97 protein-coding genes, 1 tRNA gene and 1 pseudogene (2 of these 99 only partly in view) are annotated in these 115343 nt (G+C 71.3%); 50 read left to right on the top strand and 49 right to left on the bottom strand.

Features of this window, described 5'->3' with window-relative positions:
- Together WMF39_RS43295 and WMF39_RS43290 are read right to left on the bottom strand one after the other, a co-directional pair.
- Positions 1 to 310, bottom strand: the beginning of a protein-coding gene (locus WMF39_RS43295; RefSeq protein ID WP_437742277.1) for a penicillin-binding transpeptidase domain-containing protein. 974 nt of this gene lie to the left of the window's left edge; 310 of the gene's 1284 nt are visible here — the first part of the coding sequence; it begins with the start codon at positions 308 to 310; the stop codon falls past the left edge of the window.
- Positions 311 to 467: 157 nt separating this feature from the next.
- Entirely contained in the window at positions 468 to 1919 is a 1452-nt protein-coding gene (locus WMF39_RS43290; protein WP_437742276.1) for a porin, read from the bottom strand.
- 521 nt (positions 1920 to 2440) lie between these two features.
- Between WMF39_RS43290 and WMF39_RS43285 the strand changes: the two genes are divergently transcribed.
- A complete protein-coding gene (locus tag WMF39_RS43285) occupies positions 2441 to 3553 on the top strand; it encodes a PhoH family protein (RefSeq protein WP_437742275.1) in 1113 nt (370 codons plus the stop codon).
- Between the two features lie 55 nt (positions 3554 to 3608).
- Here the strand turns inward: WMF39_RS43285 and WMF39_RS43280 are convergent, their stop codons facing one another.
- Together WMF39_RS43280 and WMF39_RS43275 are read right to left on the bottom strand one after the other, a co-directional pair.
- Positions 3609 to 4232: a hypothetical protein gene (locus tag WMF39_RS43280; RefSeq protein WP_437742274.1), complete on the bottom strand. Its 624-nt coding sequence runs from the start codon at positions 4230 to 4232 to the stop codon at positions 3609 to 3611.
- 89 nt (positions 4233 to 4321) lie between these two features.
- Positions 4322 to 4987 carry a class I SAM-dependent methyltransferase gene (locus tag WMF39_RS43275; RefSeq protein WP_437742273.1) on the bottom strand — a complete coding sequence of 222 codons (666 nt, stop codon included), beginning with the start codon at positions 4985 to 4987 and terminating at the stop codon, positions 4322 to 4324.
- A 1255-nt stretch (positions 4988 to 6242) separates the two neighbouring features.
- Between WMF39_RS43275 and WMF39_RS43270 the strand changes: the two genes are divergently transcribed.
- The gene (locus tag WMF39_RS43270; RefSeq protein WP_437742272.1) at positions 6243 to 6818 is read left to right on the top strand and encodes a hypothetical protein; all 576 of its coding nucleotides are present in this window, start codon (positions 6243 to 6245) and stop codon (positions 6816 to 6818) included.
- 92 nt (positions 6819 to 6910) lie between these two features.
- Here the strand turns inward: WMF39_RS43270 and WMF39_RS43265 are convergent, their stop codons facing one another.
- The 3 genes from WMF39_RS43265 to WMF39_RS43255 all read right to left on the bottom strand — a co-directional run bounded on the left by WMF39_RS43265 (position 6911) and on the right by WMF39_RS43255 (position 10641).
- Positions 6911 to 7609 (bottom strand): hypothetical protein, encoded by a 699-nt coding sequence (locus WMF39_RS43265; protein ID WP_437742271.1) that lies wholly within the window; start codon positions 7607 to 7609, stop codon positions 6911 to 6913.
- Between the two features lie 1084 nt (positions 7610 to 8693).
- Entirely contained in the window at positions 8694 to 9590 is an 897-nt protein-coding gene (locus WMF39_RS43260) for an SUMF1/EgtB/PvdO family nonheme iron enzyme (RefSeq protein ID WP_437742270.1), read from the bottom strand.
- 322 nt (positions 9591 to 9912) lie between these two features.
- On the bottom strand, positions 9913 to 10641 hold the full coding sequence (locus tag WMF39_RS43255) for a hypothetical protein (protein WP_437748111.1): 729 nt from the start codon (positions 10639 to 10641) through the stop codon (positions 9913 to 9915).
- A 630-nt stretch (positions 10642 to 11271) separates the two neighbouring features.
- On the opposite strand from WMF39_RS43255, the gene rplV reads away from it, so the two are divergent.
- The 24 genes and pseudogenes from rplV (at position 11272) to rplQ (ending at position 23498) form a co-directional block, all read left to right on the top strand.
- Complete coding sequence (rplV, locus tag WMF39_RS43250) at positions 11272 to 11610, top strand: 50S ribosomal protein L22 (protein WP_012240567.1); 339 nt, start codon at positions 11272 to 11274, stop codon at positions 11608 to 11610.
- Between the two features lie 17 nt (positions 11611 to 11627).
- On the top strand, positions 11628 to 12320 hold the full coding sequence (gene rpsC, locus WMF39_RS43245) for a 30S ribosomal protein S3 (RefSeq protein ID WP_061609597.1): 693 nt from the start codon (positions 11628 to 11630) through the stop codon (positions 12318 to 12320).
- A gap of 12 nt (positions 12321 to 12332) precedes the next feature.
- Complete coding sequence (rplP, locus tag WMF39_RS43240; protein WP_012240565.1) at positions 12333 to 12746, top strand: 50S ribosomal protein L16; 414 nt, start codon at positions 12333 to 12335, stop codon at positions 12744 to 12746.
- A gap of 8 nt (positions 12747 to 12754) precedes the next feature.
- The gene (rpmC, locus tag WMF39_RS43235) at positions 12755 to 12958 is read left to right on the top strand and encodes a 50S ribosomal protein L29 (RefSeq protein ID WP_272102120.1); all 204 of its coding nucleotides are present in this window, start codon (positions 12755 to 12757) and stop codon (positions 12956 to 12958) included.
- 53 nt (positions 12959 to 13011) lie between these two features.
- A complete protein-coding gene (rpsQ, locus tag WMF39_RS43230; protein WP_272102908.1) occupies positions 13012 to 13311 on the top strand; it encodes a 30S ribosomal protein S17 in 300 nt (99 codons plus the stop codon).
- 4 nt (positions 13312 to 13315) lie between these two features.
- On the top strand, positions 13316 to 13684 hold the full coding sequence (gene rplN / locus WMF39_RS43225; RefSeq protein ID WP_012240562.1) for a 50S ribosomal protein L14: 369 nt from the start codon (positions 13316 to 13318) through the stop codon (positions 13682 to 13684).
- Positions 13684 to 14001: a 50S ribosomal protein L24 gene (gene rplX / locus WMF39_RS43220; protein ID WP_437742269.1), complete on the top strand. Its 318-nt coding sequence runs from the start codon at positions 13684 to 13686 to the stop codon at positions 13999 to 14001. The genes rplN and rplX overlap by 1 nt, the downstream gene beginning before the upstream one ends.
- Positions 14002 to 14003: 2 nt before the next feature.
- Positions 14004 to 14729 (top strand): 50S ribosomal protein L5, encoded by a 726-nt coding sequence (rplE, locus tag WMF39_RS43215; protein ID WP_437712559.1) that lies wholly within the window; start codon positions 14004 to 14006, stop codon positions 14727 to 14729.
- Positions 14730 to 14739: 10 nt separating this feature from the next.
- Positions 14740 to 14925, top strand: coding sequence for a type Z 30S ribosomal protein S14 (locus WMF39_RS43210; RefSeq protein WP_437742268.1), 186 nt, complete (start codon positions 14740 to 14742; stop codon positions 14923 to 14925).
- Positions 14926 to 14929: 4 nt separating this feature from the next.
- Complete coding sequence (rpsH, locus tag WMF39_RS43205) at positions 14930 to 15325, top strand: 30S ribosomal protein S8 (protein WP_012240558.1); 396 nt, start codon at positions 14930 to 14932, stop codon at positions 15323 to 15325.
- Positions 15325 to 15942 carry a 50S ribosomal protein L6 gene (gene rplF / locus WMF39_RS43200; protein WP_437277607.1) on the top strand — a complete coding sequence of 206 codons (618 nt, stop codon included), beginning with the start codon at positions 15325 to 15327 and terminating at the stop codon, positions 15940 to 15942. Before rpsH ends, rplF begins: the two co-directional genes overlap by 1 nt.
- 47 nt (positions 15943 to 15989) lie before the next feature.
- Entirely contained in the window at positions 15990 to 16349 is a 360-nt protein-coding gene (gene rplR / locus WMF39_RS43195; protein ID WP_437712555.1) for a 50S ribosomal protein L18, read from the top strand.
- Between the two features lie 79 nt (positions 16350 to 16428).
- Positions 16429 to 16908, top strand: a pseudogene (rpsE, locus tag WMF39_RS43190) (30S ribosomal protein S5); the annotation flags it as partial.
- A 134-nt stretch (positions 16909 to 17042) separates the two neighbouring features.
- Positions 17043 to 17246 (top strand): 50S ribosomal protein L30, encoded by a 204-nt coding sequence (gene rpmD / locus WMF39_RS43185; RefSeq protein WP_437742267.1) that lies wholly within the window; start codon positions 17043 to 17045, stop codon positions 17244 to 17246.
- A gap of 50 nt (positions 17247 to 17296) precedes the next feature.
- Positions 17297 to 17788: a 50S ribosomal protein L15 gene (gene rplO, locus WMF39_RS43180; RefSeq protein WP_437742266.1), complete on the top strand. Its 492-nt coding sequence runs from the start codon at positions 17297 to 17299 to the stop codon at positions 17786 to 17788.
- Positions 17789 to 17832: 44 nt separating this feature from the next.
- The gene (gene secY / locus WMF39_RS43175; RefSeq protein WP_437742265.1) at positions 17833 to 19161 is read left to right on the top strand and encodes a preprotein translocase subunit SecY; all 1329 of its coding nucleotides are present in this window, start codon (positions 17833 to 17835) and stop codon (positions 19159 to 19161) included.
- A 10-nt stretch (positions 19162 to 19171) separates the two neighbouring features.
- Positions 19172 to 19819 (top strand): adenylate kinase, encoded by a 648-nt coding sequence (locus tag WMF39_RS43170; protein ID WP_437742264.1) that lies wholly within the window; start codon positions 19172 to 19174, stop codon positions 19817 to 19819.
- The gene (gene infA / locus WMF39_RS43165; protein ID WP_012240550.1) at positions 19816 to 20067 is read left to right on the top strand and encodes a translation initiation factor IF-1; all 252 of its coding nucleotides are present in this window, start codon (positions 19816 to 19818) and stop codon (positions 20065 to 20067) included. The genes WMF39_RS43170 and infA overlap by 4 nt, the downstream gene beginning before the upstream one ends.
- A 30-nt stretch (positions 20068 to 20097) precedes the next feature.
- The gene (rpmJ, locus tag WMF39_RS43160; RefSeq protein ID WP_012240549.1) at positions 20098 to 20214 is read left to right on the top strand and encodes a 50S ribosomal protein L36; all 117 of its coding nucleotides are present in this window, start codon (positions 20098 to 20100) and stop codon (positions 20212 to 20214) included.
- Between the two features lie 43 nt (positions 20215 to 20257).
- Complete coding sequence (gene rpsM / locus WMF39_RS43155) at positions 20258 to 20638, top strand: 30S ribosomal protein S13 (protein ID WP_012240548.1); 381 nt, start codon at positions 20258 to 20260, stop codon at positions 20636 to 20638.
- 20 nt (positions 20639 to 20658) lie between these two features.
- A complete protein-coding gene (gene rpsK / locus WMF39_RS43150) occupies positions 20659 to 21069 on the top strand; it encodes a 30S ribosomal protein S11 (protein ID WP_012240547.1) in 411 nt (136 codons plus the stop codon).
- A gap of 11 nt (positions 21070 to 21080) precedes the next feature.
- Positions 21081 to 21710, top strand: a complete 630-nt coding sequence (rpsD, locus tag WMF39_RS43145) for a 30S ribosomal protein S4 (RefSeq protein ID WP_272102129.1) — start codon at positions 21081 to 21083, stop codon at positions 21708 to 21710.
- A gap of 208 nt (positions 21711 to 21918) precedes the next feature.
- Positions 21919 to 22959, top strand: a complete 1041-nt coding sequence (locus WMF39_RS43140; RefSeq protein ID WP_437742263.1) for a DNA-directed RNA polymerase subunit alpha — start codon at positions 21919 to 21921, stop codon at positions 22957 to 22959.
- 20 nt (positions 22960 to 22979) lie between these two features.
- Entirely contained in the window at positions 22980 to 23498 is a 519-nt protein-coding gene (rplQ, locus tag WMF39_RS43135) for a 50S ribosomal protein L17 (RefSeq protein ID WP_012240544.1), read from the top strand.
- Positions 23499 to 23645: 147 nt separating this feature from the next.
- Here rplQ and WMF39_RS43130 read toward each other — a convergent pair whose 3' ends face one another.
- A complete protein-coding gene (locus WMF39_RS43130; RefSeq protein ID WP_437742262.1) occupies positions 23646 to 25742 on the bottom strand; it encodes a hypothetical protein in 2097 nt (698 codons plus the stop codon).
- A 5-nt stretch (positions 25743 to 25747) separates the two neighbouring features.
- A complete protein-coding gene (gene yccX, locus WMF39_RS43125) occupies positions 25748 to 26026 on the bottom strand; it encodes an acylphosphatase (RefSeq protein WP_012240542.1) in 279 nt (92 codons plus the stop codon).
- Between the two features lie 419 nt (positions 26027 to 26445).
- Between yccX and rho the strand changes: the two genes are divergently transcribed.
- The 4 genes from rho to WMF39_RS43105 all read left to right on the top strand — a co-directional run bounded on the left by rho (position 26446) and on the right by WMF39_RS43105 (position 32714).
- Positions 26446 to 27693, top strand: a complete 1248-nt coding sequence (rho, locus tag WMF39_RS43120) for a transcription termination factor Rho (RefSeq protein WP_012240541.1) — start codon at positions 26446 to 26448, stop codon at positions 27691 to 27693.
- A 116-nt stretch (positions 27694 to 27809) separates the two neighbouring features.
- Entirely contained in the window at positions 27810 to 29897 is a 2088-nt protein-coding gene (locus WMF39_RS43115; RefSeq protein ID WP_437742261.1) for a GAF domain-containing protein, read from the top strand.
- A gap of 49 nt (positions 29898 to 29946) precedes the next feature.
- A complete protein-coding gene (locus tag WMF39_RS43110) occupies positions 29947 to 31041 on the top strand; it encodes a (Fe-S)-binding protein (RefSeq protein ID WP_437742260.1) in 1095 nt (364 codons plus the stop codon).
- Positions 31038 to 32714 (top strand): ATP-binding protein, encoded by a 1677-nt coding sequence (locus WMF39_RS43105; protein ID WP_437742259.1) that lies wholly within the window; start codon positions 31038 to 31040, stop codon positions 32712 to 32714. The genes WMF39_RS43110 and WMF39_RS43105 overlap by 4 nt, the downstream gene beginning before the upstream one ends.
- Positions 32715 to 32783: 69 nt before the next feature.
- Here WMF39_RS43105 and WMF39_RS43100 read toward each other — a convergent pair whose 3' ends face one another.
- The 5 genes from WMF39_RS43100 to grxC all read right to left on the bottom strand — a co-directional run bounded on the left by WMF39_RS43100 (position 32784) and on the right by grxC (position 40223).
- On the bottom strand, positions 32784 to 34346 hold the full coding sequence (locus WMF39_RS43100; RefSeq protein ID WP_437742258.1) for a serine/threonine protein kinase: 1563 nt from the start codon (positions 34344 to 34346) through the stop codon (positions 32784 to 32786).
- A gap of 267 nt (positions 34347 to 34613) precedes the next feature.
- On the bottom strand, positions 34614 to 36581 hold the full coding sequence (gene acs, locus WMF39_RS43095; protein ID WP_437742257.1) for an acetate--CoA ligase: 1968 nt from the start codon (positions 36579 to 36581) through the stop codon (positions 34614 to 34616).
- A 274-nt stretch (positions 36582 to 36855) separates the two neighbouring features.
- A complete protein-coding gene (locus WMF39_RS43090; RefSeq protein WP_437742256.1) occupies positions 36856 to 38088 on the bottom strand; it encodes a hypothetical protein in 1233 nt (410 codons plus the stop codon).
- A 7-nt stretch (positions 38089 to 38095) separates the two neighbouring features.
- Entirely contained in the window at positions 38096 to 39739 is a 1644-nt protein-coding gene (locus WMF39_RS43085; RefSeq protein WP_437742255.1) for a serine/threonine-protein kinase, read from the bottom strand.
- A 190-nt stretch (positions 39740 to 39929) separates the two neighbouring features.
- Positions 39930 to 40223 carry a glutaredoxin 3 gene (gene grxC, locus WMF39_RS43080; RefSeq protein WP_044966993.1) on the bottom strand — a complete coding sequence of 98 codons (294 nt, stop codon included), beginning with the start codon at positions 40221 to 40223 and terminating at the stop codon, positions 39930 to 39932.
- 80 nt (positions 40224 to 40303) lie between these two features.
- On the opposite strand from grxC, the gene WMF39_RS43075 reads away from it, so the two are divergent.
- From WMF39_RS43075 to WMF39_RS43060, 4 genes are all read left to right on the top strand, one after another.
- A complete protein-coding gene (locus WMF39_RS43075; RefSeq protein ID WP_437742254.1) occupies positions 40304 to 42919 on the top strand; it encodes an ATP-dependent Clp protease ATP-binding subunit in 2616 nt (871 codons plus the stop codon).
- Between the two features lie 287 nt (positions 42920 to 43206).
- Positions 43207 to 43515, top strand: coding sequence for a 50S ribosomal protein L21 (rplU, locus tag WMF39_RS43070; protein WP_437712533.1), 309 nt, complete (start codon positions 43207 to 43209; stop codon positions 43513 to 43515).
- 14 nt (positions 43516 to 43529) lie between these two features.
- Positions 43530 to 43787, top strand: a complete 258-nt coding sequence (gene rpmA, locus WMF39_RS43065; RefSeq protein WP_272102141.1) for a 50S ribosomal protein L27 — start codon at positions 43530 to 43532, stop codon at positions 43785 to 43787.
- 85 nt (positions 43788 to 43872) lie between these two features.
- On the top strand, positions 43873 to 44715 hold the full coding sequence (locus tag WMF39_RS43060) for an HAD family hydrolase (protein ID WP_437742253.1): 843 nt from the start codon (positions 43873 to 43875) through the stop codon (positions 44713 to 44715).
- A gap of 78 nt (positions 44716 to 44793) precedes the next feature.
- Here the strand turns inward: WMF39_RS43060 and WMF39_RS43055 are convergent, their stop codons facing one another.
- Together WMF39_RS43055 and recD2 are read right to left on the bottom strand one after the other, a co-directional pair.
- A complete protein-coding gene (locus tag WMF39_RS43055) occupies positions 44794 to 45927 on the bottom strand; it encodes a tetratricopeptide repeat protein (RefSeq protein WP_437742252.1) in 1134 nt (377 codons plus the stop codon).
- A 425-nt stretch (positions 45928 to 46352) separates the two neighbouring features.
- Positions 46353 to 48782 carry an SF1B family DNA helicase RecD2 gene (recD2, locus tag WMF39_RS43050; protein ID WP_437742251.1) on the bottom strand — a complete coding sequence of 810 codons (2430 nt, stop codon included), beginning with the start codon at positions 48780 to 48782 and terminating at the stop codon, positions 46353 to 46355.
- A 200-nt stretch (positions 48783 to 48982) separates the two neighbouring features.
- Between recD2 and WMF39_RS43045 the strand changes: the two genes are divergently transcribed.
- Complete coding sequence (locus WMF39_RS43045; protein WP_437742250.1) at positions 48983 to 50221, top strand: LysM peptidoglycan-binding domain-containing protein; 1239 nt, start codon at positions 48983 to 48985, stop codon at positions 50219 to 50221.
- Positions 50222 to 50293: 72 nt separating this feature from the next.
- Here WMF39_RS43045 and WMF39_RS43040 read toward each other — a convergent pair whose 3' ends face one another.
- The 5 genes from WMF39_RS43040 to WMF39_RS43020 all read right to left on the bottom strand — a co-directional run bounded on the left by WMF39_RS43040 (position 50294) and on the right by WMF39_RS43020 (position 55052).
- Positions 50294 to 50929, bottom strand: a complete 636-nt coding sequence (locus WMF39_RS43040; RefSeq protein WP_437742249.1) for an AMIN-like domain-containing (lipo)protein — start codon at positions 50927 to 50929, stop codon at positions 50294 to 50296.
- 104 nt (positions 50930 to 51033) lie between these two features.
- Complete coding sequence (locus WMF39_RS43035; RefSeq protein ID WP_437742248.1) at positions 51034 to 51564, bottom strand: thioredoxin; 531 nt, start codon at positions 51562 to 51564, stop codon at positions 51034 to 51036.
- Positions 51565 to 51596: 32 nt separating this feature from the next.
- Positions 51597 to 52910: a serine/threonine-protein kinase gene (locus WMF39_RS43030; protein ID WP_437742247.1), complete on the bottom strand. Its 1314-nt coding sequence runs from the start codon at positions 52908 to 52910 to the stop codon at positions 51597 to 51599.
- 269 nt (positions 52911 to 53179) lie between these two features.
- Entirely contained in the window at positions 53180 to 54076 is an 897-nt protein-coding gene (locus WMF39_RS43025; RefSeq protein WP_437742246.1) for a hypothetical protein, read from the bottom strand.
- 52 nt (positions 54077 to 54128) lie between these two features.
- Positions 54129 to 55052 (bottom strand): hypothetical protein, encoded by a 924-nt coding sequence (locus WMF39_RS43020; RefSeq protein WP_437742245.1) that lies wholly within the window; start codon positions 55050 to 55052, stop codon positions 54129 to 54131.
- A 690-nt stretch (positions 55053 to 55742) separates the two neighbouring features.
- On the opposite strand from WMF39_RS43020, the gene WMF39_RS43015 reads away from it, so the two are divergent.
- A complete protein-coding gene (locus WMF39_RS43015) occupies positions 55743 to 57362 on the top strand; it encodes an AgmX/PglI C-terminal domain-containing protein (protein ID WP_437742244.1) in 1620 nt (539 codons plus the stop codon).
- Positions 57363 to 57444: 82 nt separating this feature from the next.
- Here the strand turns inward: WMF39_RS43015 and WMF39_RS43010 are convergent, their stop codons facing one another.
- Entirely contained in the window at positions 57445 to 58947 is a 1503-nt protein-coding gene (locus tag WMF39_RS43010) for an amino acid permease (RefSeq protein WP_437748110.1), read from the bottom strand.
- 290 nt (positions 58948 to 59237) lie between these two features.
- Between WMF39_RS43010 and WMF39_RS43005 the strand changes: the two genes are divergently transcribed.
- From WMF39_RS43005 to WMF39_RS42985, 5 genes are all read left to right on the top strand, one after another.
- Positions 59238 to 60161 (top strand): alpha/beta hydrolase, encoded by a 924-nt coding sequence (locus WMF39_RS43005; RefSeq protein ID WP_437742243.1) that lies wholly within the window; start codon positions 59238 to 59240, stop codon positions 60159 to 60161.
- A gap of 69 nt (positions 60162 to 60230) precedes the next feature.
- Positions 60231 to 63254, top strand: coding sequence for a PEP/pyruvate-binding domain-containing protein (locus WMF39_RS43000; protein ID WP_437742242.1), 3024 nt, complete (start codon positions 60231 to 60233; stop codon positions 63252 to 63254).
- A complete protein-coding gene (locus WMF39_RS42995) occupies positions 63251 to 64231 on the top strand; it encodes a pseudouridine synthase (RefSeq protein ID WP_437742241.1) in 981 nt (326 codons plus the stop codon). Before WMF39_RS43000 ends, WMF39_RS42995 begins: the two co-directional genes overlap by 4 nt.
- Entirely contained in the window at positions 64228 to 64971 is a 744-nt protein-coding gene (locus tag WMF39_RS42990) for a hypothetical protein (RefSeq protein WP_437742240.1), read from the top strand. Before WMF39_RS42995 ends, WMF39_RS42990 begins: the two co-directional genes overlap by 4 nt.
- A 34-nt stretch (positions 64972 to 65005) precedes the next feature.
- A complete protein-coding gene (locus tag WMF39_RS42985) occupies positions 65006 to 65683 on the top strand; it encodes a hypothetical protein (protein WP_437742239.1) in 678 nt (225 codons plus the stop codon).
- A gap of 36 nt (positions 65684 to 65719) precedes the next feature.
- Here the strand turns inward: WMF39_RS42985 and WMF39_RS42980 are convergent, their stop codons facing one another.
- The 5 genes from WMF39_RS42980 to WMF39_RS42960 all read right to left on the bottom strand — a co-directional run bounded on the left by WMF39_RS42980 (position 65720) and on the right by WMF39_RS42960 (position 75256).
- A complete protein-coding gene (locus WMF39_RS42980; RefSeq protein WP_437742238.1) occupies positions 65720 to 66640 on the bottom strand; it encodes a 3-hydroxyacyl-CoA dehydrogenase family protein in 921 nt (306 codons plus the stop codon).
- Positions 66637 to 67164 carry a hypothetical protein gene (locus WMF39_RS42975; RefSeq protein ID WP_437742237.1) on the bottom strand — a complete coding sequence of 176 codons (528 nt, stop codon included), beginning with the start codon at positions 67162 to 67164 and terminating at the stop codon, positions 66637 to 66639. Before WMF39_RS42975 ends, WMF39_RS42980 begins: the two co-directional genes overlap by 4 nt.
- Positions 67165 to 67272: 108 nt before the next feature.
- A complete protein-coding gene (locus tag WMF39_RS42970; RefSeq protein WP_437742236.1) occupies positions 67273 to 69744 on the bottom strand; it encodes an AAA family ATPase in 2472 nt (823 codons plus the stop codon).
- 239 nt (positions 69745 to 69983) lie between these two features.
- Complete coding sequence (locus tag WMF39_RS42965; protein WP_437742235.1) at positions 69984 to 74672, bottom strand: VIT domain-containing protein; 4689 nt, start codon at positions 74670 to 74672, stop codon at positions 69984 to 69986.
- 5 nt (positions 74673 to 74677) lie between these two features.
- Positions 74678 to 75256 carry an RNA polymerase sigma factor gene (locus WMF39_RS42960; RefSeq protein WP_437527665.1) on the bottom strand — a complete coding sequence of 193 codons (579 nt, stop codon included), beginning with the start codon at positions 75254 to 75256 and terminating at the stop codon, positions 74678 to 74680.
- A 265-nt stretch (positions 75257 to 75521) separates the two neighbouring features.
- On the opposite strand from WMF39_RS42960, the gene WMF39_RS42955 reads away from it, so the two are divergent.
- Complete coding sequence (locus tag WMF39_RS42955; RefSeq protein WP_437742234.1) at positions 75522 to 76721, top strand: S1C family serine protease; 1200 nt, start codon at positions 75522 to 75524, stop codon at positions 76719 to 76721.
- A gap of 173 nt (positions 76722 to 76894) precedes the next feature.
- Positions 76895 to 77668: a Stp1/IreP family PP2C-type Ser/Thr phosphatase gene (locus WMF39_RS42950; RefSeq protein WP_012240508.1), complete on the top strand. Its 774-nt coding sequence runs from the start codon at positions 76895 to 76897 to the stop codon at positions 77666 to 77668.
- A 20-nt stretch (positions 77669 to 77688) separates the two neighbouring features.
- Here the strand turns inward: WMF39_RS42950 and WMF39_RS42945 are convergent, their stop codons facing one another.
- The 8 genes from WMF39_RS42945 to WMF39_RS42910 all read right to left on the bottom strand — a co-directional run bounded on the left by WMF39_RS42945 (position 77689) and on the right by WMF39_RS42910 (position 85604).
- Complete coding sequence (locus WMF39_RS42945; protein ID WP_437742233.1) at positions 77689 to 78132, bottom strand: hypothetical protein; 444 nt, start codon at positions 78130 to 78132, stop codon at positions 77689 to 77691.
- Positions 78129 to 78851, bottom strand: a complete 723-nt coding sequence (locus tag WMF39_RS42940) for a sigma-70 family RNA polymerase sigma factor (RefSeq protein ID WP_437742232.1) — start codon at positions 78849 to 78851, stop codon at positions 78129 to 78131. The genes WMF39_RS42945 and WMF39_RS42940 overlap by 4 nt, the downstream gene beginning before the upstream one ends.
- Before the next feature lie 225 nt (positions 78852 to 79076).
- A tRNA-Gln gene (locus WMF39_RS42935) sits at positions 79077 to 79150 on the bottom strand.
- A gap of 39 nt (positions 79151 to 79189) precedes the next feature.
- Positions 79190 to 80485, bottom strand: coding sequence for a hypothetical protein (locus WMF39_RS42930; protein ID WP_437742231.1), 1296 nt, complete (start codon positions 80483 to 80485; stop codon positions 79190 to 79192).
- A 232-nt stretch (positions 80486 to 80717) separates the two neighbouring features.
- Positions 80718 to 82028, bottom strand: a complete 1311-nt coding sequence (locus WMF39_RS42925) for a hypothetical protein (protein ID WP_437742230.1) — start codon at positions 82026 to 82028, stop codon at positions 80718 to 80720.
- Positions 82025 to 82330 (bottom strand): hypothetical protein, encoded by a 306-nt coding sequence (locus WMF39_RS42920; protein ID WP_437742229.1) that lies wholly within the window; start codon positions 82328 to 82330, stop codon positions 82025 to 82027. The genes WMF39_RS42925 and WMF39_RS42920 overlap by 4 nt, the downstream gene beginning before the upstream one ends.
- 243 nt (positions 82331 to 82573) lie before the next feature.
- The gene (locus WMF39_RS42915; RefSeq protein WP_437742228.1) at positions 82574 to 85420 is read right to left on the bottom strand and encodes a hypothetical protein; all 2847 of its coding nucleotides are present in this window, start codon (positions 85418 to 85420) and stop codon (positions 82574 to 82576) included.
- Complete coding sequence (locus WMF39_RS42910) at positions 85407 to 85604, bottom strand: hypothetical protein (RefSeq protein WP_437742227.1); 198 nt, start codon at positions 85602 to 85604, stop codon at positions 85407 to 85409. Before WMF39_RS42910 ends, WMF39_RS42915 begins: the two co-directional genes overlap by 14 nt.
- A 107-nt stretch (positions 85605 to 85711) precedes the next feature.
- Here WMF39_RS42910 and WMF39_RS42905 point away from each other — a divergent pair, with 107 nt between their 5' ends.
- On the top strand, positions 85712 to 86671 hold the full coding sequence (locus tag WMF39_RS42905) for a PEGA domain-containing protein (RefSeq protein ID WP_437742226.1): 960 nt from the start codon (positions 85712 to 85714) through the stop codon (positions 86669 to 86671).
- Between the two features lie 28 nt (positions 86672 to 86699).
- Here the strand turns inward: WMF39_RS42905 and WMF39_RS42900 are convergent, their stop codons facing one another.
- The 3 genes from WMF39_RS42900 to rseP all read right to left on the bottom strand — a co-directional run bounded on the left by WMF39_RS42900 (position 86700) and on the right by rseP (position 91685).
- Positions 86700 to 88256, bottom strand: coding sequence for a serine/threonine-protein kinase (locus WMF39_RS42900; protein ID WP_437742225.1), 1557 nt, complete (start codon positions 88254 to 88256; stop codon positions 86700 to 86702).
- 284 nt (positions 88257 to 88540) lie between these two features.
- Positions 88541 to 90022, bottom strand: coding sequence for an RsmB/NOP family class I SAM-dependent RNA methyltransferase (locus WMF39_RS42895; protein WP_437742224.1), 1482 nt, complete (start codon positions 90020 to 90022; stop codon positions 88541 to 88543).
- Positions 90015 to 91685: an RIP metalloprotease RseP gene (gene rseP / locus WMF39_RS42890; protein ID WP_437742223.1), complete on the bottom strand. Its 1671-nt coding sequence runs from the start codon at positions 91683 to 91685 to the stop codon at positions 90015 to 90017. Before rseP ends, WMF39_RS42895 begins: the two co-directional genes overlap by 8 nt.
- A gap of 407 nt (positions 91686 to 92092) precedes the next feature.
- Here rseP and WMF39_RS42885 point away from each other — a divergent pair, with 407 nt between their 5' ends.
- Positions 92093 to 92425 carry a polyhydroxyalkanoic acid system family protein gene (locus WMF39_RS42885; RefSeq protein WP_437742222.1) on the top strand — a complete coding sequence of 111 codons (333 nt, stop codon included), beginning with the start codon at positions 92093 to 92095 and terminating at the stop codon, positions 92423 to 92425.
- 165 nt (positions 92426 to 92590) lie between these two features.
- On the opposite strand, the gene WMF39_RS42880 is transcribed toward WMF39_RS42885, so the two are convergent.
- The 3 genes from WMF39_RS42880 to WMF39_RS42870 form a co-directional block, all read right to left on the bottom strand.
- On the bottom strand, positions 92591 to 93571 hold the full coding sequence (locus WMF39_RS42880; protein WP_437742221.1) for a sigma-70 family RNA polymerase sigma factor: 981 nt from the start codon (positions 93569 to 93571) through the stop codon (positions 92591 to 92593).
- A gap of 19 nt (positions 93572 to 93590) precedes the next feature.
- Positions 93591 to 94880, bottom strand: a complete 1290-nt coding sequence (locus WMF39_RS42875; protein WP_437742220.1) for a phytoene desaturase family protein — start codon at positions 94878 to 94880, stop codon at positions 93591 to 93593.
- Between the two features lie 121 nt (positions 94881 to 95001).
- Entirely contained in the window at positions 95002 to 95625 is a 624-nt protein-coding gene (locus tag WMF39_RS42870; RefSeq protein WP_437742219.1) for a Dps family protein, read from the bottom strand.
- 176 nt (positions 95626 to 95801) lie between these two features.
- On the opposite strand from WMF39_RS42870, the gene metG reads away from it, so the two are divergent.
- Positions 95802 to 97874, top strand: coding sequence for a methionine--tRNA ligase (gene metG, locus WMF39_RS42865; RefSeq protein ID WP_437742218.1), 2073 nt, complete (start codon positions 95802 to 95804; stop codon positions 97872 to 97874).
- A gap of 74 nt (positions 97875 to 97948) precedes the next feature.
- On the opposite strand, the gene WMF39_RS42860 is transcribed toward metG, so the two are convergent.
- Complete coding sequence (locus tag WMF39_RS42860) at positions 97949 to 100492, bottom strand: EF-hand domain-containing protein (protein ID WP_437742217.1); 2544 nt, start codon at positions 100490 to 100492, stop codon at positions 97949 to 97951.
- Positions 100493 to 101129: 637 nt separating this feature from the next.
- Between WMF39_RS42860 and WMF39_RS42855 the strand changes: the two genes are divergently transcribed.
- Positions 101130 to 103361: a caspase family protein gene (locus WMF39_RS42855; RefSeq protein WP_437742216.1), complete on the top strand. Its 2232-nt coding sequence runs from the start codon at positions 101130 to 101132 to the stop codon at positions 103359 to 103361.
- Between the two features lie 126 nt (positions 103362 to 103487).
- Here the strand turns inward: WMF39_RS42855 and WMF39_RS42850 are convergent, their stop codons facing one another.
- The 3 genes from WMF39_RS42850 to WMF39_RS42840 all read right to left on the bottom strand — a co-directional run bounded on the left by WMF39_RS42850 (position 103488) and on the right by WMF39_RS42840 (position 108072).
- Positions 103488 to 103964, bottom strand: a complete 477-nt coding sequence (locus WMF39_RS42850; protein WP_437742215.1) for a hypothetical protein — start codon at positions 103962 to 103964, stop codon at positions 103488 to 103490.
- Positions 103965 to 104270: 306 nt separating this feature from the next.
- Positions 104271 to 106475, bottom strand: a complete 2205-nt coding sequence (locus WMF39_RS42845) for a bifunctional serine/threonine-protein kinase/formylglycine-generating enzyme family protein (RefSeq protein WP_437742214.1) — start codon at positions 106473 to 106475, stop codon at positions 104271 to 104273.
- Between the two features lie 181 nt (positions 106476 to 106656).
- Complete coding sequence (locus tag WMF39_RS42840; RefSeq protein ID WP_437742213.1) at positions 106657 to 108072, bottom strand: sigma 54-interacting transcriptional regulator; 1416 nt, start codon at positions 108070 to 108072, stop codon at positions 106657 to 106659.
- Between the two features lie 488 nt (positions 108073 to 108560).
- On the opposite strand from WMF39_RS42840, the gene WMF39_RS42835 reads away from it, so the two are divergent.
- The gene (locus WMF39_RS42835) at positions 108561 to 110447 is read left to right on the top strand and encodes a hypothetical protein (RefSeq protein WP_437742212.1); all 1887 of its coding nucleotides are present in this window, start codon (positions 108561 to 108563) and stop codon (positions 110445 to 110447) included.
- A 189-nt stretch (positions 110448 to 110636) separates the two neighbouring features.
- Here the strand turns inward: WMF39_RS42835 and WMF39_RS42830 are convergent, their stop codons facing one another.
- Positions 110637 to 111281: a TetR/AcrR family transcriptional regulator gene (locus tag WMF39_RS42830; protein ID WP_437742211.1), complete on the bottom strand. Its 645-nt coding sequence runs from the start codon at positions 111279 to 111281 to the stop codon at positions 110637 to 110639.
- An 86-nt stretch (positions 111282 to 111367) separates the two neighbouring features.
- On the opposite strand from WMF39_RS42830, the gene WMF39_RS42825 reads away from it, so the two are divergent.
- Positions 111368 to 112876: an FAD-dependent oxidoreductase gene (locus tag WMF39_RS42825; RefSeq protein ID WP_437748109.1), complete on the top strand. Its 1509-nt coding sequence runs from the start codon at positions 111368 to 111370 to the stop codon at positions 112874 to 112876.
- Positions 112877 to 113014: 138 nt separating this feature from the next.
- On the opposite strand, the gene WMF39_RS42820 is transcribed toward WMF39_RS42825, so the two are convergent.
- The 3 genes from WMF39_RS42820 to WMF39_RS42810 all read right to left on the bottom strand — a co-directional run bounded on the left by WMF39_RS42820 (position 113015) and on the right by WMF39_RS42810 (position 115006).
- Positions 113015 to 113662 carry a cupin domain-containing protein gene (locus WMF39_RS42820; protein WP_437742210.1) on the bottom strand — a complete coding sequence of 216 codons (648 nt, stop codon included), beginning with the start codon at positions 113660 to 113662 and terminating at the stop codon, positions 113015 to 113017.
- A gap of 359 nt (positions 113663 to 114021) precedes the next feature.
- Positions 114022 to 114438 (bottom strand): thiol-disulfide oxidoreductase DCC family protein, encoded by a 417-nt coding sequence (locus WMF39_RS42815; RefSeq protein WP_437712446.1) that lies wholly within the window; start codon positions 114436 to 114438, stop codon positions 114022 to 114024.
- Between the two features lie 91 nt (positions 114439 to 114529).
- Positions 114530 to 115006, bottom strand: coding sequence for a hypothetical protein (locus tag WMF39_RS42810; protein WP_437742209.1), 477 nt, complete (start codon positions 115004 to 115006; stop codon positions 114530 to 114532).
- Between the two features lie 192 nt (positions 115007 to 115198).
- Between WMF39_RS42810 and WMF39_RS42805 the strand changes: the two genes are divergently transcribed.
- Positions 115199 to 115343, top strand: the start of a protein-coding gene (locus tag WMF39_RS42805; protein WP_437742208.1) for an ATP-binding protein. Its footprint extends 1451 nt past the window's final position; only the first 145 of its 1596 coding nucleotides appear in the window; its start codon is at positions 115199 to 115201; its stop codon lies off the right edge, out of view.

The raw sequence follows: 115343 nt of genomic DNA, 5'->3' as shown, positions 1-115343 counted from the left end.
CCTCCGGGACCTGGCCTGCCCGCAGGAAGCCGAGCGCCGCCCGCTGGTACATCGGGTCGATGGTCAGCTCCGCGACACGGTCGCCGTGCGCCGGCGCCGTGGGCGGGGTCCTCCGGTCGTCGATGCGCGTCAGATCGAGGTCCGTGAGCGGCGGCGGCGTCACGGTCCGCGTGATCGTCGGGCCCCCGGCGGTCGTCTTCTTGGCGAGCAGCCCCCCGAGCTGGACGTCGTGCTCGCGCAGCATGGGGAGGGTCACGGCCACGAGCCCCACGGCTGCACCGACGGCGATCCACTGACGCATGTCGCGCATGGCCCGACGGGTACCCCGCCGCGCTGTCCTGGGCCAAAATTGAGGCGCGCGACCTCGCCGGCGGGGCTCCCGCGCTGCCGGCGCGCCGCGGATCGTTGGAGGACAAAAGGATGAGGGGGCGCGGCCGGGACGCCGGCCGCGGCGGGGCGAGGGCGCGTCAGAACGACATGCCGAGCCTGGCGCCGAGCTCGTGCAGCGCATGCGCGTCCGGATCGGCGGGCGTCACCGTATTGCCGGGCACCCGGAGGAGGTTCTCGCTGGAGCCGCTGCCGGGCGTCAGGTAGGCGCTGTAATTCACGCCGAGCCGTATGTTTTTCGTGTACCAGTAGTTCGCGGCGAGGCCGATCTGCATGACGTTGAGATCGGTGCCCGGCCCCCCCTCGGCGCCCGGCGTCTTCTCGTCGTACGCACCCCCGCGGGACGCGCCGTCGTACGTCGCGTTGATCCCCGCGAGGAGCGCCGCCACCTCGAGCCCCGACTTCGGCTTCTCGAGCTCCTTCGACAGATCGACCTTCGTGGGGCGCGGGCTGAACCCTGGATCGCCGCTGACGAAGGCGTCGCCGACCGGCCACGCCGAGAGCTGCACGTACCAGCCGAGCCCCTTCACCTGCCCGAGCCGTTCGGTGTTGGTGAGCTGAAAGCCCTCCACCGCCTCGCGCGTCTCGTTCGCGACGTAGTACGCCTCGGCCCGGAGCTCGACCATCTTGATGGGCAGCCGGAGCTCGCCGCCGATCGCGGCCTGCGAGGCCGACGGGATGACGTGGATCGGGCGCTTCAGCGAGTCCGTGTAGCCGGCGCCCCAGAGCGTGTAGCCCTGCGCCGTCCTGATGGGCGCATAGTCGTAGCCCACGTACTCCTGGTCGCGGTCGCCGTAGCGCGCGCTGACGCCGATCTGCGCCTTCGCGAGCAACCCCTTCTTGTCGCTGGCGAACGGGCGCGCGACCACGCGGCCGATGAAATCGAACTGGCTGTCGACGCCCGGCCGGTTCTGCCCGTCGCCGCCGACCATGCTGACGCCGTAGACGACCATCCTGTCGGCGACGTCGCCCCAGATCGTCAGGCCGATGTCCTTGCCCTCGGGGTAGGCGAAGCTCCGGGTCGCGATGTTGCGCTCCATGAACGTCGTGCTGTTGTCGCTCGTCTGGTTATCCATCGAGAAGAACGCCTGGTGTTGCCCGAACAGGAAGTTGAGCGCGGGCATGACCGAGTAGTTGATCCAGGCGTCGGCGAGCACGGCGTTCGCGGTGGTGCTCTCGACGGGCGCGAAGCGCGCGCTCTCGGCCGTCGGCGTTTGCCCGGCCGCAGCGGCGGCGTTCTCGGTCCGGCCGTTGGCGTTCGCGAGCCCCTGGCCGCCGAAGTCGACGTCGACATCGAAGGAAAACCTCTTCAGGAACTCGCCGGCCACCTCGAGCCGCGCGCGGCGGATGAAGAGGCGCGGCTTGAGCGCGCTCCCACCGCCCGCCGCCGACACGTCCGACACGCCGGCGCCGAAGCTGCTGGCGAAGTCGAAGTTCAGCCTCCCCTTCGGGTAGAGCCGGAAGGTGTCGTTCGCGTCCCGGAGGAAGAAGCCGCCGTGCCAGCCGGCGAGCGGCTGCCGCTCTTCTTTCACGACGGCGGCACCGGCGGTCGGCGCGAACACCTGCGCAGGCGGAGGAGGCGGCGGCGCGGCGGTCGGTGCCGCTCCAGGGGGCGGGGGCGGCGGCAGCTGCTCTGCGGGCGGCGCCGCGTCGGGCGGCGGTGCGGGCGTCGGAGCGGCAGCGGCAGCGGGCGGAACCGCGCCGGCAGGAGCCGCCGGGGCAGCGGCCGGAGGCGGCGGCGGGGCAGGTTGCGCTGGGCCCTGGGGTCCAGGCTGTGCTAGCGCCGAAAGGCCCGACAGCGTAACAGTCATGCCCAGCAGCGCCGATGTAGCTAACCTCATGCAGTTCTCCCTGTGTGCGGCTCGCCCGCTCGCCGGATCTCGCATGCACTGCGACGCGAAATTATGACCAGGACGTTACGATTCTGTGTAGGCCCTACGGCGAGCGAGCGCGACATTCGAGCGAGAGGTGAGCCGCGTCAAGGTCCTGCGCATGGAGTGGCGGCACGTGCCGGCGACGGAGCGCCGGGGCAGAGGCGGGGAAGGATCACGGGATGACGACCAGCGTGCGGATCACGGCGGATGTCGAGGTGCTCGACAACAGCACCTTGGTGGCCCTCGCCGGGCCGGGGAACGAGCATCTCAAGCTCATCGCGCGCACTCTTGGCATCGAGTCGGGCGTTCGAGGCAACACGATCCGGCTCGCCGGGGACGCCGACAAGGTCGCGCTCGCCGAGCGGTGCCTGGCAGAGGCCGCGCAGATGTTGAGGAGCGGCGTGGTCCTCGATCCCCAGGACTACGTGCGCGGAGTGCAGGCGCTCCGGGACGACCCGGGGATGAGCTTGCGGGAGCTGTTCGAGGACGTCGTCCTCATCTCGGCGCGCCGCCGGCCTATCTCGGCGAAGGGGCTGGCGCAGAAGCGCTACATCCAGGCGATCCGATCGCACGACATGACGTTCGGCATCGGGCCGGCGGGGACGGGCAAGACCTACCTCGCGATGGCCATGGCGGTGCACGCGCTGCTCGAGCGCCGCGTGAAGCGGATCATCCTGACCCGTCCTGCCGTCGAGGCGGGAGAGCGGCTCGGCTTCCTCCCCGGCGATCTCGCCGAGAAGGTGAATCCTTACCTGCGCCCGCTCTACGACGCGCTCCATGACATGATGGATGCGGACAAGGCGCAAGGCCTCGTGACGCGCGGTCAGATCGAGGTCGCGCCGCTGGCCTTCATGCGCGGCCGCACGCTCAACGATTGCTTCGTCATCCTCGACGAGGCGCAGAACGCGACGAGCGACCAGATGCGCATGTTCCTCACCCGCCTCGGCTACGCCTCCCGCGCCGTGGTGACGGGCGACGTCACGCAGGTCGATCTCCCGCACGGCGCGCGCAGCGGCCTCGCGGAGGCGCGCGAACTGCTCGCGGGGATCGACGGGATTGCGATCTGCTCGTTCACCGAGGTCGACGTCGTGCGCCACCCGCTCGTGCAGCGGATCATCGTGGCGTACGAGCAACGGGACGCCGAGGTGGCGCGCCAGCGCGAGGAGCGGCGGGCGGAGGCGGGTCGCGGCGGCGCGCGCGGCAGTGCAGCGGGAGAGGCCGGGGCTGCGCCGCAGGAGCCGCAGGGCCGCGCGCCAGCAGGCGAGCCGGGAGGAGCCGGCGCAGCGAGCTGACGCGCGACGCAGCCGGGCGAGACGCCGGCGTCGACGTCTCGCTCGGCTGCGCTGATCATTTCTTCTTCAGCTCGATGGGGGACTCGCGCACCAGGAGGGCATCGGGCCCGGTCACCCGGATCCTGCCGTGGACGACGTTCTCCTTCAGCTCGCCGACCAGGACGCCGGTCATCGCGTTCGGCGCGCGCGGATCGTCGGGGAAGACCGATGCGCGGACCATGCCGTCCTCGACCTTTCCCACGAGCGTCGCGTCGCCGAGCGCTCCCTTCGCGGTGCCCTTCAGCTCACCGCTCGGCTCGATGGTCAGCGTCACCGTCCCAGGGCCGGTGACCTGCTTCCCGTCGTCCTTCTGGCGCGCGGCGTCCTTGACCTTCGGGGGCATCACGACGCTGCCTTTCTTGGCGTCGTAGCGCCCCTCCCATGTCCCTTGCCATGCGGGCGTGCCCTTCGGCTCGCCCGCGTCTCCCGGCGCGCTTGCGCTCGGGGGCTCTGCGGCGGCCGAGCTGGCCGCGGGCGGCGCGAGCCCCGCGCTCGGCTGAGGCGGCGGGGGCGCGGGCCGCTCCGGCTCGCTCGGGCGAGGCGGGCCCTCCTCGCATGCCGCGAGGACGATGGCGAAGGACAGGAAGAGCGCGGGGGCAACGCCGCGCGCCCGGCGAGCTCGTGTTCCGATGGCGTTCACGTGGACGCTTTTATTACGAGCCGGGCTGGCCGTCGCGTCGATTTGACGTGCCCGCGCCGCGGCCCGGACCAGCGCGCGGCGCCCGCGGATCAGGAGGCCCTGCGGAACGCGAGGGTCCAGTGCCGGTCGCTCGTCATCTGCGCGCATTCGGGGGGAATCCGGAGCGAGCGCAGCACCTCACGCACCTCGTCGAGCGAGAGCGCCGCGCGCAGCGACGCGTCGAAGAGGGCTCGCTGGTACGCCGTGTCGTTCGCCGCGTACATGTCGACGAGGGCGGCGAGCGACGCCTCGTCTTCCGGACGGACCAGGTCCCGCACGAACAGGAGCCCGCCGGGCTGGAGGACGCGGAGCATCTCGCGCAGCACCTGCGCTGGCTCCGGGACGTGGTGGACGATGCTGTTCGAGAGCACGGCTGAAAATGTCTCATCCGGTTCGGGCAGCGCCTTGGCATCCACGAGCGCGAGCGCGATGGCCTCGGTGAGCCCGGCGTGCTCGACATGGCGGCGCCCGAGTTCGAGCATCGCCGCGGAGAGATCGATCGCCTTGATCCGCGCGGCGGGGGCGCGTCTGCAAAGCTCGATGGGCAACAGGCACGTCCCTGTGCCGACGTCGAGGGCGTATGCGAGACCGGGGTTGTGGGAGAGGAGCGCGTCGCAGAACGCCGTGTTCACGGCGGCGTGGTCCATGCTGTCGTAGGCCCGCGCGTCCTCGTCGGTATCCATGACCTCTGGCTCGAGCACGCGCACCAGTGACATGCGCGCATCCTTCTCCGCGGCCGAAGCGCGTGTCAACCGATTGTCGGCGGCTGGTCAATCTCGGCCGCCGGTCGGACGGAGGTCGAGCGGGGGCGGGGTGGATCCTGGGCGTCGTAGATATGGACAGGAAGGCGTTTGAAGAAGTCGAGACGGAGCCGGCCGGCTCCCCGCCTCGTCCTCCTCCCATTGGAGCAGGCGCCAATGTCGTAGAGGACGTGCCCTCGGGGCGGACGCGCGGACTCGCGCTCGCGAGCGCGGGGGCCGAAGGCTGAGCTCTCTCGGAAAGGCTCGATCGGAGAGGCCGAAGACGACGATGAGCGCGCCTCCGCGCTCCGCTATGTAACGAGGTGTCTTGCGGGATGAGCCTGAGCCGCGCGTACACACCGGTCCGCCGGACACGACGGCCCTCAGGCGCCTACCCAGCGGGAGCCGCGGGCGGCGGCCGCGCGCGTGATGTTGAGAGCGGCACTGCGGGGCCCGAGCGCGCCTCCGGCGGCGAGACCGGCGCAGAGTCGTCATTTCGAAGAGCTCGGCGGGTTGGCGCGCGATCGGGCGGTCAGCGTGGGTCCGCGAAATCCCCGGCGTGATGAGCGGATGTCGTGTCGAGAGCTCGACCCGGACTCCCCGCCCCGCCGGCGCTCATAGTGAAGCGTCCGTGCTGCGCCCCACCCGCCGAGCGGGGCATCCTATCACGCCTCCGCATAGGTCAGTCGTGCGCCCGGGGCGTGCAATGTAGCCACGCGCCGGCCGCCTGTGTGGGGTCGCCAGGCGGTCGCACCCTGCGTGAGGCGCTTCAATGATTGGGGGCGGGGAGGCTCGCGCCGGGTCGCTGCACCTCGCGGATGTGCGCGCGCCCGCATTGCCGCCCGTGACGGGCGCGGCCCCGAGGCGCGGGGTTGCTCGGTTCTCGGACGGTGCTTACCTGACCAGACCCGAGCACCCGAGACACGCAATGCCGCGGTGCATCGTCAAGGGGGCCGAGAGAGGATTGGCGCGGCCTCGAGGCCGTCCCGCGCGGGGGAGGGGTCTCGGCCATCAATCGACGCTGGCGGGGGTTTCATCGCTCGGCGCCTGTCGAGCAAAGCAGCCCAGCCGTTCGGGGCCGTCCCGTCCAATGAGCTCTCCGATTGAGCCCGCCCGCAGCGCCTATTGAAAGAAAAGACGGCCCTCTATCCTCAATTCGCTTGACCAGGCAAGTGGCAACGGCATAGTCGTATCCAACCGCCGAGCTGGATTCGGCGACGAGGGAGAGCACATGGCAACGGACGCCTTTTCACAGCAGATTGTAAACCTCGTGCGGAAAATGCCGGACGAGGCGATCCTCGCGCTCGTCAAGAATCAGCTGGGCGCCGTGACAGGGGAAGCGCCGTTGGTTCCTCCTGCGGCGCCGCGCCGCAGCCGCGCGCGCGCCCGCGCTGCTGGAGCGGTCCAGTCCAAAACGTCTTCCGTCGCGGCCAAGCGCGGCGCCGCGCCGAAGCGTCGGCCTGGTCGCCCGCGCAAGTCGCCGGCCGCCTCGGCGGAGCGTCAGGAGACGCTGGATGCCGTCGAGCGTGTGGTCAAAGCGAGCTCTGGCGTCAGCGCGAGCGAGGTGGCGAAGCAGGCGGGTATCCCGCAGACCCGCGCCGCCGCCGCGCTGAAGGAGCTGAAGCTGGAGAAGCGGATTTTCCAAGGCGGCGACCGTCGCTTCGCCCGCTATGCAGGCGACGCGAAGACCGCCGAGCAGGCGAGCGCGAACGCGCGCAAGACCGCGGCTGGGCCTGCGCCCGTCGTGAAGAAGCCGAGCGTCAAGGGGCGCAAGCGCGTCTCTCCGGCTGCCGCTCCTCCGAAGTAGGTCTGGGGACCACCGCGCACGTCAGCATCAGATGGGATGCAAGCTGTGCTGACGCGCTGCGTTTGGAATGACTATCCCGTTCGAGACGGAGCTCAGGGCGGGCTCCAGGTGAGCCCGCCATCATCGGAGGCCGCGACGTACCAGCCGCGGCGCGATGTCCCGGTGACGTCCGCTTGGAGGAGCATCAAGAGTCGATTTCCGAACGAGAGGAGGGTTCCGAGCTCGATACGGCCGCGCTCGCCTGTGCCTTCGCCGATCATCCTGGGGACGTCGTAGATCTTGCCCACTTCCGGCGATAGCGCGATATAGAGCCCCCATCGCGCTGCCGCGCGGGAAGTCAGCACTGCGGTGACGCCTTCGCGTGTGGGCGCCAGGGCGATAGACCGTTCATGCGGCTCCAGCCAGGGGCGAAAGGGCGGTTTCTCGGCGATGACGCAGGTGCCTTGGAGGGTGCACGTCGCGAGCGTGGGCTCTCCGGTTGTAGGCGTCATGACTTCGACCATGATCCGATCGGCTGCGCAGCCGACCGACGCTCCAGGCGGAGCTTTCGCCGGGAGCTTCAGCACGGCTGTCTGGGCAGCGGAGACGGCGACCACGGCGGTCTTGTCGGGCGGCTGAGGAACGAGCTGGATCGACCAGCCGGCGAAGTCGCATGCTGGTGTCGTGGAGAGCGCGGCGATAGCCGCTGGGTTCATCGCGAGTCCCTCGACGCTCTTCGGTGCGTCGAGCGGCTTCCCCGGCGCGGGGACGGGCCGCACGAGGAGGTTGCGCCCGCGCACCGACAGGAGCATCGGTGGGCGGCCATAAGGCACGGGCAGCGCTTGTTCCTGCGTGGGGAGCGGGACGGGAGGCACCGGCTGGGCGCCCGCCGGCCCCGCATAGACGAGGGTCGCGTGCCGAGGCTTGGGCTCCACGAGCAGCGCGGCGCTCTCGGCGGAGAGCACCGCGGGCACAGCGTTCACCAGCGGCCGCGCTCCGCGGCTCAGCGCGGGTAGCGTGACCGGTGAAGGCGCCGAGAGGTCGGTCGCCTCGAACGGAGCGAAGAAGAGACTCGGCGGGTCCAGCGCGGACGGCGTCCCTCGATTGCCGCGTGTCTCCGTAGGGAGAGCCGGGCCACGCGGACCGGTGGTGAGCACCGTGGCGCCGTCTCCGCCGACCGACCAGGTCGACCACCCCTCGCGGACGCGCCGCAGAGATCGCCAGGTCCGCCCTGCGTTTTCGGTCACGAGCGCGATCGCCTCGTTCTCGACCTCTCCTGTCACCACGGCTCGCCTCTCATCGAGCACGAACGCTCGTCGCCATCGGGTCGACGACGGCGCGAGCGCCGAATCGACGCCACGCGCCTGGCCAATGGCGGTGGTGAGCTCATCCGAGGACGCCGCGCCCGGGGGCGGCGGGACGGTGATGGGCGCTGCCTTTTCCTTCTTCCCGCAACCGAGCGCCAGGAGGGCCGTCAGGGCGGCAAGGGCGGTCGCGGCGGCACGGCGCCGCGTGGGCGCGCTCACTATGGAGTCGAGCATCGGCAATCTCTTCGCTGGTGTCGCCCTGGCTTGCTGCGCGGCGGCCCTGGCTTCTCCACGACTCGCACGCTCGCTCGCGCCGCGCCCGAGCCGTCTTGTCGGAGCGCCCGTGGCGTCACGGAAAGATGCGCGCGCGGCGACCGCCCTGTCTCCCCGCTGGATCGCCCCGAGCTCCGCGTTCGATTCGCGTCTGCCCCATAGCGGGCTGCGGGTTCGCGCGCTACAGGCTCATCCGCGTCGTTCGGCTCGCTGCGGCGTACCTTCGTACGCCTCACTCGCCTGCCTAGCGGCTGAGCCCGTATCACACCAACCTGCACCCTCGCTATCATGCCGGCCGCACGCCGCGCGGCCAGCACTAGTCGGCCTGCTCCGGATCCATGCAGCACCGGAAGCCCGTCGAGTAGTCGTGGTAGCCGAAGGAGTGGGCGGTCGTGGCATATTTGCAGCCCTCGCCGTTGCGCGTCGTGTCCATGAAATAGCCGCCACGGAAGGTGCCGCTCGGATCATCGACCCACTCGTGGAGGTTGCCTACCATGTCGAACACGCCGTAGGCGTTGGTGCATCCCGCGCGCTCGCCCGTCGGGAGCAGCGCCTGGGACAGCTGGTTGATGAGCGGGTTGTTCATCGCCGTCGTCCAGCGCTCCTCGGGCTTGATGTCGAGCAGCGCCGCGATCTCGGCGACGGGGTGAACCCGTCGCTCGTCATCGTTGCACGCGCCCTGCTGGCGGAGCGCGCCGTAGGGGAACGTCGTGTCGTCCGGCCCTCGGCAGGCGGTCACCCACTCCTCCGAGGTGCACAGGCGCTTGCCCGATGCCGCGCACGCCAGCTTGGCCTGCCGCCCGCTGATGTAGCCTTGGGGCATGACCCCCTGCCAGGACACGGCGCGGACGCGGCGCTCGTTCCCGTCAATCGGATCGTAAGGCGACCAGGGGCGCTCACCGCTGGGCGTCACCTCGACCAGAGCGCCCTCCCAGCGGTCGACGCACACGCGATCGTCGACGAGGGCCATCTCCGCGGGGCAGCGCGCGCTGGCCATCGAGGAGGACATCGGGATGGCGCCGATCTCGGACTCCATCCCCGAGGCGAGCGTTGCGCTGTCCTTGACGGCAGCGAGCGCGCTCTCCTTGGCCTTGATGCGCCGTTCCGTCGGGACGGCGGCGGTCCCCTCGAGCGAGGCGCGCACCATCAGGCGCGGCGTGATCTGCTCCGCTGTCGTCGACCCCGGAGCACAGCCGGCCGACGCGACGAGCACGCCGAGCAGCGCTCCGCCGCGGAATGGACGCGCCCCCGGCGATCGCGGAACGGAGGCTGCCAGGCGCGGGCGGGAGGAGTCCTTGGCCACGGAGGAGCCGAGGATCCCTTCCCGCGATCTTTTTTGCAACCGAATACCGCGCTCGGGGGCTCCCCGAACGGGCCTACATGAGAGGGTGCGCGCGCTGGGGCGCTAAGGTGGGTGTGAGCTGGTGAGAGGCCCAGAGGTCATCTGGTGTGCGTCGAATGCCAGGGGAAAAGAACGGCGAGAGCAGAGCGCGCACGGTGGGCGCGCAGGCTGTGCACCCGTGGCGGCGGCCGGGTCACTCGAAGGCCATGATCTCCTCGTAGCATGCGTCGTAAGCCTCCTGGCAGGAGACATCGGGGTTGTCGTTCATGCACGCGACGAGATCGTCCGCTGCATCTCGGTTGAGGGGGTTCATCTGAGCCGCGCACTTGGCGGGGTCGAACGTGCCAGCGTCGCAGAAGTCGGAGATGGTGTCGCAGATCTCGTCGGCCTGGTGCGGGCACGCGTTGGCGTACGTGCGGTTCATGCACGCTTGAACGGGATCCACATCGCACGCCCGCTCCACGCCGATGTCGCTCAGGCAGTCCACGAGGTCCGCGGCGTGACCCGGGGAGAAGACGGCGAAGCCGTGCTTGCAGAGCCCGTAGCCGATCGGGTCCTCGTCGCGGTTCGCGCCGCACTGGCTCGTCGCCCCCTGCGCAGGCGAGATGTTGAGCTCGTCACAGGCCGCGACCGTGAGGTTACCGTCCGACGCCTCGATGCAGGCGTCGCTGCCGCCGGTGCCGCCCTGGCCGCCGTCGCCGCCGGTGCCGCCGTCGCCGCCGGTGCCGCCCTGGCCGCCGGTGCCGCCCTGGCCGCCGTCGCCGCCGTCGCCGCCGCTGCTCGTGGACCCGTGGGTGACGCCGGGGCCGACCGTCTGGTCCACCTCGTTGTCGGTGTCCTCCGTGGTCACGACGCAGCCGGTGTAGATGGCGGGCAAGATAAAGGTAAGCGCGAGGAAAGAATGGCGATGGCGAGCAAGCATGGTCACGTTGCCTCCTACAATGTCAGGGAAGAGTTCCACGGCCTGGTGCGTTCGACTGAACCTGGGGCTCCCCTATTCCCCTCGCAATCCTGCTCTTCGGCCTGGTCCAGCCGTCCGACGCCGACGCTCCGGGGGGGCACCTCCGCCGTCGACGGCTCAGGCCGCCGTCGACGGCTTGTCTCAGCTGTATTTCGTCAGTGTCAAGAACAGAACTCAGCCTCGTGTTCGTCCGTCCGCCTGCCCGGGCACCAGGCTCGGCGTGCCCGGAGCCCCCCGACGTCCGTTCAGGAGGAACTGAAAAGCTGCTCAGCCCGCGGGGACGCGCGAAACAAACTGAAGGGGAGCGGAAGGATCGCGCTTGCGTACCGCGCCCCCCGCTGGTAATCACCGCGCTCCGTTTTCCCGGGCGATCGGGTGTCCTCCCGGTCTCCCAGTAGAAGAGCCGTAACGGCGCTTCGATCCCAGCTCCGCTCCTTCGGCCGCCGCGGGAACCCCCCCGGTGACGCGAAGGGGGCCCACGTCGATGGACGTCGAGCTGGGACCGGAAGCGTACGACGGTGCAACCGGTTCGCAGCGAACCGAAACCCGGTACGGAGTAACTCCGCCCGCCGGTGTCGCGAGGTGTCTCGAATGGTAAGCAAAGCCAGTGCGATGTTTTCGCGGATCGCCCCGCGCAAGGCTCGCATGATCGCCGATCTCGTTCGAGGTCGCGACGCGGACGAGGCGATCCAGCTGCTCTCGTTCACGCAGAAGAGCGGAGCCCCCGTCCTGCGGAAGATCATCGAGAGCGCGGTCGCGAACGCCCAGCAGGCGGGCGCCGACATCGACGCGCTCTTCATCAGCAAGGCCACCGTCGACAAGGGGCCGAACAAGTTCAACCGCCGCTGGCGGCCGCGCGCGATGGGCCGTGCGACCCGGATCACCAAGGGCGTGTCGCACATCGTCATCGAAGTCGACGAGAGAAAGTAAGTAGAGGACCTGCCGCTATGGGACAAAAGACCCATCCGTATGGCTTCCGCGTCGGTGTCATCAAGACGTGGAGCAGCAAGTGGTACGAGGACGGCGCTGCGTATCAGAAGTGGCTCCACCAGGACATCCGCATCAAGCGCGCGATCAAGCAGTACCTCTACAACGCCAACATCGCCGGCGTGGAGATCGAGCGCGCCGCGAACCGCGCGAAGGTGATCGTCTTCACCGCCCGCCCCGGCATGGTGATCGGCAAGGGCGGCAAGGGCATCGAGACGCTGAAGAGCGGGAACGTCGGCACCGCATCCAAGGGTGAGACGCTCTTCCCCGGCGTGTCGTCGTTCACCGACAACGAGGTGTTCATCGACGTGCAGGAGGTCCGGAAGGCCGAGACCAACGCGCAGCTCGTCGCCGAGAACATCGCGACGCAGCTCGAGCGCCGGATCGCGTTCCGCCGGGCGATGAAGAAGGCGGTGGCCACCGCGATGAAGTTCGGCGCGAAGGGCATCCGCGTGCGCTGCGCCGGCAGGCTCGGTGGCAGCGAGATGAGCCGCGTCGAGACCTACCGCGAGGGCCGGGTGCCGCTGCACACGCTCCGCGCCGACATCGAGTTCGGCCTGGCCGAGGCGAAGACGAAGGTCGGCATCATCGGCGTGAAGGTCTGGATGTTCAAGGGCGAGGTCCTGCAGCGTAAGGCGCGCCGGATCCAGTAGAGGGATTGCAGAATGCTGTCTCCGAAGCGAACCAAGTTCCGCAAGATGCAGAAGGGGAACAACCGCGGCCTCGCCATGACGGGCAGCGACGTCTCCTTCGGCGACTTTGCGCTCCAGTGCGTCGAGCCTGCCCGCGTCACCTCGCGGCAGATCGAGGCGGCTCGTATGGCGATCCAGCGGCACGTGAAGCGCGCGGGCAAGCTCTGGATCCGTATCTTCCCGGACCGTCCGGTGACGAAGAAGCCGCTCGAGGTCCGCATGGGTGGGGGCAAGGGCGCGCCCGAGGAGTGGTGCGCGCTCGTGCAGCCGGGCCGCGTGATGTACGAGATCAGCGGCGTGAGCGAGGAGACTGCGAAGGAGGCGTTCCGCCTCGCGTCGCACAAGCTCCCGATGCAGTGCAAGTTCCTCGCCCGCGGGCTGACGTGAGGTAGGCGATGAAGGCGAAGGATTTGCGTGAACGCACCACCGAGCACCTGCGCGAGCTCGAGAAATCTCTGGCGGCGGGCCTGTTCGAGGCGCGGTTCAAGAATTTCACGAATCGGCTGAACGACACGGCGACGATCCGCAAGTCGAAGCGGGATCTCGCGCGGGTGAAGACGATCCTCACGCAGCGCGCGCGTGCCGAGGAGAAGGCGTAGCCATGGCGAAGAAGAAGGCAGAGACCCAGCAGCCGGCCGCTGCGGCGCCCGAGCTGGCAGCCGCGGCGCCTGCGCAGGCCGAGACCGAGGCGAAGGCGCACGGCTTCCGGCGCAAGCTGGTCGGCAAGGTGACCAGCGACAAGATGAACAAGACGGTCACCGTCGAGGTCATCCGGAACGCGCTCGACCCTGTGTACAAAAAGTACGTCCGTCAGCGGGAGCGCTACAAGGCGCACGACGAGACGAACCAGTACAAGGTGGGCGATCGCGTCGAGATCACGGAGCACAGGCCGATCTCCCGCGACAAGCGGTGGCTCGTGACCAAGCTCGTTGCCCGCCCGGTGGAGGAGTAGCGCCATGATCCAGGTGTCGACGCATCTCGAGGTCGCGGACAACTCCGGCGCCCGAATCGTGAAGTGCATCAAGGTGCTCGGCGGCTCGCGCCGCAAGTACGCCGCTCTCGGCGACGTCATCGTCGTCTCGATCAAGGAGGCGTTGCCGGGCACCAAGGTGAAGAAGGGCGAGACGGCGCGCGCCGTCGTCGTCCGCACCGCCCGGGAGTACCAGCGCTCGGACGGCAGCTACATCAAGTTCGACGGGAACAGCGCGGTCCTCATCAACAAGGAGAAGGAGCCGATCGGTACCCGTATCTTCGGGCCGGTCGCTCGTGAGCTCCGCGCGAAGAAGTTCATGAAGATCATCTCTCTCGCTCCGGAGGTCCTCTGATGAAGCGCCTCAGGGTCGGTGACCTCGTGCAGGTCATCAGCGGCAAGGAGGAGGGGAAGCAGGGCCGGATCACCAAGATCCTCGCTGACGAGGATCGCGTGGTCGTGGAAGGCCTGAACACGGTGACCCGCCACCAGCGGCCCACGCCGCGCAATCAGGAGGGTGGGAAGATCACCAAGGAGGCGCCGATTCACGCCTCGAATGTCATGCCGGTCGATCCGGCGACGGGCAAGCCGACGCGCGTGAAGGTCCGCGTCGGTGAGGACGGCAAGAAGATGCGCGTCGGCAAGAGCGGCAGCGCGATCGGTGTGGGCTAGCCATGGCGGACAAGAAGGACAAGGACAAGGCGGCCAAGGACGCCGGCAAGGGCAAGGACAAGCCCAAGCCGCAGCAGGCCAAGCCGCAGGCGCCCGCCAAGAGCAAGGAAGCCAAGGGCGCGAAGGCCAAGGGCGCCGACGCCGAGGCCTCCGGGCCGGCCGAGGAGCGCCCGCGCGACCCGAACTATGCGCCGCGGCTTCGCACGCACTACAGGAAGAGCGTGACGGCCGCGCTCGCGAAGAAGTTCGGCTACAAGAACCCGATGATGGTGCCCCGCCTGCAGAAGGTGGTCATCAACATGGGTCTCGGCGCCGCGGTGCAGAACCCGAAGATCATCGACTCCGCCGTCGAGGACATGCGGGCGATCTCCGGCCAGAAGCCGGTGGTGACCCGGGCCCGGAAGTCGATCGCGACCTTCAAGCTGCGCGAGAACCTGCCCATCGGGGTGATGGTGACCCTGCGTGCCGAGCGGATGTGGGAGTTCGTGGATCGCCTGATCGCGTTCTCTCTTCCGCGTGTTCGCGACTTCAAGGGCGTGAGCCCGAAGGGGTTCGACGGCAAGGGCAACTTCACGATGGGCCTGCGCGAGCAGATCATCTTCCCCGAGATCGACTACGACAAGATCGATGTCGTGAAGGGGCTCAACATCTCGTTCGTGACCACGGCGAAGACGGACGAAGAAGGACGCGCGCTCCTGACCGAGCTTGGCATCCCGTTCCGGCATTGAGGGATTTTCGATGGCCCGTGCAAAAGAGTTTGCGAAGCTGAACCGTCCGCCGAAGTTTTCTACGCGGCAAAAGAACCGTTGCAAGGTGTGCGGGCGCGCGCGCGCTTACTACCGCGACTTCGAGCTCTGCCGCGTCTGCCTTCGGTTGTTCGCGCTCCGTGGTGAGCTCCCTGGTGTGATCAAGGCCAGCTGGTGATTCTATGATGACCGATCCCATCGCCGACATGCTGACCCGCATTCGCAACGCGGCGCTCGCGCGGCACGACCGGACCGAGGTCCCCGCGAGTCGCATCAAGGCCGCGGTCGCGGAGATCCTCAAGTCCGAGGGCTTCATCGCCGACGTGCGCGAGACCGAGGGTGAGGGTCCCAAGAAGCTCACGATCGTGCTCAAGTACGGGCGCGATCGACAGAGCGCGATCGACGGCGTGCGCCGCGTCTCCCGCCCCGGGCGCCGCGTGTACGTGCGTCACGACAGGATCCCGCGCGTGTTCAGCGGGCTCGGGATCTCGATCCTGAGCACGTCCCGCGGGCTCATGAGCGACAGGGATGCGCGCCGCCTCAAGATGGGTGGCGAGCTGATCTGCGAGGTGTGGTGATGGAAGCTCAGGCGAACGCAGCCCAGCCCGCGAACGGTGACAGCCGGCTCGCTCCGAAGACGTCGCGCGTTGGCAAGCGCCCGATCGACCTGCCGAAGGGGGTCACCGCGACCGTCAACGGCCGGAAGATCGACGTCAAGGGTCCGAAGGGCCAGCTCTCCCGCGCGATCACCGACAAGGTGGACATCAAGCTCGAGGGCAGCAAGCTGCACGTGAGCTCGGTGGCGCCTGGGCGCGACGGGTCGCGCCTCCAGGGCCTCACGCGGGCGCTCGTGGCCGCGATGGTGAAGGGCGTCGCCGAGGGTTACGAGCGGACGCTCGAGCTCAAGGGGACCGGCTATCGCGTCGAGCTCAAGGGCACGACGCTGAACTTCGCCCTCGGCTTCTCCCACCCGGTGACATTCCCGGTGCCGACGGGGCTCACGGCGACGATCCCGGCGGACTCGAAGGGCACCGTCCTGGTCCTGACGGGCGCGGACAAGGAGCTCATCGGGCAGACGGCCGCGACGATCCGTGGCTTCAGGCCGCCGGAGCCGTACGGCGGCAAGGGCGTCCGATACCGCGGCGAGCGCGTGCGGGAGAAGGCTGGCAAGGCCGGCAAGGGCGGCAAGAAGTAAAGGCGAGCGGCGGCGTGTACGCCGCTGCACCGAGGGACGAGACGGTCATGGGCATGAAAATCGTCGGTCGGGAGCGCCGGAAGCTCCGCATCCGCAAGAAGGTCGAGGGGACGCCGGAGCGCCCGCGCCTCAGCGTCTTCCGCAGCTCGAAGCACATTTACGCGCAGGTCATCGACGACGTGAGCGGCAAGACCCTCGCCCACGCTTCGACTCTGTCGAAGGACCTCAAGGGCTCCCTCGACGAGGACAACAAGGTCGAGGCGGCGAAGAAGGTCGGGGCTCTGATCGCGAGGATCTGCAAGGACAGGCAGATCGACAAGGTCGTCTTCGACCGCAACGGCTATCTGTATCATGGGCGCGTCAGCGCCCTCGCCCAGGCGGCGCGCGAGGCAGGTCTCGATTTCTGACTCCCACAGCCGCTGCCCTGATGGTGAGGGCGGCGGGCGCGGTCAACTGCCGCGGCGGAGAACGTGATAGAGGACGGTTATGGCGTTCGATCATGTCGACGAAGAGAAGCTGAAAGAGCGAGTCATCCACATCAACCGCGTCGCCAAGGTCGTCAAGGGCGGCCGGCGCTTCAGCTTCTCGGCGCTGGTCGTGGTGGGCGACGAAGCGGGGCACGTGGGCATCGGCCTGGGCAAGGCCAACGAGGTGCCGGAGGCCATCCGCAAGGGGAACGATCAGGCTCGCAAGAACCTGTTCCGCATTCCCCTGGACGGCGTGACCATCCCGCACGACTCGTTCGGCCACGTCGGGGCGGGCAAGGTCCTGCTGAAGCCGGCCAGCCCTGGGACGGGCGTCATCGCCGGCGGCGCGGTGCGCGCCGTCGTCGAGTCGGCGGGGATTCACGACGTGCTGTCGAAGTCGCTCGGCACGAGCAACCCGCACAACGTCGTGCACGCGACCGTCGCGGCGCTCCGTGGGCTCAAGAGCCCGGAGAGCGTCGCCGGCAAGCGGTCGATGCAGCTCGACTCGCTCGACTACCAGCGCCGCGGTAGCACGAACACCGCGGGTCGACGGCGCGCGAGCGTGGCGCCGCCCCCCGGGAAGCCGGGCGGCGGCGGTGGTGCACCGAGCGGCGGCGCTGAAGGAGGCTCGCAGTGAAGCTCCGGGTACGTCAGAGGGCCAGCAACATCGGCCAGGTCGAGCACACCCGCAAGATCATCAAGGGGCTCGGCCTGCGTGGGCCGGGGTCCGAGGTGGTCGTCGCGAACACGCCCTCGTTCCGTGGCATGGTGAAGAAGGTCCTCCACCTCGTCGAGGTCGAGGAGGTCGCCGACGGAGCGACCTCGTCGAAAGCCTGAGAAGCGAGATCGTCATTCCAGCGGAGTCGCCGCGTACGGAAGTGTGAAACATGGACATTCTTTCTAAGCTCCAAGCCCCTGAAGGCGCCGTAACCAAGAGGCTCCGCGTTGGCCGTGGCGTGGGGTCGGGCGTCGGCAAGACGTCTGGCCGCGGACAAAAAGGGCAGAAGGCGCGGGCCGGCGGCAACATCAACAAGAAGCACTTTCAGGGCGGGCAGACGCCGATCCAGCGTCGCCTCCCGAAGCGTGGCTTCCGCAACCCGCTCGCGGACATCGTCGTCAACGTCAACGTCGGCGACCTCGAGGCGTTCGACAATGGCGCCCAGGTCGATCTGATCGCGCTCCACGAGCGCCGCCTCGTGCAGGGGCGGTTCGACGTGCTGAAGATCCTCGGCGACGGTGAGCTCACGAAGAAGCTCACGGTGACGGCGCACCGCTTCTCCAAGGGAGCGGTCGAGAAGATCGAGAAGGCGGGGGGCAAGGCGGTCGTGCTCGCGGCGCCTGCACCCCAGGGCAACTCGACGGACTCCTCGTCCTCGTAGTCAGCGCGCACGCGCACCCACCAAGCCGGAGTCCAGGATCGCCTATGGCCAGCCTCGCGGGAATCACCAACTTCCACAAGATCCCCGAGCTCCGGCGACGCGTGATCTTCACCCTGGTGATGCTCGCGGTCTACCGGGTTGGCGTCTTCGTGACGACGCCCGGCGTCGACCGGAACGCGATGCGGCAGTACGTCGCGAAGCAGTCCGGCGGGCTCCTGAGCTTCTTCAACATGTTCTCGGGCGGCGCGCTGGAGAACCTGTCGATCTTCGCGCTCGGGATCATGCCGTACATCTCGGCCTCGATCATCATGCAGCTCATGGGCATGGTCTACAAGCCCATCGACGAGCTGCGGAAAGAGGGCGAGCAGGGTCGCCGGCGGATCGATCAGTACACGCGGTACGGCACGGTCGCGCTCTCGCTGTTCCAGGCCTTCTCGATCGCGAAGATGCTCGAGGGCCTGTCGAGCAGCGAGACCGGGGCCGGGATCGTGAACCACCCCGGCATCGGCTTTCAGCTGATGACGGTCATCACGCTGACGACCGGGACCGCGTTCCTGATGTGGATCGGCGAGCAGATCACGGAGCGCGGCGTCTCGAACGGCGTCTCGCTCCTGATCTTCGCGAGCATCGTCACGCGCATTCCGGAGGAGGTCGGCAACTACTTCGCCCAGAACGCCGGTGATCTCCAGCCCCTGACGATGGCCGCGATCGTCGCGTTCATCGTGTTCGTCATCGCCGTCATCGCGTTCTTCGAGAACGGCAGGCGTCAGATCCCGATCGTGTACTCGCGGCGCCAGGTCGGTCGCCGCGTCTACGGCGGGCAGACGGCGCACCTGCCGCTGAAGGTGAACACGTCCGGGACCATCCCCCCCATCTTCGCGTCGTCGCTGCTGATGTTCCCGCAGACGCTCGCGAACATGAACGTCCCCGGGGCCGAGCAGATTCAGGCGATCATCAACCGGGGGGACTGGGTCTTCAACACCGGCTACGCGCTGCTCATCGTCTTCTTCTGCTTCTTCTACACGAACGTCACGTTCCAGCCGGTGGACGTCGCGGAGAACCTGAAGAAGCAACAGGCAAATATCCCCGGGATCAGGCCAGGAAAGCAGACGGCGGACTACATTCACCGCGTGATCCAGCGGATCACCGTGGGCGGCGCGCTCTATGTCGCCGCGGTGTGCGTGGTGCCCTCGATCGTCGGCAACCTGCTGCGTGTCCCCTTCGGCTTCGGAGGCACGTCGCTCATGATCGTCGTCGGCGTCGCGCTCGACACCGTGAACCAGCTGGAGGCGCACCTGATCACGCGGAGCTACGAGGGGCTGACGGGCCCCGGTGCCACCCGCATCCGGGGCCGCAGGCTCCCGGAAGCGTGATGGAGGGCAAATGATCTTGGTTCTGGTGGGGCCTCCTGGAGCTGGGAAGGGTACGCAGGCGAAGCTGCTGTGCGCACGCTTCGGCATCCCGCAAATCTCGACCGGCGACATGCTGCGCGAGGCAAAGCGATCGGGGACCTTGGAGAAGCGCTATCTGGACATCATGGACTCTGGCGGACTCCTGCCGGATGAGGCCGTCATCGGCCTCATCGCGCGCAGGACGGTCGAGCCCGACTGCAGCGATGGCTTCCTGCTGGACGGATTTCCCAGGACTGTGCCTCAGGCGGACGCGCTCGACGAGCTGCTGGCCAGCGCCAACCAGGGCGGCAAGCGGATTGATGCGGTGATCCAGCTGGACGTGGCGCGTCCCCTGCTCGAGGAACGCCTGATCCATCGCCGAACTGACAAACGCAGTGGACAGATATATCATCTCGTCTATAATCCGCCGCCCCCCGGTGCGGAGCTAGAGCATCGGGCCGATGATCGGCCCGAGGCTGTTGCAAAGCGTCTCGACGCCTACGAGGCGATGACGGCCGCCCTTCTTCCGTTCTACGAGCAGAAGAAGCTGCTGCATCGCGTCGATGGAGTCGGGAGGCCTGAAGAAGTTACGCACAGGGTGCTGTCGGCGATTGGCCGGCCGGGCTCGGGTGGAGAATGAGGCGTAAGAATCAGACCAGACCGCCGAAAGAACCGAAGGGCGACAAGCTCGAGTTCGACGGCGTGGTTCAAGAGGCCTTGCCGAACGCCATGTTTCGCGTGAAGGCGGACAACGGCCTCGGCGTCCTCGCGACCATCAGCGGCCGGATGCGGCAGTACTACATCAAGATCCTGCCGGGCGACCGCGTGACCGTCGAGGTCTCGCCGTATGACCCGAGCCGAGGCCGGATCACGTACCGGCACAAGTAACGTAGTTTTTGAGGAATCTGGAGGCTCCCCGTGAAGGTGCGCCCGAGCGTCAAGAAGATCTGCGACAAGTGCAAGGTGGTCCGGCGGCGTGGTGTCGTTCGGATCATCTGCGAGAACCCCCGCCACAAGCAGCGCCAGGGGAACTAGCTCTTTCGGCGGTAGCCCGCCCTCGTTTCGGTTTGGAGTAACCATGGCTCGTATCGCTGGTGTCGATCTCCCGCGTCGGAAGCATGTCGCCTACGCCCTGCCGTACCTGTTCGGCATCGGGCGGACTCTCGCCTTGCAAATCTGCGAGAAGACCAACATTCCGCAGAACAAGCGGGTCGAGGAGCTCAGCGACGCTGAGGTGAAGGCGATCCGCGACCTCCTGGACGCCGAGTACAAGGTCGAGGGCGACCTGCGGCGCGAGGTGCAGCTCAACATCAAGCGGCTCATGGACCTCGGCTGCTACCGGGGGCTCCGCCACCGGCGCGGGCTCCCGGCGAACGGGCAGAGGACGCATACGAACGCGCGCACCCGGAAGGGACCGCGCAAGGGCATGTTGCAGCGGCGTCCTGCCGCGACCAAGTGACGAGCGGGGATTAGGACGCCATGGCGCAAGCGAAGACGGCTGCCACTACCACGAAGGCCAAGCAGAAGAAGAAGGTCAAGAAGAATGTCTCCGCGGGTATCGCGCACATTCAGTCGACCTTCAACAACACGGTCGTGACGATCACGGACATCAACGGCAACGCGATTGCGTGGTCGTCCGCTGGCGCTCGCGGCTTCAAGGGATCGCGCAAGTCGACGCCGTTCGCCGCGCAGCTCGCGGCGGAAGAGGCGGCGCGCCGGGCGCAGGAGCACGGGATGCGCTCGGTCGCCGTGTTCGTGAAGGGGCCGGGGGCCGGACGCGAGAGCGCGCTCCGTGCGCTCCAGACCGCTGGCTTCAAGGTGACGCTGATCCGTGACGTCACGCCGATCCCCCACAACGGTTGCCGGCCGCCCAAGCGGCGCAGGGTTTGAGGTAATTCACGATGGCTCGCTACATTGGTCCGGTCTGCAAGCTCTGCCGCCGCGAGGGGATGAAGCTCTACCTCAAGGGCGAGCGGTGCTACTCCGAGAAGTGCGCGTACACGCGGCGCCCGTATCCCCCCGGCCAGCACGGCCAGGGGCGCATCAAGCTGAGCGAGTACGCGGTGCGCCTGCGCGAGAAGCAAAAGGTGCGTCGCATCTACGGCGTGCTCGAGCGGCAGTTCAGCGGGTATTTCCAGGAGGCCAACCGGCGCAAGGGCCGGACGGGCGAGGAGATGCTCGGGCTGCTGGAGCGGCGGCTCGACAACGTAGTGCACCGGATGGGCTTCGGCTCGTCCCGCGCCGAGGCGCGCCAGCTCGTCCGGCACGGGCACGTGCACGTGAACGGCAAGCGGCTGGACATCCCGAGCTACGTCGTTCGGGCGGGTGACCGGGTCGAGCTCACCGAGGGGGCGCGCAAGTTCAAGAGCGTCCTCGCCTCCGTCGGCGGCGCGGACAAGCGCCCGGTCGCGAGCTGGATCGACGTGGACCGCGCGGCGTTCACCGGTGCGATCAAGGGCGCGCCGATCCGCGAGGATCTCAACGAGCCGGAGATCCGCGAGCAGCTCGTCGTCGAGTACTACTCGCGCTGATCGCGCGAGGGCGGCGCGGAGGAGGGCGGCGTCGCGAGCGCACCTTGCAGGGTGCGCTCGATCGCTGCGGGCTCCCCTCGGCGCCGCCATCCCGCGCTCGCGCGCGGGGGCATGGAGCCTAGGATGCGGGCAGGAGGCGGCGTCGATTGGTCGAGTGCGGCCGCGGCGTGAGACCTCCGCGCAAACCTCATGAAGGAAGGAGATCGCCATGACGATGAACAACCCGAACCTCACGATGATCGCCCGTAACTGGCGCGATCTGATCCGGCCCAAGGGCATCTCGATCGACGCGGACAGCGGGACCCAGTTCTACGCCAAGTTCACGTGTGAGCCCCTGGAGCGCGGCTTCGGGATCACGATCGGCAACTCGCTGCGCCGCGTGCTGCTCTCCTCTCTCCAGGGGGCGGCCGCGACGGCCATCCGCGTCGAGGGCGCGCTGCACGAGTTCACCACCGTGCCGGACGTGGTCGAGGACGTCAGCGACATCATCCTCAACGTGAAGGAGGTCGTCTTCAAGGCGGCCACCCCGAAGACGTACTCGGTGCGGATCGATCGCGAGGGGCCCGGGCCCGTGTACGCGCGCGACATCCAGCTGGTCGAGGGCCTGTCGGTGCTCAACCCCGACCACCTCATCGCCGTGCTCGACAAGAAGGGCCCGCTCTCGATGGAGCTCACGGTCAACGTGGGCCGCGGCTACGTGCCCGCCGAGCGCAACAAGACGCCGACCATGCCGATCGGGACCATCCCGATCGACGCGCTGTTCTCGCCGATCCGCAAGGTGAACTACACCGTGCAGAACGCCCGCGTCGGGCAGGTGACCGATTACGACAAGCTCACGCTCGAGGTCTGGACCAACGGGTCCGTCTCGCCGGCGGACGCGGTCGCCTTCGCCGCGAAGATCCTCAAGGAGCAGCTCTCCATCTGGGTCAACTTCGAGGAGAGCGAGGAGACGAGCTACCAGGCGGTGATGAGCGACGACGAGCCGCTCAACGAGAACCTGTTCCGCTCCGTCGAGGAGCTCGAGCTGAGCGTCCGCTCTGCGAACTGCTTGCAGAACGCGAACATCACGCTCATTGGCGAGCTCGTGCAGCGGACCGAGCAGGACATGCTCAAGACCAAGAACTTCGGTCGCAAGTCGCTGAAGGAAATCAAAGAGATCCTCGCGAACATGGGGCTCTCGCTCGGGATGAAGATCGACAACTGGCCGCAGCTCCTCGAGCGCTGGAAGGCGCAGCAGGCGCAGGCGTGAGTCGGTACTGAGGGAACGTCATGCGTCACAAGAAAGCGGGCAGGCAGTTTGGTCGGGATACCTCCAGTCGCAGGGCGATGCTTCGCAACCTGACGGCGAACCTGATCACCCACGAGCGGATCGAGACGACCGACGCCAAGGCGAAGGAGCTGCGGCGCGTGGCCGAGCGGCTCATCACCAAGGCGACGCGGCTCGGCAAGGTCGCGTACACCGCGCACGGGGAGCTCAGCCCCGGCGACAGAGCGCGCCGGCTCCACGCGGAGCGGCTCGTGGGCAGCTACATCCCTCGCTGGGGGGTCGCGACCGACGGCAAGAAGGTCGACATCATCGCGAAGGTGATGATCGATCTCTCGAAGCGCTTCGAGGGACGGCCGGGCGGCTACACGCGGATCATCAAGCTCGGTCCGCGCCGCGGTGACTGCGCGCAGATGAGCCTCATCGAGTTCATCGACGCGCCGCCGGTCGCGGACGCGCCTGCGCAGGCCGCCGAGCCGGTCGCCGCGGCGGAGCCGGCCACCCCGGCGACGACCGCCGGCTGAGCCCGGAGACAGGCCGGCGCCGCGTGGCGCTGGCACAGTCGCAGACAGCACGCCGGGAGAGCGCTCAGCTCGCCCGGCGTTTCTGCGTTGTGAGCCCGGCCGGCGCTCAGGGGCCGACCGCTGCGTGGGCCTGGTGCGCGCGACGCCTCAGCGGTCGCGCGGGTCGGCTGCAGGGGCGTCGTCGCGTCGCGGTTCCGCCTCCTCGATAGGCTGTGCCGGCAGGTCGGGGTCCGCCCTCGAGGCGGCGGCCGGGGCCGGCTCGGGAGACGTCTGGGGCTGCGGAGGAGCGGCGCTGTCCTGCCTTCGGGGCGGCGCCGAGGCAGGCGGCGATGCGGTCGGCTGCGGAGGGGGCGGCGCCGAGGCAGGTGATGCGGTCGGCTGCGGAGGGGACGGCGCCGAGGCAGGAGACGCCGGCGGGGGCGGAGGCACGGCGCCGGCTTGCTCTCGAGCGCGCGACGGAGCGCTCCGTCGCCGGGCGATGAAGAACATCGAGAGCACCGCGGCGAGACCTACCGCTCCCGCGGCGATGTGGCGGTTCGTCTGGCTCTTCCGCTCCGCGACCTTGTCCCCGAGGGAGGCGAGCGCCGCCCTCGCGCCGGCGTTGGAGGGGTCGAGCTCGATCGCACGCTCCAGCACGAACTTGTCCGGCGTGCCGCGCTCGATGAGGAGCGCGCCCTCGAGATAGGCGATCTCCGCTTCGATCTTCCTCGCGCGCTCGCCTGGCGCGTCGAGGCGCAGCGCCTTGCGCAGCATGGCGAGCGCGTCGTCGCGCCGGTCGGCAGACAGCGATCGCGCCCGCTCCACGTAGGCGTCCACCATCTCCTTGCGGCGCTCGAAGAGCGGCGCGCGGGCGAGCACCTTGTCGAACGCGTCGGTCGCCTCGGCGGGCTTGCCCGCGCTCGCCGCGGCGACGCCCTCGTCCATCAGCTTGTACACCTCCGCGAGGCGCGCGCGATCGTACGTCCCGAAGAGCTCGCGCGCGACACGGTCCCACGACCACTCGCGCGGCGGCTTCGCGCCGGTGAGGTCCAGGTAGGCGTCGCGGAGCTGCCAGATGCCGGGCTCGCCGATCGCGGAGATCGCCTCCCGCGCGGCGTCGCGCAGCCGCGCGCGGTCGCTGTTGCAGAAGCTCAGGATCACGCGCACGGCGTCCACGTCCCGGACGCGGCCGTAGGCGCGGAGGACGTCGGCCAGGATCTGCGTGTCATTCGACGCGATCGCCTCGCCGGGGATCGCCCGGCCGAGCAGGTCGAGCTGCTTGTTGGCCCACCGCTGGACGATCTTGGCGTCGTGCTGGCGCGCCTCGATCAGCGCGGGGACCGCCTTGTCGCGCAGCTTGGCCACCTGCCGCTGGAGATCGATGCGGAGCAGCTCGCCGAAATAGGCGTGCAGCGCGATGAGCTCGCGGACCGCAGGCGTCGTGCCCGCAGCGACGAGCATCCGCTCCATCGCGAGCAGCTTGACGACATCGCGCCACGCGCTGTCCCGCGGCCGCGCCACGGCCAGCATGAAATCCAGCCAGTCCCCCTCGTCCTTCTCGTCGTCAGCGCCCTTCTTGGCGCTCTGGTCGGCCTTGATGTCCTTCTTTGCGCCCTTCGCGTCGCCGGCGTCCTTCTTTGCGCCCTGGTCGGCCTTCGCGTCTTTCTTCGCGTCACCGGCGCTCTTCTTTGCGTCACCGGCGCCCTTCTTTGCGTCGCCAGCGCCCTTCTTTGCGTCGCCAGCGCCCTTCTTCGCGCCCTTGTCGGCCTTCGCGTCTGCAGCCTTCTTCTTGTTGCCGTCGCGCTCGTCCTCCCCCTTCTCGCCCTTCATCGCCTTGCGGCCTTCTCTGCGCGCGTCCGCGAGCACGCGAGGCGCCGCGTCCCGATCGAGCGAGCCGCGGATGTCCTGAACGCGCAGCCGCACCGCATCGACGATGCCAGGGATCGGCTCATCGAGGGCCGCGCGGGCGTTCTCCCGCGAGCGCGCGTCCTCCGACGTGAGCTGGTCGAGTATCCGGTCGAGCTCGCGGACCGCGGCGATGTCAGGCTCCGGGCGGGCGATCGGGGCGAGGCGCGGGAGCTCAGGGAGCGCGGAGGAGGCCGGCGCGGAAGTGCCCGCGTCGCGCTCGCCGGCGGCGCGCGCCGGTGGCGTCGCGAGCGGCGCCGCTGCGAGCAGGCCAATCAGGACGAGCCACGCGCACGCCGGCCTGCGTCGCTGCGCCCATCGCGCGCCTGCACCCCTCGGATCCGACGAGCTGCGTGCCAAGCGCCTCAATCCGTGATGCGAAAGTCGAAGAAATCGCCGGAGAAGCCACGCCACCGGACGTCGACGCGCTCGACCCGCGCGGCGCTCGGGCCGCGGTTCGCCCAGGCGATGAGCTCCTTCAGCTCGTCCTCCTCCCCCTCGGCGAGGACCTCGACGCTGCCGTCGGAGCGGTTCTTCACCCAGCCGGTGAGGCCGAGCCGCTTGGCCTCGCGCTGCGTGGAGGCACGAAAGAAGACGCCCTGGACGCGACCGCGGACGAACAGCTGAACCTGTTTGAGCCCCATGGAACCAGCTTGACTTAGCCGCGCGTTCCGGGGGAGGCAACTTCAGGCAGCACCTGGGAGCCACGGGCAGTTCGCCCGCGCCGTTCTTCGTACGGACGGCGCGGGCGACCTGAATCCGTGCCACGCCCCACGACGCGCGCGCGTCGTACGTGCCTCCCGCCGCGCATTGACAGAGCAGACGCGCTTGATAGAGTCGCCGCCCGATCGGCAAGCACAGCCCGCCGATCGAGCGACATGAACGGAGGGGCGCCGGTTGCGAGGCGAGCCCTCTTCCCTCTGGCGACCCGCCGACATCGACGACATGCTCGGCCCCGCCTCGGGTCCGACCCGCTAGACCCCCCCAACCAAAAAACCAACGACCGACGGCCTCCACGCCCTTGACAGGGCACGTGCCGTCGCATCCTGGAGCTTTCCGACTCATGCACCTCAGGGAACTGAAGCAGAAACCGATGGCCGAGCTCGTCCAGATGGCGAAGGGGCTCAACATCGAGGGCGCTGCCGGGCTGCGCAAGCAGGAGGTCATCTTCGCTCTCCTGCAGGCCCACGCGGCGCAGGACCAGCCGGTCTACGGCGAGGGCGTGCTCGAATGCCTGCCCGACGGCTTCGGCTTCCTCCGGGCGCCGGACTACAACTACCTGCCGGGTCCGGACGACATCTACGTCTCGCCGTCCCAGATCCGGCGCTTCAACCTCCGCACAGGCGACAGCGTGAGCGGCTCCATCCGGCCGCCCAAGGAGCGCGAGGCGTACTTCGCGCTGCTCAAGGTCGACAAGATCAACGGCGAGCCCCCCGAGGTCGCTCGCGACAAGATCCTGTTCGACAACCTCACGCCCCTCTACCCGCAGCAGAAGTTCAACATCGAGAACGGGACGAAGAGCTTCTCGACCCGCATCATCGACATGCTCTGCCCCATCGGGAAGGGGCAGCGCTGCCTCATCGTCTCGCCGCCCCGCGCGGGCAAGACGGTGCTGCTCCAGCAGATCGCCAACGCGATCTCCGCGAACCACCCGGACACGACGCTGATCGTGCTGCTCATCGACGAGCGCCCGGAGGAGGTGACCGACATGCAGCGCACCGTGAAGGGCGAGGTGATCAGCTCGACCTTCGATGAGCCCCCGACGCGGCACGTGCAGGTCGCCGAGATGGTGATCGAGAAGGCGAAGCGCCTCGTCGAGCACAAGCACGACGTCGTGATCTTGCTGGACTCGATCACCCGCCTGGCGCGCGCGTACAACACGGTCGTCCCGCCGAGCGGCAAGATCCTCTCCGGCGGCGTCGACTCGAACGCGCTGCACAAGCCGAAGCGGTTCTTCGGCGCCGCGCGCAACGTCGAGGAGGGCGGCTCGCTGACGATCGTCGCCACCGCGCTCGTCGACACGGGCTCGCGCATGGACGAGGTCATCTTCGAGGAGTTCAAGGGCACGGGTAACAGCGAGATCCACCTGGATCGCAAGCTGATGGAGAAGCGGATCTTCCCCTGCCTCGACATCAACAAGAGCGCGACCCGCAAGGAAGAGCTGCTGCTGCCGGAGTGGATCCTCCAGCGCGTGTGGCTGCTCCGCCAGCTGCTGCACCCCCTCAACGTCATCGACTCGATGGAATTCCTCCTGGACAAGGTGAGCCGCACCGAGACCAATCAGGAATTCCTCGAGAGCATGAACCAGTAACGGCGCGTCCTAGGGGCGCTCCCGGCGGCCGTCGGGAGCGCTCTCTGTCACGCGAACGGTTCGCGCAGGGGCCCGCGCGCGCGCTCCTCCGGGCGAAGTCGTGGTAGCGTCTTCTGGTGACCGCGAAGGCGGAACAACGCACGAAGGCGCTGCAGGCTCGCGTAAAGGAGCTCGAGGCGCGCCTCGCCCACGCCGACAAGACGGTGCGGGCGCTCCGGGATGTCGGGCTGGCCCTTGGCAGCACCCTGGATCTCGACCAGCTCCTCGCGCTGATCCTGAACAAGATCACCGAGCTGCTCGACGCGGACCGAGCCACCCTCTACCTGCTCGACGAGCAGCGGCAGCGGCTTTTGTCGCGCATCATCATCGGCGAGGAGGCGCGCGCGATCGAGCTGCCCGTCGGCGCGGGGATCGCGGGCCACGTCGCCAAGATGGGGCGCACCGTCCGCGTGAAGGACGCCTACCGGGATCGCCGGTTCCAGCGCGACTGGGACGAGGTCACGGGGTACCGCACCCGCTCGATCCTCGCCGCGCCGATGAAGAACCACGTCGGCCGGACCATCGGGGTCATCCAGGTCCTGAACAAGCACGGGGAAGGGGAGTTCTCGGTCCACGACGAGGAGCTCCTGAGCGCGCTGGCGACGCAGGCGGCCGTCTCGATCGACAACTCGCGGCTGTTCCTCTCGGTGATCCAGAAGAACACGCAGCTCGTGGAGACCAAGGAGCAACTCGAGCATCGCGTGAGCGACCTCAAGCTGCTCTTCGACCTCGAGAGCGCGATGGGCCGCGCGACCACGATGGAGGACCTCGCGCGCGCGGTCATCACGGAGGCCGGCAGGGCGTGCAAGGCGCGGGCGGGGGGGATGCTCGTCGACGAGATCGAGGGCGGGCTGTTCCTCTACTTCTTCGATCTCACGGCGTTCGACGGGGGCGGCGCGCCGCCCCGCGCGCCCGCCCTCGGAGAGGAGCCGGACGGCGTCGTGGTCGGGGCCGCCCCGTGGCCGGCGGTGAAGCGCATCGCGATGCGCCGCGGCGAAGGGGTGGTCGGGCGCGCCATGGTGAACAACGAGGCGGTGTGCTTCTCGCGCGAGGGCGGGGGCCGGGATCCGGACGACACGCTCGTGTCGCCGCGGCTCGCCCAGCTCGTCGGCGCGGAGCTCAGGACGGCGATCGCCGTGCCGCTCGAGGGCGAGGACGCGGTGCCGATCGGCTCCATGGCCCTCTACAACTCCAGGAACCCCCACGGCTTCTCGAAGGACGATCGCGCGCTGCTGCGGCTCGTGTCGGCGAACGCGTCGACCGCGCTGCGCCTGTTCCGGTCGCGCCTCGAGCGGGAGCAGAGCGAGCGGCTCACCACGATCGGGCGCTTGCTCTCGGGCGTGATGCACGACATGCGCACGCCGCTCACGGTGATCAGCGGTTACGTCCAGCTCATGGCCGGCGCTCCCGACGCGGCGACGAGGGAGGACCACGCGCGGCTGATCCTCAAGCAGTTCGACGTCATCAGCGCGATGCAGCGCGAGGTGCTGGAGTTCGCGCGCGGCGAGCGGAGCATCCTCGTGCGCAAGGTCTACTTGACCAAGTTCTTCGGCGACATCGAGAAGCAGCTGGAGCACGAGCTCGCCGGGACCGGCGTCTCGCTCTCCCTGGAGCTCGACGACCGAGGGACCGCGCGGTTCGACGAGGCGAAGATGACGCGGCTCCTGCACAACCTGGTCCGCAACGCGGTCGAGGCGATGCGGCCAGGCGGGGGCACGGTGACGATCCGCGCCTACCGCGACGGGGGCGACCTCGCGATCTGCGTCGCGGACACCGGGAAGGGGATCCCCAAGGAGATCCAGGGCCGCCTCTTCCAGTCGTTCGTCACCTCCGGCAAGCGCGGCGGCACCGGCCTCGGGCTCGCGATCGTGAAGAAGATCGTCGATGAGCACGCCGGGACGATCACGGTCGCGTCGTCCGACAAGGGCGCGAAGTTCACCATCCGCCTGCCCCAGGAGAGCGCGCCGTCGCGGTCTCCCGGGACCGCAGGGGGGCAGCCCCAGCTGGTGTCGACGGACGGCAGCTCGGCGACCAAGGCGCGCGCGAGCGTCGCGCCGGTCGTCCACGAGGGCATCCCCCGCCGCAGGCCGGCGGGCTCAGCTCCCGCCGTCACCCCCGTGAACGAGCGGGGCCGACGCTCGTCCAGCAACGGCTCGGACGCCTGACGCGCTCCCGCCGCTTGCGCGAGGCGCACCCGATGGAGAGACTCGAACGGTGTCCCAGCTCCGCCTGAAGCTCCTCGAGCCGCACCGGACGTCGCTCGAGAAGTGCGTCTACTGCCCCAAGCTCTCCCGCGCCGCCTGCCCCGTGTCGAACGTCGAGGCCAACGAGACGGTGACGCCGTGGGGGAAGATGTCGATGGCGTACTTCGCCGCGCGCGGCGACGTGCCGCTCGACGAAGGCCACGCGGATCCTGCCTGGGCGTGCTCCGCGTGCTTCGGGTGCCGCGAGCGCTGCGATCACAAGAACGAGGTGGCCACCGTGCTGACGGATGCGCGCGCGGAGCTCTTCGCGCGCGATCTCGCGCCGGAGGGGGCCAGGCGCGTGGCAAAGCGCTTTTCGGCCCGCGAGGAGGACCGCGCCGGTGAGCTCGACGCGCGCTCTCGATCGGCCGTGGCCGCGCCTGACGCGGTCCACGTGCTGCTCGGCTGCGGCTACGAGCGCCACGCGCCGGACGTGGCCCGCGACGCGCTCGACGCGACCGAAGCGCTGGCGGGCGCCCCGACCCGCCCGGTGCGCGCCTGCTGCGGGTTGCCGCTCCTGTACGCCGGCGATCGTCCGGGCTTCGAGGCCGCCGCGCGGCGGCTCGCCGCGGAGGTCGCCCCCGGGGGGCGCTTCGTCGCCGTCGATCCCGGGTGCGCGCGCGCCGTGCGCGTCGAGTACCCGCGCGCGGGGGTGAGCGTGAAGGCCCCGGAGCTGTTCGTCGATCTCGCGCGCTCGTCGCTCGACAGGCTGCAGCGATCGGCGTCGGAGCGGCGGGTGCGCTACCACGATCCCTGCCAGCTCGGGCGCGGCCTCGATCGCTACGACGCGCCCCGGGAGATCCTCGCCCGCATCACGGGGCGCCCGCCGGAGGAGTTCATCCACCGCCGCGAGCTCGCCGACTGCAGCGGCGGCGGCGGCCTGCTGCCCGCCACGCGTCCCGCGTCGTCCGCCGCCATCGCCGACGCCAGGATCGCGGAGCACCGCGCGCTCGGCGGCGGGCTGCTCGTGACGCACTGCGCGCAGAGCCTCCAGCGGTTCAGGACGCGGGGCGAGCCGGCGGAGGACCTCGCGAGCCTCGTCGCGCGGGCCGTCGCGCCGCGATGACCGCGCCGCCGCCAGCCGCGGACGAGGCGCGCGGCGGCGCCGCGGGGTCGGAGGAGCGCGCGCCCCAGAAGCGGCGCACGGTCGCGGGGAGGCTCCTCGCGAGCTACCTCGTTGTGCTCGCCGCGTTCGCGCTGACCGTCGGCTGGAGCGTCCAGGCGCTGCGGGCGGCCTCGCGCGACGCCCAGCTGCTGCGCGCCGGGTACGTCCCGCTGCTGCTCCGCATCGGCGAGGTCCTGGCCGAGCAGAACGTCTTCAACGCCCAGCTCAACCACATCACCGCCGCGAAGAACCCGGGGGACGTGCGCGAGTGGATCGAGACCGCGAGGCGGACCCGTCCGCTCGCGTTCTCGATCGTCAAGGACGCCGCCCGGGCGCTCGCCGGCGCCGATGAGAAGGCGACCGGCGGGGACGCCAGCGTCGGGCAGGCGGCCGCGTCGTCCGGCGTCCGCCGGTTCAGCGACGAGGTCGCGGCCGAGGTGGCGGCGATCGAGCGGCTCGTCGGCGCCAGCCCGGAGCGGTTCGCCCAGCTCTTCCAGGCGCTCGCCGTCGGCGACCGCGACCTCGCCGAGCGCACGCGCGACGAGCTGGTCAAGCGAGAGGTCGAGGGCGCGCAGCGGCTACGGGCGATCAGGAGCCGCGTCGAGGGGCAAATGCAGAGCCTCACCGACGAGGCGGAGCTGCGCGAGGAGCGCTCGATGCACCTGCTCCTCGGGCTGGGCGTGCTGACGCTCCTCGTCGGCGTGATGATGTCGCTGTACGCGCGGCGGGTGCTCGCCCCGCTGACCGCGGTCACCGAGCGGGCCAACGCCGTCGCGCGCGGCGACCTCACCCCGAAGCAGGCGCTCGCGACGAACGACGAGATCGGCGAGCTCGCGACGACGTTCGAGGACATGGTCGCCGCGATCCGCCGCGCGCGCGCCGAGCTCGTGAACGCCGAGCGGCTGGCGGCGATCGGGAAGATGGCCGCGCACGTCACGCACGAGATCAGGAACCCGCTGTCGTCGATCGGGCTGAACCTCGAGCTGCTCGAGGAGGAGGTGGCGCGCGCCTCCGCCGCGGACACCCCTGACGCGGAGCTCAGGCCGGTGATGAAGGAGTCGGCGCAGCTCGTCACCGCCATCCGGGCCGAGGTGGACCGCCTGTCTCGCATCGCGGAGCAGTACCTCAGCGTCGCCCGCCGCCCCCGCCCGCGCCTGGAGCCAGAGCGGGTGGACGACCTGGTGCAGGAGCTGGTGGCGTTCGTGAGGCCCGAGCTCGACCGCGCCGGCGTCGCGGTTCGCGTCGAGGTGGAGGAGGCGGGGCCCGAGCTCCTCCTCGACGAGTCGCAGATCCGTCAGGCGCTCCTGAATTTGCTCCGCAACGCGCGCGAGGCGATGCCGAAGGGCGGCGAGATCGTCGTGAGCGTCAGCTTCTCGAGCGGCGCCGCGACCATCGCGGTCGACGACACGGGCCCCGGCGTGCCGGAGGAGCTGCGCGCGTCGATCTTCGACCCCTTCTTCACGACGAAGCAGCGCGGTACGGGGCTCGGGCTCGCGGTCACGCGGGACATCATCGAGGCGCACGGCGGCACGATCTCGTGCGAGCCGCGCGAGGCGGGGGGAACGCGGTTCCGGATCGTGCTGCCCGCCGGGCGCTCACCCGCCCAGGGCCGCGCCGCGGACGCGGTGCTGTGAGCCGCGCCGGCCGCCGCGCGCTCGCGCGTCGGAGAGCGGCACGTCCGACGCGGAGCCGCTGCGCGCGGCCTATTTCGGCATGTCCAGGTACTCGAGGGCATACCCCATGAGGAGGAAGCCCACGACGGCGAACAGGATCGCCGCGAGCACATAGACGATGGTTCGAAGCGTTCGCGCTGGCGGCGGCGCCGGAGGCCGCTGCTCGATCGGCTCTGGCTCACCGGCGGTGGTGGGCCCCAGGCTCGCCGAGCCCATGCTTGGCCGCACGGGTTTGTAGACGAGCGTCGGACCCTGGCCGGTCGTCGACCCGCCCGAGCTGTCCTCGGAGAAATCCGGGAGCGTCCGCGGCGTCACGGGGGGGGACACGAGCGGGGGCACGAGCTCTCGGGCCACGTTGTTGAGCACCATGGTGCCGTTCGGGCCGGTCCATTGGACGGGCGCCACCGCCGTCTGTACGCCCGGCGCGCGCCCGCCAGGCATGTACGGCGGGAGCTGGCCCTCGTTCTGCGTGAGCGGCGGCTCCACGAGGGGGTGGGCCGCCCGCTCAGGCTCGCCGTGCGGGCGCACGGCCTCGACCCGCGGTTGCGCCCCCGGGTCGGTCGCCGTGCGGATCAAGATGGGGTCGACCGGCGGCACCGGGAGCTTGACCGCGCCGGAGGACGGGGGCTTGTAGCTCTGGTGCGCTGGCGGGATGGGCGAGCTGCGCGCATGGCCGGAGGCGCTGCTTGCCGGCAGCGTGGAGATGGGTGAGCCGCTGACCGGATGGCTGGAGCTCCTCGCGGGCCGCAGCTCCCGCCAGGCGGTGAGCCCCTCGAGCGCGCTCTGGAAGCGGTCCGCGGGCTCCCGCGCCAGCCCCTTCGCGAGGAACGCCTCGAGCCGCGGGTCGACGGGCCCATCCATCGCCTCGGCCAGCGTCCGCGCGGCGGTCTTCTGCTTCATCTCGACCATGATGAGCAGGTTGCGCGCCTGGTAAGGCAGCTGGCCGCTCATCGACTGGTAAATCATCGTGGCGCAGGCGTAGATGTCCGCGCGGTGGTCGACCGTCTTCGCCTTGCCGATCTGCTCGGGCGGCATGAACGAGAACGTGCCCAGGCTCTGGCCCATCTCGGTCAGGGTCTCTGCTCCCATCTCCTTCGGCAGCTTGGAGATGCCGAAGTCGAGGATCTTGACCCGCTTCGACCCGTCGGGGCGCGCCTCGATGTACACGTTCGACGGCTTCAGATCGCGGTGGATGATCCCCGCGCGGTGCGCGTCGGCGAGCCCCATCCAGACCTGCTCGATGATCGGGTGAAGCTCCTCGAAATCGATCGGTCCCGTCCGCTTCAGCCGATCGATCAGCGACTCGCCCTCGAGCAGCTCGAACACGAGGACGATGCCGTGCTCGGGGTCCTCCTCGACGTCGAGGATCTCGGTGACGTGATCGCTGTTGATGGATCCCGCGGCGCGCGCCTCGCGCCGGAACCGCTCGGCCGCGGACGACTTGGCCTTCGACTCCGCGCGCAGGAGCTTGATCGCCACCTGACGGCCGGTGCGGATGTTCTCCGCGGCGAACACCTCGCCCATGCCGCCGCGGCCGAGCTGGCGGATGATGCGATACCGGTTCGCAACGACGGTTCCAGCTTCGAGCTCCAAGCGCGCCCTCGCCGCAGAGTATCCTCCGCGCCGATGCAGAGGATCAAATTCTCCGGCGCGAACGAGGTGATCCGACCGTAAGCCGCCGGATGCCGGTCGTGGGCCGCCGTCGCTCTTCCCGGGGCCGAGCGCGGCGGAAGAGCCGCAGGATCGAGCTCTTCCGTGGGTTCTCCTCCCCTTCGCCGAGGAGCAGGCGCCGCCCCGTCGCGCGCGGTGTCCTCGCGTCGGTCGCAGGGGCACGGCCGCGCCCCTGCGCCGCCGCGGGGCTCACTCCTCTTCTTGCTGGCGGAGCTTCGCCATGACGCTCAGGTCCTCGAGCGTCGAGGTATCGCCGGTCAGCTCTCGACCAGCGGCGACGTCCTTCAGGAGCCGGCGCATGATCTTGCCGCTGCGGGTCTTCGGCAGGGCGTCCGCGAAGCGGATCGCGTCGGGGCGCGCGAACTTGCCGATCTCCTTGGCGACGTGCTCGCCGAGCTTTGCCTGGAGCTCCGGCCCGGCCTTCACCCCCGGCCGGAGCGAGACGAACACCACGAGCGCCTGCCCCTTGAGGTCGTCCGGGCGACCGACCGCGGCCGCCTCTGCGACGGAGGGGTGAGACACGAGCGCGCTCTCGATCTCGGCCGTCCCGATGCGGTGGCCGGCCACGTTCAGCACGTCGTCGATGCGGCCGACGACCCAGAAGTAGCCGTCCTCGTCGCGGCGCGCGCCGTCGCCGGTGAAGTAGCAGCCCTCGATGTCGCTGAAGTATGTTTTGCGGAAGCGCTCGTCGTCGCCCCACACCGTGCGCAGCATCGACGGCCACGCCTGCTTCAGGACGAGCAGCCCGCCCTCGCCCGCCGCGACGGGCTTGCCGTCCTTCGTCACGACCTCGGGCACGACGCCGAACATCGGCAGCCCGGTCGACCCCGGCTTCGAGGACGACGCGCCGGGCAGCGTGGTCATCATGATCGAGCCCGTCTCCGTCTGCCACCAGGTGTCCACGATCGGGCAGCGGCCGCCGCCGATGGTCCGGTGGTACCAGACCCACGCCTCGGGGTTGATCGGCTCGCCGACCGAGCCGAGGAGCCTGAGGCTCGACAGATCGCTCTTCGCGGGCCACTCGTCGCCCTGCCGCATGAAGGCGCGGATGGCCGTGGGGGCGGTGTAGAGGATGGTGACCCCGTGCTTCTCGATCAGCCGCCAGAAGCGGCCCCAGTCGGGGAAGTTCGGGGCGCCTTCGTACATGAGGCACGTCGCGCCGTTCGAGAGCGGGCCGTACACGATGTAGCTGTGGCCCGTCACCCAGCCGACGTCGGCGGTGCACCAGTAGACGTCGTCGTCGCGCAGATCGAAGACGTACTTCGTCGTGACGTGCGCGCCCACCAGGTAGCCGGCGGTCGTGTGCAGCACCCCCTTGGGCTTCCCGGTCGAGCCGCTCGTGTAGAGGATGAAGAGCGGGTGCTCGGCGTCGACGACCGTCGGCTCGCAGGCCGGGGCGGCCCCGGCGAGCAGGTCGTGCCAGAAGACGTCGCGGCCCTCCGTCATCTGCACCTCGCAGCGCTCCTTGCCGAGGTGCTGGTACACGACGACGCGCGTCGCGCTCTTCGCCTCCGGCTGCGCGAGCGCCTTGTCGACGGTCGCCTTCAGCGGCACGACCTGCCCGCGCCGGTACGCGCCGTCCTGCGTGATGACGAGCTTGGCCTGGCTGTCGTGGATGCGGTCGCGGAGCGCGTCCGCGGCGAAGCCGCCGAACACGACGGTGTGCACCGCGCCGAGGCGCGCGCACGCGAGCATCGCCACGGCGACCTCGGGGACCATGCCCATGTAGATCGCGACCCGGTCCCCCTTCTCGATGCCCAGCCGCTTGAGCGCGTTGGCGAGCAGCAGCGTCTCGCGGTGGAGCTGGGCGTAGGTCAGCGTGCGCGTGGCGCCGTGCTCACCTTCCCAGATGATGGCGGCCTTGTTCTTGGTGGCCGTCGTCAGGTGTCGATCGAGGCAGCTCTCCGTGACGTTGAGGGTGGCGCCGAGGAACCACTTGGCGTGCGGCAAGGACCAGTCGCTGGTCGTGGTCCACGGCGTGCGGAACACGAGGTCGCTCGTCTCCCGGCGCCAGAACGCGTCCGGCTGCTCGATGCTCTCGCGGTAGAGCGCCTCGTAGGTCGCCTGCGCGCCGACGCGCGCACGACGCGAGAACTCGGCCGGCGGCTCGAACCGGCGCGTCTCCTTGAGCAACGACGTGATGGCATCCTGCGACATGGTCACCCCTTGAGGGGACGGCGGCAGCCGATCCCCGGCTGACGTTGAAGGGGACGGCGGCAGCCGATCCCCGGCTGACGTTGAAGGGAACGGCGGCAGCCGATCCCCGGCTGACATGATTATTGAAGAGGACGGCAGCAGCCGATCCCCGGCCCACGCTCCCCGCTGGAGAGCGCGGCGAACCCTCGACGACTCGCCGCGAGGGCGTGCGAGGATACATCCGTCAAGCGGCAGAACAAGGATGGAACGAGCGGCCGGGATCGGCAGAGGCCGATCACCAGAACGCATAGCCGGCGTGCAAGCTGCCTCCCAGCTGCAGCAGCACGGCCGAGTAGAGCGTGACGTCGTCCTCGTCGCGGTTCTTGTAGCTGATGCCGCGCGACGACTGGAAGTAGCTGTCGAGCGAGAACCCGAGGAGCACGCCGCCGAGGTCCAGCTCGGCGCCCACCTCGGAGAACACGAACGCGTTCACCCCGGCGGCCTTCTGGCACAGGCCATTGCAGATGTCTCCGTCCTGCGTCTTGATGCTGTCGAACTTCACGGAATCGTAGGTGAGACCGCCCCCGATCGAGCCCACGAACCGCCAGGTCTGCCCAGGGGTCATCAGGCGGACGTTCAGCCCGAGGCGCGTCGAGCCGAGCGTGTAACTGGCGTTCGGGTAAGCGGGGTCGTCCGAGCCGGTCGCGATGTTCGCGTACTGGAGCATCACGTCGAACGCCGCGGGGGTGTTCACGCGGTATCCGACCCGGATCGAGCCAGCCCCCCCGCTGTTCGCCTCCGGCGCCGGGAAGGCTCGCGGGTGGCCGAGCGGCCAGAGCAACGACGCGGCGCCGATCACATAGTAGCCCTGCGGCGGGAGCGAGAGGGGCACCGGCTTCGGCGGAGGGGGCAGGGGCGGCGTGAACGGCTGCGCCGCCGGGGTCGCGGGGGCCCTGTCCGGGACCAGCGCGAGCTTCACCTTCTTGTCGCGCTCGCCGCTCACCACGGTGACGCTCTCGTCAGCGCTCGCGTGCCCCTCGGCGCGCGCGCCGATGCGGTGCACCCCCGGCCCGAGCTCCACGACCCGCGTCCCCGAGGACGAGGGGGGCTGTTCCTCGCCGTCGATGATCAGCGTGGCGGTCTGTGGGCTGAGCTCGATCGTGAGATGGGCGAGGAGCGCGCGCATCTCCTCGATGGCGCTGCGCGCCGTCTTCTCGTCGCCCTCATCCATCGTGTCGCGGTGCTGCGCGAGCGCGCGCTCGAGCGCCGCGATGGCCCTCGGGTAGTTGAAGAGGGCCTTCTCGGCGAGCGCGATGTTGAACAGGGGGCTGGCCTTCGGCTTCTCCTTGTAGGCCGCCTCGAACTCGACGACCGCGGCCCGGTAGTTCCTGTCCTGGAACAGCTTGATGCCGTTCTCCATGTGCTGCCGGTACGGCTCGACCTGCGCGAGCGCCGGCGAGAGCTGCACGGCCAGGCCGAGCGTCGCCGCGCAGAGCGCCAGCGTGAGTCGTCCGTGTGATCTGCCCAATCCCGCCTCAGTCGACCTTGAGCTGCAAACCAGCCGCGACCCCCGCCGGCTTCGGCGTCGCGATCACCGGGGCGGCCTGCGCCGGACCGGCGGCCTTCGCCCCGGCGCCCGTGCCCCTGGGGCGCGCCGCGAAGGGGAGCGCCGTCGCCTTCTTCGGGATCGGCTCGGCTTTAAGCGCCGGGGCGGGCGCCGCGGTCGCGGCCTCGGCCGCAGGCGGCGCCGGTGTCACCGCCGGCAGCGGGTGGAGCAGGACGTCGATCGGGGAGCTGCCGTCCTGGAGCGTCACCTCCTTGTCCACGGGCGTGTAGCCGGAGGCCTCGATCCGCACACGCTTCGTCTCGCCCGTGCGGCCGCGCAGCGTGCGGTCGGCCAGCGCCGCGCCGTCGACGGTGAAGAGGGCGCCCTCGGCGTTCGTCCGGAGCTCGACCGAGACCTGGGTGGGCAGCGCAGGCGCGGTGGCCACCGTGCGCGCCTCCGGCGAGCGGCGCGCGTGAAGGACAGCGCCGGCGAGCCCGCCAACCAGCGCGATCAGCGCCACCGCGGCGAACGCGAGCCGCCGCGGGCCGCGCGCGCCCGTGGGCCCGCTGCTCGACCAGCCCACCTTCGAGCCGCTCCCGTGCACCTCGAGCGTCGGATCCAGCCCGATGCTCGGATCCCCCGGCCTCTGCTTCGCCGGCGTCTGCCCGAGGGCGCCAGGAGCGCTCGTCGTGTGCGCTCCGAGCTCGTCGCTCGAGCTGCGCCGTGACGCAAGGAGCCCGCCGGCGCCGGCGACCAGCGCATCGAGGAAATCTCGCGCGGAGGAGAACCTCGCGTCCCTGTCCCGCGTGAGCGCCTTCGCGATCACGCGCGCGATCGGCTCGGGGACGGCCGGGTTGCTCATCCGCACGTCGAGGGCGTCCTTCATGCAGATGTTGACGATCACCTGCTCGTACGAGCTGCCGCTGTGCGGCGGGTGTCCCGTGAGGCACTCGTAGAGGATCGCGCCGACGGCCCAGAGATCGGTCCTGCCGTCCACGTCGGGCATCGCCTGCGCCTGCTCCGGCGACATGTAGAACGGCGTTCCGAGCACCGTGCCCTGCCGGGTCAACGTGTGGGCCGGAGCGCCGTCGGCGCGGCGCACCTTCGAGATGCCGAAGTCCAGGATCTTGGCGAAGTTCGGGTCGTCGTCGCGGTCGACCAGGAAGACGTTGTCCGGCTTGAGGTCGCGGTGGACGATGCCCGCCTCGTGGGCGCGGTGGAGGCCGCGGAGGAGCTGCGCGGTCACGTGGAGCGCCTCGCCGAGATCGAGCCTGCCGCAGCGCCGGATGCGGTGGCCCAGATCCTCGCCGCGGAGCAGCTCCATGACGAGGAAGGGGATGTCGTCGGCGAAGCCGGCGTCGAAGATCTCGACGATGTGCGCGCTCTCCACGGCGCTCGCCGCCTGCGCCTCGCGGTGGAACCGTGCCACCGCGTCCTTGTTCTGCGCGAGATCGGCGTCGACGAACTTCATCGCGACGCGCTTGCCGATGGCGGTATTCACCGCCTCGTAGACCGTGCCCATCCCGCCACGCCCGATCGTCCGTACGATTTCGTACTTCTGAACCCGCTTTCCGACGAGCGCCCCCTCGACCAGCTGGGTCGCTGCGGCGGTGGTGTCGGTGCTGCTAGGCATGGCGGTTCGACGTGGGGGAAGCGGATGAAGCCCGTGAAGCCCTTTGGACGAACCGCATCAAAGAAAGCTGCGCCCCGTCCCCGCGCGGCAGCTTATCACCTCCTCACGCCGGGGTGCACCTTCGCCGGCGGGGCCCGAGGGGTGCGTCCGACGAGGATTCTCCGTCGTACCTCTGCCACCCTCATCCGCCTCAGCGCGGCATGGGAGGTGCGTCTGCGCTCGGCGCCTCGCCGAGGCGCGGATCGAGCCCCCCCTCCTTGTCCAGGGCCGAGAGGTCGCTGAATCCGCCGATGCTGGCTCCATTGATGAAGATCTGAGGAACCGTCCGCTGCCCGGAGGCCTTGACCAGCCAGGCGCGGAGGTCATCGCGGTTCTCCACGTTGATCTCCGTGAAGCGCGCCTGCTTCTGCGTCAGCAGGCGCTTCGCCATGGCGCAGTATGGGCAGTAGTCGGTGACGTAGATGGTGACTTCGGCTGCTTGCATGGGCATCTCGTCCTCTTTCCTTTCCCGGGCAGGCCAAAGATGCAAGCGCACAGGGCTCCACCTTGCGGTAGGCTGCGCGCATGGCCGAGAAAGAGGGCACGATTCACCTCGATCGCTATACCGGCGACGCGAAGCAGGTCGTCGCCGGCGCACAGCAGATCGCGGACGAGCGCCAGCACGCGGAGGTCACGCCGCTGCACCTGCTCATGAGGTTGCTGGAGCGCGATCGGGGCGTGTCCGAGGTCTTTCGGCGGGCGGGCGCCGACCCGAACGAGGTGCTCCAGCTCGCCGAGAACGCCCTGAAGAAGCTGTCCAGGGCGGGCAGCAGCGGTGTTGCGTACGTGAGCCCTCGCCTGCTCGATCTGCTCGGGCGCGCCGAGCGGGAGGCGACCCGGGACAAGTCGCAGAACGTGGGCATCGAGCACCTGTTGCACGCGCTCGCCCAGGAGATCCGCGGGCCTGCCGGGGAGATCCTCTCTTCGTTCGGCATCGGTCCGGGAGCGTTCCGGCCGCACCTCGGGGCGCTGGAGGCGGCCTCGCGGGAGCCCTCGCCCGCGCCGGCCAACGCGGCCGAGCCGGGTCAACCCGCGCCCTACACGCGGGACCTCGTCGCGGACGCGCGCGAAGGGCGGTTCGACCCGGTCATCGGCCGTGACGTCGAGGCGCGCCGCTTGCTGCAGATCCTCGAGCGGCGGTTCAAGAACCACCCCCTCATCGTCGGCGAGCCCGGCGTGGGCAAGACCGCGCTCATCCGGGGCCTGGCCGACCGGATCGCGCACGGCGACGTGCCCACGAACCTCGCGGGCGCCCACCTCTACGAGCTCGACACCGGCGCGCTCGTCGCCGGGGCGAAGCTCCGCGGGGAGATCGAGCAGCGCCTCAAGGTCCTGGTCGATCGGCTGCGCGGCGAGCAGGACGCGGAGAGCATCCTCGTCGTCGAGGATCTCGACGCGCTCTTCGGCCAAGGGGTGCAGGGCGCCGGCGTGGGCGAGCTCCTGAAGCCGCTCCTGTCGCGCGGGGAGATCCGGATCATCGCCACGACGACGCCCGAGGGCGTGCGCAAGATCAACGAGCGCGATCCCGGGATCATCCGGCGGTTCTCGACGATCACGCTGGAGGCGCCGAGCATCGATCAGGCGACGGAGATCCTGCGCGGGATCGCCACGAAGTACGAGGCCCACCACCGCGTCCGGGTGGGGGAGAGCGCCATCACCTCGGCGGTCGCGCTGGCCAAGCGGTACATCTCGGATCGCGCGCTCCCCGACACGGCGGTGGACCTGCTCGACGAGACGTCCGCCCGCAAGCGGGTGGAGGTCGACGGCGTGCCGGCCGAGCTCGACACGCTGACCCGGCGTGTCGACGCGCTCCGCGCCCAGATCGCCGCGCTCGCGGACGACGACGACAAGCTCAGCGTCCAGACCCGCACGCGCCTGGAGGCGGAGCTCGCGGAGATCGAGCCGAAAGCGTCGTCGATGCGCAGCCGCAACGCGTCGCGCCGCGGCGTCATCGCGGCGTGCCAGGCCATTCGCCGGGAGCTCGTCGCCGCGACGGAGGCCTTGAAGGCTGCCCAGCGCGACAAGGCGTTCGCCAAGATCGGCGAGCTCGAGCACGTCACGCTCCCGGAGATCAGGCGGCGGCTCCAGGCCGCGGAGGAGGCCGCGCAGCGGGAGGGGGTCGCGCCGACCTCGAACGTCGTCGCCGAGTCGGACGTGGCGGCGACGCTCAACGACTGGACCGGCATCCCGGTGGCCAAGATGCTCGAGGGCGAGGCCGAGAAGCTCCTCAAGATGGAGGCGCGGCTCGCGCAGCGGGTGGTGGGTCAGGATGAGGCGGTGCGCGCGATCGCGAAGGCGGTGCGCCGCGGGCGCGTCGGCCTGCGCGATCCGGGCAAGCCGATCGGCTCGTTCCTGTTCCTCGGTCCGAGCGGCGTCGGCAAGACGGAGCTCGCGAAGGCGCTCGCCGAGTTCCTGTTCGACGACGAGCAGGCGCTGACGCGCATGGACATGAGCGAGTTCATGGAGCGCCACATGGCCCAGCGCCTGATCGGGGCGCCCCCGGGCTACGCGGACAGCGAGCAGGGTGGCTTCCTCACCGAGGCCGCCCGGCGCCGGCCGTACAGCGTGCTCCTGTTCGACGAGGTCGAGAAGGCGCACGCGGACGTGTTCAACCTGCTGCTCCAGATCCTCGACGACGGCCGGCTCACCGACGGCCGCGGGCGGCTCGCCGACTTCTCGAACACGGTCGTCATCATGACCTCGAACATCGGGTCGAAGCGCGTGCTCGAGACCGACGCCAAGCTCTGGACCACGGAGGACGGGCGCGAGGCGATCCGCGACGTCCTGCTCGAGGAGCTGCGCGGGTTCTTCCGCCCCGAGTTCCTGAACCGGGTCGACGATATCGTCGTCTTCAAGGCGCTCAGCAAGGAGGACCTCCGGGGCATCGTCGACATCCAGCTCCGTCGGCTGGAGCAGCTGCTCACGGACAAGGACATCCGCCTCTCCCTCACGGACGCCGCGAAGGCCCGGCTCGTCGACCTCGGTTACGAGCCGAGCCTCGGCGCTCGCCCGCTGAAGCGGGCGATCCTGCGCGAGCTCCAGAACCCGCTCGCCGAGACCATCCTCGCCGGCGGGTACCAGCCCGGCCAGACGATGCAGGTCGACGTGGTCGACGAGAAGTTCGTCTTCACCAAGGCGTGAGGGCGAAACAGGCGCGCGGTACGCGACGAGCGACGAGCGCAACCCGCGCCGCGACCGGGCGCGCGGTCCGGGCTGCGCTTTGCCAGGGGCTTTCCAGGGCCTTGCCCACGCCCGGAGGCCGCGGGCGTCGCTCCGGCGAAGAACCTGGGCGACGCCGCTGCGAACCACTTGCCAAGCCGGAGAAGGTCCGTATACTGCCGCTCCCTCGCTCACCGGGTCCTCCGAACGAGGGCCATTTGCGTGGGTATGGCGAGGGATCGCGGTCCCCAGGTTGAGGAAGACGCACCATGTACGCGGTCATCAAGACGGGCGGCAAGCAGTATCGGGTCGCCGAAGGTCAGAAGCTCCGGGTTGAGAAGCTTGTCGGCAATGCCGGTGACAAGGTCACCTTCAGCGAGGTGCTCCTCGTCGGCGGTGACTCTCCCAAGGTTGGCAAGCCCCTCGTGAGCGGCGCTTCCGTCGCCGCCGAGATCACCGGGCAGGACCGCGGCAAGAAGATCGTGGTCTTCAAGTTCAGGCGGCGGAAGAACTACCGCCGCAAGAACGGCCATCGCCAGCCGTACACCGAGCTCAAGATCACCGGCATCACCGCCTAGCAGGAGAAGTAGAGATGGCTCACAAAAAAGGCGGCGGCTCCTCCAGGAACGGCCGCGACTCAAGCGCACAGCGCCGTGGGGTCAAGGTGTATGCCGGGGCGCCCGTGCGCGCTGGCAACATCCTGGTCCGGCAGGTCGGCTCCTCGATCCACGCCGGCCACAACGTCGGCACCGGCCGCGACTTCACGCTCTTCGCCCTCGTCGACGGCGTCGTCACGTACGAGTGGAAGTCCAACACCAAGAAGCAGGTGTCGGTCTACCCGGCTTCCTGAGCCTTCCTCACCGGGAGGGCGTCCTGAACCGTCCCATCCCGTCCCGCCTGCTGCGCTCCACGCGCTTCCGAGCTACTCAAGCGCGGTGACGACCTACAAGCTCCTCGCCCTCGACGTCGACGGGACCCTCGTCCGTCGTGATGGGTCCATCCACGACGAGGACCTCCGCGCCATCCAGCGGCTCCAGGATGCCGGCGTCCCGGTCTCGATCGCGACCGGGCGCCTGTACTCGGGGACGCGCGAGGTCGCGCGGCGGATCGGCGTGCTCGGCCCCATCGCGTGCGTCGACGGCAGCCACATCGTGCACACCGAGGGCGACGCGCACCTGTACTCGCGCACGATCTCCGGCGCCGAGGCGTCCCTCCTGCGCTCGATCACCGAGCGACACGCGACGGCGTCGTTCCTCTTCGCGCAGGACAGCATCGTCCACGACGCGACCGGCGCGCCGCACGTCCACTATGTCCGGGGCTGGTCGCACGCCATCGCCGAGGTCGAGCGCGTCTCGTCGCACCCGTACTGGGAGCACGACCACGGCCTGCTCGCGCTGGTCGCGCTCGGGACCGAGCTCCAGGTCGCGGGGGCCGTCGAGGAGGTCCGAGCCGAGCTCGGTGAAGCGGCCTTCGTCGTCTCGTTCCCCCTCATGAGGGACGACCAGACGAGCCTCTTCGCGATGATGGTCCGGGCCGCTGGGCCGACGAAGGGCACGGCGATCGCGTGGCTCGCGGAGCACCACGGCTGCGAGCTGTCGGACGTGGTCGTCGTCGGCGACTGGCTCAACGACGTGCCGATGTTCGAGGTGGCGGGGCGATCGTTCGCCATGGCGCAGGCGCCCGAGCAGGTGAAGCAGGCGGCGACGGATCGCCTGAACGCCGACGGCCTGGTGGGCGGCGGCATCGCCGAAGCCATCCGCCGCGCCTTCGGTCGCTGAGCGCCGGCAGACGGGGAGCGCCGAGGGCAGCGGAGGAGCGCCGCTCAGCGCCAGCGCCCCCCCACGCCTTGCTGCGCGTCAGGCCTTGCGCTGCGCCGGCTGGGCCGCCGCGGCGAGCTGCTGCTGCTGCTGCTGCAGATACTGAGCGACCGCGCGCGACCGCTCGATGGCGAACTGCTTGACCTCCTTGTTCGGAGAGCCCGCGAGGGCATTCAGCAGCTTGGTCACCTTCTCGAGCTGGCGCGACTGGAACAGCGCCTCGAAGTAGTTGTTCGCCAGGCGCACGTCGCGGCTCATCTTCGCCTCGTGCGGCTGGAGCAGGCGGACCACCGCCTCGAGGTCGTTCTTCTGCCCGTAGAGCGCCGACAGGCAGAGCAGCGCCAGCGGGTTGTCCGGGTTCTGCGCGACCGCCTTCTTGGCGTACTCGACCGCCTTGTCCCGCGTCTCCTCGTTGGCCGCGTAGAAGCCCTGGATCGCGATGTACGGCGCGGCCGTCTTCTTGTCGGCCGAGAACTTCTCGATCGCGGCGACCGCGCTCGCCTCGTCGCCGCGCTGCTTCTCGTACTGGAAGAGGTAGGCCCACGCGTCGATACAGTCCACGTCGATCGCGAGCGCCTTCTCGATGAACTCGCGCTCCTTCGCGTCGTCCTTCTTCGCCTGGTAGAGCTTCGCGAGGTGCAGCGAGGGGTAGGGGTTGTCCTTGAGCAGGTTCTGCGCGCCCTTCAGCGTCCCCTCGGCCTTGTCGTGCTTGTCCTGCGAGAGCTGCGCGATGCCGAGCGCGAGCCAGTCGTCGCCCGTGCCGCCCTTCGCGACCACCTTCGAGAGCACCTGCTCGGCGCGCGCCAGCCGGTTGTGCTTGAGGAGCTCCTGCGCGTAGATGCGCCCGCGGTTCAGGTCGTCAGGCTGCTCGGTCCAGTGCTTCTCGAGCCCCGCGAGCAGGTCCTCCAGGCCGATCGCGATCGGGCGCCCCTGATCGTCCTGCACCTGCACCGCCGGCCCGTTGAAGCCGAGGAGCTGCCACATCTGCTCGAGGGTCACCGCCGCGGGACCCTGCTCGAGCAGGCCCTTCAGCTCGTCGGTCGGCTTGTTCATCGGGATGACGATGAGCGCGTTCCCCGGCACGCCGTTCGGAAACGCGCTCACGGGCGCGACGATCGCCGCCCCTCCGGTGATGTTGAGCCCACCCGCCTGCTGCTGTCCGTTGGTCGTCATCGTCGATGCTCCGAGATCTCTCCCCCACGCGCGCCGAGGCGCAGGCATCGCCCAGCCTCGCCCCGGTACCCTGCGCGCCGTAATGATGGGGGCCGTAGTTCGTGTAGAAGGGGCGCGAACGCTAGCAGGGAGGGCCCAGCCGGGCAACGGGGGAGCTCGGAGCGCGCGCGGCCTCATCGCGGCCATCGCGTTCGGGTCAGACGCGCGTCCGCCGCGTCCGCCGCTTCCGCCGCTTCCACCCGTGAATCCGCGCGTCGCGACCGTGAACCTCGCCGCGGTTCCCGCGCTCGAAGCCGGCTGCGCCGCTGCGGTTCGCGTCGCCGTCGCCGCCTCGCGGTCGCTCGTGTGATCCCTGTCGTGCTCGCTGTCGCTATCGCCGTCTCGGACGCCCATCTCGCTCGCCCTCTCCCTCGCCGCGCGCCGTCCTAGTCGAGTCGTGGGCCGGCGGCGAGGGGTGCCTCGAGCGTGCGCGCCGATCCAGCGCGCGCCGGCGCGCCGCGACGCAGCCGCTCCGCGAGGTGCGTGCGGCGCTCCTCACGGCGGGTCTCCGCCAGCGCCAGCGACACGGCCCGCGGATCCGCCACGAGCACCACGAGCCGCTTTCCGCGCGTCACCGCCGTGTAGATGAGGTTGCGCGACAGCATCACGAAATGCTGGGTGAGGATCGGCACGATCACCGCCGGATACTCGCTCCCCTGGCTCTTGTGGATGCTCGTCGCGTAGGCGAGCGTCAGCTCGTCGATCTCCGCTTCCTCGTAGCTGACCTCGCGATCGTCGAAGCGCACCTGGAGCTTCCGCTCCTCGGTGTTCACGTCCGTGATGAAGCCGACGTCGCCATTGTACACCTCGCGGTCGTAGTCGTTGCGGAGCTGCATCACCTTGTCGCCGAGCCGTAACGTCCTCGCGCCGCGCGTGACGCTCGGACCCTCGGGGTTCAGCGCCGCCTGCAGCCGCGCGTTCAGCGTGATCGCCCCCGCCTCGCCCTTGTGCATCGGCGTCAGGACCTGGACGTCGCGCCGCGGATCCAGCCCGAACCCCTTGCCGATGCGCTCCGTCACGAGGTGGAGGATCAGATCCGCCGCCGCCTCGGCCTCGATCCGCTCGATCACGTAGAACTCGCCGCCGGGCCCGCGCGCGCCCTCCGGCGGCTCGCCGTCGTGGATCCGGTGCGCGTTCCGGACGATCAGGCTGCCCTCGGCCTGGCGGAAGATCTGCGTGAGCCGCGCCGTGGGCACCTCCCCGGAGGCGATCACGTCCCGCAGCACCGCGCCCGGCCCCACCGACGGGAGCTGATCGACGTCGCCCACCAGCACGAGGCGCGCGGCGTCGGACGTCGCCTGCAGGAGCGCGTCGGCGAGCGCCAGATCGAGCATCGACGCCTCGTCGACCACGATGGCCCCCGCCTCGATCGGCCGGCCTCGCTGGCGGCCGAACTTGCGCTGCTTGGGATCGAACTCCAGCAGGCGGTGGAGCGTGACGGCCTCGCGCCCCGTCGCCTCGCTCATCCGCTTCGCGGCGCGGCCCGTGGGCGCGGCGAGCCGCACCGGGAGCCGGGCGCGGTCGAAGAGCGCCAGGATGGCCCGGACGATGGTCGTCTTGCCCACGCCCGGGCCGCCCGTGATGACCAGCACCTTGTTCCGCGCCGCCTGCGCCACGGCGTCGCGCTGTGCAGGCGCCAGCGAGACCTGCGTCTTCGCCTCGAACGCGGCGATCGCCGCGTCGACGCCCTCCACGAGGCGCGCCTCGGGCGCCGCGTCGTCCTCGTCGTCGCCCAGCAAGGAGCGCATCCGGCGGGCGAGCCGCACCTCGGCCTCGTGGAGGTCCTTCGGATAGACGGCCACCTCGCCGGTCTCTAGCGTCTCGACCCGCACATGGCCGCTCGCCACGAGCGCGTCGATCGCGCTGTCGACCTCCGCGGCGTCGCGCTCGAGCATCGCCGCGGCGAGCTCCGCGAGCTCCGGCCGCGCCGCCAGCGTGTGGCCGCGCGTCGACAGATCGACCAGCGTCTGCAGCACGCCCGCCTGCGCCCGCTCCGGCGAGTCGGCCCGGACGCCGATCGAGCGCGCGATTCTGTCGGCGGTCTTGAAGCCGATGCCCCACACGTCGAGCGCGAGCCGGTACGGGGAGCGGGAGACGATGTCGATCGCGTGGGGGCCGAACCGCTTGTAGATGCGGCTCGCCAGCGCCGGAGAGGCGCCGTGCGCCTGGAGGAAGATCATGATGGCCCCGATCGCCCGCTGCGCCGCCCACGCCTTCGCGACGGCCTGCGCGCGCCGCTGGCCGAGCCCGGGGACCTCGGCGAGCCGCTCCGGCGACCGGTCGAGGATCTCCAGCGTCTCCGCGCCGAACGCCTCCACGATCCGCTTCGCGTACGCCGGGCCGATGCCCTGCACCATGCCGGACCCGAGGTAGCGCTCGAGCCCATCGAGCGTGGCGGGGGCGATCGGCAGCAGGGTCTCGACCTTGAGCTGCTCGCCGTGCTTGGGATCGCGCTCGTAGCGCCCCGTCGCGCGCACGCGCGTGCCCGGCCCGACCGGCGGGAGCACGCCGACCCAGACCTCCGGCGGGGCGCCGGGGGTGACCTCCACCCGCAGCACCCGGAAGCCGCTCGACTCGCTCTCGTACGTGACGCGGACGACCTCTCCCTCGACCGTCGCCGCCCCGTTGCCCGCCACCTCCCGGGCCGAGAAGAGCTTCTGCTGGCCCCCACCGCCCGGCTGCCGCTCACCGGTCCCGCCCGTGCGCTCGCCGCGGTCGTCGTGGCGCGGCGCGTTGTCCGGCCCCGGCGTCGGCGCCGGCGCGGCTGCCCCCCGGGCCGCCCGATCGGGGCGGCCGCTCCGCTGGGACGGTTGCACGAGGGCAGCATGTAGCCGCCGGCGCGGCGGCGGCAACGTCCTCGTGCGCGGACGCGAGCGCCGCTGCAAAACATCGCGCAACGCCGCATGGCGCCCCGTAACCTGGGCTCACGCTGAACGCACGTCGCGTGGAGCGCGCCGCACGCGAGCGCGGGGCCGCGGTTGGCGTCGCTCCCTCGCGTCAGTATAGTGGGCCCGCGATGGGGCGCAGCAGCTTGGTTTCCGTCCTCTGCGCCCTCCTCCTCGCGGGCTGCGCCGGGAGGGCGCCCGAGGCGGCGCGGTCCAAGGACAGCCTGCTGCGCGTGGCCTCCGGGGTGTCCCCGGAGCAGCGCGGCGCCTCGCCTTCGCCCGCGCCCGGGACGCCGGCGGAGGAGGCCGCGCTCGCGGACGCCCACGATGCCGAGGTCGACGACGACGGCGGTGAGGTCGACGACGGCCTGGAGCTGCCGGCGGATCCGGGCACCGGGGCGAGGGCGCACTCGCCGCTCTCGGCGATGACCGAGGCCCAGATCGAGGAGCTTTTCTCTAAGGACCCCGCGGCGCTCGGGCCGATGTCGCTGGGCGCGACCAACGCGGGCGCGCTGTTCAACGGCGTCCGGATGCCCGAGGGCGATCGGTGGGAGCTCGTCGATCCGGCCCACGCCTGGGGGACGCGCGAGACGATCGACGCGATCGACCGGGCGATCGCCGAGGTGCACCGGCAGTTCCCGGGGAGCCCGAAGCTCTACATCGGGCACATCAGCGCCCGGGAGGGCGGCCGCCTCTCGCCGCACAAGAGCCACCAGGCCGGGCGCGACGTCGACATCAGCTATTTCCTCGACGCCCGGCACCGCTGGTACCAGCGGGCCACGGCGGCGAACCTCGATCGGGAGCGCACCTGGGCCTTCGTCCGGGCGCTCGTCACCGAGACCGACGTGGAGCTCATCCTCATCGACAGCAGCGTGCAGCGGCTGCTCAAGGAGCACGCGCTGAAGATCGGGGAGGACAAGGACTGGCTCGACGAGGTCTTCCAGCTCGGGTCGAGGAAGCTGCGCCCGCTCGTCCGCCACGCCCGCGGGCACGCGAACCACATCCACGTCCGGTTCTACAGCCCGATCGCGCAGAAGTCGGCCGCGCGTGCGTATCCGCTGCTCGTGAAGCGCGGGGCGATCAAGCCCACGTCGCAGTACGTGCGCCACACCGCGAAGAAGGGGCAGACCCTGGGCTCGCTGGCCCGGCAGTACGGCACCACCGTGGAGGCGATCAAGCGGGCCAACGGGCTTCGATCCACGGCGATCCAGGCGAAGCGCGTCTACAACATCCCGCGGCCGTCCAGCGGCCCCGCCGCGCCGCCGAAGCAGATCGTCGTGCCGCCGCGGAGGCTGCCCCCGCCGAAGGCGGCCGACGCGCCTCCGCCGCCGGCGCGCCACGGCGAGCCGGGGCCCGCGCTGGACGGCTGAGCGGCGGGAGGCGCGCCGCGCCCTGCGGCCCGCCCGCGGCGCGGGGGCCGCAGGGGTGCCGTGGACGCGGCTTCAGTGCTTCACGTCGACGACGAGCCGCGCCGGCTTGGTCAGCTCGAGGACGCGGTACCGGTTCGGCGACGAGACCCCGAGCACCCAGGTCACCTCGGCCTCGAAGTCGCACGTCCGCTCGATCTCGCGCGCCACGCCGAGCGCGAGCTTCCGCTCGCGGAACGGGATCGTGGGAGCCCCCGCGTCGTTGTGCGCCGCCGCCGGGGTCATCCGCACCGCGAGCCATCCGTCGCCCGCGATCTCCGTCACGTCGCCCGAGCCGCACTGGCGGACCGGCTTGTCGATGTAGTCGATGTGGTAGCCCGGCACCGCGTCCCCCTCGAACTCGAACACGACGCGGTCGTAGTGCTCGTGCCGGGCTGCCCGTACGTCGCGCAGGACCGCGACCTTCGCGGCGGCGCGCGGCTTGTCGGTGGCGCCCGCGGTGCCCTCGAACGCGTCGGTGCTCGTGGGATCGGCCTCCTTCGGTGGCCGCGGCGTGGGCGGCTCGTCGTCCGCTGCCGGCTCGGCGGAGGCGCGCGTGTCGATCGGCGTGACGTTCGGCGTGGGCTGGGCAGGCTCGCTGCCGGCGCCGTTGCGGCAGCCCGCGGCGAGCGACACGGCGGCGGCTGCGAGCAGCAGGGCGGTGGTCCTCATGAGGTCCCATCCATGGTGCCGCAGCCTCCGCGCGTCCACCGAGACGACGCGCACCGCGACGCGGCGGCGCTCGCGCGGGCGGGGCGGCCGGCGCGCCTCGAGGATCACCGCGCCGAGGCCCGCGCTCGGCTCAGGATGGCCGCGAGCCGGGGCACGATCTCGTCCACCGCGCGCTCGCCCTTCACCGAGCCCTCGATGCGGAGGGGCGTTCCCCGGCCGTCCTCGCCGGGCACGACGAAGAGCGGGATCATCTCCGACGCGTAGCCGGCCTCGGCGAGCCGCTCCCGATCGCGGTCGAGGTCGAACTCCAGCAGGCGCAGGGCAGGCAGGACCGCGTCGAGCTGGCCGGCCTTCACCGCGTCGTGAAACCTCGTGCACGGCTCGCACCAGGGCGCGCCCACGTAGACGACGAGCTCGCGGCCCTCCCGCCGCGCGCGCTCCCGCGCCTGCTGCACCAGCGCGGCGAGCTCGCCGCCCTCCGGCGCCGGCTCGAGCTCGGCCCGCAGCGCCGCCGGCCGCGTGACCCCGCTCCCAGCGGCCGGCTGGGAGGTCTCTTCTCGCGAGCAGCCGAGCAGCGCCGCGAGACAGAGGACCAGCCCCGCGCAAACCGACCCCTTTCTGCGATGACCGTTCACGTCGTCGTTTGCCTCTCGGCCACGGTCTTTGCTCAGGGCCGGCCGCGCTGCCAGCGATCAGGGCAGCACGAGCTTGAGCGAGAACACGTAGTCGACGTTGACGCCTCGACGGGCATGGGGGCGGCCTGGACGGCGGCAGGGGTGCTCGTGGCGTCCGGCCTGCGCCAGCCGAGCGCCAGCACCAGGCCCCCGCCGACGATCGCCGCCACGAGCGCGACCAGGTAGAGGGACATGGTCGCGTGACGGGGCGGGGCGACGGAGCCGCTGAAGGTCGCGGGGGCCTGCGGCGGAGAGAGCGAGTCGAGCTGCGCCGGGCGAAGCGACACGAGCGGCTCGCTGGGAGAGGGCGAGAAGGCCGAGATGCGGAGCTCCGAGATCGACGACGCGGAGGGCAGCGCGCCCCGGGGCTGCGCCAGGGACAGGCGGTCCGGGACCGAGGCCCGCGAGGCGTCGGTCGGCTCGCCCGCCGCGCTCTTCAGCGCGGTGAGGCACTCCCTCATCGACTGGAAGCGCCTGTCAGGGCTCTTCTCGAGACACCGCATCACGATGGCCGTCATCGCCGGCGACACGAGCGCGCCCTGAGCGCCATCGGCGAGCGGCGGCGGCGGCTCGCTGACGTGCGCCATGAGCGTCGCCGAGGCCACCTTCCTGTCGAACGGCGCCCTGCCGCAGAGCATCTCGTAGAGCAGGACGCCGAGCGCATAGACGTCCGCGCGCGGCGAGAGCTCGTGGCCCATCGCCTGCTCCGGAGCGGTGTACTTGGGAGAGCCGATGAACAGGCCCCTCTGCGTCAGCTCGTCCAGCTGCCGCCCCGAGACGTCCTTGACCAGGCCGAAGTCGAGCACCTTGACGAAGTCCTTCTCGTCCTCCTGGTCGACGAGGAGCACATTGCCCGGCTTGAGATCCCGGTGCACGAGGCCGAGGCCGTGCGCCTCGGCGAGCGCGCGGCAGATCTGCCGCGCGATCCGGCCCGCGCGCGCCTCCGGGAGCGCGCCCTCGTCGTGGAGCACGCGGTGGAGCGTGCGCCCGGCGATATACTCCATGGCGATAAAGTAGATCCCGCGCGGATCGTCCCGGCCGTAATCGAAGACCGTGACGGAGTTCGGGTGGGTGAGCCTCGCCGCGGTCGCCGCCTCGCGCGAAAAGCGTCGAAAGAACTCCGGATCTTGCTCGAGGCGCTCATCGGGGAGGAGCAGCTTGAGGGCGCAGACCCGGCCCAGCGCGAACTGCTCTGCCCTGTAGACCCTGCCCATCCCCCCTCGCGCGATGAGCGAGATGATCCGGTATCGATCGGCCATCGTCGCGCCGATGAGGGGGTCTTGACCGTTGCTCCTGGCCGCACCCATGGTCTTTACTATATGCGCGATGACGGGCGCACCGCCACCCCAACTCGTGTGTTCTGGCCGACTGCGCGGCTCTGGATCAACGATGCGGCTTGGACCGTACGGCGGTGGAGCGCGAGCGACGCGGCGAGTTGCCGACACGTTTTCCTGACGGCCTCGTCCCATGGGTCCGCCGCGGTTAACCAGCGAGCGCCGAACCGTTGCGATCCGGTTTCGCGCGGCCCGCGCCCGCGCGCTGTCCAGCGCGGGGCGCCTCTCCTCCGGCACGCCCGTCACAGCGCGGCGACATCGATGTCGACCTCGCGCGGCTCCTCGGTGACGCCGCTCGGCGTGGCCCCGGCGCCCAGGATCGCGCCCACGGTCAGGGTCAGGGTCACCTCTCCGCTCGTGAGGGGCGTGGCGACGTACTTCCAGCGCAGCCGCACGCTGCCGCCTCTCTCCCCCTCTGCCGAGAGCGCCTCCACGGCGCGCCGCTCGATCTCCGGCGCCGTGAGCGCGGTGCGGAGCCGGTGGCCCGTCGAGGCGATGGCGGGCCAGCGGATGAGGGCGCGGTTGAAGGTCCCATCGAGCGTGTGGGTCACGACCGCGCGATGCCCCTGGACCCGGACGCCGTTCACGGCCCGGAACACGAATGTCTTGTAACGATGGACCTCCGGGGCGGAAGCCGCCGTTCCGTCCTGATCCTCGCGCAGCGTCCTCCGCTGCACCACGGCCCCGATCTCGTCGTTCGGTATGCCCCAGCTGTTCAGGCGCGCCAGCGCGTTCCGCCGGAGGAGCGCCTCGTCCGGCGAGATCCGCGGCCCGCTCGGCGTCTTTCGCAGGACGAGCACCTGGCCGTTCGACGGGTCCTTCTCGTAGGTCCAGTCCGCCGACTCGTGCTCCGTCCGGCGCCCCAGCTCGCCGAGCGGCGTGAACTGCTGATCGGCCCCGATGAGCGAGCGCTGGATGAGCGCGTCATCGAATGAACGCAGCGTCAGCCGGGCCGCCGGGAGCCTCGCGGCGGGCGCCGTGGCGAGCTCCCGCGCGTCGAACGTGAACCCCTCGATCGCCTGCGCGGCCGCGGCGATCTCGCCGTCGTCGCCGCCCCCTTCGGTCGCTACCTCCGGCGCCCCGCAGGCGATGAGGGTCATCGAGAGCGCGGCCCAGAAACCAATCGTTCGCGTCGTCATCGTCATGTCTCCTGTCGTTCGAATCCCTCGGGCAACACGCAGCGTTCGTCGTTCATCCGCCGGGCAGCACGCGCCCGTTCGAGGGGTCGCAGCCGGCGATGTAGTAGATGGTCGAGCCGGTCTTCAGTCCGGTGTTCTTCCGGTCGCGCCACCCGCCGTACTCGTACATGAGCTCCCGCGACGCGAACGACGCGCCGAACACGATGGAGACGGGGCAGTCATCGTCGTTGCTGAACTGGCTGTCGTCGTAGGCCTCGTCGATCCAGTTCTCTCCCACCCCGTTGGAGATGGAGCTGATCGAGTAGTCACCCACGTAGTCCTTCACGTGATTGCCGCACGACGAGTCGCCGTGGAAGGCGTTCCACATCGTCATGGTGCTGTCCGAGGTCGTGATCTGCTGCCGGTATCCGCCGTTCTTCCACACGTCGTAGTCGCCTGACTGGCACGCTTTGACGACCGCGATCTCCAGATCCCCGCCCGTGCCCGGGTTGCCGAAGAGCATGTTCTCGTTCGTCAGGACGCGGCAGTCGTAGCTGCCGTTGCCCATGACCAGGCCGCTGTAGGCGGGCGTCGACGAGCTCCCGGCGTCGTGCCAGCCGTGCGTGTGGATGAAGACGACATCGGCCTCGTCCGCGCCCGAGCCGGACGCCATGTCGTTCGCCGAGCAGGCGCAGGACGCCGCCTGGCTCGAGTCAGTCCAGTAGCTCCCCCGGGCGCTCGTGTTGTTGCGCGTCGAGACCTCGTCCCAGAGGGAGACCATGCTGAGGAGGTTGAACGTGCTCGCGAAGACGGCGGCGGTGCTCGTGTGCACCGAGTGCGACAGGCTGGTGTCGTCCTCGCACTCCCCCGTGTGTCCGAAGTTTGCGACCCCATAGACGTGCGCCTCGTGCTGCGCGCGCGCCGACGACGGCATCGCAAGGAGGCACCCGAGCACCGGAACCCCCGCGAGGACATGGAACAATCGCCTGTTGCTCATACGCTCGACTCCTTCGTTGTCTCGATCGGTGGATGTTCGCCGCGGCCCGCCGCCCAGCGCGCGCTCCACGGGCGCGCCGACGGTGGACCACGGGCGTGGACCGGCGCCGGGCAGCGTCGACGGGCGCGGGCGTCAGCGCGCCGCGCTCCGTTCAGCGCGGTCGCGCGTCGTTGACGTCGACAACGGCGTCGACCTCGACGACGTCGCCAACGCACCCAACGTTATTCGCAGCTTCCGTGCCATCGCCTGGCGTCCGCCAGCGGGGGCGTCGCGTCACCCCAGGCTTCAGCCATCTCCCTGGGATGCGCGGGGATCGTGCCCGCGCGGGCGCCGTCGACTGCCGTCGGCCGCCCTACGGTTCCGCTCGAGGTGGCGGCGCGATCCCGCGGGGTGATGGCGCGGGCCACCACCACCACCTCGAGGCGCCGGGCGGCGGTCCAGAAACTGGAACCCCCGGGCGCGCGGATGCGCCGCTGAAAATCGCGGCGCGGCTCCGGAACCTGGGGCGGGCGGCGCTGTCGATCCCTGGCGTGGACGCGGTGCTCCGCGGCGCACGCAGAGAGCGGTGAAGCTCGCCGCGCGTGCGCCGGGGCGCGCCGAGAGAGGCGGGCTCTCGATGGCTCGCTCCATTCAGACCGCTCGCCGCGCGGACATGCGCGCGAGCGCGAGCAGGGAAAGGGCTGTTCTCCGATGGACACGTTCAAGATGGCTCCGGGCATCGCACCCTCGAATCCGTTCCTCAGCAACCTGCCCTTCAGCCCGTATCCGGCCACCGAGGCCGACGTGCCCGCGGACGCGCCGGAGGGCTCCTATACGTACGCGCTCGTCAAGAGCGCGCCGGACGTCCCCGCCGACGAGTGCGAGACCGACGCGCTGTCGCTCGAGGTGATCATCCGGTGGGGAAACACCCCGCTTCACGTGGCGCACCTGACGCCGCCGCGCGCCTTTCATGTCGGCGAGGCGGAGGGCCCCGGGGGCGTGTGCGACTTCTTCCTACCTGCGGAGCGGCTCGGCGCGGCGCGGGCGCCGCTCGTGCTCGTCGGCGAGGGCGGGGAGGTGAGCGCCGTCATCCCGCCGGGCGCGTCGGGATCCATCGAGTTCGGCAGCTGCAGGATGACGATCGCGCAGGCGATCGCCACGGGCCGCGCGGCGCCGTGCGCGGAGCTCGACGGGGCGCGGCGGATCGCGCTGCCGCCCGGCGCTCGCGCGAGGCTCGAGCTCGGCGATTTCGGGTTCGAGGTGGCGGTGGGCAGGGCGGGCCGCCGCGTCGCGGGCAAGGCCGGCATGGACCGCCGCAACCTGCCGTTCACCGCGCTCTCGACGCTGCTCCACGTCGGCCTGCTCGGGGCCATGGCCGCGTTCATGCCCCCGCTCGCCATGGCCGACGACGGCGGCGTGAGCGCGGAGCAGGCCTACCTCATGGCGCAGGCGATCGGCGCGATCGCCGAGAAGGAGCTGCCCGAGGTGAAGGACGTCACCGACGCGACCGGCCAGACCGAGCGCGAGGGCGGCTCCGGCGCGGCCGCGATGGGCGAGTCGGGCAAGGCCGGGAGCGAGACGAGCCGGAAGACGGGCGGGCGCTTCGAGATCCAGGGGCCGAAGGACAACCGCGACGTGCGGATCTCGCGGGCCCAGGCGCTCGACGACGCGGCGCGCTTCGGCATGATCGGCGTGCTCCAGGCGGGGTCCGGCGGCGATCCCAACGCGCTCTCGGCGCCCTGGGGCGGCGCCGACACGCTCGGTAACGGCGAAAGGAGCGTGATCGCCAACATGTGGGGTGAGACGATCGACGAGTCGGGCGGCGTGGGCGGGCTCGGGTTGACGGGCGTCGGCGAGGGCGGCGACGGGCGCTTCACGGGCATCGGGATCGGGGCCATCGGCACCATCAACCACGGGAGCGGCGTCGGCGATGGGCAAGGCTTCGGCCCTGGCGGCGGCGCGTCGCGCTTCGCCAACGGCCCTGGCCACAAGGCGAGCGCGCCGCGCATGCGGGTCGGCTCGCCCTCGGTGTCGGGCCGGATCCCGCCGGAGGTCATCCAGCGCATCGTGCGCCAGAACTTCGGCCGCTTCCGGCTCTGCTACGAGAACGGGCTGCGCAACAGCCCGAACCTCACCGGGCGCGTGTCGGTCGGCTTCGTGATCGGCCGCGACGGGGCGGTATCGAGCGTCCACAACGGCGGCTCCGATCTGCCGGACGCCGGCGTGGTCTCTTGCGTGGTGCGCTCGTTCTACGGGCTGTCGTTCCCGCCGCCGGACGCTGGCATCGTGACCGTGACCTATCCCCTCCTCTTCAGCCCCTCTGGCGGCTGATTCCTCGCCTCGACTCTCCAGAGGCCGATTCGCCCTCTCCGCCTCTCTGTGGGCTGCAGCGTCCCTCTCTTCCGCCGGATCCCTACGGCCCGCCGCGCGCGGCGATCTGCCCGACGGCCCGCTCCGCCTCCGCGATCTCCCGCTCTCGCTGCTGGATCATCACCCCCTGGGGCGGGCCCTGGAAGCGGCGGCGCTCCAGCGCGAACCAGACGATGGCCGTCACGGCGAACACGATGAGCATGATGCCCAGGGCCTTGTCGTTCGGCGGCTGGACGCTCACCACGATCAGCATCAGGCACGCGAGGACGCTGATGATCGCGAGCGGCCGGTACAGCGGGCCGAGGTCCCACGGGCCCATCTTCACCCAGGTGCGGCCGTAGGCGCGCACGCCCATCATCGTGGGCATCACGTACGAGATGTAGAGGAAGATCACGCAGACGGCCGTGATCGTCGAGTAGACGGGCGTGTACACGGTGAAGCCGATCGTCAGCGCGCTGACGACCCAGATCGCCGTCGCCGGCGTCCGGAATTTCGGGCTCACCTTGCGCAGCTGCTCCGAGAGCGGCAGCCCCCCGTCGCGGGCGAACGCGAAGGTCATGCGGGAGGCGGACGTCACCGTCGCCAGCCCGCAGAGGTACTGGGCCACCGAGATGCCGGCGTAGAGCGCGATCCGGAGGTTCTCCGGGATGACGCGCTCCATGACCCAGAAGAAGACGCCGCCGCCCTTCGACGCCGCCTCATCCATGTCCGGGATCGCGAGCACGATCGCGCTCAGCATCAGCGCCCCGAAGACGCCGGAGACGAGCACCGCCCGGACGATGCCCCGCGGGACCGTCTGCGCCGCGCCGATCGTCTCCTCCGACGTGTGCGCCGACGCGTCGTACCCCGTGATCGTGTACGCGGGCAGGAGGAAGCTCAGGAGGAACAGCGTGGTCATGCTGCCCGTCTCCGGCCACACGTCGCCTCCCTTCGGGCCGCTGTAGTTCGTGAACGTGACGAGCCGGCCGACGTCGATCGCGGGCGCGTAGAAGAGCATCGCGGCGGTGAGGATCACCGAGACGACGAGGATGAGGTACCCGCTGAAGTCGGTGAGCAGCGTGGTGACGCGGATGCCGAGGTGATTGAAGAGCGCCTGCGTCCCCGTGATGAGCGTGACCCCGACGGCCTGCGTCACCAGCGCGCGATCCGGGGGCATCGCGGCGAGATCCACGCCGAACAGCGGGCCGAGCGAGCTCATGATGAACAGGTAGGCGCCGACGTTGATGGCCGCGAGGACGGTGATCAGCCCGATCAGGTTGAACCACGCGGTGGCCCAGCCGAAGCCCCGGCCGCCGAGGATCGAGGCCCAGTGGTACAGGCCGCCCGCGGTCGGGAACGCCGACGCGACCTGGCCCATCGTGAGCGCGATACAGAGCGTGAGCGCGCTGCACACCGGCCACCCGATGCCGATGCCGGCGCCGCCGACGCTGCAAAAGCCCATCTGGAACGACGTGATGCCGCCCGCGATGATGCAGATGATCGAGAACGAGATCGCGAAGTTGGAGAAGCCCCCCATCCTGCGCAGCAGCTCCTGCGCATAGCCCATGCTGTGGAGCGTCTTCACGTCGTCCGCGATCACGCCCTCCACGCTGCCCGGCGCACCGCCTGCGCGCGGCCCGACGTCCCCCTTCGTCTCACGGCTCATGAGCGGTCCCCTTTCGTCACGGGTCTCTCGCCCGGGGCCGACGGAGCCCTTCGGGCCTCGTCAGGATCGGCGCGTCTCGCCGATGAGCGCTCCCCCTTTTGAGGGCCCTCGCCCGGACCCATGCAGCCTACATGGGGGCACGTGGGCCTGCCCAGGGCTGCGCCCGCGCCCCGCTGCTACCCTCGCCGCCGATGGCCGCCACGACGATCCCCCCGCTCTCGCGCCGGCGCGCGCTGCTCGGCCTCGCCGCGCTCGCCGCGCCCTCGTGCCGGCGAGGCACCTCACCGCCGGCGCCGGAGGAGGCGGCCCCCTCGGCCTGGAAGGATCTCCGGTTCGAGCCCGCCTCCGAGGGCGAAGGCCCGCAGCGCGCGCTGCTCCTCGCGCCCGAGGCCGCGTCGGCGCCGCCGCTCCTCGTCGCGCTGCACGGGCGCGGCGAGGCGGTGCGAGGCCTCGAGGTCGGCGCGCGCGGGTGGCGCGACGACTACGGCCTCGACGCGGCCCTCCGGCGGCTCCGCTCGCCGCCGCTCACGCCGGACGATCTCGGGCAGATGGTGACGCCCGAGCGGCTCGCGCAGCTCAACGCCTCGCTGAAGGAGCACCCTTACCGCGGGCTCTGCATCGCCACGCCGTTCACGCCCGACCTCCGCGACCGCTCCGTCGAGGGGGCCGCGGGCTTCGGCCGTTTCCTCGTCGAGCGGCTCCTGCCGCGGGCGCGCGCCGAGGGCGGCTGCCAGGCGGCGCGCGAGGCCACCGGCATCGACGGCGTGAGCCTCGGCGGCCGCCTCGCGCTGCTCGTCGGCCTGTCGTTCCCCGACGTCTTCGGCGCGGTCGGCGCCCTGCAGCCCGCGGTGCGGGCGGGCGAGGCGGAGATGTTCTCTGCGCTCGCGCGCCGGGCCATGGAGCGCCGCGCGGTCGCGCTCCGGCTCGTGTCGAGCGAGGCCGACCCGTTCTTGCCCGCCATCCAGGCGCTCAGCGCTCGGCTGCGGCAGGACGGCGTGACCCACACCCTGCTCGTCGTGCCCGGCCCGCACGACTACGCCTGGAATCGGGGGCCTGGCGGCGTTGAAATGGTGCTCTGGCACGAGCGGATCCAGCGCGGTTTGCCGCCGCTGTGATCGCGGCGGCCCGGCCGTCACATGCCCCTGACCCAGGCCGCCGAACCGTGTTACTCCCTCGGCATCGACGTGGCCGACCCCACACGCACCGCCCGCGCCGACGGCGCGACCGATCCGCCCACCGTGCGCGAGTGGCTCAAGCCGCTCGAGAGCGCCGGCCTGCGCCGCCACACGAGCGCGAAGCGCGTCGGCGGCAAGGCGGCCTCGCTCGGCCGCCTGCTCCGCGACGGCTTCCCGGTGCCGCGCGGGTGGGTGCTCGACGCGCGGTGCTTCACGGAGCTCGTCGACCGGCAGCTGCCGCCGGGGCACGACCTCGCCACGCTGATCCGGCTCTCGGGCACGAGGGCGGGCGTCGACCGGGCGGCGCGCGCGCGCGACCGCATCCTGAGCGAGCCGCTGCCCGAGGCGCTCTCGACCGCGCTGCGGGCGCTCTGGCAGGCCGTCGAGCAGGAGGCGCCGTGGGGCCTCGCGGTGCGGTCCAGCGCCACGTGCGAGGACAGCGAGGAGACGTCGATGGCGGGGCTCGCGACGTCCGTGCTCGGCGTGCGCGGCGAGGCCGGGCTCGACGCCGCGATCCGGCAGGTCTGGGCGAGCGCCTTCCTGCCTCGCGCGCTCGCGTACCTCGCGCACGCCGGCGTCCGCGACGTCGCGATGGGCGTCGTGCTGCAGGTGATGGTGCGCGCCGAGGCCGCGGGCGTGCTGTTCACCGCGCCCCCGCCGGGGCTCGAGGGCGAGCACTGGCACGCCGGCGAGCGGCTCGTGAACGCCACGCTCGGGCTCGGCGCGCCGGTCGTCGACGGCGCCGCGGCGGCCGACACGATCCGGCTCGCGCGCGACGGCGGCAGGGTCGTCGCGTCGGCGGTGGCGCAGAAGCGGCGCGCGCTCGTCGTGGGCGCGGCCGGGCTCGAGGAGGTCCCGGTGCCCGAGCCGAGCGTCGAGCAGCCGGCGCTCGGCGAGGCCGCGCTGCGGCAGCTCGCCGAGCTCGCCGAGCGGCTCGAGCAGGGCGGCAAGGGCCCGTTCGACGTGGAGTTCGCTGTCGAGGCGGTCGAGGAGCGCGGCGAGGGCCCGCCCGGCGCGGCGCTCGTGGTCGACGGGGAAGCGCCGTCCGACCCGCCGGAGGCCGCCGCCGCGGCGGGCGCGTCCGCTCCGGTGGCGCGGGAAGCCGGCGAAGGCGCGCCCTCCCCGGCGGCGTCGGAGGGCGGCGAAGGCGCGCCCTCCCCGGCGGCGCGGCGCGTGTGGCTGCTCCAGGTGCGCCCGGTGAGCGGCGGCGGCTTCCCCGAGGGCGGCGACGCCGACACGATCTGGTCGCGCGCCAACGTGGGCGAGGCGCTCCCCGGCGCGGCGACGCCGCTCACCTGGTCGGTGGCGCGGGCGTTCTCCGACCGGGGCTTCCGCGAGGCGTTCGCCGCGCTCGGCTGCCGCGTGCCGCGGGGCGCGCGCCTCGTGGCCAACGTGCACGGGCGCTTCTACCTCAACCTCACCGCCTTCATGCGGATCGCGGCGCAGGTCCCGGGGCTCTCGCCGCGCGCGCTGCTCGGCATGAGCGGCGGGGCGAGCGAGGCGCTCATCGCGCGGCTCGCCGAGCAGAGCGAGGGCGTCTCGCGGCGCGGCTTCTATGCGCGGCTGCCGCTCACCGGGCCGCGGCTCCTCCTCCGGCAGGCGCGGCTCGAGCGCGAGGTGGCGGCCTACGAGGGCGAGGCGCTCTGGGCGCAGCGCGCCCTCTCCGAGCTCGACATGACGCTCCTGCCGGACGACGCCATCGGCACCACGCTCCGGAGCGTCTTCATGCTGCTCGAGCGGACCGGCACGCGGATGCTGCACTGCGCGTCGGCGTCGCTCGCGAGCCACCTCGCGCTGTGCAAGGCGCTCGAGCGCATCGCGGGCCGCCGCGCCTCCGCGCGCTCCGCCTCCGGGGAGGCGCACCTCGACGCGCCGGCCGGGCGCGCGGAGACGAACGTCGAGCACCTGGCGCAGGTGCTCGCGGGCGGCGTGCGCGAGCTCGACAGCGCGGGGCCGGGCATCGAGCTCGCGCGGGTCGCCGAGCTCGTCATGCAGGATCGGACGGCGCGCGAGCGGCTCCTCGCCGGCGGGGTCCTGTGGCCGCGCGACCTGCCCGAGGGGCCGGCGCGCGACGCGTACGCGCGGTTCCTCGACGCCTACGGCGACCGCGCGGTGCGCGAGGCGGAGCTCGCGACGCCGCGCTGGGGGGAGGACCCGTCGCCGGTCGTCGCGATGCTCACGGCGTCGCTGCGCGGCGCGCCGGGTGATCCGGAGCGCGCGCTGGCGCGCGCTCGGGCGCTCGCCGATCGGGAGATGGCGATGCTCGAGACGCGCGTGCCGCGGCTGGAGCTCGCGCTCCTGCGCGCCCTCGTCGGCCGCGCGCAGCGCTACGTGCGCCTGCGGGAACGCATGCGCACGTGGGTGACGCGCGTCCTCGGCATGCTGCGTAGGGTCGCGCTCGACATCGACCGGCGCCTCCGGCGCCTCGATCCCTCGCTGGAGCCCGGGAGCGTCTTCTTCTGCACCTACGAGGAGCTCGCGACGGCGCTCTCCAGCGGCCGCGCCGACGTGGGCCACCTCGTCCGGCTGCGGCGCGCCGAGCACCTCCGCGACGCCGCGCGCCCCGATCCGCCGGCCACCTTCATCGGCCGGCCGCCGCCGGTCGTGCTGCCGCCCGCGTCCGGGGAGCGCCTGCTCGGGCTGCCGGCGAGCCCCGGGGTCGTCGAGGGGCGGGCGCGCGTGCTCGAGCCGGGCGCCTCGGCGCTCGACGCGGTGGCGCCGGGGGAGGTGCTGGTCGCGCGCACGACCGACGTCGGCCTCTCGCCCCTGTTCCTGGTGGCCGCCGCGGTCGTGACCGAGCTCGGCGGCCCCATGTCGCACGCCTCGATCGTCGCGCGGGAGTACGGCATCCCTGCGGTGGTGAACGTCCCCGGCGTGACGCTGGCGATCAAGACGGGCGATTGGCTCCGCATCGACGGCGATCGCGGCGTGGTCGAGCGCCTGGACGAGCGCGCCTCGCCGTCGTCGCCGGGCGTCGTCGCCGGGGGAGCTCCTGGCGGCGGCGCTGCCCCGCGCCCGGCGCCGCCCGGATGACGGCCGCGCGGTTCCGCGTCGGGCCCTCGGACGGCCCCACGGTGGCCGACGTCCTCGAGCGCGCGGGCGGCGCGTCGCGGGGCCTTGCGGGCGCGGCGGCGGAGGGGCGCGCGTTCCTGAACGGCCGGCGCGCGCGGCCCGGCGACGGGGTGGCCCTCGGCGACGAGCTCGCCGTGTGGCCGGCGCGGCGCGACGCGCCGGGGGCGCCGTCGGTGGAGGTGCTGGCGCGCTGGGGGGAGCTCCTTGTCGCGTCGAAGCCTGCGGCGCTGCCGACGGAGCCGGAGCGCCGGGGCACGCGGTCGCTGGTCACGGAGATCGCGGAGCTGCTCGGGCTGCGCGACCTGCCGCACGCGGCCTCGCGGCTCGACGTCGGCGTGAGCGGCGCGGTGCTGTGCGCGACGGGCGCGCGGGGCCGGCGGCACCTGGCCGCGATGCGCGAGGCGGGGCGCATCGCGCGGGTGTACGTCGGCGTCGCTGGCGGGCGCGTCGAGGGGTCGGGCACGTGGGATGCGCCCATCGGCGCCGCGCGGTCGCGGGGCGGGCGCAGCCTGCCCGCGGTGGGCGGCGCCGGGGCGAGGGACGCGGCGACGCGTTACCGCGTTATCGCCTCGGCGGGCGGCGGCGCGGCGCCGGCCACGCTGCTGCGCCTCGACCCGGTGACGGGCCGCACGCACCAGCTCCGGGTGCACGCGGCGCACGCGGGGGCCCCGCTCCTCGGCGATTGCGACCACGGAGGAGCCCGGTCGGTGACCACGGCGAGGGGCCGGGTGATCGCGCTCTCGCGCGTCGCGCTGCACGCCTTGCGCGTCACGGTGCCGGACGAGCGCGGCGAGCTCTGCGCGGCGATCGCGCCGGTGCCGGACGAGCTCCGCGAGCTCTGGGTGGCGCTCGACGGCGACGGCTCGGCGTGGGAAGAGGTGCTCTCCGCGACGCTCGAGGCGGCCCTGCCGCTCGGGCCTCTTTCCGGTACCCGATGACCTCGCCTCGCCCTCTCACCCGCGCCGCCCTGGGGCTCCTCGCTGGCCTTGCGCTCGCCGCCGCCGGCGTGGTCGCCGTCGCCGAGCCGGAGGCTCCGCCGTCCCGCGCGGGGTATGCGCCGGACCCTGCCCCGCGGCCCAGCGCGAAGCAGTGGGTCTTCGACGTGCAGTACGCGAAGGGGAGGGGCTCGGTCGTGCGGGTGCGGCCGGTTGCGCTCGACCGGCCTCTGGCGACGGCGCGGGTGATGGGCCGGTTCGCGATCGAGCTGTACGTTGGCCAGGAGCTGCTCGATCGGGTCCGCTTCGACGTGCCGCTGACGGGGGACGCGCCGGAGCGGCCGCCGGGCGCCCTGCTCCGCCGTCCGACGTTCGACAACGGCGTGACGACGCGGCTGCGCGTGCAGATGGCGGACAACCCGCGCGCGAGCTGGGCCAAGCTGGTGGACCGGAAGACGGGCGCGGAGGAGCGCTTCTTCTGGCCGCCGGAGCCGGACGGCCGGCTCGTGTCGCTGAGCGCGCAGGGCGGGGTGGCGATCGACGGGGGCGCGCCGGGGGATGCGGGGAAGCTGCCTGCGGACGCCGGGGGACCGGAGGATGCGGGCTGGCCGGACGCTGGCTCCGATGGGGGCTTTCCGCCGGTGGACGCGGGCTGGCCGGATGCGGGCTGGCCGCCGGTGGATGCGGGGCGGCCTCCGGATGCCGGGTTGCCGCCGGATCCGTTCAGGCCGCGGCGGAAGTAGCGCGCCCTGCCTGAGCTGCGGTACCTTGGCGGGCATGCAGGACCGCTCGCTCGCTGTCGTCGCATCGCTCGCCCTCGCTGTCGTCTTCTCCGCGGCGCCGGTCGCCGCCCAGCCGCCTGCGGGCAAGGAGAAGCCGCAGGCGGCTGCGCCTGAGCCGGCGGAGGCCGCGCCCGACGCTGCTTCGTCGCAGCGCAAAGATCCCAGCGGGCACACCGGCATCAGCCCCTACACGGAGCAGGTGCTGAAGGGCCAGGCGTCGTTCGTGGCGCGCGACATCCCGGGCGCGATCGCAGGGTTCCAGGAGGCGATCAAGCTGGATTCCTCGAAGATGCTCGGCTTCTACCTGCTCGGCGAGGCGATGCTCGAGTCCGGCAACATGGCGGAGGCCGAGACGGCCTGGACCACGGCGATCGGCAAGAAGGGCACGGAGGAGCTCCACGCCAAGGTGCTCTTCTGCCTCGCCGATCTGCGCGAGCGTCAGAAGAACTGGCAGGCCGTGAAGGAGGCGTGGGGGGCCTACAGCACGTACCTGACGAGCAACCCCAAGGCGACCGGCTATCCGGCGACCGCAGCGGAGCGGCAGAAGCAGGTCGACCGGCGGGTGAAGGACGAGAAGGACTACGCCGCGGTCAAGGAGCGCATCATCCAGCGCGAGGCCGAGCGCCAGAAGGAAGCCGAAGAGAACGCCAAGAAGGACAAGCTGAACCGGTAGCGCGCCCTCGGCCGCGCGCGGCCCCCGCCGCGCCCCCTACCCGCGACGCCAGCCGTCGCTGGGCTGGGCCCCCGCCTCCGTCCATCGATAGAACCCTTCCCCCGTCTTCTTCCCGAGCTTCCCCGCCCGCACCATCTGCCGCAGGATCACCGGCGGCCGGAACTGCTCCCCCACCTCGCGGTGGAGGTGCTCCAGGATGGCGAGCCGCACGTCGAGCCCCACGAGGTCCGTCAGCTTGAGCGGCCCCATCGGGTGCCGGTACCCGAGCTCCATCGCCCGATCGATGTCGACGGCCGACGCCACCCCGGCCTCCAGCATCCGCATCGCCTCTGCGCCGAGCGCCACGCCGAGCCGGCTCGTCGCGAAGCCGGGCGTGTCGTTCACCACGATCGGCGTCTTGCCCAGGCGCCTCGCCACCGAGAGCGCCGCCGTCACCGTCGCCTCGTCGGTCTCGAGCCCCCGCACCACCTCGAGCAGCTCCATCACCGGCGGCGGGTTGAAGAAGTGCAGGCCGATCGTGCGCCCGCCCGCGCCGAGCCGGCGCCCGAGCTCCGTGACGCTCAGGCTCGACGTGTTCGTGCCGAGCAGCGCCCGCTCCGGCGCCGCCGCCTTCACCCGGCCGAGCACCTCGACCTTGAGGTCCATCCGCTCGGGCACCGCCTCGATCACGAGATCGGCGTCCGCCGCCGCGCGCTCGAGATCCGGCGACGCCACGAGCATCCCGATCATCTCGCTGCGCGCCTCGTTGAGCATCTTGCCCTTCTGGACGAGGCGATCGGTCGAGCGCTTGATGTCCTCGATCGCCGCGCCGATCCGCGCGGCCTCGACGTCGTAGAGGCGCGTCACGTAGCCGGCGACCGCCGTGACCTGCGCGATCCCCTGGCCCATCGTGCCCGCGCCGAGCACCAGCACCGTGCGCATGCGCGCTGCGGCGGGGTCCACCACGATCTCGCTCACTTCGACGGAGCCGGAGCGCCGTCCTTCTGCCGCGCCTCCATGCGCTTGCGCACCAGCTCCACCTCCTGCGGCGTCAGCTTGCGCAGGTTCGCCGGGCCCGGCGCGGCGGTGCCCGCCGCGCGCTGGGCCGCGGCGGCGCTCAGGGCCTCCGCGGCCGCCCCCGCCGCGGGCCCGGTCGGCGCCGCAGGGCGCGCGCCGGGCTGCGCCGCAGGGCGAGCCTCGGCGGTCGCCGGGCGGGCGCCGGCGGGGGCGGGGCGAGCGCCGGCCGCCGCCGGGCGAACCACGGCCGCAGCCGGGCGCGCGCCCGCCGGCGCGGCCTGCCCCGCGGCGCCGTCGTCGTCGCTGTTCATCGCGAGAAACGTGACGCCAGCCACCACGAAGACCGCGAGCCCCAGCGCAGGGACCCAGTTCGGGGTGGGCGGCTCGTCCGCCGGCAGCGCGCGGGCGGGCTCCCCGTCGAAGCCATGGTGATCGCTCACGTCGTGCGCCGGGGCCGCGTGAGCCTCGTGATGGGCCGTGCTCATGCGCGGACAGTTGCCGCACTTCGAAAGCGGCGTCGAGGGGGTTCCACGCGCTTGCACGTACCGCCCACGTACGGCCCGCGCCCCGCCGGCCAGAACGGCCGGGCGCGCTCAGCCCGCGAGCCGCCGGTGGCTGTCGAGCGCCGCGCGCTGATCCTCGAGATCGTCGTCGTAGACGGCCTCGATCGCCTCCGCCGCGAGGCGGTGCTGCCGCTCCGCCGTCTCCTTCGGCTGCATCCCGTACGCGGCGTCGCGGATCAGCACCGTGCAGAACTCGAAGCGGTGCTCCCCCATCCGCGACCAGATCCGCTGCGCCTCGCCGAAGCGCAGGTGATCCACGAGCGCCGAGGCGTCCGGGATCATCCGGGCGAGCACGCGCGTGTCGAACTCGCGCCCCAGCACCGCGGCGGAGATCACCGTCTGCCGCGTCCGCGGCTCGAGCCGCTCGAGCCGCGCGACGAGCAGGCTGTTCACGGTCCGCGGCGGCATGAACCGGCTCGAGCGCGCGGCGTCGTGGGCCGACCCGTACCGCCCGTCCTCCAGCCAGTACGCGAGGATCTCCTGCGCGAAGAACGGGTTCCCCCCCGCGGTCTGGCCGAGCAGCGACCCGAGCATCGTGGGGAGCGGGCCGCCGAAGAACGGCTCCGCGAGCGCGAGCAGCCGCTCCGCCGGGAGCGGCGCGAGCTCGATCGCCTGCGACGGGATGCCGGCGTCGAGCGGGATGCGGGCGTCCACGCCCTCCCCCGAGGACGCCGCCGGCCGCGCCGAGCAGATCACCGCCAGCGGCAGGTCCCTGCAGGCGGCCGTGATCGCGCGCACCGCCTCGAGCGACGTCCGATCGGCCCACTGCGCGTCGTCGAGGTGCACCACCACCGGCTGCAGCGAGCTCTCCGCGACGAGCAGCGCGGCGAGCGCCCCGAGGACCTCGTCGCGCCCCCCGGCCTCGGCCCCCGCCTCCTGGCCGCGCAGCCTGAGCAGCCGCGCGAGCGCCTCGCGCGACCTGTCGATCCCGGCCCGCACCTCGGTCCAGCTCTCGGGCAGCCGCTCCAGGAGCAGCTCCAGCGCGAGATCGAGCCCCGCCTCCTTGGCCCGCTGGCCGAGCTCCGACGAGATCCCGAGGTACTCCTTGAGCGCGAACTCGAACGCGTAGAGCGGGGTCCTCAGCGTCTGATCGCAGCGGGCCTCGATCCACAGGAGCGGGCGCATGTCCATGAGCTGCGCGCGCTGGTGGCGGTAGCTGTGCACGAGGTAGCTCTTGCCGATGCCCGCCTCGCCGAGGATGTACACGACGCCCGCGGAGCGCCCGGTGAACAGGGGCTCGAGCGCCTGCGTGAGCCGCCCGAGCTCGACCTCGCGGCCGATGGGGCCGAGGTCGTAGAACTCCTCCTGCACCGCGATGCGCCGCCGCTCGAGCGAGTAGACGAGGATCGGCAGATCGAACCCGTCGAACCGGAAGATGTTCTCCGTCGACCACTGGTGGCTCGCCTCGCCCGCGCGGAACGCCCGCTCGTCCGCCCAGATCGACGACGGCGCGGCCTTCCGCGCGATCTGCGCGGCGAGGTGGATGGCGCGGCCGACGCACGCGAACTCGCGGCGGCCCACGGCGCCGAAGAAGCCGACGAGGCAGCGCGCGCGGGTGACGCCCACCGCGAGCCGGGGCACGCCGAGGCCGTTGCTCTTCAGCTCGAGCGCGAAGTCGAGGGCGCGATCGTGGTCGCTCTCGTGCGCGACGGGCGCGCCGAAGTAGAACTGCGCGCCGAAGCCGCGCTCGGTCACGGTCATGCCGGCGAACGTCGCGCCGTACATCGCCGAGATCTCGTGCAGCTGCTGGAGGAGCTCCGTCGGGCTCTCCACCCGATCGAGCGAGACCGACACCGTCGTCACCTCGCGGATCTCGCCCTCCGGCGCGAGATCGCCCGCGCCCGGCGGCAGGAACGCCTCGACGTCCGCGTCCGTCGGGGCCGACGTGATCGTCAGCGAGGGGGGGCCGCTCAGGAGATCGGCCTCGTCGAGCTCCGCCACGCTCTCCCGCGCGCTCGCCGCGGGGAGCCGCTCGCGGAAGCTGCGATCGAGGTGGAGCTCGCTGTCGTCCCCCCCGCGGTCGGTCGCCTGGCAGGCCTCCATCGCGGGGCCGTAGATCAGGAAGTACGCGCGATCCGGGGCGATGCGCACGATCGTCCAGTGGACCGTGCCCCAGGCGAGCCCGATCCTGAACGGCGTCTGCGCGCCCCCGGCGCCCAGCGTGCGCCGCGCCGCGAGCTCCAAGAGGCTGCGCCGCATCGCGAGCGCCGCGCTGCGGGCGTGCCGGGTGACGTTGCGCCCTGGCCGATCGGGGAACAGCGCGGTGAACCCGCCGGCGGGCGACAGCGTCGCGACGAACCCGCCCGACTGGTGCACGGCCTCGAACAGCGGATCGAAGAACGAGCGCAGCGCGTCCGGATCGAGCGCCTGGCGCGCGATCATCTGCTCGGCGAGCTCCACGATCGCCGGCAGCGAGACGTGCAGGACAGCCGCGTCGACCGCTCCCGCGTATTGCCCTTCGGCGTCCTGTTCGAGGATGAAGTCCGGGACGAGCGGATTCATGTCGAAACTGTATCGGGTATCTCCGCCCGACACGAGCGCGGCGGGAGGGCCGCTCGATCCCCGGGCGAGCGCGCCCGGGGGGGCGCTGAAAAGGTTGTTACGGAAGCGCGCTGCGAGGGTCGTTCAGGACATGTGAAGGGAGGGGTGCGCAAGAGAGGGCCTCCGCGCGTGGGCGGAGGTCGGTCCCGTCAGGTTCGTCTTCGTCCGTTCCGTCAGTTTCGTCAGTTTCGTCAGTTTCCTCAGAACGGCGGGGCCGCCAGGCCGTCGACCGGCACCAGGCGGGAGGTGAAGAAGACGCGCACCGTGCCGAGCTCGAGGCGCGCGCCGTCGAGCGTGAAGGGCACCTTGCGGGTCTCTCCCGCGAGGCGCAGGGTGAGCTCGCCGCGGACCGGGCCCGGCGCGCTGGCCCCGGGGCTCGAGGCGCCGGCGCCCTCCTCGGCCGACGCGCGCGCGATCTCGACGACGTAGCTCCCCTTGGGGAGGCTCCGCAGGGCGAGGGACTCCGAACGCGTGCTCGTCGCGTCGCGCGAGCGCACACCCACCGACGGGAGGGTCGCGCCCATCCACGAGACGCGCCGCCCCTGCGCGTCGATGAGGGAGAGGTCGAGGTCGGCGCCGCCGGTCCACTCGGCGCTGAGCCGCACGTCGCCGGGCAGGTCGGCGGCCGGCGCCGCGTCCGGCTGCGCGAGCCGCCGGTCGATCTCCGCGCGGAGGGCGGAGGTCGCGTCGAGGCGGAGCTGGCTCGCGAGCTCGCTCATGCCGCCCTCGCCGGCGCACCGGATCGCGGCGGCGACGAGCTTCGCGTCGGCGGGCGCGAGGTCGGCGAGCGCCACCCGGTGCTGGCACGCGAACGCGGGCCGCCCCGCGGCGTCCCAGAGCTCGGCGAGCCGCGCCTGGGTGGCCCGGTCGCCGGGGCGCACGTCGGCGAGGCCGCCGAGGATGCGCGCGGCGCGGTCGCGCTGGCCCTGCCGCGCCGCGAGGTCGGCGCGGGCGATGAGCGCGTCGGGATCGAGCGCGTCGCGCCCGCTCCAGCGCGCGGTCAGCTCCTGGGCCTCGCCGAGGCGGCCGGTCGTGGCGTAGAGCGCGTAGAGGCCCGCCGTCCTGTCGCGGCTGTCCGGGGCCGCCGCGAGCGCCGCCTCGGCGGCCGCGGTCTTCGCGGCGCTCTCGGGCGCGAGCGTGTTCGTCGCGTCGAAGCTCACCTTGCGATCGAACACCCGGCGCATCGGGATCATCCGCCGCGACGGCGGCGGGCGCGACCACTCCTCGGCGGCGACGAGGCCGTCGTCGCGCGATCTCCGGGCGCGCTCGTCCAGCGGGGGCGCCGGCTTCGGCTCCGCGGGCGCGGCGGCCGTCGGCGCCGGCGCCGGCGCCGGCATGTCGTCGAGCGAGCCCGAGAGGGGATCGAACTTTTGGAATCGTCGCTTGGCGGGCGACGCCGGGCGGGCGCCGGCCGACGTGCGAGACTCCGCCTTCGCGGCCGGCGCGGCGTCCGGCCAGCCGGAGCCGCCGCCGCCCCTGCCGCTGCCCGACAGGCCGAGGCCCGCCCCGAGCGCGTCGCCCTTCTCCTCGGCGCCCTCGTCCGCCGCGTCGCCGGGCTCCTCCCCCTCGGCGCTCGCGCTCACGCGCTCGGCCTGCTCCTCGCCCGTGAAGGCGGAGGTGATGCCGTCCCGATCGAGGCCGAACGCCTTGAACATCGCCTCGCTCTCCAGGACGAGCAGCGAGGTGAACCGGCTCGCCACCGAGAAGCGCCGCGACAGCTCGATGATGGCGGGCTTCTGCGCGTCGCCGCCGGTCTCCTCGAGCTCCGCGATCTTCGCCGCGGCGTAGAGGCGCGGGACGAAGGCGTTGCCCGCGCCGGTCGTGGCGACGATGTTGACGGGGTAGCTCTGCTCGAAGCGCTCGCCCGAGACGCGGCCGCGGAGGCGGATCGCGCCGCTCACGTCGGCCCCGGAGCTCATCCGCGCCACGACGAGCGCCTCGCCGCCGGCGCGGATCGGGTCGAGCCGCGCCGGCGTGACCTGGGTCAGGCCGGGCGGGAGCTCGATCTCGGGATCGCGCAGCGCGAGGCCGTACGCCGCGCCGAGGACCGACTGCGCCGCGCTCGCGACCTTCTGGCCGGGCACGTAGGGGACCATCACCCCGCCGCCGCCCCGCGCGAGCGCCCTGAGCGACGTGGTGTCCGCGTCGCTCCCGAGCGCGACCGCGACCACCGCGGCGGCGCCGTCCGCGGGGACCGCGCCGCGCACCGCGGCCTCGATGTGGGCGGGGCGCGTCGGGCCGACCGAGGGCGTGCCGTCGCCGAGGTAGATGATCCGGAGCTCCTTGCCGTCGAGCGGGCCGGCGGCCGCGCGCGCCGCGATCATCGCCGCGGCGAGATCGCTGCCGCCGTCGGGCTCGATGCCGCCGAGGAAGCGCTCGACCTCGCCCGCCGAGGCGGCGCCGGGGGCCATGGGGCGCGCGGCGCCGCCCTGGCCGGCGTCTCCGAGCGAGCGGCAGAGGGTGTCGCACGCGAGCACGACGACCTCGTCGCGCCGGTCCATCTCGCGGACGAGCGACGAGGCGAGCCGCGTCGCGCGGGCGAACCGCTCGCCGACCATGGATCGGCTCGAGTCGACGACGATCGCGTGGCGCCGCGAGGTCGACTCCTGCCACCGGGGGAGCCGGGGCCGGATCGCGATCGCGACGTACGGCGACGTGTCGCTCGCGATGGCCTGCGCCGCGGCGAGGGAGGCCTCGTGCTCCGCGCCGTCGCGCTTCGACGTTCCGGCCGCGCCGGCCGCGCCGCGCCGCGCCTGGGAGGCCGCGGGTGGCGTGGCCGGCGCCGGGGCGGGGGGCATCCTGTAGGCCCAGGCGGTGACGGGCCGGTCGCGATCGGGGAGCGCGTACTCGACCGTGAGGTCGCCGGCCGGCGTGAACCCGCGGGCCTCCAGCGTGCGGCGGTCGGCCGCGCCGTCCGCGGGCGCGGCGGCGAGATCGTAGCCGCGCGTCGCGACGCCGAACTCCCGGTCGTGGCCGAGCACCTGCACGTCGAGCGAGAAGTCGCCGATGTTCGTCGTGCCGCTCTGGTCGTGGGCGAGCGGGTAGGTGAAGCGCCGGACGCCGCCGGCCTGCTCGACGAGCTGCGTGTAGGTGAGCACGACGCGCCGCGAGCCGCGCTTCGGGATGGGGAAGATGCGCAGCTCGAACCGGCCGCCCCGCTGCCACTCGAGCAGCGCGGGGTCGCGCCACGGGCCGGGGACCCAGATGATCTCCTCGCGCGGCTTGGGCGCCTTGGGGGCGGCGTTCTGGAGGACGCCGCGCCAGATCGCGGCCCCGCGATCGCGATCGACGAACGCGCCCTCGACGAGCTTGCCGTCCACCTCGAGCGCGAGCCGCTCGATCTGCGCGCCCGGCGGGAGCGGGAACCGGAAGATGCCCTCGAGCTCCTCGTCGGTGTCGTTGGCGAAGGTCTCGTCGATCTCGGTCCTGGCGACGACGTCGACGATCCGCACCTTGACGGCGTGCCTGGCGAGCCGGACGGCCCGCTCTTTCTCCTGCGTCGCGCCCGGCCTGCGCGCCCTGAGCTCGCCGAGGCCGCGGAGCGCCGGGGCGTCGGCCTCCTCGGCGGAGCGGTCGCTCCACTCGAGCGTGTCGGCGAGCGACGTCGCGCTCGCGACCTCGGGCGCGGCGCCCTTCGCGAGCGTCGCCTCCTCGCCGGCGCGCACCTCGACGGGCTCGCCGCGCTCGCCGGTGACGCGCACGGCGCCGCGGGCCACCTCGACCGAGGCGCGCGCGGCGCCCGCGGTGATCGCGAGCTTGGTCCCGAGCACCTCGATCTGGCCGTGCGGCACCTCGATGCGCGCGGGCGGCGCGCCGGGGGCCGGGGTGACGTCGAGGACGACGGCGCCCTCGTCGACGCGCGCGCGGCGGCCGTCGCCGGCGATCCACACGCGGGAGCCGCGGTCGATGGCGAGCGCGGAGCCGTCCGCGAGCGACAGGTGGGCGCGCGTCCGCGCGTCGGTGCGCAGGGTCGCGCCCTCCGGGAGCGCGGCGCCCGCGGCGAGCGGCGCGCAGGCGCCCGCGGCGTCGCACGCCTCGAGGCCGCCCGACCTGTCGGCCGACGCGCGCGACACCGAGGCGACCTTGCCGGACCACGGCGCCCCGGCCGCCGCGGCGACGGACGCCGCCGTCGTTTCGCCGCCGCGCCGCAGGGCGACCCCCGCCGCTACCGCCGCCGCCGCGGCCAGGGCGGCGGCGGCGAAGGCCGAGCGCCGCCCGAAGGCCATGCGGCGCGCTGCCGGCGCGGTTCGCTCCGGCATCGTGGAGCGCGGTCCGCCCGTGCGCGCCTCGGCCGCGCCGGATCGCGCTCCGGAAGTGTCGGAACGCGGCCTGGGCGTAGGGGAACGCTCTTCGGTGGTGCCGGATCGGACGTCGGCCGAGTCGGATCGCCCTTCGGCGATGTCGGATCGGGCTTCAGCGGTGTCGGATCGCCCTTCGGCCGTGTCCGATCGTTGCTCGGCGATGTCGGATCGCCCTTCGGCCGCGTCCGATCGTTGCCCGGCGATGTCCGATCGTTGCTCGGCGATGTCCGATCGCCCTTCGGCGATGTCCGATCGCCCCTCGGTCACGCCGGATCGCGCGCCTGCGGCGCCGTGTTGCTCGTCGGCCGCCACCTTTAGGACCGCGCCGCTCGTCGCGCCCTCCGAGGGGCGCGCCGCCTCGAGCCGCCGGAGCAGCGCGTCTGCGAATCCGTCTGCCGGCCGGAAGTCCGCGCCCGCCGCCGCGGCGACCTCCGCGGCGCGCGCTGCGTCGTGCCGGAGATCGCGGCACGCGTCGCAGCCGGCGATGTGCTCGTACAGCGCCGGCCGCGCCGTCCCGTCGAGCACCTCCGCGAGCTGCTCCTCGACCTCGTCGCAAAGCCCAACCGAACCCGTCTCTGTCGCGCCCATCGCCCTCACTCCTCGCCCAGCTCGGCCCTGAGCCGCGAAAGCGCGCGGCTCACCCGCTTCCGCGCCGCCGCCTCGTCGATCCCGCACGCGATGGCCACCTCCTTGAAGGAGAGGCCTGCCTCGAAGCGCAGCACCACCGCCTCGCGCTCGCTCGGCTTGAGCCGCGAGAGCGCGGCGCGGGCGCGCTCGGCCCGCTCGCGCTCCGCGGCGAGCTCGCTCGCGTCGGGCCGCGGCCGGGTGTCGTGAACGAGGCGCAGCCGCGCCTCGCGCCGCGCCCTGAGCTCTGTGTGCCGCCCGCAGAGGCGCCGCGCGATCCCGAAGAGCCAGGCCCGCACGCTCCCCTCGGCGCGGTACTGCGGGAACGCATCGAACGCCGCGAGCAGCGTCTCCTGCACCAGCTCCTCGCTCTCGGCCTGCGACCCCGTGAACGCCATGCACAGCCGGCCCAGCGGCATGGCGTAGGCCTTCGCACACCGCGACAGCGCTTCCCGGAAGTCGCCTGCCCCGATCAGCCCCTCGATCGCGCGCGCCTCGTCGGCCCGCGCGTCGCCCTCCGACCCAACGAGCGCTAACCCAGCTGCCATCGCTGCCTCATCGCCGGCCATGTGCCCCCGTCCCCCGAGTTCGTGACCGGATTTTTTTTTCGCCCCCCGCCCCCGGCGGACTCCGGTGCCCGATCCCACGGTACAGCGCGGTCCGGCCTTTGCCTTTTGCAATGCGATCCCCGCCGCAGCAGAATCGGCCGTCGCCTCAGGAGCCGCGCTTATGAACGAGACAAGCCCGCCTGGTGTCACAAACGCCGCCGCGCCCCGGGGCGCGGCGCCGAGCGATCCCGTTGACAGGTCGCGTGTGAAGCGATGGAGACGGTCGCTGGCGCTCGCCGCTGCCGTGTCCGCCGCCGCAGCGCTCGCCGCCCCCGCGGCGCTCGCGCAGGGCGCGCCCGGCGAGGCGCAGGCTCAGGGGGAGGGTGAAGCCCCGCCGGCCGGCAAGCGGGTGGTGCTCCCGACCCGGGCCAGCGCGGGCGGGAAGGAGAAGAAGGCGGTCGCCGCCGAGCCGAAGGGGGGGCCGGCCGAGAAGGACAAGGCGGAGCCGCCGGTGGAGGAGCGCGCCGCGCGCGGCGTGGTGGTCATCGAGCGCGGCGGGCAGGTCGTCGGCCTCGGCGCGGCGCTCGCCGGCGACGGGCGCATCCTGACGGCGCTCTCGCCGCTCGGCGCGGGCAACGACCTCACGGCGCGCCTCGCCGACGGGACCACCGTGCGGGTGAAGCTCGGCCACCACGACCGCGTGTGGGATCTCGCGCTGCTCGTGCCGCAGACCGGCAAGTGGGCCGAGGGGCTCACCGCCTCGTCGCGCGATCCGGTGCGGCCGGACGCGCAGATCCGCTCGTTCTCGGCGGCGCGCGGCAAGGTCGCGGCCACCGCGCTCGTGCTGCGATCGCACCGGACGCTGATCGGCGGCGACGACCGGCCGCTCGAGCGCGCGATCGAGCTCGGGTCGCGCGTCTCGCCGCTCGATCTGGGCGCGCCCATCATCGACGAGGACGGCCGCGTGGTCGCGATCCTGGGCCGCGGCTGCGCCCCGAACGAGGGCAAGCCCTGCACGCCCGTCGCCTTCGGCGTGCCGATCAGCGCGGTCAGGGCGTTCCTTCGCGCGGTGCCGAAGGACGCCGTGCCGCCCGCGGCGTGGCTCGGGATCCAGGGCGTCAGCGCGGCGGCGCCGGTCGCGAAGGGGGTCCGGGTCACCGTGGTGCACCCCGAGAGCCCTGCGGACGAGGCCCGCTTGACGGGCGGCGATCGCGCGGAGAGCGACATGATCCTCGCCGTCGACGGCGTGCCCGTCACCAGCCCCGAGGCGCTCTCCGACGCGATCCGGACGCACGCGGTCGGCGAGAAGGTCCCGCTCACCTTGCTGAGCCGCGGGAAGTACCGGCAGGTCACGGTCGTGCTCCGCGCTGCGCCGGATCCGTCGGCCCCCGCGGCGAAGCGGCCGGAGGCCGAGCTCCCGCCGCCGAGCTCGAGCGGCAAGTCGACCGAGGAGTACCGCAAGTAAGAAAAAACTGATGCGGGGCCGCGCGCGGATTCTATAAGCTCGGCGCTCGGGCCCGATCCGGTTGACACCCCGTCAACCGAACCTCCAGGATCGGGCTCGAGCGGCTCGGACGGGCGCGCTCGCGGTTCTCATTCAACCTCGCGCCTCGCGCGGGGCCATCGATCGGGTGATCCGTGTCCCAAACGTTTCGAATCGAAGTGGCCGGCGAGACGAACGTCGGGCGCAAGCGCAACCACAACGAGGACAACTTCGGCATCATGGTGGAGTACGGCCTCTTCATGGTCGCCGATGGAATGGGGGGGCATGCGTCGGGCGAGGTCGCGTCGAAGATGGCGGTCGACGCGATGCAGGACTTCTTCGCCCAGACGCAGGACGACCCGGAGCGGACCTGGCCCTACAAGATGGACCGGTCCAAGGGCTACGAAGAGAACCGGCTGATCACGGGGATCAAGCTCGCCAACCTGCGGATCTACGAGACCGCGCAGCGCGAGGCGAAGAAGCGGGGAATGGGGACGACGTTCGTCGGCATCTTCACGGCGAACGACGGCGTCTACGTCGCCCACGTCGGCGACAGCCGGGTCTACCGCTTCCGCGAGGGCCGGCTCGAGATGCTCACCGAGGACCACTCGCTCCTCAACGACTACATCAAGATGAAGCGGCTCACGCCCGAGGAGATCGCGAACTTCCCGCACAAGAACGTGATCGTGCGCGCGCTCGGGATGAAGGACACGGTCAAGGTCGACACCCGCTTCGAGGTGCCGCAGCTGAACGACACGTACGTCCTCTGCTCGGACGGGCTCTCCGGCCCGGTGAGCGACCTGGAGATGACGCAGATCCTGACGGAGCATCAGGACATCCAGGTCGCGACCGCCAAGATGATCGAGCGCGCCAACGAGAACGGCGGGCCCGATAACGTGACCTGCGTCCTCGTTCGTTGGACCCAGTGACCGCCGCTCGGCGGCGGTGATCAGGGCAGGGCGCCGCCGCTCCAGGGAATGAGTACCAGGAAGACGAAGGCGATGAGGGCGAGCATGAAGAGGCTCGTCATCAGGTAGGTCGAGCGCGGCGAACGCGCGGTGCTCCAGCCGTCGCCGTAGAACTTCCCCCGCGAGCGCACCCGGATCCGGCGCTGCACGCCGCGGAGAAGGCTCGGCGGCGCCGCGGGCGGCGGACGCATCGCCCCTCGGACCAGCTCGCGCAGATCCAGCTCGTCGACGAGCGGCAAGTCGCCGTCCTCGGGGAGATCGCCGTCCTCGGGGAGATCGCCGTCCTCGGGAAGGTCGCGCAGGGGCGCGGCGGCGGCGGGCGGGCGCTCCACGGGGGGAGCCGAGGGACGGCTGCCGCTCTCCGCGCCCGAAGCGGCCGGCTCATCGGCTCGCCCCGTACGCTTCGGGTCGTCCGCCCCGCTCATTTCCCGCCTCTCACCTTCTCACCCATCATCTTCTCGACCAGCGCGCGGAGCTGGCCGCGCGCGCGATGAATCCGGCTCTTCACCGTCCCGTCCGGCAAACCCGTGACCGAGGCGATCTCTTCGTACGACATGTCCTCCACGTCGCGAAGGATGAGCGCCTCCCGGAACTCGGGATCGAGCTGCCCGATGGCGCGCTTCACGACCGCCTCGAGCTGCATCCCCTCCACCAGCTCGTCAGGGCGGCTCACGTCGCCGACGCTCACGCCCTTGGCCGCGGACAGCGGCACCCGCTCGGCCATGGCGTCGACGTCGTCCTGGGCGCCAGCGTGCCGCCGCGAGAGGTACTTCGTCCGGTTCTTGCAGAGATTCACGGCGATCCGATAAATCCACGTCGAGAGCTTCGATTCGCCGCGGAACTGATCGATCGCCTTGAAGACCTGCACGAAGACTTCCTGGGACACGTCCTCGGCCTCGTCACGCCGGCCGAGCATGCGGTAGACGAGCGCGAACACGCGGCGCTCGTACATGATCACGAGCTCGTTGAACGCGCTCTCGTCACGCGCGACGAGCCGCGCGATGAACTGCGCCTCGCCCGCCTCGAGCGGCGCCGCCGACGCGCGTCCGAGCTCCGCGCCCGCAGGGGGCGGAGAGCCGCCTCCGCGGTTCGCATCTACATGGGTAGGGGCTCCGCGTCCGCGGGCCCCTTCATCGCTCGCCACGCCGTCCGGTCCTCCAGGAGCCAGGGGCTCGCGCACGCCGCGTGGCAGGCGCAGAGCCCTCGGTGAGACCACGGTAAACAACCCCGGCTCGACCGCGCCAGACAATAGCGAGCAGGTGACGGCGCAGGACGCACCCGCGAGGCGGTGCGACCTCGCCCGAGGCGCCCCCGCCGACGCGATGGACATCGACCGCCATGACCCCCCTCAGAGGGCGCGGGGGCTCGATGGTTCCGGCGCGTGGATTCGAACCACGATTAGGGGATTCAAAGTCCCCCGTCCTGCCCTTGAACGACGCCGGAGTGCTGCGGGACGGAGCCGACCGCCGCGCGGCGCGCACCTTAGCGCGAGTCGCGCAGGATGGCACCCGTCCCGATCCATGAGTCGGCTCTGCGGGACGGATAACTGATGCCGCGCGTGGCGTCCGCCTCGGATCGGCCTCGCCTCAGGCGGAACTGCCCGCGCTCGCGGCGACCCGACGGCGCCGGCTTCGCGCTGGACGCCGAGGCCTTCTCCGCCCGGTGGAGCGGCAGCGCGGGCGCGCCGGTGCCCTCGCCCGGGGTCGCGGCCGCTTCCTCGCGCGCCGAGATCGCGTCGGCCGCCGCGCCGTCGCGCGCCGGGGCCGCTTCGGCCGCCGCGCCGTCGTGCGCCGGGGTCGCCACGGCAAGCGCCGCAGCGCCGGTGCTCGCGGCGAGGTCCGGGGCAGGCAGGGCGACCTGCGCGGCGGCGGCCGCGACGCCCTGGGCCACGCCGAGGTGCGCAGCCTGCGCGGCCGCAGGCCTCGCAGGTGAGGCCTCAGGGGCGACCACGCTCAGCACCGAGAGGCCCAGCACGAGCACGAGCGCCGCGCTGCCCGCGGCCGCTCCGGCGGCGCCGCGAGAGACGCGGGCGCGCCGCGCGAGCCGCGACCAGGCGCCCGACACCCGCCCGCGCGGCGTCTGATCCGCGTCGCGCTCGCCACGCGCCGGCCCGAGCCCGGGCTTCGCGGCGCCGGGCCTCGGCGCCACGGCGCTCGGGAGCGTGTCGGGCGGGGACGAGGGGGCTGTGGGGAAGCAGGACGGAATATCAAGAGAAATCGGCTGCGAGGGGCTGTCCCGCCGCAGCACGGCTTCGGACAGCGGGAACCGGCCGAGGGTGAAGGCCTCGGCGCGCTCGCCGCGCGCCTTCGCGGGGGCGCCCTGGTGGAAGCGGGGCGCGACGGAGCTGAGGTCGTCCGGCGTCAACGCGAAGCTGAGCGGGCCGGTGGACTCAGGCGCCTCGCCCGCGGCGGAGAGGGCGGGCGCCTCGTCGCGCGGGGGCGGCTGGGAAATGGTCCAGCCGAGCGCCTTCACCTCGCCGGCAGGCGTCCAGCACTCGAGCCCTTCGCGCCAGACGCGCGTGCTGTGGGGGAGCTCCCCCAGCTCCAGCGCGCGCCAGAGCGTGACCGTGCTCATCGCCTCGAGAAAGTCGCCGCGGTCGATGCACCAGGGCTTCGACTCCGCCGGTGCCTCCTCCGCGCCGCCGGCGTGCGACGTGAACGGCATCGTGGGGGCGCTGCAGAGGCTGCTCAGCTGCCCCTGCCCGCACCCCTCCGCGCCGCCCGACGCCGGCACGCCGTCGCCAAGCCCCTCCACCTTGTACGCTGCGCTCGGGCCCATCGCTGTCTCCCTAGCGAGCCGCGGCGGCCCACCCGATGCTGCTTCCGGGTGCACCTCCGCTGCTCTCGTGCGTCGGTAGCGGATGCTGGCGCGGTGGGCCAAGAAAGGTGCCGGGCGGGGCAGGCGCCCAGGCCGGGGCGCTGCGTCTGGCGGCAGGGTTCGCGGGAGAGGCCGCGGCGACGCTGCGCGGGCGAGGGCGGGGCGGCCGCGAGGGGCGTGTCGCGGCCCGACGTCAGAGGTCGGTGTAGTTGTCGGCGAACATCGCGCGCTGGCCGAGGAAGGCGATCTCGAGCGTGCCGCTGACGTCCGTCCCTCCGGTCGAGCTACGGATCACGTTGAGCGCTGGCATCAGCCGGATGAGCCCGCGGTACTCCGTCCCCACCGGCGCGCGCGCCAGCGTCACATGGACCGGGGCGCGCAGGCTGAGGCGGACATCGGCGGGCGCCTCGTCGTTGAGCGCGACCGCCACCTTCGCGCCGAGCGCCGCGCGGAACGTGGCGTTCGCCACCTTGTCGACGAGCCCGGCGTGCGCCGCGATCGTGAGCTCCTGGCTCTGCACCGGCGCGCCGAGCACCTCCTGCCTGCAGCGGGTGGCAGGGACGAAGGTGGTGGACTGGGTGACCGGATCCACGCCGTGGGCGACGTCGCCCGCGGGCTCGCACCACTCGAGCGTGTCCGCCGACGCGGTCCAGCGCGAGTCGAACTTGATCTGCCCTTCGAGCGTGGGCGCGAGCTTCTTCCCGCCCTCGCCGACGTAGACCGCCGCCGCGCCGACGCTCCAGGGGACGGCGGTGAGCTCGCGCGGCGCGTAGGTCGGCGGCAGGCTCTGGTCGCGCCGCTCGGGGCCCGGACCCAGGTAGCTGAACCGGGTGCGGCCGACCGCGCCGCCGACGTAGAGGATCAGCGGGGGATGGGCCGAGCTGCCCTCCCCCTCGAAGTCGAGCCGCGCGAACGAGGCGGACAGGCGCAGGGTGCCGGTGGGCGTCTGGGCCGCATCGTCGGTGGCGGAGAACCCGATCAGCGTGGCCAGCCCGTCCTCGGCCGCCACCTCGGCCTCGATCACGGCGCTCACATCCCATGCCGTCGGATCCGTCACCTCGCCGAACCCGGCCAGCACGCCGAAGCCGACCCGCGCGAGCGCCGCGCCCCCGGAGCTGCCCGTGATCCCGACCGGAACGAGGTAGACGAGCTCGCGGCCCGTGGCGGCCGGCGAGATGGCCGCGCCCCCGGCAGGCGCGAGCGGCGCAATGGGGGCGATGGGAGCGCCCGACGCGGCCGGGGCGACCGGCGCAATCGCGCGGCCCGGCTGCGCGGGCGCCACGGCCGCGCCTGTGCTCGGCGCGGCAGACGGGACCGGCGCCGTGGGGGCGCTGGCCGCCGTGGGGGCGCCGGGCGCGGTGGCGGCCGGCCGGACGGGCGCCGGGGGCGCTGCGCCCGGCGGCACGGGAGCCGACGGCTGCCCCGCGCCCTGGGCGAGCGCGGGCGCGGCCAGCGTGAGCGAGAGCAGCGCCGCGGCGCGCTGGAGCAGCAGGGCGCCCCTCACGGCGCCACCGTGAAACGGAACGTGAGGCAGTCGGCGCCGCTCGACGTGTCGTATTCGGCGCGGGTGCTCTGGTTCGTCTTGGGATCGAAGGCGAAGATCTGGAACTTGCCGCTTCCGTTCCGGACCCTGAAGCGGAACACGTAATTGCCGGGATCCAGATCGAACTCGGGGAAGACCGTGTTGCGGATCGAGAACGGCCTCACCCCCGCCGGATCCGCGGTGGGCGCCGGGTCCTCGAACAGAAAGCCGACGGCGCTGAGGTGGTACTCGTCGCTGTGGAGCTTGAGCTTGATCCTCTTCATGGTCGAGAGCGATCCTCTCACACGCGCGCGGCACGGTACAGCGGCTGGAGGGCGCGCTACATGGCAGCGATCGGGCTCGCCCGACCGTCCGGACCATTTCTGACGAGCGCAGGTGGGTCGTTTCTCGTGAGCGCCGAAGGGATGTCGGAGCGGAGCGGTAATGTTCTCAACTGGGCATATGCATGGTCGAGCGTCGGGGGCGCTCGGGTATCCGTGATAGAGGAGCGTGGCGCCTCGAGGCGCTCAGCCGCCGCTGGCGCGCCGCACGGCGACGCCGACGCCGGCGGTGCTGTAGCAGCCGCTCACCGTCCAGGAGATGGTGGTGTTGGAGTTGGCCACGAGATAGCCGGCCAGCGCGACCATGGTCGTCGGATCGGTCAGGCGCCTGTTCATGGTGGAGGTCGCCGCGGTGGGGCTGATGGTGGCGCCGGTGTTGCCGTTGCGCGCCGCCATCACCGTGTACACGAACGAGCCGCTCGCGCTGAAGTTGGTGGTCACCCCTCGGGGCACGGCGCTGGGGCCGCAGTCCGTCGTGTTGGTGTGGATGCCGGTCGTGGTGGCGCTCGCGAACGGGTTCGACTGGTGCACGGCCTTCAGCTCCACCACGTTGGCGAAGTACACGCCCCAGGTATTCGAGCTCGCCATCTGCACCACCACGGGCTTGTTGCCGGTGGCGGCCGGAAGCTGGCTGTCCAGGAGGTAGTAGATGTGCGCGGCGGAGTTGTTGTCGGCCTGCCGCGCGTTGAAGAGCGTCATCGGCGTGCCGTCGTAGGTGACGCTCACCGGCACGAGCGAGTTCTCGGAGGCGACGATCCCGACAAGGACCATGCGATCGTTGTCCCGCGGTGTCTGCAGGGCGTGGCTCACGTTGATGATGGGCGCCGAATTCCCGATGGTGCTCAAGGTGCCGGTCGTGCCCGAGTTGACGACGACGATGTCCGGCGAGACGACGCAGTTGCCGTTCGAGCAGATGGACCTCGTCCCCGAGCACACGTGGCCGCAGTCGCCGCAGTTGCTGGCGGTGCCGAGCTGGGTCGTGCAGCCGCCGCTGGGGTCGCCGCAAGCCTTCCAGCCCGGGTCGCAGGTGGGCACGCAGGTGCCGGCCGTGCAGGCGGTGGCGCTCGCGTGCGCCTGGAGGCACCGGGCGTTGCAGGCGCCGCAGGCGTTGACGTCGCTGGAGACGTCCTTCTCGCAGCCGTTCATTCCGTTGCCGTCGCAGCTGCGCCACAGGCCGCTGCACACCGGGTTGCAGCCCGACGAGCTGCATTGATTGCTGGCGACGTGGGCGCTGGCCCCGCTCTCGCACACGAGGTTGCAGCCGAGGCAGTTGCTCTCGTCGCTCCACAGGTCGATGTTGCAGCCGTTCCTCGGCACCCCGCAAGCGTCGTACTGCGCGCTCGTGCACACCGGGTTGCAGGTGCCGTCGAGGCACAGGTTGCTGGTGGTGTGGATTGTGTTGCACTGGGTGCCGCAGGCGCCGCAGTGCCCCTCGTCGGTCCTGATGTTGGCCTCGCAGCCGTCGGTCAGCGAGCTGTTGCAGTTGCCGTAGTCCGCCTTGCAGCCGGCGAAGGAGCACGCGCCGCCCTGGCAGGTCGCGGTGGCGTTCGCGTAGATCGTGTTGCAGTTGACGCCGCCGGCGGCCGCGCAGGCGCCGCAGTGGGTCTGGTTCGAGTTGACGTTCGTCTCGCAGCCGTTGTCCGGATTGCCGTCGCAGTCGCCCATCCCGCTGTTGCACGTCCGCACCTTGCATTCGCCGCCCTCGCACTTGGGGGTGCCGCCGGCGATGGTGCAGGTCTCGCCGCAGGCGCCGCAGTGGCTGAGGCTCGTGTCCGTGCTCGTCTCGCAGCCGTTGTCGTAGCTGCCGTCGCAGTCGGCGAAGCCCGGCTCGCAGCTGCCGATGGCGCAGCCGGTGGCCGTGCACTTGCCGGTGCCGTTGGCGACCGTGCACAGGCCGCCGCACGTGCCGCAGTTCTCCGGATCGGCGGCCAGATTCACCTCGCAGCTGTCCTCGGGGTCGCCGTTGCAGTCGCCCCTGCCGGCCGGGCAAATCGTCTCGCCGCAAACGCCGTTGCGGCACCAGGGCCTGCCGCCCGCCTCGGGCACGCACTCGATGCCGCACCCGCCGCAGTGCAACACGTCACGGGTAGTCGCCCTCTCACAACCGTCGACGACCTGGCCGTTGCAGTCGGTGAAGCCCGCGTCGCACTCGACCTTGCACTCCGACGCCTCGCAATACGCGTCGCCGTTCGCGGCCGGGCACAGCTCGTCGCACCCGCCGCAGTGGCTCGAGTCCGTCGCAGTGTTCACCTCACAGCCGTTCTCGGGATCGCCGTCGCAGTCGGCGTAGGGTGCTTCGCACGCCTTGACCTTGCAGGCGCCGCCCTGGCACTCGGCGGTCGCGTTCGGCAGCGCGCACTTCAGGCCGCAGCTGCCGCAGTTGTCCGTGTCGGTGCGGACGTTCACCTCGCATTCGCCCTCGGCCTGGCGATCGCAGTTGGCGTAGCCGTCCGAGCAGGTGGGGCCGCACACCCCGTCGATGCAATCGTCGCTGAGGCAGTCCCCGCTCGAGCGGCAGATCTTGCCGTCCTGGCAGCCCCCACAGTCGGCGCCGCAGTCCACGTCGCTCTCGGTGCCGTTGGGCACCCCGTCGGTGCAGGTCGGCGCGACGCATTGGCCGTCCTGGCACACGCCGCTCTCGCAGTCGCTGGCCCCGTTGCACGTCTGGTCGGTCGCGCACTTCTTGTCGCAGCTGCCGCCGCAATCGATGTCCGACTCCGAGCCGTCGCGGGCGCCGTTCATGCAACCCGCTTCCTGGCAGACGCCATCGATGCACTCGCCCTCGGCGCAGTCGCGGCTCGCGGCGCAGCCGGAGCCGAGCGGGCATGGATCGCACTCGCCGCCGCAGTTCAGGCCCGTCTCGCCGTCGGACTGCGCGTCGTCCGTACAGTGCGCCGGCGGGCCGGATACCGACGCGAACTCGAAGTCCGGCACGCTGCATGATGCGGCGGCGGCGAAGATCCCCGCCGTCAGCGCGGCGGCCGAGAACGCGCGGAGCAGCGCGAAGCGACGCAGAAAGCTAGGGGTCGACATCGAACGACAAAAGTATCATTCGCTGGCGGATTTCGCGGCCATAAATTGAGAAGGCGGCGTCAGGATCCGCGCGCGAAAGCTCCGCCGGCGCGCGCGCACCTCCGACCACGACGCGGTGCGGCGTCGCGCGCGGCGAAAGCCGCGCCGCCATGTTGACGCGCGCCGCGAAGGCCGCGCCCGCCATGTTGACGCGCGCCGCGAAGGCCGCGCCGCCATGTTGACGCGCGCCGCGAAGGCCGCGCCGCCTCGTTGACAGGAGCGGAGGCCTCAAGTCACCATGGCAGGCGCCGCATGAGGAATTTCCCGCGAATTTTCCGCGTCGCAGCGGTGCTGCTGCTGCTCGAAGCGCCCGCGCTCGCCCAGGACACCGACGAGCTCAAGCAAGCCCGCGCGCAGTTTCAGCAGGCGACAGAGCTCGAGCAAGCGGGCAACTGGGCCGCGGCGCTGCAGCGGTTCCGCGAGGTCGGCCAGGTGCGGATGACGCCTCAGGTGCGCTTCCACATCGCCGTGTGCGAGGAGAATCTGGGGCGGCTCGTGACCGCGCTCGGTGGCTACGAGCTGGCGCTCGCGGAGGCCGACACCGTGGGGCCCGATTTTCGGGCCGAGGTCGAGCAGTCGATCGGCCGGCTGCGCGCCCGGATCCCGAAGCTCGTCATCGTGCGCGGCAAAGGGGCGGCCTCCGCGGCCATTGCGCTCGACGGCGTCGCCCTCGGCGGTACGTCCATCGGCGTCGAGGTGCCGCTCGATCCCGGGCCTCACGCGCTCACCGCCAAGGCCCCCAATTACAGGCCGTTCCAACAGACGGTGGAGCTGAAGGAGGAGGGGGTGACGCGCGTCGAGGTGACGCTCGAAGCATTGCCGCAAGAGCTGCTGATCCAGGCGGGCGCCTTGCGGGAGAGGCCGCCGTCCAAGGTGGTGCCGTACGTCATCGGGGGCGTCGGCGCCGCGAGCCTGATCGGCTCCGGGGTGTTGTTCGGGCTCCGCCAGGGAGCGCTCAAGGATCTGGAAGACGCCTGCGGCCCGGACGGCAAGTCGTGCCCGCCCTCCATGCAGTCGCGCTACGACGACCTCAAATTCTATCACTATGGCGCGCAGGTGGCGCTCGGCGTCGGCGTCGCCGCGGTCGGCACGGCGACCGCGATCTTGCTTCTTCAGAACAGGAAGCCAAAGCAGCCCGAGAAAACCTCGCTCGAGCTCGTGCCCGTCGCGGGCGGATCCGAGATCGGCGCGAGTCTCTCAGGAACATTCTGAGGGAGTCGAGTTCGCCCAGAGCGGGGTGCTAGAACCCCGGATCATGCTTCCACGACTTGGGCGGCGTGGGGGTTGGCGTCGGGCTCGGCGAGCTGCTCTGCTCGGCGGGCTTGGTCGGACGGCGGGGCGTCGCGCGCGCGGGTGACACCGGGAGCGGAGCCGGCGTCGTCGGCGCCGGGGCCGGCGCTGCGCTGGCCGAGACGGAGGCAGAGGGCTCGCCCGGGGGCGCGCCGGGCTCGGTCGCAGGGGGCGCCTCCGCCCTGGGAGGCGCGGGCGCCGGGGCGGCTGACGCCGGGGCGGCGGGCGCGGCGACGGAAGGAAGAGGGGCGGGCGCGTCGGCGCCCCGGAGCAGTACGGCGAGCACGCCGGCGGCGAGGAGACCGAGGATCACGACGGTGGGCAGCGCGTGGCTCCTGGAGCGCGCGAACGGCGGGATCTCGTCGTCGAGCGTGCTCTGTCCGGCCACGCCCCGGGCCGCGCCGCGGAGGTTGACGGTCCTGAAGGCGCTCACCGACGAGGGGCTCGCGCCGGTCACGTCGGAGCGGCCCAGGTTGTTGCTCAGCTGATTGCGGTCAGCGCGCTCCAGCGCTTCGGTGAGGGCCGCGCGCGTTTGCTCCTGCTGGTCCTCGAACAGCTCGCGGACGAAATTGGCGACGTCCTCGTCGGTGGCTCGCTGGCCCGGCGGAAGCGCCTTGTCGAGCGCTCGCATCAGCTCGTTGGCCGTGGCGTAGCGCTGGTCGCGCTCCTTTTCGAGCGCGCGCATCAGCACGGCCTCGAGCGACGCCGGGTAGTCGGCCTGGAACTCGTGCGGCGCCTCCACCGGGTCCGTGGACGAGATGGCGAACAGCGTCGCGCCCTCGGATTCCCTGCGGAACGGGTGTTTGCCGGTGGTGAGCGTGTAGAGCACGATGCCCATCGCGAACACGTCGACGCGCCGGTCGATCGCGTCGCCGCGCACCTGCTCCGGCGCCATGTAGCTCACCTTGCCCTTGAGCTGGCCGGCCTGCGTCGTGCTGTCGTTGAGCGCGGTGGCCTTGGCCACGCCGAAGTCCACCACCTTGGCCAGGCCGTTGTACGTGACCAGGATGTTCTGCGGGGAGATGTCGCGGTGCACCAGGCCGACGAGCTTGCCGCTCTTGTCCTTGAGCTCGTGCGCGGCGTGCAGGCCGGCGCAGGCCTGCGCCACGATGCGCACCGCGATCGGGATCGGCATGCCGTTCTGCCGCTTCGCGACCTTCATCACCTGGTTGAGCGGAATGCCGTCGATCCACTCCATCGCCAGGAACAGCACGCCGTCCTGCTCGCCGAGGTCGAGGATCTCGACGGCGTTCGGGTGCCGGATCTGGGACGCGAGCGACGCCTCCGAGAGGAACATGCGCTCGAACTGGTCGTCCTCCGACAGCGTCGGCAGCATCGTCTTCACTGCGACGATCTTCTGGAAGCCGCGCGTCCCCTTCAGCCGCGCCGCCCACACCATGGCCATGCCGCCTGCTGCGATCGGCAGCAGCAGCTCGTAACGACCCAACACGGTCCCGGGCCCGAGCTCGGCCGGGGTGTTGGGCAGGAGGTTCGGCGCAGGATTCACGCTACTCGGAAGGTTTGTTAAGTGCCCTGACCGTACGAGTGTGCGGCGTCACGAAGCGAGTGCCCAGCGATAAGAAACACCGCGGAGACAAATTGCGGCTATCGCACCAATAACCCCACCTCCTTACATTTGCCGACAGCTGCGGCGGCGCTTCGTGGCTGGGCAGCTGCCGCCAAAACGTCGTTAGGAAGTCCAAACGCTGTCCGGAAGTCAAGCTGCTCTTATCCGCCTACCATCGTACAAGGACGGCGGACGGGCGCGCCGTCACGCGTCGTCACGCGTCGTCACCGCCGCACGACGAACATCGCGGCGAAATACCCGTCCGTGCCGTGCACGTGCGGCAGCAGCCGGAACGCGTCGCCGCCGCCCGCGAGCTCGCGCGCGAGCTCCGCGTCGAACGGCGCCGGCTCCAGCCGGACGCCGAGGCCGTCGTCCGCCGGGGCCGCGAGCCGCGCCGCCACGGCCTCGCACTCCTCGCGCAGCACGCTGCACACCGCGAACACGAGCCGGCCGCCGTCCCGGGCGCGGGTCGCGGCGCGGCGCGCGATCGCGACCTGGAGGTCGGCCAGGCGAGGGAGATCGTCCGCCTCGCGCCGGAGCGCGATCTCCGGGCGCCGCCGCAGCGTGCCCACCCCGGAGCAAGGGGCGTCGACGAGCACCCGGTCGTAGCCCTCGGGGACGTCGCCCGCGCCCACCGTCCAGTCGACGGCGTAGGTCTCGCGCACGGAGGCCGCAGCCCGCCCGAGCCCGTCGCGCGCGTCGGCCTGCGCATCGCCGGCCTCCGCGCCTGCGCCCTCCGCGCTCACGGGAGGCGCGCCCAGCGCCGCGCGGAGCTGCGAGAGCTTCGCAGGGTACAGGTCCGCCGCGTCCACCGCGCCGAAAGGCAGCACCGCGCGCGACAGGAGCCACGACTTGTTGCCCCGGCCGGAGCAGGCGTCGAGCACGGCCTCGCCAGGCCGCGCGCCGAGCGCGAAGGCGAGCGCCTGCGCCCCCTCTTCCTGGCCGATCCACGCGGCGCCGAAGCCTGGGAGCCGCCGGAGATCGCCCGCCCCCCGCGCGACGATCGCGGTCGGTGAGACGTGCCCCGCCTCGAAGGACCCGGTGGGCGCGGCGGCCCGCAGCGCCTCGATCCACGCGCCGCGGTCCTCGCCAGGGGCGAGGCAGAGGCCGGTCGGCGGCGGCACCGGGCCGGCCGACAGGAACGCCTCGGCCGCGGCCCGGCCGAGCGAGCGGCGCAGGGCGCCCCGCAGCCACCCCGGCGCGGAGGCGACCACCGCGCTCGCGAGCGGCGGGCGACCGCCGGACTCCACGGCCGCCGCGAGCCGGCGCAGCACGGCGTTCGCGAACGCGCCGACCCGCGGCCCGCCGGCCGCCTGGGCGCCATCCACCGCCTCCGAGACCGCGGCGAACGAGGGGACGCGATCGAGGAAGCAGAGCGAGTACGCCCCCATCAGCACGTGGGCGCGCACCAGCGGGTCGGCCGTCCAGCGGCTCTTCGCGGCGAACTCGGCGATGCGCGCCTCGAGCGCCGCCTGCGCGCGCAGGACGCCGTAGACGAGCTCCGTCGCGAGGCCGGCGTCGCGCGGGTCGAGCGCCGGCGCGCGGCGCAGCTCGGCGTCGAGGGCCGCCGAGGCGAAGGCGTCCGAGCCCCACACCCGCGCGAGCACGCGCGCCGCGACCGCGCGCGGCGCGCTCTCGGCCGGATGCGGCGGGCGCGCCGGGCCGCGGCCGCCGTCGCGCCCGTCACCTTGGCCCCGGTCAGCCAACGAGCTCCTTGAATTGCCCCTGGATCACGTCCCAGCGGCGCTCGACGTCGTTCTTGAAGGCGATGCCCATCAGGCCGATGAGCACCACGAGCCCGACAAGGCTCGCGATCTCGCGGACGCGCAGCGGCAGCGGGCGCCGCAGCACGGCCTCGAACGTGAAGAACAGGAGGTGGCCGCCGTCGAGCACCGGGATGGGCAGCAGGTTGATGAGCCCGAGGTTGATTGAGATGACCGCCATCGCCCAGACGAAGTAGCTGACCCCCTTCGCGCCCTCCTCGCCGATCACGTCGTACACCGTGATGGGGCCGCCCAGCGTGGAGATGCTGACCTTGCCCTCCATGATGCGGACGATCCCGACCACGATGAACCGGATGACGTCGTACGTCTCGTCGACCGCGCTCTCCAGGGCGAACTGGAAGGCCGACGGGCTGTCGACGAACGGCTCGGCCACCATCGGCGACCAGTTCGACGCGCGCAGGTAGAAGCGCGGGCGGCGCTGGCCGTACTCGTCGATCCAGTCCTCGCGGCGGAGCTCGATGGTGCCGCTCTTGCGCTGGCCCGAGCGCTGCCACGTGATGACGTGCGGTCTATCCGGGGCCGCGAAGAGCCGCTCGACGAAGGTCGACCAGGCGGTGACCTCGACCCCGTCGACCTCCGTGATGCGATCGCCCGGCCGGAGCTCGGCGTCCCACTCGGCCGAGCCCTCGGGGACCTCGGCGACGTAGAGGTCGGCCGGCTCGATGCCGGTCCGCGCGAGCAGGTCGCCGTGGCCGCTCTCCGGCGTCAGCGCGGCGACGCCCGACTCGTAGACGGCGAGCTCGGCCAGGCCGCCGAGCGCGCGCGGCACCGTGACCGGCCGCAGGTACGTGACCGGCACCGTGGCGCCGCGGCTCTCCTCGAGCGCGAGCTCCAGGTCGGCGAACGTCTTCACGGGCGTGCCGCGCACCTCCGTCACGACGTCGAACGTGCGCAGCCCGGCCCGGAACGCGGGCGAGTCGGGCCGCGAGACGCCCACCACGGCGGCGGGGCGGCTCGGCCGGATGCCGATCTCGCCCACCCGGTCCACGATCTCGAGCGGCTTCTGGACGACCTTCTCCTCCGGGACGACCGTGACCTCGACGTGCTCCTTGTTGCGGAACACCTTGAGGCGGAGCTCCTGGTTGGGGCTCTTCGTCACGATCCGGTGCAGCTCGGCGAAGGTGCTGACGCGCTCGCCGTCCACCTCGAGGATGCGATCGCCCGGGACCAGCCGGCCCTCGGCCGGGTGCCCCGGCAGGACGACGCCGACCGTCGGCGGGACGAAGCGGGTCTCCCCGATGAAGACGGCGAAGTAGAGCAGCACCGGGAAGAGCACGTTCATCGCCGGGCCGGCCATGACGATGATCACGCGCTTCCAGAGCGCCTGGGACTCGAAGGTGCGCTTGCGATCCTCGGGGAGCACGGCCTCCTGCCGGTTCTCCTCGAGCATCTTCACGAAGCCGCCGAGGGGCAGGAGCGCGACGCAGTACTCCGTCTCCCGGCCCCGCAGGCGCAGCACCCGGGGGCCGAAGCCGATCGAGAAGGTGAGGACCTTCACGCCGAAGATCTTCGCGCACACGAAGTGGCCGAGCTCGTGCACGAAGATGAGCACGGAGCAGAGCAGCGCGAAATACAGGAGGTCCACGGCGGCGGCTCTCTTTACGCGAGGCCGGGCTCGGTGACCACTGGCCACTGAGGGGCGCAGGGCCAGGGCGCCCCCGCGCGAAGGGCGGCCTCCGGCGCAGGCCTCCGGCGCAGGTACGCCGTCCGGTCCGTGGAAAGGCGCCCTCCGGCGCTGCGATGCCTTCACGGTGATGGCCCCGGTCGGCCGCCCACAGACACCCGCGGTTCCGCCGCGTGGCGAAATGTCACAGAGCGCGGGCGCGCGATGCGCGATGCTGACGAGCGCCAGAGGGCCGCAGGCCCCGTGCATCCGTGTTATCTCACCGATGGAACTCGGCCGGGCGCCGCGCCCGCGAGCGACGCCTCACGGCGGACGGTCCCCTGGCCGATTCTCGCGATGTGCCCTGATACGAACTGCGAGGTCCCATCATGAAGCACACGATTGAGCACGACCTGAACGACAGCGAGGCAAAGCTGGCGACCGAACGAGCGATCGCGCAGTACCGAGAGCGGTACGCCGAGTACGAGCCTTTCCTCGTGTGGCGCGACGCGAAGCGCGCCGAGCTCGGCTTCTCGGTGAAGGGCGTCAAGCTGAAAGGCAGCATGGAGCTCCGCCCCGGCGCCGTGGACGTGGATCTCGACGTGCCTCTCCTGATGCGCCCCTTCAAGGGGATAGCGATCGCCGCCATCGACAAGGAGGTTCGTCACTTCATCGCAGAGGCGCACCGCGAACGGGCCCAGGGAGGCGGCAAAGCCACCTGAGCGAGCGGGCTGTTCCGCTATGGACATGAGCGCCTGCCGGCGCTATGTTGCTCCAACAGTATCTACTTCGCCGGCCGAAGTACGCTTCGCGACACGACTCACTCCAGTGCTCGGCCGGCAGGGGGCTGCCTCTCGTTGCTCGCCCTGCCGGCCTCATCGTCGCGCTCACGGAGCGAGCGCCTTCACGGCCGTCAGCTTGTGCGAGGCCAGCACGGAGTGGATCGCCTTGATGAGGCCGCTCGCGTCGATCTCGCAGCGCATGACGAACCGCGGCGCCAGCTTCTCCACGGTGGTCGTGCGCTCGATGACGACCGCCGGGAGGCCGTTGATGAGGCGCAGCTCGTGGCGGAGCGCTCCGGGGTCGTCGATCCTCAGCAGGCCGACGTAGAACCGCGCGACCCGGTTCGGGCCGACGACGATCCGGCGCGCCGCCTTGAACTCGCCGTTCGCGTCGTTGATGACCCGGACGCCCTCGCTCAGGAGCGCCTCGATGGCGGCGACGTCCTGCGTCGCGAGCGTCTGCAGGAAGCGCACGAGCGCCGCGCCCGACCGCTCGACGAGCTCGGGTGAGGGGCGGCAGCGGTCGCGCTCGTACGGCTCGAGGGCGCGGCGGGCGCGGTGGTGGGTCGTCTTCACGCTGGCCTCCGACAGGTCGAGCGCGGCGGCGGTCTCCTGCACCGAGTAGTCGAAGACGTCGCGGAGCAGGAGCACCGCGCGCTGCTGCGGGGTCAGCGCCTCGAGCGCGATGAGGAAGGCGAAGGACGCGCTCTCGAGGAGGTCGTAGCGGCCCTCGGTGCCCTCCTTGCCCGGGATCTCGAACGACGGGGGCTCGGGCTCCGCCTCGATCGGGGAGGGGAGCCACGGTCCGTCGTAGGTGAGGCGCTTGCGGCGCCGGAGGGCGTCGCGGCCGAGGTTCAGCGCGACGCGCGCGAGCCAGGGGCGGACGGGCTCCTCGGTGCGCGCGGGCGGGCGCTCCAGCGCGCGGACGAACGTCTCCTGCACGATGTCGTCCGCGTCCGCGGCGCTGCCGGTGAGCCGGTAGGAGAGGGCCCAGAGGAAGCGCTCGTGCTCGCGGTAGCTCGCGGCGACGAAGCCGGGGGCGGCGAGCCCGGCGCTCGGGGCAGGAGAGGCCGTGGAGCTGCTCATGGAGCGTCGGGTAACCCCGTCACGCCGCGCGGTCGAGCGCGCGGCGCGAGAGGATGGCCCGCGCGGCGTCCCGCGCGCTGGCGAGGCTCGCGTCGGCGAGCATGCCCGTCGGCCCGACCCAGTCGCCCGCGAGGAAGAGCCCGTCGAGATCCGGGACGCGGGCGCCGGGGCGCCCTGCGTGGCCGCCGCCCTCCGCCGTGACCACGGCGTTGGAGACGATGAGCGAGGGCAGGAAGCGGCGCTCGACGATCGCGCCACGGTAGCCGGGCTGCGCGCGGTCGAGCAGATCCTCGAGCTCGCGCTCGGGGTCGCGGCCGGCGAGCTCGGGGCTGTACTGGGCGGTGTGGATCACGGCGCCGCCCGCGGGGGCGAGGCGCGCGGCGTCGGTGTGGACCGACAGGTAGAGCGGGCGGTCGATGCCGAGCACGAAGCCCGGGCGCTGGCGGGGGAGCCTCGACAGGGCGACGTCGAGGCACGCGGCGCGGACCGGGACGGCGCGCTCGGCGTGCGCGGCGAGCGCCGCGCTCGCGGGCGCGAGGGCGGCCGCGGCGCGCGGGCTCGCGGCGACGAGCACGGCGCCGGCGCCGAGGCGGTCGCCGTTCGCGAGCTCCACGGCGGAGACGGCGCCGCCCTCGGCCGCGATCTGCGCCGCGCGCGCGCCGGTGAGGATCTCCACGCCGGCCGCGACGGCGGCGTCGCGCAGGCCGTCGACGAGGGTCCTCCAGCCGCCGTCGAGGTAGAGCACGCCGTGGCTCAGGGCGAGCTGCACCTGCGCGAGCGCCGCGCCGGCGCTCTGGCGATCGTCGTCGGCGCAGTAGGTCGACAGCCGGACGAGCGCGCCGACGAAGCGGCGCGCCTCGGGCGTCCGGAAGGCGTCGCGGAGCCAGGCCGAGACCGGGACCGCCGCGAGCGGCGCGGGGTTCGCCGCGGCGAGGCTGCCGAGGACGCGCCCCATCTCGACCTTCGCGGCGAGGGGGAAGAGGCCCGTCGTGAGCAGCGACAGGGCGCCGGACGGCAGGGTGTGGAGGGCGCCGCGGTCGAGCGCGAGCGCGCCCGACGGGGACGGCGGCGCGCCGGTGAACCGGACGCCGAGCTCGCGGAGCACCTCGTGCGCCGCGCCCCCGCGGTAGAGCGCGTGGGCGCCGAGGTTCAGCGAGAAGCCGTGGCTCTCCTGCGTGGAGGCGCGGCCGCCCGGCGCGTGCGCCTTCTCGACGAGGGCGACCGACCGGCCCGCCCGGCCCAGGTACGCCGCCGCGGCCAGGCCCGCGAGCCCGCCGCCGATCACCACCACGTCTTTTGTAGTACGCATCACATGACCCCTTTCCTGGCGGTACCACGATCGGGGGGCCGGAAAGGTTACGCGCGCCCCGTCGAATTTTCGGAGCGCGCCCGGAGGGCTGGACGGCGGGGGGGAAGCGGCGTGCCGGCGCTCAGGTGGCGCGGACGAGCGGCGTGTCGACGAGGTGCTCGGACAGGAACCACACCTGCATCTCGTTCGTGCGGAGGACGTCGCTCATGAGCAGGTCGGCGGTGCCATCGTCGCGGTTCTCGGTGGTGAGCTTCACCGCCTCGCGCGTCTCCGCGAGGATGAGCTCGTGCGCGTCGAGCAGGCGCGAGAGCTGGGCGGGCACCTGCTCGCGGCCGCGGGGCGCCCGCTCGATCCTCGTCGTCTCCGCGACGTCGTGCGCCATGGCGATCGCGACGCCGCCCAGCATCTGGACGCGCTCGGCGAGCATGTCGATCAGCGCGGCTTGCTCCTTGAAGTGCTTGTCGAAGAGCAGGTGGAGCTGGAAGAAGGTCGCCCCGGACACCTGCCAGTGATGCTTCTTGTACATGTCGCGCAGGACGAGCGTGTCCGACAGGATCTGATTCAGCGCCCGGATGCTCTCCGCGCGCGACTTCGCGGCGAGCGCCAGCGGATAGTCCACGACCGTCCCGAAAGGCTGGATCTCCTCGCTTCGCTGGCGGAGGAGGGGCTGGGCCTCCAGCGCCCGCGCTCCGCCTTCCTTGCCACCACGCCCCTGTTTCCTCTGTTGCTTCCTCTGTACTGCCATGGTCCCCTCCCCGTCGATCGGTTCACTACGTATCTAGAGCCCGAGCCCGCTCCGTCCATGGCTGCACGTCCGCTGTCGTGTCCACGCCGGCCCGCGCGGCGCTCCGCTGGAAGGCGCGCCCGCGCGCCATCGGCGGCTCGCATCCGGCTTGGATTTCGTGCAAAGTCCAGCGCAGCATGAAACGGCTCCTGCTCACCAGCGCGCTGCCCTACGCCAACGGGCACATCCACATCGGCCACCTCGTCGAGTACACCCAGACCGACATCTTTGCCCGTTATTGGCGGATGACCGGGCGGAGGTGCATATCCCTGTGCGCCGACGACACCCACGGCACGGCCATCATGATCCGCGCTCGGCAAGAGGGGCGGAGCGAGGCCGACGTCATCGCGGACATGAGCGCGGCGCACCAGCGCGATTTCGCGGCGTTCCAGATCCGGTTCGACCACTACGGCAGCACGAACTCCCCCGCGAACCGCGCGCTGTGCGAGGAGATCTGGGCGTCGCTGCGCGAGCGCGGCATGGTGACCACGAAGGAGGTCACGCAGCTCTTCGATCCGCAGGAGGGCATGTTCCTGGCGGATCGCTTCGTCAAGGGCACCTGCCCGAAGTGCGCGGCGCCGGACCAGTACGGCGATAGCTGCGACCGGTGCGGCTCGACCTACGCCGCGACCGATCTGGTCGAGCCGAGGAGCGCGCTCACGGGCGCGCGGCCCGAGGTGCGGAGCGCGCAGCACCTCATGGTGGCCATCGAGCCGGAGCGGCCGTTCCTGTCGACCTGGACGCAGGGTGAGGGGCGGATGTCGAAGGAGATCGCGAACTACCTCGCGGGGCATTTCCTGTCGGAGCCGCTCCGCGACTGGGACGTGTCGCGCCCCGCGCCGTACTTCGGGTTCGAGATCCCCGACGCGCCAGGGAACTACTGGTATGTCTGGTTCGACGCGCCGATAGGGTACATGGCGGCGAGCAAGGAGTGGTGCGCCCGGGAAGGCGAGGCGTTCGACGACTGGTGGCGATCCGAGGAGACGGAGATCGTCCACGTCATCGGGAAGGACATCGTGTATTTCCATACGCTCTTCTGGCCGGCGATGCTGAAGAGCGCGAGGTTCTCGCTGCCGTCGCGCGTGCAGGTGCACGGGTTCCTCACCGTGAACGGAGAGAAGATGTCGAAGAGCAAGGGCACCTTCGTGCTGGCCTCGACGTACCTGAAGCACCTCGACCCGGCGTACCTCCGTTATTACTACGCGAGCAAGCTGAGCTCGAAGGTCGACGACATCGATCTGAACCTGGAAGAGCTCGTGAACAAGGTGAACGCCGAGCTCGTGAACAAGGTCGTGAACCTGGCGAGCCGGTCGTCGCGCTTCGTGGCGCAGACGGGGCTGTCGGCGGTTTACCCCGAGGACGGGGGGCTGTTCGCGGCGGCGGCGGAGGAGGGCGACGCGATCGGGGCGGCGTACGCGGCGTTCGACTATGCGCGGGCGACGAGGAGCATCGTGGCGCTGGCGGACCGGGCGAACGAGTATGTCGACCGGATGCAGCCGTGGGCGCTGGCGAAGCAGCCGGAGAAGAAGGCGGAGCTGCAGGCCGTTTGCACCGTGGCGCTCAACCTGTTCCGGCAGATCGTGCTCTACCTGGCGCCGGTGCTCCCGAAGCTGGCCGACGACGTCGCGCGGCTGCTCGGGTGCCCCATGGACCGGTGGGCGCTCGCGAAGACGCCGCTTGTGGGCACGCCTGTGGCCGCGTATGAGCACCTCATGAAGCGGGTCGAGCCGGGTGCGGTGGAGAAGATGATCGCGGAGGGCCGCCCTGCCGAGGAGGCGGCGGCGCCGGGCGGCGCGGCCGGGGCGAACGCGGAGCCGGGCCAGGCGGCGGGCGGGGGCGCGGCCGCGGAGGACGACGGCGCGGCGCTCGCCAAGGAGCCGCTCGCGCCGGAGTGTACGATCGACGATTTCAGCAAGGTCGACCTGCGCGTCGCGCGCATCGTCGCGGCGGAGCACGTGCCCGAGGCGAAGAAGCTGCTCAAGCTGACCGTCTCGCTCGGCGGGGAGGCGCGGAGGACGGTGTTCGCCGGGATCAAGGCGTATTACAAGCCGGAAGATCTCATCGGGCGGCTCGTCATCGTGTGCGCCAACCTGGCGCCGCGGAAGATGAAGTTCGGCCTCAGCGAGGGAATGGTGCTCGCGGCGGGGGACGAGACGGTGCATCTCCTGTCGCCGGACTCGGGGGCGAAGCCGGGGATGCGGGTGCACTGAGACGGCTGCCGGCTGCGCGGGCTCGATGGACCCGCGCAGCCGCGCGCCACGTCCTCTCCTGTCCGCGTAGCGGACTACTTGGTGAGGATCGGGGGGACGGTTGGCCGCGGGAACGGGAGGACGATCAGGCCCTGCTTCTTGATCTCCACGTTGGTGAGCTCGCCGAACGGGCCCCGCGCGGTGACCGTGATGTTGGTCCTCGTGCCGTCAGCCCAGAAGAGCTCGCGGGCCTCACCATCGAAGGTCAGCTGGCCGAGCTTGCGCACCTGCTTGTGGACGATGCTGCAGCTCTCGGCGCCGGAGGGCGGGTACTGGGCGGCCAGCGTCGGGTCCTCGACGATGTGCCAGACGACCACGCTCGAATTGAGCGGCGCGTCGTAGACGTCACCGGCGCCCCAGCGGTTCTCGAGCAGGAAGTACTCCTTGTCGCCGCGCGCGGCGTCCCAGAGCAGCGTGACCTCCTTGCGGGTCTCGATCGAGGCCAGCGGGAAGGTCTGGGTGGTCCACGAGCCGATCTCGACGAGGTCCGGGGTCACGAGGGCGCTCTTCAGCTTCTCGAACGGGCCCATGTGGGTGGCCTGCCAGTGCCAGTACATGGCGTCGAAGTACTTCGACGCCGTGCTCGACGAGTCGCAGCCGTACATGTCCTGCGCGTCCAGGATGCGGTGGGTGAGCTCGTGGGCGAGCAGGCCCACGCCGTTGCGACGATCCGAGTCGAACGGCGATAGGTAGACGTCGAGGAGGTCGAAGCTCATGGGCGTCGAGTTGCCGTCGACCGCCACGTCGACGCTGCGGTTGGTGCCGTAGGCCGAGTTCTGCGGGCGCACCACGATGAGGACGAGCTCGTCGCGGGTGATCTTGCCGTCGCCGTTGGTGTCGTAGTTGTGGAAGTTGATGCTCGGGTCGGCGGCGCGGATGGCGTCACGCCAGGCCTCGGCGTGCCCGCCGGGCGTGTCCCAGTACCAGTTGCCCTGGTGCGCGGCCGGCGCCTGGGCGAACGGGCCGCAGTTCACGTACTGGAAGCTGTCGAAGGCGAGCTTGCCGTCGGTGTTGTCGGCCAGCCAGCCCTTCATGCTCATGCCGCCGTCGCCGCCCTCGTGGTAGTTGAGGATCTGGGAGAGCGAGGGCGCGGCGTGATCCGGGCGGACCGGGTCGATGCACAGCACCAGGGCCTTGTGGGTGCGCACGCGCGGCGAGTGGCCGTAGCCCTGGCCGATGCCCATGAACGCCTGGGCGAAATCGGAGCCCGAGCGCCTCTTGGCGGTCACGCGGAGGGAGCGGTCACGGATGTTGGCGGTGGTGCCGGTGTCGCTGCGCGCCTGCAGGGTCACGGTGTGGTTGCCCGGGCGCAGGTTCTTGAGCACGAAGGTGTGCGAGTTGACGCGCATGAGCGGCTCGCCCTGGATGAGGGTGACGTCGCCGGGCTGCGCCGGCACGCCGTCGACCAGGGCGCGCAGGAACAGGCGGCCGCTCGAGGAGTAGACCTCGCCGGAGAAGGTGATCGCCGCGCTCTCGGCGGGAGCCTGGGTGTTGAGGTTGACCGAGAGGTCGGGGATGTTGGTCCAGGTCAGGCCGGAGAAGGGCACCGGCGGGCCCTGCATGGTGGCCGCCGCGGTCGAGCCGCCCGGGGCCGAGGCCGGCGCGGCGGAGACGGCCATGGTGCGGTCGCCGAGGCGGATGTCGCCGCCGGCGGTGTCGCCGGACCACTGGATCTGCACGGTGTGGTTGCCGGCGGGCACGCTGGGCGCGACGAAGGTCATGCTGCGCGTCCCGCCGCGGTTCGACATGTTGGCGTGGAGCAGGGTCACGTTGCCCACGTCCACGCCGTCGACGAGCGCGCGCACGAACATGCGGCCGCTGTTCGAGGCGGCCTCGGCCGAGAAGGTGACGATGAGGTCCTGCTGGGCGCTCGTGGTCAGCTGGGTTGTGAGGCCCGGGACGTTCTCCCAGGCGGTGGTGGTCTTGACGAGGTCCGGGCCGCTGGGCGCGGCGGCCACGGCGAGCCGGCCGTCGCCGCTGAAGGGCGCGGCCGAGTTGACCACCAGCGAGCGATCGCGCATCTGGGCGTCGCCGCCGTTCACCACGTACCACTGGATCTCGACGATGTGCTGACCGGCCGAGACGCCCGATTTCACGAAGGTGAAGGAACGCGTGCCGTCGAAGTTCTCGCTGCCCATCTTGATCTTCACGTCGCTCGGCGAGACCGGCGCGCCGTCGACGAGCGCGCGCAGCCACACCGTGTTGGTGGCGTAGATCTCGGCGCTGAAGCTGATCTCCAGGTTGTCGCCCGCGTGTGAATAGACCGCGCTGGACAGGCCCGGGGCCGAGGTCCATGCGCTCTTGGTCGCGATCGCGTAGGGCGCGCCCTCGGCGGGCGAGAGCACGGACAGGTTGCCGACGGGGTTCTGCTGGTAGAGCGAGAGCGCGGCTGCCTCGCTCGCGATGTCCTCCTCGTCCGACACCGCCTGCGAGACGTCCTCGTCGCCGACGCAGCCGAGCTGGACGGTCGAGGCCGTGAGCGCCATGAGCGCAACGTGCTTGAGACGCATCCGCGGGGCCAGGAAATCCCAGCCGGCGTCGCGCTCGTCCTGACGCTTGAGATGCTGAAAGAATGCCATGATGACACCTCCGGAAAAAGCCAATGGGCCCTTGTCCTCGAATCGGATCCGGCATGACGGCCCATGTCCCCATCGCAGAACACCTGTCGATCGGGCTGTCCGTCAGCGCGTGTCCTCCTCGTCATTGTCATTGCACACGAGGTGCCAAGCAGATGTGCTGTGTGACTGGGCTCACTGCCGGGCCGGCGTGGGTACTACGCCGCCCGAGCCAGGCACGCTGGCCCTCGCCGAGCGCGTGCTTCGGAGCGGGATCCTCGTCGCCCCGCGGGCGTCCTCCACGCCCACGCCGACATTGCGCGACCTGGCCAAGGCCGGAGGAGCATGGGACGGCGCGCGGTGGCCATGGGACGGCGCGCGGGCGCGCACGTGGGCCGCCCGGAAGCGGCTGGCGCTCGCGCGATCACGCGATCACGCGATCGCGCGATCGCCAGCCAACGCCGTCGGACGACACGCGCACGCGGACCGCAACGACCCGCTCCACAGCCCAGCATGGTTACGTTCAGAGCCGACGCAGGCGAGTCCTGGCCAGGTGGTGTGAGGAGATGACGCCGAGAGGCGATGTTTCGAGGACAGGTCGATACCAAGGCCGGCGAGCAGCCCCTTGACAGCCGTCCAGAACTCGAATCACGTAAGCAGCATGACCCCGCATCATGGCGATCGAGCATCTGGCGATCGGGTCAATCTCGGCGGCGAGCGCCAGCACCATCCTCAGCTTCTCGCCCGCGACGAGGTGCTCCTCGAGATCGACGCGCTCTTCCGGAAGGGCGCGACCACGGTCCTCGTCACGGGGGCCCCTGGCGTCGGCAAGAGCGCGATCCTGGCCAGCTATCTTCAGCGGGTCACCGCGACCTGCCAGGTCGAGCGCGTGCGCGGCGTGATCGCCGGCGCGAGCCGGCACCTCGCGCGCTGGGCCGAGCAGGTCGAACGCAACGTGCGAGCGCGCCCGGGGAGCGCGCGCTGGGCGGTCGCCTCCCATTTCCTGAGGACCACCGCGTTCGATCGGCCCGAGATCGTCGCGAGCTCGCTCGCAACGCAGCTCGAGGACCGCTTCATCGACATGCGCGACAGGAATGCGCACCCCGAGCGCCGCCTCATCGACCTCGTCGAGCGCATATCGAGGCGTGTCCTGGAGCCGGAGTCCATGAGCCTCCTCCTCGTCATGGATGACCTCGACGAGGCGGAAGACGAGAGGGGTCACTCCGATCTCGCCCGCCTGCTCCCCGCGCCGCTCCCGCCGCGCGTCGTCCTGCTCGCTTCCTCGCGCCCTACCACGGATCTCAGCTGGTTCATGCGTTACGCCCCGGCGCACGTCGACCTCGACGCCCCGCGATGGTTCCCCTCGAATCACGCGGCGTGCCGGGCCTTCTGGGACGGCGTCGTCCGGGAGCTCGGCCTCCCGGCCTACGTCGCTGATGAGGCCGTGCAGCGCGCCCAGGGCAACATGCTCTACTCCGTCGAGCTCGCCGAGTGGCTGCGGCGGTTGCCCCCCGAGGGCCGCCTCGGCAGTCCGCTCCCCCGCACGCTGCGTGACGTCTTCATCAAGCTATGGGGCCGCGTGAACCACCTGCCGGCCGAGTCGGAGGTGCTGGTCAAGCGCAGCCTGGCCGTCCTCTGCGCCGCCCCCTCACCGCTCCCCCTTTCGACCATCGCCGCGCATACCGGCTGGAGCAGCCACCTCCACGCGACCACCTTTCTGCGGGTCACGCGCCCCTTTCTCCAGCGCTTCACGACCCCGGGCGCCGAGGACACGTTTCGCCCCTTCCACGATGAGCTCCGGACGCTGATCACGGAGCAGCTCACCGCCGAAGCTCTGACGGCCAGCGCAGCTCCGTACTCCGCTGGTGTGGCGCTGGCTGCGTCATCGCCGTTGCCCTCGTCGCCGCCCCCACAGACGCCGCTGTCGGCGCGGACCGCGCACGACCAGGGCATCCTGTGGATGCGCGCGGTAGAGCCGATCCAGCAGCCGGCGCTCGACCAGGGGTCGACGGCGAGGGCACAGCGGGCTCCCGACCGCCGTGATCAGGCAGCGCGCATCGCTGATACCGAGGCGGAGCGCGCCATCGCCGCCGCGGAGGCGCAAGTGCTCGGTCCCGTGGCCGCTCGCTATGCCTTCCTCGTCGGCGTGGGCCGCTACGATGACCGCAGCCTGGGCAATCTGCGTTTTTGTGTCAACGACGTCATCGCGCTCGGGAACGCACTCAGGAACGAGCTGGGCTACGCCGTCGTGAAGTCGATGCACGACCACGTCGAAGAAGAGCGCATGTTGCCCCTGCGCAACCGCGTCTTGCAGGAGCTGAGCCTCTTCGCCAGTGGGCTGAGCCCCAATGACCTGCTCCTGGTGCATTTCTCCTGTCATGGCACCCTCCACGACGGCAAACCGCATCTCCTCTTTCGCGATACCGGCAATCAGGTGCTCTCCGAGACGTCCCTCTCGGTCGACAGGATCAAGAAGATCCTCCTCGAGTCGCCCGCCCGCCGCAAGATCCTCGTCCTCGATGCTTGCCACGCTGGGGTCGATCTCGGCCGGGCGCCCCGCGCTCCCTCGCTCGACCCTGGGTTCGTCCACGAGGCCTTCGAGCTCGCCGAGGGCATCGCCGTGCTCTCGGGCAGCACTTCCCAGCAGATCGCGATGGAGCGTCCGGAAGCCAAGCTCGGTGTGTTCACGTCGTTCGTGCTCGAGGGGCTCCGTGGCGCCGCCGATAGCACGGGTCGCAAGCGGTTCGTCACCGTGGACGATCTGAATCACTACGTCACGTACAGCGTCCAGCAATGGAGCCGCGAGCAGTCGCTCTCCCTGCAGACTCCCACGGCGAGGATCGAGGGGACCGGGAGCATGATCCTCGTCGACTTTCGCCACCGGAGCGCCTGAGGGCTCGACGTCCACGGCGCCTGGGCTCATCGCAGGGCGACCGGCACGTCCGCCGCGCAGGTCACGCGCGGTGACGTGCCGCGCGTGCGCGCGGCGCGCCGCGCGACTACGTCGATCGCAGCGCCTTTATCGTCCGACCTGCGTGGTGACGGCTTTTGGCTTTGTGATGAGAGGATCTGCTGGGCCCGAGGGGTTGATCTGGGAAGCCTTCATGCCATTGGCGTCGGTAAACGTGCCGAACTCGGCGGGCCTGGCGTCCTTGTGACCCGCCTGTCCAGGCGCCGGATCGCGACCGGCGAGCGCGGCGGCGATCTCTTTTCGGCGGAGGGGTGTCGGTGAGCTGAACGCGAGGATCTTCCCCTGGGTGGGGGTGACGAGCCACCCCGTGGCTGGAATGCGCGTGGCCTCGCCGGTCTTGGCGTGGATGGCTTCGCCATCCAGCGGGTACGTCGTGATGATCCGAGTGATCTCGGCGACCTGCACCAGGTACACGTACGCGTCTTGCTCGACCGTTCCCTCGAAGGCGATCTTCGTGTTCGCGGGAGCCAGGAACTTCTCGGTCGCGGCGGCGGAGAGGTTCTTCGTCGTGTCGCCGACGAGCACCGAGAGCGCCCACCGCAGGCGGTGGAGCTCGTCGCTCGACGTGGAGGGGGCGCTCTTCCTGGCTTTTTTGTTGGCTGACTTCGCTGGAGCCGTCGTGGACTGTGTTGCCCGCTTGGGTCTCGCAGCGGTGTTCCGGATCGGCATGACCATGTTCTCCTGGAGACGTGTTGTCTGGATGATTGAAGCGCACGAGGACCGATAAGCTGCGCGAGCGAGGGCGCCGGGCGGTGAAGCGCCCTCTCCGTCCGTTCCTGGTCATGCGGCCGCTGCCGTGCCCTGCTCGCCGCCCTCCGTCGGCGAGGTGGTTCACCGCGAGGCGCACCGGAACCCGAGCCCAGAGCGACCCTCGATGCGCTTCGAGCGGCCGCGCGTCACACCTCGAGACATCACATCCAGCGCCGGCCATGAACCGCCGCGGCGTATGCGCTGGTCCTCCTCGCGCGACACGCCAGGGCCTTCCGTCACGGGATCGATGCAATCGCCGCATGAGCCGTAGTGAGGAAGCAAGAACTGATCCTGCACCCACTCCGCCGCATTGCCGCCGAGGTCCCAGACCCCCTCCGGCGTCCTGTCCTGCAGGGACGTGCCCACGTCCTGCTCGCCCTTCGGAGACCTCTCGCAGAGGCCCTTCTCGTACACGCCAAAGGCGACCCCGTCGCAGCGAGGTGGATCCGAGCCCCACGGAAACCGGCGCGCTGTCGCTCCACGCGCGGCGAACTCCCACTCGGCCTCGGTGGGGAGGCGTTTCCCGCGGGCTTTGCAGTAGAGCGAGGCGGCGTCCCAGGTGACCTGGATGACCGGCTTGTTCTCGTGGCCCGGCCGGGGCACGAAGCGCCTCTCCGGGCGCAGGAGGATCCCCGAATACTCGGGGAAGAGATCGACCAGAAGATAGCCGCGCGCGCGCTCGTGTACGTAGCGCTGGATGCGGTGCTCGGGATCCTCCTTGATGTCGAGCGCCGGCGAGGTGACATCGAGCCACGCGGCGAACTCCGCGTTCGTGGTCTCGTAAGCATCGATGTAGAAGGGGGACACGGTCACCTCTCGCACGGGCTGCTCTCGCTCGAGCAGGTCCCGGCGGCACTCGGGCCCGAGGCGCTGGCACTCGGCGTCGATCTCGGCGAGCGTGCTCCCCATCCGGAACTGGCCTCCCGGGAGCCGCACCATGTTGGACAGCGACACGGGCGCTCTCTCCGGGGGCGCGGGCCTCGCTGGTGCGCTCGCCACGAGCGCAGCCTTCAGGGGGAGCCTCCTGGTCAGCGCAGCCTGCGCGGGTCCGCCGCCGACGCCGTTGCTGCACGCTCGAACGAGGCCATAGGACGCGGTCACGAGCAGCGCAGGGATCGCGAGCAAGCCGACCAGGCCCCGCCCCTGCGGCCGCGCGGACGACGCGGTGACCTCTTGCGTCTCGGTGCGCTCGACGCGCACCTCCATCTGCTCCGGTGTGTTGTCGGCCCCGGGGCCGGGTGACGGCGCGGCCTCGGACGGAGTCACCTCCGCCGCCTCGGCGACCTTCGTTCCGCCTGGCCGTGATCCCCTCTCGTGCGGGGTCGTCTCCCGGACGGCCGGCTTCTTCACGGTCGTCCTGCCGGCGTACCCCGCCTCCGGTGTCGCTGCTGACGTCGACTCCGCTGCGGATCCCACGACCGCTGCCGGCGTGACAGCGGGCGTCGCTGCGATGTCGCGGCGCATGGCCTCGGCGATCTGGGCGATATCCGGGCGCCGCGACGGCTCCTTCGCCAGCATGCGCCGGATCAAGCTCGAGATCTCCTGGGGCACCTCCGGGGCGACCTCGCTCAGAGGACGCGGATCCTGGAAGAGGTGCATGCGCAGGACCTCGACGGGCTCACCCGTGAACGGCGGCTCTCCCGCGAGCAGCTCGTGGAGGACGACGCCCAGGGAGTAGATATCGGATCGGCTGTCCACCGGCGATTGGCCGACACACTGCTCGGGCGACATGTACATCGCCGTTCCGAGCACCGAGCCCGGCGCGGTGAGATCGGCCTTGTCCTCGGTGAACCGGGCGATGCCGAAATCCAGCAGCTTCAGGCGCTCCCCGCCGGACGCCTCGTCGTCGGCGACGAGCATCATGTTCGAGGGCTTCAGGTCGCGGTGGACAATCCCGTTCTTGTGGACCGCCGCCAGCGCCGACGCCGCTTGACGGCCGATACGAAGCACCTCCGGAAGGGCGAGCCTCTTGCATCGCATCAGGCGACTCCGGAGCAGCTCGCCTCGGAGATACTCCATGAGGATGTACGGCTCGCCCTGGGGCGTCTCACCGAAATCGAAGATCTTCACCAGCCCAGGATGGTCGACCAGGCTCAGCGCGCGCGCCTCATTGGTGAACCGACGAAGCTGGCTCGCGTCCCGGGCGAGCTGGCTGGAGAGCACCTTGACCGCCGCGAGCTGTCCAACGCTCCGATGGACCGCGCGGTAGACAACCCCCATCCCCCCACGGCCGATCTCCTCGGTGATGAGGTACTGGCCGATGCTCGATCTGAGGAGTGAATCCACGCTGCGCCTCGGTTCAGACTCGGCGGCCTCGAACGGCTCGGGTGAATCCTATAACGGTGAACGATGGGGGAAAACGACCTATCGATGCCCCGGCCTGCGCAAAGCAGCGGGGGCTATGGCGTTATGCCGCCCACGCTGTAATTTGCTTCGCGCTCGGGGAGCGCGCGCGGTGAGCGCCACGTCAGCGGCGGAAGCGCTGCACATCGAGGTCGTGATGGGCAATCCATCGATAGATCTGCTTGCGCGACCGGCGCGTCGCCCGCGCGATGTCCGCCACCACGCCGCGGTGCGCGCGGAGCAGCTCCTCGAGCTGGGCTCGATCGGGCGGAGGCTCCCGCTCGTCGGCTGCGTTTGACGCATCTTCCTCGCTGGAGGGCGCGGGGGCCGACGAAGGGTGCGCGTCGGAGGTGGTCGTCCGTGGAGATGCGGGCGCTGCGCCGGACGGAGGCCCGAGCCGGTCGGCCACGAGCTCGAGATCCAGCACGCCGGCCTCGCCGCCGCGAATGCGGAGCTGCGCGGCGAGGGCGAACACCTCGCGAACATTGAAGGGCCATGGATGCAGGAGCAGCGCCTCCGCGAGCGCGGAGCTGACGCGCGGGCGGGGCCGGCCCAGCGCGTGATCGAGCAGGGGCAGCACGTCCTCGCGCCGCTCGCGGAGCGGCGCGATCCCGAGCGGGAACTCCGAGAGCCTCGCGAAGAGATCGCCGCGAAAGCGGTGCGCCGCGATATCCGCCGTGAGGTCGCGGTTCGTCGCGGCGACGATGCGGACGTCGCAGGCGACCGGGGCTGTCGCCCCGACGGGGAGCACCATGCGATCCTGCAGCACGCGAAGGAGCTTGGGCTGCACGCCCTGCGGGAGATCGCCGACCTCATCCAGGAAGAGGGTGCCCCCGTCGGCGGCGCGGAACAGCCCGGGGCGGGCCACAGCCCCGCTGAACGCGTTGGCCAGGTGACCGAACAGCTGGCTCTCGGCGAGGCTCTCGGGGATGGCGCTGCAGTTCACGGCCACGAACGGCCCTCGCCGCTTGCTGGCGTCGTGCACGGCGCGCGCCACCACCTCCTTGCCGCAGCCGCTCTCGGCGAGGAGCAGCACCGTGACCTCGGTGGGGCCGACGCGGTGGATAGCGGCGCGCAGCGCGCACATCGAGGGAGCGTCGCCGAGGAGCGATGGCACCGGCGCGTCGGTCTGAGGCTCCGGTTCGGCGCGGACCACCAGGTACGAGTCGCCTATCGAGAGCACGTCGCCGTCGTCCAGCAGCGCTTCGTCGATGCGCCGTCCGTTCACGTGCGTGCCGTTGCGGCTCTTTTCATCGACGACCCGCAGGCGGCCGAGCGCGTCTGTGTGGAGCGTCGCGTGGAGCCGCGATGCGCGAGCGTCGCGGGGCAGGGCGATGCCGCTCCGCACCTCCCGCCCCATGGGCGTCGCACCTCGCGACGGCGTGAAGATGACCGGCGGGTTCAGGAGGTCGTCGCCGGAGTAGACAAGGCGCAGACGGAACACCCGCAGCAGGCCGCGCAGGATCACAGGCGCCTTCTCCTCGGTCGTCGCCGCGGGCGGGACCTCGCCTGGTCTGTTGATGGGTACATCCTGGGGCATTCACCAGACAAATAGCGCATCGAGGCGCTCTCCTGGGGACCGCGAGCGGCTCTCCCGGAGGCCATGCGTCCCGTGGCGACGCCTCCAGCGATTGCAGTGAGAGTGAACTGGCGCTGCGGCGATCGCGGCCATCGCTCCGCCGGGTGTGCACGGGTCGTGGGACCGCCCGCGGGCCGTCCAGGCGGAGGGCGGCAGGGCTCGATGGGCGTCGCCGGGGTCGCGGTGGGCGTCCACATCGGGTGCGCGACGACCTATCATCCTGCAACCGCGAAAGTATTCCAGGGACCTCGATGAGCAGACGTACGTGGGCGGATGGGTTCGACGACTCGACTGGCGGTCAGGAGCTCGCCGTGAGACGACGAGATGCGCTCCAATCCTTGCGCGGCCCGGAGGGAGGCTATGCCCGATCGCACCGCGGCCTTGCTTCGTTCTGGCGGACCATTGCGGAAGAGATTCGCGCTCGGCCGACTTCGCCCGACATCCTTCCGTTGCTGACACAGCTTGACGACTGGCTTGTCGGCGGGCCGCCCTGCGGGATGGTGGTGAGCGCCAATCCCGCGGCGCGCACGGCCCTCTTGGCGCGATGGGCTTTGTCGATCGTGGAGCGCAAGTCGGCCGAGGTGATCTTCGTACCGGTAAGCCCGTGCCTGGGAACAGCGGTCGAACGCGACGTGCTGAAGCTGCTGTTTGGCTTGTTTCGGAGCTCAGAAACAGCAGTATTCAGTCGACCGCGGAGCCCCGAGGAGCTGATGCTGTCAATCCGAATGGCGCTACGAGGCGTCGATTCGGTCTCCTCGGTTCCAGACGAGGAACGTCCCCAGTTGCTCGTGATAGTGGACGGGATCGAGAGGGCGGTGGATGGATGGCCTCATAGACGAATGCCTTTCCTGGGCGAGGCCTACGATGGGGCACACATCCTTGTGTCCACCAGTCCGGAGGATTCTTCCGCACGCGGCCTGGGGTTGCATGAACGCCTCGCTTGGTCGCGGGAGAAGACGAGTGTCTTCTTGATTGCGAGCGAGAGCGAATCTCCGGAAGGAACGGCGCAGGCGCAGCGAACCGTCGAGAGAGCTGGCGACGTGGCCCCCTCGTCGGTTCGCTTCTTCGATGCACTCGGGACGGTGCTCGCACCCGTATCGAACGATGATCTCGCCTCGGCACTGGGCTTGGACACAACCGAGGTTGAGGCCTTCAAGGACGGACCGCACGCTGCTCAGCGGCTCGTCCTGCTGAGCGACGACGGCAAATTCTCCTTCCGCGACGACGCGACTCGTGCAGGTTGGACGATGGAAACGAGCAAGGTCGCGTCCATCGAAGATGCCCTCATAGCGAGGGGGCTGGCGGCGCTCACACGCGCAGCCATCTCGCCCGAGGCGTGGCCCTCCTACCTCGTGGAGTACCTGGGCGCCCACATGAAGCGGCGCTCTGTATCAATAGTTGACTTGCTGACGCTCGTGTCACCCGAGTGGCTCCGGATCTGGATGAGCCATCCCGGGGGCTTGGTCGGGTTCACCACTGACGCTCGTCGCGCGCGCTACGCCGCCGAGGACGCGCTCATCGAAGTCTGCCGTCCGGCGCGCGCCGCAGCGGCCGAGCAAGAGAGGGCAACGCTTCTCTGCGTTATCGTTCGGTGCGCCCTGGTCGAAGCCTCCTTGTTCGCGAAGGAGGGAAGTATCGAAGAAGTAGACTATCGCAAGGCGCCTTATGTAGAGCCAACGGTGGATGTGGCGAAGCCGACTGGAGCCGCGCGTGAGCGTGCCGAGGCGCTGGTGACGTTCGCCTCCCTGGTGACAGGCTCGGAGCAGCAGCTGGTTCAGAGATGGGCTATGGACGCTTGCGCAGGTCTCGATGAGATCCTTCCCCGACCCATCCCTCACGTGACGACGGACCGGAGCGCGGCCGACCCCGAGCGCACCCGCCGGATCCGCGCGGGCGCGACGTACGACGAGGTCGACGCGTATCTGTCGAGGGACATGGTGATTCGACCCACGGACCTCTCGCCCGATGAAGCTTGGCGCCTCGCGGAGAGCCGAGAAGGGGAATCTCGGATGGTCTCCTTCGCGGGCATCTTGCCCGATCTCTCCGAGGAGATGCGCGAGAGCGCCGTTCGAGAGGTCATGTCCTCCTACTGGGCCCACGGCGACCGGCTGGCCTTGCGCGTCCTTTCGGCTTGCGCGCCCTGGATGGCCCTCCCCGATGCAGCCAGGGTCATCTGCAACGAGCTCGGCAACGACTGGACGGGCGACTTCCCCGGGATGCTGGTAGGCTTCGGCAGCCTCACCGAGCTCTCTCCGCTCCTGCAGCGGTTGGGCGGGACAGCGGCGATCGTGGGGGTCGCCCGCGCCATCGCCGAGGTGGGCCAGTGGCTCCCCTAGCTCCGCGTGTCACAAATCCCGCCAGAAACACCGGTTGATGACGAGCGGCGGCCGGGAACAGCAGCGATTTTCGTAGCTTCCGCCTGTTTCGCCGCCGAAGGCGGCTCCGGCGTGGCCCGACTCCGTACGAGCGAGAGCAGCGTTCTCGACGAGCTCCACGCGCCGCGCTCTCGTGGACCCGTCAGCACGTCATCGACGCCGAGCGCGACGTGCTGCATTGACATCGCGCGCTCCAAAGCTCTGTACGAGGGGCAGGAAGAGCTCGTCCACGATGGACTGGATGCGTGCGGGCTTCAGCGGCTTGAGATCCATGAGCAGGTCGTGCCGCACGAGGTCGTACGGCAGGGCGAGCACGGCGGAGGGAATGCGCTCGAGGTCGATCTCACCGCGGTCGTGGGCGCGTTGGTAGGGGATGCGGACACGCGGCTTCCGGGTGTCCATGACCTTGTCGCGCACCTGCGAGGGGGTCAGGCCGGTGCCGGCCAGCAACCCCGAGAAGGCGGCGGCTGCGGCGATGGCGAAGAAGCCGGCAAGGGCGTCGCTCAGGGCCGTCAGGTGGGCGAGCAGGTCGCTGCGCAGGGCGCCGGTGTCGGGGACCGCGACCGGGCTTACGTCCCGGCGGTGCTGGAGGGCGGCGAGCACCAGCTCGTCCTTGTTCGCCCAGCGACGGTACAGGACCGCGATCCCCGTGCGAGCGCGTGCGGCGACCGACTCCATGGTCAGGTTCGCGAAGCCGACCTCGACCAGCTCCTCCCAGGTCGCGTCGAGCAGATCGGCCTCGAGCTGCGCGCCGCGTCGCCTGCGGCGCGCTCGCGTTCGTGTTCCTGTCGTCATGGCCCGATCGTTTAGAGATATTTTCATTTCTTATCAACGCCGCGGATGATAAGAGATGGATCGCTCTCTTCAACCGGAGGCTGCCGATGGCGGATCGCGAGGCGTGCGCAGTGCTGATCGTCGGCGCCGGTCCGACCGGGCTGACGCTGGCCTGCGAGCTCGCCCGCAGCGGCGTGTCCTTCCGCCTGATCGAGGCCGCCCCAGGCCCGCGGCCCGGCTCGCGCGGCAAGGGCATCCAGCCGCGCACGCTCGAGGTCTTCGACGATCTCGGCATCGCCGATCGCGTGATCGCCCACGGCCGGATGGCGATGCCGATCCTCTCCACGGTTCCCGACGGCCGGGAGACGCTGGGCGGCGCCGTCCCCGAGGCGTTGAAGGGTCGCTCCGACATTCCCTATCCGGCGAGCCTGATCACGCCCCAGTGGCGCACCGAGGAAGCGCTGCGGCTGCGGCTCTTGGAGCTCGGCGGCGCGGTCGAGTTCGGTGCTGCGCTCGCGAGCTTCGAGCAGTCCGACGAAGGCGTGTCGGCGGTGGTCGTCAAGGGCGGTGAGGCGGAGACGGTCGCCGCGCGCTGGCTGGTCGGCTGCGACGGCGGCCACAGCATCGTCCGCAAGCAGGCCGGCATCGCGTTCGAGGGCGAGACCCGCGAGGAAGTGCGGATGATCGTCGCCGACGCCGGCGTTGACGGCCTCGACCGCGACGCCTGGCGCATCTGGTGGCATGAGGAGGGCGTCGTCGGCCTCTGCCCGCTGCCCTCGACCGACGTCTTTCAAGTTCATGCCGTCGTCACGCCGCGACAGGACCCCGAGCTCAGCCTCGCGAACATGCGGGCGATCCTCGATCGGCGGAGCGGCCGCACCGACCTCCGGCTCCACGAGCCGACGTGGTCGTCGCTGTGGCGCGCGAACGTCCGCCTCGTCGACAGGTATCGCGCAGGTCGCGTGTTCCTCGCCGGCGACGCGGCGCACATTCACTCGCCCGCCGGCGGCCAGGGGATGAACACGGGCATCCAGGACGCGCACAACCTCGGCTGGAAGCTGGCGGCGGTCGCGAAGGGCGCCTCGCCGGCATTGCTCGACAGCTACGAGGCCGAGCGGCGACCGATCGCGGCCGGCGTGCTCGCGCTCTCGAACACGCGCCTCCAGCAGGTGCTCGAGCGGAAGGACGTCGCCCTCCGCCGCGATGCGAGCATCACCCAGCTCGACATCCACTACCGCGGCTCTTCCCTGGCGCGCGACGACCGCGACGAGGCTGCCCTGCTCCGCGCCGGCGACCGCGCCCCCGACGCGACGAAGCTGACCACGGTGGAAGGTGAACGCCGGCTGTTCGAGCTGACGCGCGGCGGGCGCTTCACGTTGCTGAGCTTCGGGCCCGCGCAATCGATCGGCGCCTCAGCCTCCGACCTGAGGACGCTCCATGTCGTCGGACAGCCGTCGGGCCCCGACGACATCGCCGACACCGCTGGCCATCTCGCCCACGCCTACGGCGCAACGGAGCGCACCCTCGTGCTCATCCGCCCCGACGGCTACATCGCGCTGATCTCCGACGCCGGCGACGCCTCGGCCGTCTCGGACCATCTCGCCGCGTTCAGCTGAGCGTTGCGACGGCGGGTCTGCGGCGGGCGCGACAGAGGAGCACACGGTCCGATGAGAGCGAAGTGCGTTCTGGCAGCGGCGAGGGCCATGAGGGCGTTTGGTGCCAGCCGACCGTTGCTCCGACGATGCGAAGCGTGGTCACGGGACGACCAGCACTGGAGCGCCCTTGCGGACCACGTAAGATATGACGAACTTGAGCGGCTTCGTGGCGCTCGTGTTCTTGAACATCACGTGGGGCACGTTCGGCAAGTCCCGAAAGCTCTGCCCTTCGCGGACCTCGATGGTCTTGCCGCCCTCGAAGGTGGATTCGAAGCTGCCGCTCACTACGTACCCGACGCCAGCCGCCGGGTGGTGGTGCGGCGGCGCCGCGACGCCGGGCGCATACTCGATAAGGTACATCCGCGTCTCCCACCCGGGAAGCTCCTGCAAGTCCGACTGATCGAGCAGCGTGCGCGAGATTCCCTGGGCAGTCTTTTCCTGGGCGCGCTCCGCGCTTCCTGCGGAGCTTGGCGCGGTCGTCGCCGGAGCTCGTGCATTCGGGTGCGTTTCCACCGCAGGCGAGGCAAGTTGGTTGGCGTTGGCCGCCGGCACTGGAGCCGCGCCGCCCTCGGTTTCCTGCGTTCGAACGACCGGCGTCGCCTCCGGCCCGTTCAGCGGGAGCTTCGAGTCAGCGGACACAGGCGCCGGGGACGGTTGCGTCGCACAAGCGCTCACCAGAAGAAGCAACAACGTCGCACCGCCGAACAACGTCGAGGGAAACTTGCAATCGAGCACGCTCTTTTCCATGGCACTCCTCTTCCAAGTCGAACCGTCCGGGGCGAGCTCAGACCTGCGTGGCGATTTGACAGGGCCCTCACGCGTCTCCGCATCAGGAGAGGCTCTTGGAACGCCTCCCACAGAACTACATTTGTAGTTCATGGCTTGCCGCTTGTCAACCGTCTAGAGCAGGGGGACACGGCCCGGTCAGGGGCAGCGTCTCGGAGAAGGCCAGCAGTCGGGCCGGTTGCAATCAATCACCGGCAGGCTGACGCCTTGGATGCGAGCGCGTCGCATGCTGCGGCGTAGCCGCTCCGCGGAGCGCGTTCCGAAGCGGGCGCTTCGGAACGCAACCGCTGCGCGCGGGCGATCAACTACACAAAATCTCTTCACCGATAAGGCCCTGCCGCCGGCGCTCCCGGCAGCCGGCAGGAGCCGCTCGCGCAGGACGGGTGGCCGAACCAGCCCGCGAGCCACTTTCTGTTGCCCGAGAGCGCGTGGAAGAAGCGCTCGGCCATCTTCGAGAGCGTGTCGCCGCTCAGCCGGTACGACCACTCGCGATACCCCTCGAGCGCCCAGAGCGCCACGATGAAGGCCGCGGGGCCGGCCCAGACCTCGCCGCGATCGCTGATCACCACGAGCTCCTCGCCGAGCCAGGGCACGGCCCCGTACCGCTCCGCCGCCTCGGGCGAGCCGGCGGGCAGGAACTCCATCTCGACAAGCGCCGTCTGGTGCTCCATCCAGTGGCGGCACCGCGTGCACAGCGCGCACTCGGCGTCATAGAGCACGGTGATTCGCTCGATCATGGCCCGCTCTCCTCGCAGCGCGGAGGCCAGGGCGCCTGGCCGCGCCGCCAGCGCGAGGCGCCACGGCGCCTCACGCCCGCGTCTGCATTCGTCACGCCGAGACCTCCGCGACGGCCCGCCGGCGCTCTCGCTGCGCGGCCATCTCCTCTTCCGCGCGCGCCGTGCGCGGATCGATGCGCATCTGCGGCGCGACCGGAGGCGGCAGGACCGCGAGCTTCGCGCGGCGGCGGATGCGGTGGAACACGAGGAGGTTCGTGAAGTGCATCAGGGCGAGCGACAGCAAGAGCAGGCCCAGCTTCGACGACAGCACCTCGACCGCCTCCGTCATCGTCGCCGAGCCTTCCGCCTTCAGGATCAGCGACGCATACCCCAGGTTCACCAGGTAGAACCCCACCACGAGCAGGCGGTTCACCGCCTCGGCCATCCTCGGGTTGTCGGCGAACACCTCCTCCAGGAACACCGATCCATTCTTGAACAGCGTGCGGGCGATCCAGATAGTCAGTCCGACGCTGATGACCGCATAGGCCCCGTACACCGCGATGAGATAGCTTTCGACCGGGTCTGCCATGGTTCGTCTCCTCGGCAGGCCTCTCAGCAGCGCCCGTGCCATCCGCGGGATCCGCGCTGATCGACCGGATCGAGGCGCGGCGGCGGGCCGCGGTGCCCAGGCCATGGGCAGGCCGCTGTCCACGCCGTGGACACCTCGCGCCCCCGGGGCCTCTGGCGCTATCGTCGGGGCTTCCCACCCCTCCGAGGCCTTGTGAGACCCCTGGTCGCTCTCGCGTACTACCCGCTCTGGGCCGCTGCCGTGACCGTCGCGGTCACCGCGCTGCGGCTCGGGCGCAACGTGGGCCGCGGCCTCGTCGCGCTCTGCTTCTTCCTCGCCTTCTGGGTCACAGGGCTCA

It is taken from the genome of Sorangium sp. So ce1504 (assembly GCF_051521635.1).
GTDB lineage: Bacteria > Myxococcota_A > Polyangia > Polyangiales > Polyangiaceae > Sorangium > Sorangium cellulosum_B.
The sequence above is the reverse complement of the archived record's forward strand: the minus strand, read 5'-3'. Positions and strand labels throughout refer to the sequence as shown.

Coding starts and splice junctions, on each gene's coding strand:
- WMF39_RS42960 (WP_437527665.1), bottom strand. CDS start 75,256: ATGGCAGCTGGGTTAGCGCTCGTTGGGTCGGAGGGCGACGCGCGGGCC.
- WMF39_RS43030 (WP_437742247.1), bottom strand. CDS start 52,910: ATGGGTGCGGCCAGGAGCAACGGTCAAGACCCCCTCATCGGCGCGACG.
- rplX (WP_437742269.1), top strand. CDS start 13,684: ATGAAGCGCCTCAGGGTCGGTGACCTCGTGCAGGTCATCAGCGGCAAG.
- WMF39_RS42875 (WP_437742220.1), bottom strand. CDS start 94,880: ATGCGTACTACAAAAGACGTGGTGGTGATCGGCGGCGGGCTCGCGGGC.
- WMF39_RS43255 (WP_437748111.1), bottom strand. CDS start 10,641: ATGCTTGCTCGCCATCGCCATTCTTTCCTCGCGCTTACCTTTATCTTG.
- WMF39_RS42945 (WP_437742233.1), bottom strand. CDS start 78,132: ATGAGCGGGGCGGACGACCCGAAGCGTACGGGGCGAGCCGATGAGCCG.
- WMF39_RS42885 (WP_437742222.1), top strand. CDS start 92,093: ATGAAGCACACGATTGAGCACGACCTGAACGACAGCGAGGCAAAGCTG.
- infA (WP_012240550.1), top strand. CDS start 19,816: ATGAGGCGTAAGAATCAGACCAGACCGCCGAAAGAACCGAAGGGCGAC.
- rplR (WP_437712555.1), top strand. CDS start 15,990: ATGGGCATGAAAATCGTCGGTCGGGAGCGCCGGAAGCTCCGCATCCGC.
- WMF39_RS42830 (WP_437742211.1), bottom strand. CDS start 111,281: ATGACGACAGGAACACGAACGCGAGCGCGCCGCAGGCGACGCGGCGCG.
- WMF39_RS43265 (WP_437742271.1), bottom strand. CDS start 7,609: ATGCTCCTGTCGGTGCGCGGGCGCAACCTCCTCGTGCGGCCCGTCCCC.
- WMF39_RS43270 (WP_437742272.1), top strand. CDS start 6,243: ATGGCAACGGACGCCTTTTCACAGCAGATTGTAAACCTCGTGCGGAAA.
- WMF39_RS43020 (WP_437742245.1), bottom strand. CDS start 55,052: ATGAGCAACAGGCGATTGTTCCATGTCCTCGCGGGGGTTCCGGTGCTC.
- yccX (WP_012240542.1), bottom strand. CDS start 26,026: ATGGGGCTCAAACAGGTTCAGCTGTTCGTCCGCGGTCGCGTCCAGGGC.
- rplP (WP_012240565.1), top strand. CDS start 12,333: ATGCTGTCTCCGAAGCGAACCAAGTTCCGCAAGATGCAGAAGGGGAAC.
- acs (WP_437742257.1), bottom strand. CDS start 36,581: ATGTCGCAGGATGCCATCACGTCGTTGCTCAAGGAGACGCGCCGGTTC.
- WMF39_RS42930 (WP_437742231.1), bottom strand. CDS start 80,485: ATGGGCCCGAGCGCAGCGTACAAGGTGGAGGGGCTTGGCGACGGCGTG.
- WMF39_RS43170 (WP_437742264.1), top strand. CDS start 19,172: ATGATCTTGGTTCTGGTGGGGCCTCCTGGAGCTGGGAAGGGTACGCAG.
- WMF39_RS42855 (WP_437742216.1), top strand. CDS start 101,130: ATGACCCCGCATCATGGCGATCGAGCATCTGGCGATCGGGTCAATCTC.
- rpsM (WP_012240548.1), top strand. CDS start 20,258: ATGGCTCGTATCGCTGGTGTCGATCTCCCGCGTCGGAAGCATGTCGCC.
- rho (WP_012240541.1), top strand. CDS start 26,446: ATGCACCTCAGGGAACTGAAGCAGAAACCGATGGCCGAGCTCGTCCAG.
- rpsH (WP_012240558.1), top strand. CDS start 14,930: ATGATGACCGATCCCATCGCCGACATGCTGACCCGCATTCGCAACGCG.
- WMF39_RS43140 (WP_437742263.1), top strand. CDS start 21,919: ATGACGATGAACAACCCGAACCTCACGATGATCGCCCGTAACTGGCGC.
- WMF39_RS43210 (WP_437742268.1), top strand. CDS start 14,740: ATGGCCCGTGCAAAAGAGTTTGCGAAGCTGAACCGTCCGCCGAAGTTT.
- metG (WP_437742218.1), top strand. CDS start 95,802: ATGAAACGGCTCCTGCTCACCAGCGCGCTGCCCTACGCCAACGGGCAC.
- WMF39_RS43045 (WP_437742250.1), top strand. CDS start 48,983: ATGGGGCGCAGCAGCTTGGTTTCCGTCCTCTGCGCCCTCCTCCTCGCG.
- rplV (WP_012240567.1), top strand. CDS start 11,272: ATGGTAAGCAAAGCCAGTGCGATGTTTTCGCGGATCGCCCCGCGCAAG.
- grxC (WP_044966993.1), bottom strand. CDS start 40,223: ATGCAAGCAGCCGAAGTCACCATCTACGTCACCGACTACTGCCCATAC.
- WMF39_RS43275 (WP_437742273.1), bottom strand. CDS start 4,987: ATGTCACTGGTGCGCGTGCTCGAGCCAGAGGTCATGGATACCGACGAG.
- WMF39_RS43105 (WP_437742259.1), top strand. CDS start 31,038: ATGACCGCGCCGCCGCCAGCCGCGGACGAGGCGCGCGGCGGCGCCGCG.
- rpmA (WP_272102141.1), top strand. CDS start 43,530: ATGGCTCACAAAAAAGGCGGCGGCTCCTCCAGGAACGGCCGCGACTCA.
- WMF39_RS43055 (WP_437742252.1), bottom strand. CDS start 45,927: ATGACGACCAACGGACAGCAGCAGGCGGGTGGGCTCAACATCACCGGA.
- WMF39_RS42975 (WP_437742237.1), bottom strand. CDS start 67,164: ATGAGCACGGCCCATCACGAGGCTCACGCGGCCCCGGCGCACGACGTG.
- rplQ (WP_012240544.1), top strand. CDS start 22,980: ATGCGTCACAAGAAAGCGGGCAGGCAGTTTGGTCGGGATACCTCCAGT.
- WMF39_RS42810 (WP_437742209.1), bottom strand. CDS start 115,006: ATGGCAGACCCGGTCGAAAGCTATCTCATCGCGGTGTACGGGGCCTAT.
- WMF39_RS42910 (WP_437742227.1), bottom strand. CDS start 85,604: ATGGCGGGCGCGGCCTTCGCGGCGCGCGTCAACATGGCGGCGCGGCTT.
- WMF39_RS42905 (WP_437742226.1), top strand. CDS start 85,712: ATGAGGAATTTCCCGCGAATTTTCCGCGTCGCAGCGGTGCTGCTGCTG.
- WMF39_RS42880 (WP_437742221.1), bottom strand. CDS start 93,571: ATGAGCAGCTCCACGGCCTCTCCTGCCCCGAGCGCCGGGCTCGCCGCC.
- rplF (WP_437277607.1), top strand. CDS start 15,325: ATGGAAGCTCAGGCGAACGCAGCCCAGCCCGCGAACGGTGACAGCCGG.
- rpsD (WP_272102129.1), top strand. CDS start 21,081: ATGGCTCGCTACATTGGTCCGGTCTGCAAGCTCTGCCGCCGCGAGGGG.
- WMF39_RS42965 (WP_437742235.1), bottom strand. CDS start 74,672: ATGGGCGCGACAGAGACGGGTTCGGTTGGGCTTTGCGACGAGGTCGAG.
- WMF39_RS42870 (WP_437742219.1), bottom strand. CDS start 95,625: ATGGCAGTACAGAGGAAGCAACAGAGGAAACAGGGGCGTGGTGGCAAG.
- WMF39_RS42860 (WP_437742217.1), bottom strand. CDS start 100,492: ATGGCATTCTTTCAGCATCTCAAGCGTCAGGACGAGCGCGACGCCGGC.
- WMF39_RS42840 (WP_437742213.1), bottom strand. CDS start 108,072: ATGCCCCAGGATGTACCCATCAACAGACCAGGCGAGGTCCCGCCCGCG.
- secY (WP_437742265.1), top strand. CDS start 17,833: ATGGCCAGCCTCGCGGGAATCACCAACTTCCACAAGATCCCCGAGCTC.
- WMF39_RS43025 (WP_437742246.1), bottom strand. CDS start 54,076: ATGACGACGCGAACGATTGGTTTCTGGGCCGCGCTCTCGATGACCCTC.
- rplE (WP_437712559.1), top strand. CDS start 14,004: ATGGCGGACAAGAAGGACAAGGACAAGGCGGCCAAGGACGCCGGCAAG.
- WMF39_RS43085 (WP_437742255.1), bottom strand. CDS start 39,739: ATGCCTAGCAGCACCGACACCACCGCCGCAGCGACCCAGCTGGTCGAG.
- WMF39_RS43015 (WP_437742244.1), top strand. CDS start 55,743: ATGGACACGTTCAAGATGGCTCCGGGCATCGCACCCTCGAATCCGTTC.
- WMF39_RS42985 (WP_437742239.1), top strand. CDS start 65,006: ATGCAGGACCGCTCGCTCGCTGTCGTCGCATCGCTCGCCCTCGCTGTC.
- WMF39_RS42990 (WP_437742240.1), top strand. CDS start 64,228: ATGACCTCGCCTCGCCCTCTCACCCGCGCCGCCCTGGGGCTCCTCGCT.
- rpsC (WP_061609597.1), top strand. CDS start 11,628: ATGGGACAAAAGACCCATCCGTATGGCTTCCGCGTCGGTGTCATCAAG.
- WMF39_RS42970 (WP_437742236.1), bottom strand. CDS start 69,744: ATGAATCCGCTCGTCCCGGACTTCATCCTCGAACAGGACGCCGAAGGG.
- rplN (WP_012240562.1), top strand. CDS start 13,316: ATGATCCAGGTGTCGACGCATCTCGAGGTCGCGGACAACTCCGGCGCC.
- WMF39_RS42815 (WP_437712446.1), bottom strand. CDS start 114,438: ATGATCGAGCGAATCACCGTGCTCTATGACGCCGAGTGCGCGCTGTGC.
- WMF39_RS43010 (WP_437748110.1), bottom strand. CDS start 58,947: ATGGGCTATGCGCAGGAGCTGCTGCGCAGGATGGGGGGCTTCTCCAAC.
- rpsK (WP_012240547.1), top strand. CDS start 20,659: ATGGCGCAAGCGAAGACGGCTGCCACTACCACGAAGGCCAAGCAGAAG.
- WMF39_RS43040 (WP_437742249.1), bottom strand. CDS start 50,929: ATGAGGACCACCGCCCTGCTGCTCGCAGCCGCCGCCGTGTCGCTCGCC.
- WMF39_RS42920 (WP_437742229.1), bottom strand. CDS start 82,330: ATGAAGAGGATCAAGCTCAAGCTCCACAGCGACGAGTACCACCTCAGC.
- WMF39_RS43285 (WP_437742275.1), top strand. CDS start 2,441: ATGACGACCAGCGTGCGGATCACGGCGGATGTCGAGGTGCTCGACAAC.
- rplU (WP_437712533.1), top strand. CDS start 43,207: ATGTACGCGGTCATCAAGACGGGCGGCAAGCAGTATCGGGTCGCCGAA.
- rplO (WP_437742266.1), top strand. CDS start 17,297: ATGGACATTCTTTCTAAGCTCCAAGCCCCTGAAGGCGCCGTAACCAAG.
- WMF39_RS42995 (WP_437742241.1), top strand. CDS start 63,251: ATGACGGCCGCGCGGTTCCGCGTCGGGCCCTCGGACGGCCCCACGGTG.
- WMF39_RS43075 (WP_437742254.1), top strand. CDS start 40,304: ATGGCCGAGAAAGAGGGCACGATTCACCTCGATCGCTATACCGGCGAC.
- WMF39_RS42820 (WP_437742210.1), bottom strand. CDS start 113,662: ATGGAAAAGAGCGTGCTCGATTGCAAGTTTCCCTCGACGTTGTTCGGC.
- WMF39_RS43005 (WP_437742243.1), top strand. CDS start 59,238: ATGGCCGCCACGACGATCCCCCCGCTCTCGCGCCGGCGCGCGCTGCTC.
- WMF39_RS42825 (WP_437748109.1), top strand. CDS start 111,368: ATGGCGGATCGCGAGGCGTGCGCAGTGCTGATCGTCGGCGCCGGTCCG.
- WMF39_RS42915 (WP_437742228.1), bottom strand. CDS start 85,420: ATGTCGACCCCTAGCTTTCTGCGTCGCTTCGCGCTGCTCCGCGCGTTC.
- rpmC (WP_272102120.1), top strand. CDS start 12,755: ATGAAGGCGAAGGATTTGCGTGAACGCACCACCGAGCACCTGCGCGAG.